General features: G+C 48.2%; 102 protein-coding genes and 1 pseudogene (1 of these 103 running past the window's edge). 82 read left to right on the top strand and 21 right to left on the bottom strand.

Features of this window, described 5'->3' with window-relative positions; all coding sequences use genetic code 11:
- The 6 genes from V8F51_RS16490 to V8F51_RS16465 all read left to right on the top strand — a co-directional run.
- Window positions 1–874 carry the 3' portion of a thymidylate synthase gene (locus V8F51_RS16490; protein WP_337101385.1) on the top strand. The gene continues 83 nt to the left of window position 1, outside the view, so the window shows 874 of its 957 coding nt (coding positions 84–957); its start codon lies beyond the left edge, outside the window; it ends in the stop codon at window positions 872–874.
- A 51-nt stretch (window positions 875–925) separates the two neighbouring features.
- Window positions 926–1414: a dihydrofolate reductase gene (locus V8F51_RS16485; RefSeq protein ID WP_337101384.1), complete on the top strand. Its 489-nt coding sequence runs from the start codon at window positions 926–928 to the stop codon at window positions 1412–1414.
- Window positions 1415–1643: 229 nt separating this feature from the next.
- Complete coding sequence (locus V8F51_RS16480; protein ID WP_337101383.1) at window positions 1644–3131, top strand: glutamate synthase subunit beta; 1488 nt, start codon at window positions 1644–1646, stop codon at window positions 3129–3131.
- A 107-nt stretch (window positions 3132–3238) separates the two neighbouring features.
- Window positions 3239–3559, top strand: coding sequence for a hypothetical protein (locus tag V8F51_RS16475; protein WP_337101382.1), 321 nt, complete (start codon window positions 3239–3241; stop codon window positions 3557–3559).
- Between the two features lie 50 nt (window positions 3560–3609).
- Window positions 3610–4731, top strand: coding sequence for a hypothetical protein (locus tag V8F51_RS16470; protein ID WP_337101381.1), 1122 nt, complete (start codon window positions 3610–3612; stop codon window positions 4729–4731).
- Window positions 4732–4903: 172 nt separating this feature from the next.
- Window positions 4904–7189 carry a type IA DNA topoisomerase gene (locus tag V8F51_RS16465; RefSeq protein WP_337101380.1) on the top strand — a complete coding sequence of 762 codons (2286 nt, stop codon included), beginning with the start codon at window positions 4904–4906 and terminating at the stop codon, window positions 7187–7189.
- Window positions 7190–7258: 69 nt separating this feature from the next.
- On the opposite strand, the gene V8F51_RS16460 is transcribed toward V8F51_RS16465, so the two are convergent.
- Window positions 7259–7993: an HAD family hydrolase gene (locus V8F51_RS16460; RefSeq protein WP_337101379.1), complete on the bottom strand. Its 735-nt coding sequence runs from the start codon at window positions 7991–7993 to the stop codon at window positions 7259–7261.
- A 155-nt stretch (window positions 7994–8148) separates the two neighbouring features.
- On the opposite strand from V8F51_RS16460, the gene V8F51_RS16455 reads away from it, so the two are divergent.
- A complete protein-coding gene (locus V8F51_RS16455; protein WP_337101378.1) occupies window positions 8149–8286 on the top strand; it encodes a hypothetical protein in 138 nt (45 codons plus the stop codon).
- A gap of 72 nt (window positions 8287–8358) precedes the next feature.
- Here the strand turns inward: V8F51_RS16455 and V8F51_RS16450 are convergent, their stop codons facing one another.
- On the bottom strand, window positions 8359–8583 hold the full coding sequence (locus V8F51_RS16450) for a hypothetical protein (protein ID WP_337101377.1): 225 nt from the start codon (window positions 8581–8583) through the stop codon (window positions 8359–8361).
- A gap of 160 nt (window positions 8584–8743) precedes the next feature.
- Between V8F51_RS16450 and V8F51_RS16445 the strand changes: the two genes are divergently transcribed.
- The 10 genes from V8F51_RS16445 to V8F51_RS16400 all read left to right on the top strand — a co-directional run bounded on the left by V8F51_RS16445 (window position 8744) and on the right by V8F51_RS16400 (window position 18752).
- A complete protein-coding gene (locus V8F51_RS16445; RefSeq protein WP_337101376.1) occupies window positions 8744–9469 on the top strand; it encodes a phosphonate ABC transporter ATP-binding protein in 726 nt (241 codons plus the stop codon).
- Entirely contained in the window at window positions 9466–9978 is a 513-nt protein-coding gene (locus tag V8F51_RS16440; RefSeq protein WP_337101375.1) for a GNAT family N-acetyltransferase, read from the top strand. Before V8F51_RS16445 ends, V8F51_RS16440 begins: the two co-directional genes overlap by 4 nt.
- Before the next feature lie 16 nt (window positions 9979–9994).
- A complete protein-coding gene (locus tag V8F51_RS16435; protein ID WP_337101374.1) occupies window positions 9995–10606 on the top strand; it encodes a DUF3298 and DUF4163 domain-containing protein in 612 nt (203 codons plus the stop codon).
- A gap of 137 nt (window positions 10607–10743) precedes the next feature.
- Window positions 10744–12360, top strand: a complete 1617-nt coding sequence (locus V8F51_RS16430; RefSeq protein ID WP_337101373.1) for an amino acid permease — start codon at window positions 10744–10746, stop codon at window positions 12358–12360.
- 231 nt (window positions 12361–12591) lie between these two features.
- Window positions 12592–13278: an MOSC domain-containing protein gene (locus tag V8F51_RS16425; protein WP_337101372.1), complete on the top strand. Its 687-nt coding sequence runs from the start codon at window positions 12592–12594 to the stop codon at window positions 13276–13278.
- A gap of 46 nt (window positions 13279–13324) precedes the next feature.
- Entirely contained in the window at window positions 13325–14320 is a 996-nt protein-coding gene (locus tag V8F51_RS16420) for a phosphotransferase (RefSeq protein WP_337101371.1), read from the top strand.
- A 34-nt stretch (window positions 14321–14354) separates the two neighbouring features.
- Window positions 14355–15281: a polysaccharide deacetylase family protein gene (locus V8F51_RS16415; RefSeq protein ID WP_337101370.1), complete on the top strand. Its 927-nt coding sequence runs from the start codon at window positions 14355–14357 to the stop codon at window positions 15279–15281.
- A 15-nt stretch (window positions 15282–15296) separates the two neighbouring features.
- Window positions 15297–16256, top strand: coding sequence for an AAA family ATPase (locus tag V8F51_RS16410; RefSeq protein WP_337101369.1), 960 nt, complete (start codon window positions 15297–15299; stop codon window positions 16254–16256).
- 10 nt (window positions 16257–16266) lie between these two features.
- Complete coding sequence (locus V8F51_RS16405; RefSeq protein ID WP_337101368.1) at window positions 16267–17418, top strand: DUF58 domain-containing protein; 1152 nt, start codon at window positions 16267–16269, stop codon at window positions 17416–17418.
- On the top strand, window positions 17418–18752 hold the full coding sequence (locus V8F51_RS16400) for a DUF4129 domain-containing protein (RefSeq protein WP_337101367.1): 1335 nt from the start codon (window positions 17418–17420) through the stop codon (window positions 18750–18752). Before V8F51_RS16405 ends, V8F51_RS16400 begins: the two co-directional genes overlap by 1 nt.
- Window positions 18753–19080: 328 nt before the next feature.
- On the opposite strand, the gene V8F51_RS16395 is transcribed toward V8F51_RS16400, so the two are convergent.
- Window positions 19081–20058 (bottom strand): YpdA family putative bacillithiol disulfide reductase, encoded by a 978-nt coding sequence (locus tag V8F51_RS16395; protein WP_337101366.1) that lies wholly within the window; start codon window positions 20056–20058, stop codon window positions 19081–19083.
- A gap of 163 nt (window positions 20059–20221) precedes the next feature.
- Here V8F51_RS16395 and V8F51_RS16390 point away from each other — a divergent pair, with 163 nt between their 5' ends.
- The 3 genes from V8F51_RS16390 to V8F51_RS16380 all read left to right on the top strand — a co-directional run bounded on the left by V8F51_RS16390 (window position 20222) and on the right by V8F51_RS16380 (window position 24716).
- Window positions 20222–20755, top strand: a complete 534-nt coding sequence (locus V8F51_RS16390) for an ADP-heptose synthase (protein WP_337101365.1) — start codon at window positions 20222–20224, stop codon at window positions 20753–20755.
- A gap of 390 nt (window positions 20756–21145) precedes the next feature.
- Entirely contained in the window at window positions 21146–22882 is a 1737-nt protein-coding gene (locus V8F51_RS16385; RefSeq protein WP_337101364.1) for an ABC transporter ATP-binding protein, read from the top strand.
- Between the two features lie 28 nt (window positions 22883–22910).
- Window positions 22911–24716: an ABC transporter ATP-binding protein gene (locus tag V8F51_RS16380; protein WP_337101363.1), complete on the top strand. Its 1806-nt coding sequence runs from the start codon at window positions 22911–22913 to the stop codon at window positions 24714–24716.
- 20 nt (window positions 24717–24736) lie between these two features.
- Here V8F51_RS16380 and xerS read toward each other — a convergent pair whose 3' ends face one another.
- The gene (gene xerS, locus V8F51_RS16375; RefSeq protein WP_337101362.1) at window positions 24737–25816 is read right to left on the bottom strand and encodes a tyrosine recombinase XerS; all 1080 of its coding nucleotides are present in this window, start codon (window positions 25814–25816) and stop codon (window positions 24737–24739) included.
- Window positions 25817–26099: 283 nt separating this feature from the next.
- On the opposite strand from xerS, the gene V8F51_RS16370 reads away from it, so the two are divergent.
- From V8F51_RS16370 to V8F51_RS16310, 13 genes are all read left to right on the top strand, one after another.
- A complete protein-coding gene (locus V8F51_RS16370) occupies window positions 26100–26672 on the top strand; it encodes a TetR/AcrR family transcriptional regulator (RefSeq protein WP_337101361.1) in 573 nt (190 codons plus the stop codon).
- A gap of 173 nt (window positions 26673–26845) precedes the next feature.
- Complete coding sequence (locus tag V8F51_RS16365; protein WP_337101360.1) at window positions 26846–27700, top strand: alpha/beta hydrolase; 855 nt, start codon at window positions 26846–26848, stop codon at window positions 27698–27700.
- A 300-nt stretch (window positions 27701–28000) separates the two neighbouring features.
- Entirely contained in the window at window positions 28001–28657 is a 657-nt protein-coding gene (gene sleB / locus V8F51_RS16360; protein WP_337101359.1) for a spore cortex-lytic enzyme, read from the top strand.
- Window positions 28658–28862: 205 nt separating this feature from the next.
- Window positions 28863–29579 (top strand): DsbA family oxidoreductase, encoded by a 717-nt coding sequence (locus V8F51_RS16355; protein WP_337101358.1) that lies wholly within the window; start codon window positions 28863–28865, stop codon window positions 29577–29579.
- A gap of 328 nt (window positions 29580–29907) precedes the next feature.
- Window positions 29908–30996 (top strand): lactonase family protein, encoded by a 1089-nt coding sequence (locus V8F51_RS16350; protein ID WP_337101357.1) that lies wholly within the window; start codon window positions 29908–29910, stop codon window positions 30994–30996.
- 33 nt (window positions 30997–31029) lie between these two features.
- Window positions 31030–31248 carry a cold-inducible protein YdjO-related protein gene (locus V8F51_RS16345; RefSeq protein WP_337101356.1) on the top strand — a complete coding sequence of 73 codons (219 nt, stop codon included), beginning with the start codon at window positions 31030–31032 and terminating at the stop codon, window positions 31246–31248.
- Between the two features lie 122 nt (window positions 31249–31370).
- Window positions 31371–32708 (top strand): sensor histidine kinase, encoded by a 1338-nt coding sequence (locus V8F51_RS16340; RefSeq protein ID WP_337101355.1) that lies wholly within the window; start codon window positions 31371–31373, stop codon window positions 32706–32708.
- A gap of 42 nt (window positions 32709–32750) precedes the next feature.
- A complete protein-coding gene (locus tag V8F51_RS16335) occupies window positions 32751–33395 on the top strand; it encodes a response regulator transcription factor (protein WP_337101354.1) in 645 nt (214 codons plus the stop codon).
- A gap of 111 nt (window positions 33396–33506) precedes the next feature.
- A complete protein-coding gene (locus V8F51_RS16330) occupies window positions 33507–33950 on the top strand; it encodes a thiol-disulfide oxidoreductase DCC family protein (RefSeq protein ID WP_337101353.1) in 444 nt (147 codons plus the stop codon).
- 5 nt (window positions 33951–33955) lie between these two features.
- Window positions 33956–34921, top strand: a complete 966-nt coding sequence (locus V8F51_RS16325; RefSeq protein ID WP_337101352.1) for a DoxX-like family protein — start codon at window positions 33956–33958, stop codon at window positions 34919–34921.
- Entirely contained in the window at window positions 34905–35582 is a 678-nt protein-coding gene (locus V8F51_RS16320; RefSeq protein WP_337101351.1) for a DUF4166 domain-containing protein, read from the top strand. Before V8F51_RS16325 ends, V8F51_RS16320 begins: the two co-directional genes overlap by 17 nt.
- A 130-nt stretch (window positions 35583–35712) precedes the next feature.
- Window positions 35713–36588, top strand: coding sequence for a radical SAM/SPASM domain-containing protein (locus V8F51_RS16315; RefSeq protein WP_337101350.1), 876 nt, complete (start codon window positions 35713–35715; stop codon window positions 36586–36588).
- A gap of 34 nt (window positions 36589–36622) precedes the next feature.
- Window positions 36623–37462 carry an undecaprenyl-diphosphate phosphatase gene (locus tag V8F51_RS16310; RefSeq protein WP_337101349.1) on the top strand — a complete coding sequence of 280 codons (840 nt, stop codon included), beginning with the start codon at window positions 36623–36625 and terminating at the stop codon, window positions 37460–37462.
- A gap of 71 nt (window positions 37463–37533) precedes the next feature.
- Here V8F51_RS16310 and V8F51_RS16305 read toward each other — a convergent pair whose 3' ends face one another.
- Entirely contained in the window at window positions 37534–38715 is a 1182-nt protein-coding gene (locus tag V8F51_RS16305) for a voltage-gated chloride channel family protein (RefSeq protein ID WP_337101495.1), read from the bottom strand.
- 268 nt (window positions 38716–38983) lie between these two features.
- Between V8F51_RS16305 and V8F51_RS16300 the strand changes: the two genes are divergently transcribed.
- The 3 genes from V8F51_RS16300 (at window position 38984) to V8F51_RS16290 (ending at window position 42400) form a co-directional block, all read left to right on the top strand.
- Complete coding sequence (locus tag V8F51_RS16300) at window positions 38984–39130, top strand: hypothetical protein (protein ID WP_337101348.1); 147 nt, start codon at window positions 38984–38986, stop codon at window positions 39128–39130.
- A gap of 39 nt (window positions 39131–39169) precedes the next feature.
- Window positions 39170–41119 carry an ATP-dependent DNA helicase gene (locus V8F51_RS16295; RefSeq protein ID WP_337101347.1) on the top strand — a complete coding sequence of 650 codons (1950 nt, stop codon included), beginning with the start codon at window positions 39170–39172 and terminating at the stop codon, window positions 41117–41119.
- A 342-nt stretch (window positions 41120–41461) separates the two neighbouring features.
- Entirely contained in the window at window positions 41462–42400 is a 939-nt protein-coding gene (locus tag V8F51_RS16290; protein ID WP_337101346.1) for a tyrosine-type recombinase/integrase, read from the top strand.
- Between the two features lie 90 nt (window positions 42401–42490).
- On the opposite strand, the gene V8F51_RS16285 is transcribed toward V8F51_RS16290, so the two are convergent.
- Window positions 42491–43321, bottom strand: coding sequence for a sugar phosphate isomerase/epimerase family protein (locus V8F51_RS16285; protein WP_337101345.1), 831 nt, complete (start codon window positions 43319–43321; stop codon window positions 42491–42493).
- Window positions 43322–43634: 313 nt separating this feature from the next.
- Between V8F51_RS16285 and V8F51_RS16280 the strand changes: the two genes are divergently transcribed.
- From V8F51_RS16280 to V8F51_RS16260, 5 genes are all read left to right on the top strand, one after another.
- Window positions 43635–45653 carry a beta-galactosidase gene (locus tag V8F51_RS16280; protein WP_337101344.1) on the top strand — a complete coding sequence of 673 codons (2019 nt, stop codon included), beginning with the start codon at window positions 43635–43637 and terminating at the stop codon, window positions 45651–45653.
- Window positions 45654–45823: 170 nt separating this feature from the next.
- The gene (locus V8F51_RS16275; protein WP_337101343.1) at window positions 45824–46747 is read left to right on the top strand and encodes an ABC transporter ATP-binding protein; all 924 of its coding nucleotides are present in this window, start codon (window positions 45824–45826) and stop codon (window positions 46745–46747) included.
- Window positions 46744–47490, top strand: a complete 747-nt coding sequence (locus V8F51_RS16270) for an ABC transporter permease (RefSeq protein ID WP_337101342.1) — start codon at window positions 46744–46746, stop codon at window positions 47488–47490. Before V8F51_RS16275 ends, V8F51_RS16270 begins: the two co-directional genes overlap by 4 nt.
- Before the next feature lie 44 nt (window positions 47491–47534).
- On the top strand, window positions 47535–48113 hold the full coding sequence (locus tag V8F51_RS16265; protein ID WP_337101341.1) for a hypothetical protein: 579 nt from the start codon (window positions 47535–47537) through the stop codon (window positions 48111–48113).
- Window positions 48106–48429 (top strand): winged helix-turn-helix domain-containing protein, encoded by a 324-nt coding sequence (locus V8F51_RS16260; protein ID WP_337101340.1) that lies wholly within the window; start codon window positions 48106–48108, stop codon window positions 48427–48429. Before V8F51_RS16265 ends, V8F51_RS16260 begins: the two co-directional genes overlap by 8 nt.
- 62 nt (window positions 48430–48491) lie before the next feature.
- Here V8F51_RS16260 and V8F51_RS16255 read toward each other — a convergent pair whose 3' ends face one another.
- Window positions 48492–49292 carry a hypothetical protein gene (locus V8F51_RS16255; protein ID WP_337101339.1) on the bottom strand — a complete coding sequence of 267 codons (801 nt, stop codon included), beginning with the start codon at window positions 49290–49292 and terminating at the stop codon, window positions 48492–48494.
- Between the two features lie 118 nt (window positions 49293–49410).
- Window positions 49411–50241 (bottom strand): AraC family transcriptional regulator, encoded by an 831-nt coding sequence (locus V8F51_RS16250; RefSeq protein WP_337101338.1) that lies wholly within the window; start codon window positions 50239–50241, stop codon window positions 49411–49413.
- A gap of 190 nt (window positions 50242–50431) precedes the next feature.
- Here V8F51_RS16250 and V8F51_RS16245 point away from each other — a divergent pair, with 190 nt between their 5' ends.
- Entirely contained in the window at window positions 50432–51439 is a 1008-nt protein-coding gene (locus V8F51_RS16245; protein ID WP_337101337.1) for an aldo/keto reductase, read from the top strand.
- Window positions 51440–51520: 81 nt separating this feature from the next.
- Here V8F51_RS16245 and V8F51_RS16240 read toward each other — a convergent pair whose 3' ends face one another.
- Complete coding sequence (locus tag V8F51_RS16240) at window positions 51521–52417, bottom strand: LysR family transcriptional regulator (RefSeq protein WP_337101336.1); 897 nt, start codon at window positions 52415–52417, stop codon at window positions 51521–51523.
- Window positions 52418–52564: 147 nt separating this feature from the next.
- Here V8F51_RS16240 and thrC point away from each other — a divergent pair, with 147 nt between their 5' ends.
- From thrC to V8F51_RS16210, 6 genes are all read left to right on the top strand, one after another.
- Complete coding sequence (thrC, locus tag V8F51_RS16235; RefSeq protein WP_337101335.1) at window positions 52565–53749, top strand: threonine synthase; 1185 nt, start codon at window positions 52565–52567, stop codon at window positions 53747–53749.
- Window positions 53750–53868: 119 nt separating this feature from the next.
- Window positions 53869–55365, top strand: a complete 1497-nt coding sequence (locus V8F51_RS16230; RefSeq protein WP_337101334.1) for an SWIM zinc finger family protein — start codon at window positions 53869–53871, stop codon at window positions 55363–55365.
- A 31-nt stretch (window positions 55366–55396) separates the two neighbouring features.
- Entirely contained in the window at window positions 55397–57217 is a 1821-nt protein-coding gene (locus V8F51_RS16225; RefSeq protein ID WP_337101333.1) for a hypothetical protein, read from the top strand.
- A complete protein-coding gene (locus V8F51_RS16220) occupies window positions 57193–58284 on the top strand; it encodes an ATP-binding protein (protein WP_337101332.1) in 1092 nt (363 codons plus the stop codon). Before V8F51_RS16225 ends, V8F51_RS16220 begins: the two co-directional genes overlap by 25 nt.
- Before the next feature lie 5 nt (window positions 58285–58289).
- Window positions 58290–60620, top strand: coding sequence for a DUF5682 family protein (locus V8F51_RS16215; RefSeq protein WP_337101494.1), 2331 nt, complete (start codon window positions 58290–58292; stop codon window positions 60618–60620).
- Window position 60621: 1 nt separating this feature from the next.
- The gene (locus tag V8F51_RS16210; RefSeq protein ID WP_337101331.1) at window positions 60622–61827 is read left to right on the top strand and encodes a VWA domain-containing protein; all 1206 of its coding nucleotides are present in this window, start codon (window positions 60622–60624) and stop codon (window positions 61825–61827) included.
- Between the two features lie 77 nt (window positions 61828–61904).
- Here V8F51_RS16210 and V8F51_RS16205 read toward each other — a convergent pair whose 3' ends face one another.
- The gene (locus tag V8F51_RS16205) at window positions 61905–62417 is read right to left on the bottom strand and encodes a PCYCGC motif-containing (lipo)protein (RefSeq protein ID WP_337101330.1); all 513 of its coding nucleotides are present in this window, start codon (window positions 62415–62417) and stop codon (window positions 61905–61907) included.
- A gap of 188 nt (window positions 62418–62605) precedes the next feature.
- On the opposite strand from V8F51_RS16205, the gene V8F51_RS16200 reads away from it, so the two are divergent.
- The 3 genes from V8F51_RS16200 (at window position 62606) to V8F51_RS16190 (ending at window position 66640) form a co-directional block, all read left to right on the top strand.
- Entirely contained in the window at window positions 62606–64375 is a 1770-nt protein-coding gene (locus V8F51_RS16200; RefSeq protein WP_337101329.1) for a sensor histidine kinase, read from the top strand.
- The gene (locus V8F51_RS16195; protein WP_337101328.1) at window positions 64375–66054 is read left to right on the top strand and encodes an ABC transporter substrate-binding protein; all 1680 of its coding nucleotides are present in this window, start codon (window positions 64375–64377) and stop codon (window positions 66052–66054) included. The genes V8F51_RS16200 and V8F51_RS16195 overlap by 1 nt, the downstream gene beginning before the upstream one ends.
- Window positions 66055–66115: 61 nt before the next feature.
- Complete coding sequence (locus V8F51_RS16190) at window positions 66116–66640, top strand: hypothetical protein (protein WP_337101327.1); 525 nt, start codon at window positions 66116–66118, stop codon at window positions 66638–66640.
- A gap of 18 nt (window positions 66641–66658) precedes the next feature.
- Here V8F51_RS16190 and V8F51_RS16185 read toward each other — a convergent pair whose 3' ends face one another.
- Window positions 66659–67531 carry a LysR family transcriptional regulator gene (locus tag V8F51_RS16185; protein ID WP_337101326.1) on the bottom strand — a complete coding sequence of 291 codons (873 nt, stop codon included), beginning with the start codon at window positions 67529–67531 and terminating at the stop codon, window positions 66659–66661.
- Window positions 67532–67656: 125 nt separating this feature from the next.
- Between V8F51_RS16185 and aroC the strand changes: the two genes are divergently transcribed.
- Together aroC and V8F51_RS16175 are read left to right on the top strand one after the other, a co-directional pair.
- On the top strand, window positions 67657–68712 hold the full coding sequence (gene aroC, locus V8F51_RS16180) for a chorismate synthase (protein ID WP_337101325.1): 1056 nt from the start codon (window positions 67657–67659) through the stop codon (window positions 68710–68712).
- 425 nt (window positions 68713–69137) lie between these two features.
- Window positions 69138–70301 (top strand): PstS family phosphate ABC transporter substrate-binding protein, encoded by a 1164-nt coding sequence (locus tag V8F51_RS16175; protein ID WP_337101324.1) that lies wholly within the window; start codon window positions 69138–69140, stop codon window positions 70299–70301.
- A 142-nt stretch (window positions 70302–70443) separates the two neighbouring features.
- Here V8F51_RS16175 and clpP read toward each other — a convergent pair whose 3' ends face one another.
- Window positions 70444–71028, bottom strand: a complete 585-nt coding sequence (gene clpP, locus V8F51_RS16170; RefSeq protein WP_337101323.1) for an ATP-dependent Clp endopeptidase proteolytic subunit ClpP — start codon at window positions 71026–71028, stop codon at window positions 70444–70446.
- 195 nt (window positions 71029–71223) lie between these two features.
- On the opposite strand from clpP, the gene V8F51_RS16165 reads away from it, so the two are divergent.
- The 6 genes from V8F51_RS16165 (at window position 71224) to V8F51_RS16140 (ending at window position 78365) form a co-directional block, all read left to right on the top strand.
- Window positions 71224–71997: an RNA polymerase sigma factor gene (locus V8F51_RS16165; RefSeq protein WP_337101322.1), complete on the top strand. Its 774-nt coding sequence runs from the start codon at window positions 71224–71226 to the stop codon at window positions 71995–71997.
- A gap of 262 nt (window positions 71998–72259) precedes the next feature.
- A complete protein-coding gene (locus V8F51_RS16160) occupies window positions 72260–73210 on the top strand; it encodes an EamA family transporter (protein ID WP_337101321.1) in 951 nt (316 codons plus the stop codon).
- Between the two features lie 267 nt (window positions 73211–73477).
- On the top strand, window positions 73478–74761 hold the full coding sequence (gene hisS / locus V8F51_RS16155) for a histidine--tRNA ligase (protein ID WP_337101320.1): 1284 nt from the start codon (window positions 73478–73480) through the stop codon (window positions 74759–74761).
- Between the two features lie 623 nt (window positions 74762–75384).
- The gene (locus V8F51_RS16150) at window positions 75385–75651 is read left to right on the top strand and encodes a CD3324 family protein (RefSeq protein WP_337101319.1); all 267 of its coding nucleotides are present in this window, start codon (window positions 75385–75387) and stop codon (window positions 75649–75651) included.
- Window positions 75652–75678: 27 nt separating this feature from the next.
- Window positions 75679–77868, top strand: a complete 2190-nt coding sequence (locus tag V8F51_RS16145) for an ABC transporter ATP-binding protein (RefSeq protein WP_337101318.1) — start codon at window positions 75679–75681, stop codon at window positions 77866–77868.
- The gene (locus V8F51_RS16140; RefSeq protein ID WP_337101317.1) at window positions 77868–78365 is read left to right on the top strand and encodes a DUF1854 domain-containing protein; all 498 of its coding nucleotides are present in this window, start codon (window positions 77868–77870) and stop codon (window positions 78363–78365) included. Before V8F51_RS16145 ends, V8F51_RS16140 begins: the two co-directional genes overlap by 1 nt.
- A gap of 68 nt (window positions 78366–78433) precedes the next feature.
- Here V8F51_RS16140 and V8F51_RS16135 read toward each other — a convergent pair whose 3' ends face one another.
- On the bottom strand, window positions 78434–78724 hold the full coding sequence (locus V8F51_RS16135; protein ID WP_337101316.1) for a hypothetical protein: 291 nt from the start codon (window positions 78722–78724) through the stop codon (window positions 78434–78436).
- Between the two features lie 165 nt (window positions 78725–78889).
- Window positions 78890–80131 carry a nitrate/nitrite transporter gene (locus tag V8F51_RS16130; RefSeq protein WP_337101315.1) on the bottom strand — a complete coding sequence of 414 codons (1242 nt, stop codon included), beginning with the start codon at window positions 80129–80131 and terminating at the stop codon, window positions 78890–78892.
- Window positions 80132–80591: 460 nt separating this feature from the next.
- Here V8F51_RS16130 and V8F51_RS16125 point away from each other — a divergent pair, with 460 nt between their 5' ends.
- The 6 genes from V8F51_RS16125 to thrS all read left to right on the top strand — a co-directional run bounded on the left by V8F51_RS16125 (window position 80592) and on the right by thrS (window position 90547).
- Window positions 80592–81866 carry a molybdopterin molybdotransferase MoeA gene (locus V8F51_RS16125; protein ID WP_337101314.1) on the top strand — a complete coding sequence of 425 codons (1275 nt, stop codon included), beginning with the start codon at window positions 80592–80594 and terminating at the stop codon, window positions 81864–81866.
- 29 nt (window positions 81867–81895) lie between these two features.
- Window positions 81896–84043 (top strand): nitrite reductase large subunit NirB, encoded by a 2148-nt coding sequence (nirB, locus tag V8F51_RS16120; protein WP_337101313.1) that lies wholly within the window; start codon window positions 81896–81898, stop codon window positions 84041–84043.
- Window positions 84024–86174 (top strand): assimilatory nitrate reductase catalytic subunit NasC, encoded by a 2151-nt coding sequence (nasC, locus tag V8F51_RS16115; RefSeq protein WP_337101312.1) that lies wholly within the window; start codon window positions 84024–84026, stop codon window positions 86172–86174. The genes nirB and nasC overlap by 20 nt, the downstream gene beginning before the upstream one ends.
- 143 nt (window positions 86175–86317) lie before the next feature.
- On the top strand, window positions 86318–87235 hold the full coding sequence (locus V8F51_RS16110) for a permease (protein WP_337101311.1): 918 nt from the start codon (window positions 86318–86320) through the stop codon (window positions 87233–87235).
- The gene (locus V8F51_RS16105) at window positions 87236–88141 is read left to right on the top strand and encodes a TIGR03943 family putative permease subunit (RefSeq protein ID WP_337101310.1); all 906 of its coding nucleotides are present in this window, start codon (window positions 87236–87238) and stop codon (window positions 88139–88141) included. It abuts the gene before it with no gap.
- Window positions 88142–88630: 489 nt separating this feature from the next.
- Window positions 88631–90547, top strand: a complete 1917-nt coding sequence (gene thrS, locus V8F51_RS16100) for a threonine--tRNA ligase (RefSeq protein WP_337101309.1) — start codon at window positions 88631–88633, stop codon at window positions 90545–90547.
- Window positions 90548–90611: 64 nt separating this feature from the next.
- Here thrS and V8F51_RS16095 read toward each other — a convergent pair whose 3' ends face one another.
- Window positions 90612–91382, bottom strand: coding sequence for a MerR family transcriptional regulator (locus V8F51_RS16095; RefSeq protein WP_337101308.1), 771 nt, complete (start codon window positions 91380–91382; stop codon window positions 90612–90614).
- A 197-nt stretch (window positions 91383–91579) separates the two neighbouring features.
- Here V8F51_RS16095 and V8F51_RS16090 point away from each other — a divergent pair, with 197 nt between their 5' ends.
- The 3 genes from V8F51_RS16090 to V8F51_RS16080 all read left to right on the top strand — a co-directional run bounded on the left by V8F51_RS16090 (window position 91580) and on the right by V8F51_RS16080 (window position 94651).
- Window positions 91580–92002, top strand: coding sequence for a tellurite resistance TerB family protein (locus tag V8F51_RS16090; protein ID WP_337101307.1), 423 nt, complete (start codon window positions 91580–91582; stop codon window positions 92000–92002).
- A 76-nt stretch (window positions 92003–92078) separates the two neighbouring features.
- Window positions 92079–93002, top strand: coding sequence for a helix-turn-helix transcriptional regulator (locus tag V8F51_RS16085; protein ID WP_337101306.1), 924 nt, complete (start codon window positions 92079–92081; stop codon window positions 93000–93002).
- 80 nt (window positions 93003–93082) lie between these two features.
- Window positions 93083–94651: an MDR family MFS transporter gene (locus tag V8F51_RS16080; RefSeq protein WP_337101305.1), complete on the top strand. Its 1569-nt coding sequence runs from the start codon at window positions 93083–93085 to the stop codon at window positions 94649–94651.
- A 14-nt stretch (window positions 94652–94665) separates the two neighbouring features.
- Here the strand turns inward: V8F51_RS16080 and V8F51_RS16075 are convergent, their stop codons facing one another.
- The gene (locus tag V8F51_RS16075; RefSeq protein WP_337101304.1) at window positions 94666–95619 is read right to left on the bottom strand and encodes an ATP-dependent DNA ligase; all 954 of its coding nucleotides are present in this window, start codon (window positions 95617–95619) and stop codon (window positions 94666–94668) included.
- Window positions 95620–95738: 119 nt separating this feature from the next.
- Here V8F51_RS16075 and V8F51_RS16070 point away from each other — a divergent pair, with 119 nt between their 5' ends.
- On the top strand, window positions 95739–96581 hold the full coding sequence (locus V8F51_RS16070; RefSeq protein ID WP_337101303.1) for a deoxyribonuclease IV: 843 nt from the start codon (window positions 95739–95741) through the stop codon (window positions 96579–96581).
- Between the two features lie 56 nt (window positions 96582–96637).
- Here the strand turns inward: V8F51_RS16070 and ku are convergent, their stop codons facing one another.
- Entirely contained in the window at window positions 96638–97477 is an 840-nt protein-coding gene (ku, locus tag V8F51_RS16065) for a non-homologous end joining protein Ku (protein ID WP_337101302.1), read from the bottom strand.
- Window positions 97478–97644: 167 nt separating this feature from the next.
- On the opposite strand from ku, the gene V8F51_RS16060 reads away from it, so the two are divergent.
- The 10 genes from V8F51_RS16060 (at window position 97645) to V8F51_RS16015 (ending at window position 108946) form a co-directional block, all read left to right on the top strand.
- Complete coding sequence (locus tag V8F51_RS16060; protein WP_337101493.1) at window positions 97645–98805, top strand: type III polyketide synthase; 1161 nt, start codon at window positions 97645–97647, stop codon at window positions 98803–98805.
- Window positions 98798–99538: a methyltransferase domain-containing protein gene (locus V8F51_RS16055; RefSeq protein ID WP_337101492.1), complete on the top strand. Its 741-nt coding sequence runs from the start codon at window positions 98798–98800 to the stop codon at window positions 99536–99538. The genes V8F51_RS16060 and V8F51_RS16055 overlap by 8 nt, the downstream gene beginning before the upstream one ends.
- Window positions 99535–100683: an NAD(P)/FAD-dependent oxidoreductase gene (locus tag V8F51_RS16050; RefSeq protein ID WP_337101301.1), complete on the top strand. Its 1149-nt coding sequence runs from the start codon at window positions 99535–99537 to the stop codon at window positions 100681–100683. Before V8F51_RS16055 ends, V8F51_RS16050 begins: the two co-directional genes overlap by 4 nt.
- Window positions 100684–100728: 45 nt before the next feature.
- The gene (locus V8F51_RS16045) at window positions 100729–102783 is read left to right on the top strand and encodes an MMPL family transporter (protein WP_337101300.1); all 2055 of its coding nucleotides are present in this window, start codon (window positions 100729–100731) and stop codon (window positions 102781–102783) included.
- A gap of 196 nt (window positions 102784–102979) precedes the next feature.
- On the top strand, window positions 102980–104614 hold the full coding sequence (nikA, locus tag V8F51_RS16040) for a nickel ABC transporter substrate-binding protein (RefSeq protein WP_337101299.1): 1635 nt from the start codon (window positions 102980–102982) through the stop codon (window positions 104612–104614).
- 23 nt (window positions 104615–104637) lie between these two features.
- A complete protein-coding gene (gene nikB, locus V8F51_RS16035) occupies window positions 104638–105582 on the top strand; it encodes a nickel ABC transporter permease subunit NikB (protein WP_337101298.1) in 945 nt (314 codons plus the stop codon).
- Entirely contained in the window at window positions 105579–106412 is an 834-nt protein-coding gene (gene nikC, locus V8F51_RS16030; RefSeq protein WP_337101297.1) for a nickel ABC transporter permease subunit NikC, read from the top strand. The genes nikB and nikC overlap by 4 nt, the downstream gene beginning before the upstream one ends.
- Window positions 106413–106427: 15 nt before the next feature.
- Window positions 106428–107237, top strand: coding sequence for a nickel import ATP-binding protein NikD (nikD, locus tag V8F51_RS16025; RefSeq protein WP_337101296.1), 810 nt, complete (start codon window positions 106428–106430; stop codon window positions 107235–107237).
- A gap of 15 nt (window positions 107238–107252) precedes the next feature.
- Window positions 107253–108062, top strand: a complete 810-nt coding sequence (gene nikE, locus V8F51_RS16020) for a nickel import ATP-binding protein NikE (protein WP_337101295.1) — start codon at window positions 107253–107255, stop codon at window positions 108060–108062.
- A gap of 338 nt (window positions 108063–108400) precedes the next feature.
- Window positions 108401–108946, top strand: coding sequence for a glutathione peroxidase (locus V8F51_RS16015; RefSeq protein ID WP_337101294.1), 546 nt, complete (start codon window positions 108401–108403; stop codon window positions 108944–108946).
- 381 nt (window positions 108947–109327) lie between these two features.
- On the opposite strand, the gene V8F51_RS16010 is transcribed toward V8F51_RS16015, so the two are convergent.
- On the bottom strand, window positions 109328–110248 hold the full coding sequence (locus tag V8F51_RS16010; protein WP_337101293.1) for an NmrA/HSCARG family protein: 921 nt from the start codon (window positions 110246–110248) through the stop codon (window positions 109328–109330).
- Between the two features lie 117 nt (window positions 110249–110365).
- On the opposite strand from V8F51_RS16010, the gene V8F51_RS16005 reads away from it, so the two are divergent.
- Window positions 110366–110689: a winged helix-turn-helix transcriptional regulator gene (locus tag V8F51_RS16005; protein ID WP_337101292.1), complete on the top strand. Its 324-nt coding sequence runs from the start codon at window positions 110366–110368 to the stop codon at window positions 110687–110689.
- Between the two features lie 483 nt (window positions 110690–111172).
- Here the strand turns inward: V8F51_RS16005 and V8F51_RS16000 are convergent.
- Window positions 111173–112042: pseudogene (locus V8F51_RS16000) on the bottom strand (IS110 family transposase); the annotation flags it as partial.
- A gap of 11 nt (window positions 112043–112053) precedes the next feature.
- Between V8F51_RS16000 and V8F51_RS15995 the strand changes: the two are divergent.
- A complete protein-coding gene (locus tag V8F51_RS15995; RefSeq protein WP_337101491.1) occupies window positions 112054–112305 on the top strand; it encodes a helix-turn-helix transcriptional regulator in 252 nt (83 codons plus the stop codon).
- 205 nt (window positions 112306–112510) lie between these two features.
- Here V8F51_RS15995 and V8F51_RS15990 read toward each other — a convergent pair whose 3' ends face one another.
- The gene (locus tag V8F51_RS15990; RefSeq protein WP_337101291.1) at window positions 112511–114130 is read right to left on the bottom strand and encodes a hypothetical protein; all 1620 of its coding nucleotides are present in this window, start codon (window positions 114128–114130) and stop codon (window positions 112511–112513) included.
- A 131-nt stretch (window positions 114131–114261) separates the two neighbouring features.
- Between V8F51_RS15990 and V8F51_RS15985 the strand changes: the two genes are divergently transcribed.
- On the top strand, window positions 114262–115128 hold the full coding sequence (locus tag V8F51_RS15985; protein ID WP_337101290.1) for an AraC family transcriptional regulator: 867 nt from the start codon (window positions 114262–114264) through the stop codon (window positions 115126–115128).
- A 20-nt stretch (window positions 115129–115148) separates the two neighbouring features.
- Here the strand turns inward: V8F51_RS15985 and V8F51_RS15980 are convergent, their stop codons facing one another.
- A complete protein-coding gene (locus V8F51_RS15980; RefSeq protein ID WP_337101489.1) occupies window positions 115149–115277 on the bottom strand; it encodes a twin-arginine translocase TatA/TatE family subunit in 129 nt (42 codons plus the stop codon).
- Window positions 115278–115343 lie beyond the last annotated feature (66 nt).

Here is a 115343-nt window from a genome sequence, read left to right as displayed (position 1 = left end):
GGGCACGATTTCGACTTTCGGTTATCAGATGCGCTTCGACTTGCGCGAAGGCTTTCCGCTAATAACGACAAAACGAGTTCCGTTCCGCTTAATCGCGAGCGAGCTTTTATGGTTTATAAAGGGTGATACGAACATCCGTTATTTGCTTCAGAACAACAACAATATTTGGAACGAATGGGCGTTCAAGAGATGGATAGAGAGCAGCGCTTATAATGGACCTGATATGACGAACTTCGGTTTGCGCTCGCAAACTGACGAAGCGTTTCATGTGTTGTATACGGAGCAGATGGATATCTTTAAGCGCAATGTGCTTGAAGACGAAGCATTCGCTGCTGAATTCGGCGAACTCGGTGATGTATACGGCAAGCAATGGCGGCAATGGAAGACAACACAGGGCGAGACGATTGACCAGTTGAAGGATGTCATCGATACGATCAAGCGCAATCCCGATTCCAGAAGGCTGATTGTATCGGCGTGGAATCCGGAAGATATCCCGACAATGGCTTTGCCGCCATGCCACACGATGTTCCAATTCTATGTAGCAGACGGCAAGCTGTCTTGTCAGCTGTACCAACGAAGCGCGGATATTTTTCTTGGCATTCCGTTCAATATCGCCAGCTACGCGCTGCTGACGCATATGATCGCGCATGAATGCGGCCTTGAGGTCGGAGATTTCATTCATACACTCGGCGATGCTCATATTTACAGCAATCATATCGAGCAGATCGAGCTGCAGCTAAGCCGCCAGCCACGAGAGCTTCCGAAGCTTATTCTGAATACGGACAAAAAATCGATATTTGATTTCGAAGTATCCGACTTACAGGTAGAAGGGTACAATCCGCACACGACGATTAAGGCTCCAGTAGCCGTTTAGTGTCTTAATAAGGAAGACGATCGCGTATTTCATTAGAGAGGGGCAGCTTCGATGTCTATAACTTTAATTGCTGCCATGGACCGCAAACGTGCGATCGGCATTGAAAACCGCATGCCGTGGCGCTTGAAGGCAGAGATGGCTTATTTTACAGCCAACACAACGGGCAAGACCGTACTTATGGGCAGAAAAACGTTTGATTCGATTGGCAAGCCGCTTATGAACCGCAAAAACGTTATTTTGACTAGGCAAGCCGATTATATGCAGGAAGGCTGCGAGATTGTTCATTCCATTGAGGAAGCGCTTGAGAAATTTCGGGGCGACGAGTTGATGGTTATGGGCGGTGCCGATATCTATGAGCAGTTCCTTCCATTTGCGGACAAGCTGCTTCTAACGGACGTCGAAGCTGACATTGAAGGAGCCGATGCTTACTTCCCGTCGTTCGATGAAACAGAGTGGCAATTGACCAAAGGCGAACATAAACAGAAGGATGAGCACAATACGTATAACTTTACATTTTGTACTTATTTACGTAAGCAGTAGCAATTTTTAGCGGGATCACGTATACTTTTTACGAACGTTATGTAAGATAGTGCAAATGATTGTGCGTATAATCCATTAACGTCCTTGTGACAGAAATGCTAGGATGTTTTACAATAGTATATAAGCACGCTAAAAAAGTTTGTAGTTGAATATTTGATTATTTCCCGATATAGTTTTAAAGAGAATTGTTAAGATGGTAAACGGAAATTTGGATGGAGGAAATGCGATCATGTCTACACCTACTGGTTTTATGGAATATCAACGCGAATTGCCGGCCGATCGCGACCCGCTGGAGCGCATTAAGGATTGGCAGGAATTTCATAAGCATTTCTCGGATGAGCAGCTGAAGACCCAAGGCTCGCGCTGCATGGATTGCGGCACGCCTTATTGCCATACGGGAATAGAACTGGCAGGCTCTGTATCGGGCTGTCCGGTTAACAACCTCATTCCAGAATGGAATAACCTCATTTATCGTGGCCTATGGCGTGAAGCGCTTGACCGCCTGCATAAAACGAACAATTTCCCTGAGTTCACAGGCCGCGTATGTCCAGCGCCTTGCGAAGGTTCCTGTACAGTCGGCCTTATTGGCGACGCTGTAACGATTAAGACGATCGAACAAGCTATCATTGACCGCGGCTTCGAAGAAGGCTGGGTCGTACCGCAGCCTCCGAAGATGCGTACGGGCAAGCGCGTAGCTGTCGTTGGTTCCGGTCCTGCCGGTATGGCGACTGCAGCACAATTGAACAAAGCTGGTCACACCGTAACTGTTTACGAGCGCGCAGACCGCATCGGCGGATTGCTCACTTACGGCATTCCTACGATGAAGCTTGAGAAACATGTCGTTCAACGCCGCGTTGATTTGATGGAAGCGGAAGGCGTTGAATTCGTAACGAACACGGAGATCGGCAAAGATATTACCGCTACCGAGCTTGTCGAGAACTTTGATGCTGTCGTATTGTGCGGCGGATCGACTCGCGCTCGCGACGTTGAGATCGAAGGCCGCGACTTGAACGGCGTTCATATGGCAATGGACTACTTGAACGGCACGATCAAGAGCTACTTGGATTCGAACCTGGAAGATGGCAACTACATCTCGGCCAAAGACAAAGACGTTATCGTCATTGGCGGCGGCGACACGGGTTCTGACTGCGTAGCAACGGCGCTTCGCCACGGCTGCAAGTCGGTAACGCAATTCGGCACTCATGCGAAAGCTCCGCTTGAGCGTGATTCGATCAACAACCCTTGGCCGCAATTCCCGAACGTTTATACACTAGATTATGCGCATGAGGAAGCGAAAGCTTTGTTCGGCGAAGATCCGCGAGCATTCTCCGTCTTGACGAAAAAATTCGTTGGCGACGAGAATGGTCAATTGAAAGAGCTTCACACGGTTCAAATCGAGCGTACGGTTGATGAGACTGGCCGCAAAATATATAGCGAAATACCTGGCACCGAGAAAGTATGGCCTGCGGATCTTGTATTCATCGCTGTTGGCTTCGAAGGTCCGGAGAAGCCGGTAATCGAGCAACTCGGCCTTGAGCAAGACCGTCGCACGAATGTGAAAGCAGCTTACGGCAAATACAAAACAAGTGTGGACAAAGTGTTCGCAGCCGGCGACATGCGCCGCGGCCAAAGCTTGGTCGTATGGGCAATCAACGAGGGTCGCGAAGCGGCTCGCGAGGTTGACAAATATTTGATGGGATCGTCGATGCTTCCTTAATAAGAGGCTGGTGATAACATGTATACAGATAAGCGCCTTCGGGCGCTTTTTCTCTTGCAGATCAACAGCTGGACATCTCAATTAAGTTAGAATGCGGGGTAATTAATGTGATTAAATATGGATTGGATCGAGTGGCGGAGCTGCGTTTTCATACGATTAAGCCGATGATTGAACGCCGGGATGATCAGTGGATCGATATTACGCTTCGCTTTGAGCTTGAAGCTACTACACCAATTCCTGATGATCTGATCGACTTCACAGCTTTGGTTATTTGTACGCATAGCGGTGCTATTGCGCAGATCGTGCCGCAAGACGAAGGCTGCGATTGTGAATATCAATTCACTGTCGGAGAGAAGGAACAAATAACGAATTTTGTAAACCGTACGGATATTCAAGACCTCATTCAGAAACTAAGCTCCCCATCGTAAGGAAAGTTGTGGTAAAATCGGTATAAGTTGATGCGAAGGAGCGATTAACGATGCCGGCCGAGGAAGCTTTGGTTGTTTCTCCGACTGATGTTAGAAACATTCGCAGCTATGTTCAACATAAGTATTCTTCAATGCCGCAGGAGCAACGGGCGGAGATCGTTGCTGATGCCGTTACTCGTATCATACATAAGCAGTTGCCTGCATTCGAAGAGTCGGTCAAACGATTGATTACTTCTGAGCTGATTCGAAGCGCCGTTATGGAACAAGGACGACCGGTTAAGGCCGATGATATTTTCGACGCTTGCTTGGTATTGGATCGCAACGTCACTGCCATAGCGGAGCCATTCCACGAGTGGATAGAGCTTCAATTGAGCGTTCAATGCGATTCTGAAGTTATGGGGCGTGTGTTGGACAAGCTTGCTAATCCAAGCATGGAGAGCGATACGCACGCAGACAGCTTATGGACTCAGTTAAGGGCCGAACTTGCTACGCATTCGGTGAGGCTGCACCAAGGTGCGGAGACTATTGAACCGGCTGAAGTAATCTCGCTTCCGAGTTCAGCGTTCGAGCTGATCAAGAAACGGATTGAACGACGCAATCTGATGTATTTGTCGCTTTGCATCATTTTAGCTGTGACGTCCGTCTTGTACGCCTGGTCATTGTCAAGACCGTCAGCTGGTCAGATGCTGCCGCCGGTTGCGACGAATCCCGTACAGAAAGTCGAGATGGCCGCAGGCGGGCTGCCGATGGAGCTTCGTTATACACCGATTAATGAGGAAATGCTTATTCGCTACTTAGAGACAAGATCGTCCGTACTAGCGGAGCAGCCTTACTTCGATGCGATTATTGATGCCGCTCATGCATTCGATATTCATCCGATCCTGCTGTTCGCGATAACAGGGCAGGAGCAGGGCTTCGTTCCTAAGACGAATAAGTTAGCTGACGAGATAGCGAACAATCCTTTCAATGTGTTCCATAGCTGGAAAGAGTACAATACGACAATCCATGATTCAGCAGAAATTGCGGCTAGAACGATCTTTAACCTAAGCAAGGATAGACCGGCGGATGCCGATGCATTCGCTTGGATTAACCGCAAATATGCCGAGGATCCGCGTTGGTCGGATGGCGTTCGATCGATTTTCAGCACGATTACCGCTTATGTCGAAGACTAAAAAATACTAGCTATTATAGGATTTTATAGCCTATTATTCAGGAATGAACCTGATTCGGATGATGATCCGATCAGGTTTTTTTCTTGAGAATAGGTCGCAAAGTGATGGCGAGAGCCGACGATTATCTGTAAAATAGGTAAAAGAATGATCGTAATGAAGGAGCGATTCTGTATTGAAGACGTTAATTATTGCGGAAAAACCCGATATGGGAAGAAATATAGCAGCCGCAATAGATCCGAAAGCGAAAAATCACCGTTCCTACATAGAAGGAGAGCATTATATTATTACGTGGGCGATCGGCCATCTCATCGGGCTTGCCGAGCCTGATGCCTACGACGATCGTTATAAGAAATGGAATATTAATGATCTGCCTATAATACCGGACAAGTTCAAGCTCATACCGAACCGGAAAACGATGGACCAGCTCAAGGTGATCGCCGATCTGGCGAAGCGCAGTGATAGACTTGTTAACTCATGCGATGCAGGGCGGGAAGGTCAATACATCTTCTCGCTTATTCAGCGCCACCTGAAGCTATCGCAGCCGGTGAAGCGGCTTTGGATATCGGACTTGACGCCGGAGACTATCAGGAAGGGATTCGAGGAGCTGCGCGAGGGCTCTGAATATGAGAACCTGACGAAGGCGGCTACAGCTCGTAGCGAAGCGGACTGGCTGATAGGCATGAACGGCTCAAGAGCGTTCACGACAAAACATAATGTGCTGCTGTCCGTCGGACGCGTACAGACTCCGGTGCTTGCTCTGATCTATGATCGGCAGAAGCTGATTGAGGCTTTCTCATCGCTGAAGTTTTTCGAATTGGAGGGGCACTTCTCCCAAGGCGAAATGACGTATCGCGGCATGTGGCAGGGCGAGCGTATGACCGATAAGGAGAAGGCTGACGCTTTAGCTGCCAAGGTAAAAGGAAAACCTGGGCGGATTGCTTCCTATGAGGTAAAGGATACGAAGGAATACCCGAATAAGCTATACGATTTGACGCTGCTTCAGCGTGAGGCCAATGGCAAATACGGATTCTCGGCAAAAAAGACGCTCGACGTCGCTCAGGCTCTGTACGAGAAACATAAAGTGATCTCCTACCCGAGGACGAACTCCAACTATGTGACCGAGCAGAACATTCCGGAGATGCATAAAACGTTGAACGCGCTGCAAGGCACGGCTTACGATGAATTCGTGAAAGGCGCAAATCGCGGTCTCGTCCATAAAGGGAATAAATTCATCTGCAATCCGAGCAGAGTGGAAGATCATCATGCCATATTGCCGACTTACCGTAAGGCGAACGGATTGAACCCGGATGAGCAAAAGCTGTATGATTTGATCGTGCGCCGTTTTCTGTCGCAGTTCTATCCTGCAGCTGAATATAAGGTGCATACGGTTATGACAGAAGTCGAAGGAGAGAACTTCAAGACGACGGTGAAGGAGCTGCTCAGCTTAGGCTGGAAAGTGATCTACGCCGATCAGAAGAAGGACAAGCCTAAGACGACAAAGGGTAAAGACAAGGAAGAGGCCGAGGACGAAGAAATCGAGGTCAGCGAGCCGTTCTCGATATCGGCGAACGAAGGTGTCACTTGCGCCGATGCCATTGTGAAGGAAAAGGATACGCAGCCTCCTAAGCATTATACGGAGGGGACGCTTCTGAAAGCGATGGAGAGCGCTGGCAAGCAAATCGAAGACGATGATGTGCGAGATGCGATGAAGGACTCGGGCCTTGGCACGCCGGCTACACGTGCGGCTACAATCGAGCGACTCAAAAATGTCGGTTATGTCGAGATGCAAGGGAAAAAGATTCTTATTACACAAAAAGGCCGTACGGCCATCGAATTAATACGCGGTGCCGGTATCGAACTGCTCACTTCACCGGAAATGACCGGGATGTGGGAGCGTCGTCTGAATGAGATCGCGAGAGGCTCAGCTTCGGATCAGCAGTTTATGGACAATGTTAAGAAGTTCGCTACGATGATTGTCGATAAAGTGCGCGTACAGTCGCGCGCGAACAAAAACTCGTTCGAAAGCGAAGCTCCTGCTCAAAGCAAGACGACAAGAAGCAAAGGCAAGTCCGGAGGGGAGCAGTCTGCATCCGCTTCAGGCGGTTCACGCGCTCGTTCAGCGAGTGCGAAGTCATCATCCGGATCAAAGGGCGGCGTTGCCGTTCAATCCCCATCTGCGGCCTCTGAGCCGTCTGTAATCGGTGTATGTCCAAGTGCCGGATGTGGAGGGTCGATCTTCATGGGGCGGAAGGGCTACGGCTGCTCGCATTATAAGGAAGGCTGCAAGTTCGTTATTTGGAAGGAAAGCTACGGTCGAAGCTTGACCGATGGTCAAGTGAAGTCATTGATTGAGAAGGGCAAGACGACGAAGCTTAAGGTGACGCTTGAGGATGGAACCCAGACGGAAGGTCGAATCGTATTAAGAAATGAATCGACCGGCGAATTAGCAATCGAATAAAACAATAGAGGCCGTATGGTTAGGAAGAAAACACATTTCCTAACCATACGGCCTCTTCGTATCTACAATCTAGCGTCCAATGTAACGGTGAATCGTATCCGGCACGTCCTTAAGCTGGTCGAGCGTGAAGAAAGCACCTTTCGGTTCAACGTCTATATTGATGACGTTATATTGCCATTCCGACTTGGCTTTCATATGGATCGCATGGATTCCTGCAGTCAGGGCAGGCACAACGTCCGTCCGAATCGAATTGCCGACCATCCATGTTCGGTTGCGGTCGAAGGGACCTTCAGACAATATGGTCTCCAGCGCTTCACTATTTTTCAATCGACGAATATAAATGCGCGAATCGAAATAACGCTCCAAATGCAGCTTCTCGATCTTGCGCCGCTGGATTAACATCTCGCCGCCAGTATATAAGTGAAGCTCATGGCCGGTATTAGCCAGCTCATACAGCGTCTGCTCCATGTTCGGATAAGGCTCATTGTCATGCTCATACACGCTTAATCCGAGCTTCCATAGCAAATCCTCTTCTGACTTGGAGCGTTTGCGTCCGCTCACGTTAGAGAAATGAACATAGGTATCGACGAACGATTGCGGGAAATGCTCGCTCTTGAAGCCGAACACCGCAACGCCCGCAATATCAATCTCGGTCTGCTTGTCTCGAATGGCATCGGCTGTAATGTCAGGGAAGCCTTGGAACCACGTAGTCATCGCATCGACGAATTGATCGATAACGAGATAAAAATATTTGTTGCAGTGAATAAGCGTATCGTCCAGGTCGAACATAATTTGCTGCTTCATAGGGAGCGTCTCCTTTGTAGGGCGATTGGCTGCTGTATGAACAATCTACCGCAATGAAGACGCAGAGTCAATGTAACGATGTTTATTTATGGAGGGGGTATGATTTCACATAAATATCCAGCTACATTCGCATAATGATACTGGAGGTGATAAGCATGCCATTCAATAAAAGCAGCAAAACGAAGAATCAGCAAAATCATTCCAGCTTCCGCGAGCAATCGATAACGCTGAAATCGGAGAAGTTCGCAAAGAGGCCGCCGAGCTTAAACGGGATTAATAAACAGTTGCCTTAACGGGGATTGGAAAGTTTCGCGAAAGGAGAGGTTAAGCGCCTCTCCAGCCGCGTTCTAGTGATTAGAAATGAATTAAGCGTATTTGAGCTGCGAGGCAGCAAGCTGATTCTTAATGAAATCGATTCTTCGACGTACATAAAAGTCCAGGCTGTCACCCTTCAAGTCTCTCGGAGCGATCACCTCCTCTGCGTTATTGTCGATAATGACAAGCCGCCCGTCCGGGTAGAACTTAAAGGTTAGGTCGCGATAAGGGCGCCCTTTCTCTACATAACGGTAATTTTCGCAAAGTTTTTTCATGATGATCGATCCTCCTTAAATGATTTGTAATTTATACGCAATTCAGAACATTTGTTCTTGTTTTCATTATACCAAACATTTGTTCGTATGGAAACTATTTTTTGTTTCCCGTAAACTAGATTTATAGATACGACTGTCGCAAGCAGAAGGAGCGCGAGCAATGATAAGAATTCAGCGTTTGACGAAACAAATTCCTGGTGGACCGAAGGTGCTTGATCAAGTAAGCTTCGAGGTGCAGCCAGGTGAATTTATAGCGATCAAAGGAAGCAGCGGCAGCGGCAAATCCATGCTGCTTAAGTGCTTGTCGCTACAAGAGAATTGGACGGAAGGCTCGTATTATTTCGACGGTGCCGACGTGTTCAAGCAAGGGATCATGGCCAAGCGCAAAGTAAGGCAGCAGGTTGCCTACCTCGAAGAGAAGCCGTTCTTGTTCCCTTCGAAGACAGGGCTTAAGAACGTTATTATCGGATCGGTCTCGCAGACGCCTGCTTGGCGCCGATGGACTGGAATGGTCCGCAATGACGATTATATGGGCGCGATGGATATGATCGAGAAGCGCGGCCTCATTGATAAGGCGCATCAGAAGGCGAGCACGTTAAGCGGCGGCGAGCGCCAACGTATGGCCGTTGCAAGAGCGCTTGTCCATGGCGCGAAGGTTATCGCGGCGGACGAGCCCGTATCCGGACTAGACCCGCATACGGCAGATCAAGTTCTTTCCGATTTGAAAGCGCTTTGTCGCGATCAAGGCGTCATCGTTATTGCAGTTCTTCATCAAGGCGATTGGGCAGAGCGGTTCGCGGACCGGATAATCGGCTTGAACGCCGGCAAGATCGTGCTTGATGTGAAGGGCCGCAGGCTCACGGAAAGAGAGAAGCAATTGCTGTGACGGAGATTCATCTGCGTGTCATAGCGGAAGAGGAACTGGCTGCGGCGATTACGCTGGAGCGGAGCTGCTATACGCCTGAGGCTGCAGCAACGTTCGAAGGATTCCAGCATCGTAACCGCGTATATCCTGCTTATTTCTGGTCCGCTTGGGCGGACGGGAAGCTCGTAGGCATCGCTAACGGAGTTCGAACGTCTCAAGAGGAGTGCGGCGATGAGATGAAAGGTGCGCATGGCGATGATCCGGCAGGTCATAGCTTCTGCGTACTCACAGTAGCTGTCGATACGAATTATCGCAGGCAAGGTATAGGAGGCATGCTGCTTCGGAAGCTTATTAGCCAGTGCCGCAGCGATGAGCTGCGTTCCATCGTCCTCATGTGCGAAGAGCAACTGATCGGCTTCTACGAACAGGAAGGCTTCGTTCTTCACGGGCGATCGGCATCCAATCATGGAGGCATCCTATGGTATGAGATGAGCCTAGACCTGCATACAATGGAGCATCTTACCGAATAGGAAGGTGTTCTTAAGGATGGCATTCCAATCACCAGTCGTGGTGCAGACCGCCAAAGCTCATTTTCATAAAGCGGACCTTGCGGTGCCGCATATATCCGGAGGCGTCAACTCGGCGGCTGACAAACGAATCAATGACGCAATTAAGAAAAGCGCTCAGAAGTTAGTCGACAGCCAAGGTTCGCTTCAAGACCCGAACGCCGAAATGATCGGTTTCTATGAACAGAAAACGAACGAGAAAGACGTGCTGAGCTTATCGCTATATAACTACGCTTATACAGGCGGAGCACACGGTCTGACGTTGCAGGATTCGCTAACGTTCAAGCAATCGACTGGCGAAACGTATACGCTCGCTCAACTGTTCAAGTCTGGAAGCGACTATGTGTCACGATTGAACGAGATTATCGCGGCGCAAATCAAGGAGAGGGATATCGCTCCGATTGAACCGTTCAAGTCGATTCGTCCTGATCAAGACTTCTATATTGCCGATCGGGCGCTCGTCATCTACTTCCAAATCTATGAATTAACGCCATATGTGTTCGGCTTTCCGTATTTTCCGATATCGGTGTACGATATCGAGGACATTATCAATGAAGATGGTCCGCTTGGACAAATGGTTCCGAATGATTAAACGATTACGCGATCTTACCGCAGCCGCATCCATATAGATGCGGCTCTTTCCTATGCTGCGGAATCTATTGAAATGGTTGTCCAATAGAGCATGTCCGTGGATTGCCGCTCATACATTAACGTATGGAGGTGTTCGTTTTGGTAGTTGCACTAATTGGATTGCTGTTAGCCGCGGCGGTATTCGCCGCGATTCTAGCAGGTGCGCTCAAAGCGCAAGCAAGCGTGAAAAATTCCGGTTATCAGAGCATGATCAGCTACGGGGCTTCGACCCAATTGCTGCAGGATAAGCATGAATTGCATCGTTTCGGAATCGCTCAGCAGCTTCGCAGGCATCTGGGCGGGATGTCGATCTTCGGCCTGTCCTTCAACGTGATGGCATTAGTCGGCGGGGCGGCATTCCTGTATGGACCGGCATTAAAGGAAGGCGGACCCTCGGTTATCGGATTCGGTTTTCCAATCTTGGCCTTATTGGCGCTATTGGTCAGCGCCTCGCTAGCGGAGCTGGCATCGGCGGTGCCAACAGCCGGCGGGGTCTACCATTGGGCTACGGCCATGGGCGGCCGCAAGTGGGGCTGGCGGACAGGCGCCTTTCATTCCGCAGGACAGCTTGCAACTTTAACGCTGCTTAATGCGGCTTGTGCCGGATTGCTCGATGCCTTCCTATCGGCCAGACTTCATTATGATCCATCGCTCCTCACATTTTGGACAATGGTGGTGACACTTACGATTGCGCAAGCGGCCGCCAACCACTGGGGAACGCGCGGGCTTAAATACATATTGGCAGGCGGTGTGTGGCTTCAAATGATTGCTGCCGCGCTAATCGTTGGCGGACTCGTTTGGCTGTTCTGGCCTGGCAGCTATTCGCCGATCGTATTGTTCCAGTTCCATAATGCGCAGCTGAGCGGAACGGTGAACGCCAGCGCGTTCATCGGCGGCACCTTGCTGCTGCAGAAACTGTTCATCGGTATGGATGCGGCGAGCCAAGGAGCGGAGGAGACGATTGAGCCTCGCGTGAAAGTGCCTTGGGCTATTTATTTGTCCACTGCATACACCTATATCGTCGGGTTCGCGATGCTGGCCTTTATGACATTGACTTTGACCTATACGGCTGAAGGCAATGCGGGAGCAGGTTTATTCATCAATAGCGCCCTTGTCGGCTGGGGAGGCGCATGGATCATTGGCGCGATAGTTCTGCTGTCGTTGTGGGTGAGCGGTTTGCAGACTTTGACGGTCTGCTCGAGAGCGCTGCTTAGCTTGGCGCGGGACGAAGCGCTCCCCCTTAGCAAATGGTGGACGAAAGTGTCCGAGCGTCATCAAACACCCGCTAGCACGGTCTGGTTGAGCGCTATTATGGTGGTAGTCATTCTCGCTGCTGCACAATTAATTACGGCAACTGGATATATTATGCTGCTAGTTTCCTTCAGCGTTATTTGCATACATACTTCCTACGCCATTCCAATCGCGATGAAGCTGCAGCAGAATAATCAGCTGCAGGAGGAGCAACGCGCGCCATGGCATCTTGGACGATGGAGCCGGGCAGTTAGCTGGATCGCGGTTATATGGCTTGTCGTCTCCGCGGCGCTTGCAGCAGGTTATCTTCATCGCTGGGGGGCAATCGGGGCAGCTCTCGTTCTGTTGGCGGCAACGACAATGGATTTCAGATATGAGAAACGTCGCCTCGTCAGTATGCAAACCCGCGCCAAACGAAGCCGTAAGGAGCTGTTACGGATGGAGAAAAAGTTTCCTTTGCAATAACGGGGAAATAATGATTGTTGAAGATAATAATTTCCCGGGGAAGCGCATGAAGCTACACAAAATCAATGAATTCGACATCGTGTTCTGATCGTGTTTCCGCCTATATTCGACAGTTGTTATAACATTAATTATTAACGCCATAAATAAATTGAAGGATGTTATCTTTGCCATCTTCTCCCTTCCCCGATTATAATAGGACTATAGCAATCAACTTGTGGGAGGAAGCAGATCATGTCGGTGGAACCGGTTGTATCGTTGCCGTTGCCGAAAGTCGTATCGCTTAATGTCGGCATGCCGGTTGCGATGGCTCATGGCACGAAAGAAGTTGTATCAGGAATTGTGAAGCAAGCATCGAAACAGACGCATGCTTTGTCGTATACCGGCTTGGAGGGGGACGGTCAGGGAGATACCGTTCATCACGGCGGGAGCGACAAAGCTATTTGTGTTTATTTCGAGAGGCATTTGCCGCATTGGTCGGATAAATACAATCGATCATTCGAAGCCGGTGCGTTCGGGGAGAACTTAACGGTGTCCGAGTGGACGGAGCATGACTTATGCATAGGTGATATTGTGCAGATTGGCGATGTTATCGTACAAGTCAGTCAGCCTAGGCAGCCTTGCTATAAGCTTGGCTTGCGCCATGAACTGCAGGAGCTTCCGCAGGACGTTCAGATCAGCGGATATACCGGGTTTTATTTTCGCGTTATTAAGGAAGGTTTGCTGAAGACAGGCTTGGAGCTTAAGCGCATTCAGCGCCATCCGGCTGCCAAATCGATTGCCGAAGCGAACCGGCTCATGTATATCGACAAAGAGGATGCGGCAGGTTTGCGCGAGCTGTTATCGGTAGAAGAGCTCTCGATAAGCTGGCAAGAGCAGCTTGGCAAGCGACTGCGGCGGCTTGAACAGCAGGAAGCTTAGACGCATCACATGAATCCTTGTTTAGCTTTAAGGAGGACAACCAGCGGTGAAGGACAACATAGATTTTGCGCTATTTTTGGATCAATATTCGTTCATAGACGATTGGCACATCGAGCATAAGGAAAGCGGCATGAATAATACAACTCGGATGGTAACGGCGGGCACCGAGCGATTCGTTCTGCGGATTTATAATAATCATAAGGACAACGACATTGTAGCGCTCGAACATGAGCTGCTGGCGTGGCTTAATACGAAAGCGCTGCCTTTTCAAGTCCCGCTGCCGATTCGCAATGTGTTTGGATCAACCGTAACAAAGGCCGAGGATGGAACGATCGCTTCGTTATTCCGTTTCATTGTAGGAGATCGAACGGATGCAGAGGAGAACCATCATGTGTACTTGCTTGGCCGAGCGGCTGGTGAATTGACCTTAGCGCTAAAGGATGCACAGCCTTCGAAACCGCCCATCTACAGCCCTTATTATTTGCTCGAAGAAACATATGCGGCGTTGGACGAGGAGAGCTTCGTTGCGTTAAGTGAACGGTCTGATGAGCTGACTGCAAGGCGTAATAGGATGATTGCTCTCATGGATGAACGGCAGAAGCTGAAGCCGTTAAGCAAACGCATCGCGGAGCTGCCAAAGCAGTGGATCCATGGCGATCTCGTTTTTAACAATACAATTGTCCGAAATGAGAGGATAGCAGGCGTGCTGGACTTCGAGTTCTGCACCGTAGATGTACGGGCGATGGAACTGGCGGTTACCGCTGTCGATATGATCAGACCCGGGCGGGAGGATGTACTTGAGCGGATTAAGCTGCTATTCGCGGGTTATTCCGAGATCATAAAACTGTCTGCTCGAGAGCTGGAGCTGCTGCCGGCGATCATGAAGCTTAGGCTTCTCGACGTTGCGCTGCATTTCGCAATAAGGTTCAAGGATGGGCTGGATGCGGACGATGTGCTGTGCGGCATTATCGATCAATCTGCTTATGGCTGCGAGTGGGTAGAACGTAATTGCAATGAGCTGCTTCATCAACTTCAGTCATAATGAATCATTATTATCAGAGAGGATGGAACGCTATATGAACTTGGCGCAAGCACTCGGGTATAACGAAGAGGATCGGCTACTAATCGTGAATGGAGATGACTTCGGTTCTTGTCATTCCGTTAATGTCGGCATCCAGCAATTGCTGGAGGAAGGCGCTATCAGCTCGGCAACGTTAATGCTACCTTGCGCTTGGGCGCGTGAAGCTGCTTTATGGAGCGCTTCTCATCCGGAGCTCAATGTAGGTATTCACTTTACGTTCACAAGCGAGTGGGATGCTTATCGTTGGGGTCCAGTGAATCGCAAGGGCGACAGCTCTTCGCTCGTCACGAATGAAGGCTACTTTCCGCCGGACTGCAAGACATTCGAGCAACAAGCCGATGAGGAGCAAGTAAGAGCGGAACTGATCGCACAAGTTGAGATGGCTCTGCAGCTCGGCGTTAACCCGACGCATGCCGACAATCATATGGGCAGCCTCTATGGGCTGACAACCGGACGCAACTTCTTGCCGATCGTTTTCGATGTATGCGCTGCTTACGGTTTGCCGTTCCGCTTGCCGCGTTATCTGCTGCAGGAAGACGGACAGGTAGCGCCACCCGAGATGGCGGAGCAAGCGAAGCAGCTTGCCGATTATGCCGCGTCGAAGGGCGTAGTCGTGCTTGATTATTTGCTTGGGCTGCCATTCCAATTGCAAGAAGGAGAGACGTATGAAAGCTTCAAAGCGAATATGATCGACTTGCTGCGAGGGCTGCGTCCTGGCGTGAGCGAGGTCATTATACATCCATCCGTTGTGACTGATGAGCTGCGGGCCTATCACTATCAAGCTGAGAAACGCGGAATGGAGCTGGAATTATTCCGCGATCCAGATATATTGCGTACGTTAGAAACCGAAGGGATTAAGATGGTCCGCTGGAGCCAGCTGCAAGTGCTGCAACATAAGCTAGCCGATCAGGCTAGCCAATAAGAAGGAGCTGCGTACATGTCATTCGAATCTGTCAAACAATTAGCTGAAACCGTTAGAAGCAACATCGGCCGTGTCATTATTGGAAAAGAAGAAGTAATTGATCTGCTGCTGATTGGACTAATCACATCAGGACATGTGCTGTTAGAGGATGTGCCGGGAACAGGCAAAACGCTTCTGGCCAAGTCGCTAGCTAAGTCATTGTCATTGCAATTCAAGCGGATTCAGTTCACGCCGGACTTATTGCCGTCGGATCTAAGCGGCATTCATTTCTATAATCAGAAGCAAAGCGAATTCGAGTTCCGTCCTGGACCATTGTTTACGAATCTGCTGTTGGCGGATGAGATTAACCGCGCGACTCCGCGCACACAATCCAGTCTTCTCGAATGTATGGAGGAGCGGCAGATTAGTATAGACGGAGAAACAAAATGGCTTGAGCGCCCGTTCATGGTTATCGCGACGCAAAATCCGGTCGAGCATCATGGTACGTTCCCGCTGCCGGAAGCGCAGCTGGACCGTTTCTTGTTCAAAATAAAGATGGGCTACCCGACAACTGAAGAGGGAATACGTCTGTTAAAAAGGTTCAAGGACAATGATCCTTTGCAGTCGCTCGAGCCTGTAGCAGAGCAAGTTGCTATTGTGCAGGCTCAGCAGTCTTATACTGCTGTAACGATTTCAGATGACGTGCTTGGTTATTTGCTTCAACTTGTCGAGCAGACAAGATCGAGAGAAGAGGTCGCGATCGGCGTCAGCCCTCGCGGCAGCCAAGCGCTCTTGCGCGCCGCTCAGGTTCATGCCATTCTTCGCGGACGCGATTTCGTAACGCCTGACGATATTAAGGCGATGGCTAGGCCGGTTCTTGCGCATCGTCTCGCTTTGCGCGGACTGCAGCGCAGCCATAACCATGCGGAGGCGATTATTGATGATATTATTCGCCAGACGCCCGTGCCAGCGGAAGCCGGCTTAGCTGTGAAGTAGGCGGCAGGCGATGCTATTATTTTGGTTCATTGTCGCCACTGTTATCATTTTATTCATACAGAGCCGTGTATTTCGCCGATATGCGCTTAAGCATATTAGCTATGAAAGGCATTTTCAGCAAAAGACAAGCTATCGCGGCGAGCAGGTTGAACTGGTCGAGCAGATTTCCAACAGCAAGTGGCTGCCCGTTCCTTGGCTGCGCGTAGAATCGCAATTGTCCGCTTTCTTGCGATTCCAGCATGATGACAACTTTGCCGTCAGCAGCGGGCAGCTCTCCCAGAATCATAAGAGCTTCTTTACCTTCCGGCCGTATACGAAGGTGACTCGCAAACATCGCTTCACTTGTGCGAGAAGAGGCTGGTATCGTCTTCAAACTGTGACGCTGACGGGCGGCGATTTGCTTGGGCTTACAAGCGCATCGCGTCAGATTCCGCTCTCGAGCGAGCTGATCGTTTATCCGAAGCCGGCACAAGTGCCTGTTCAAGAGCTCCCCTATCATAGCTGGCAGGGCGAGCAAACGGTCAAGCGCTGGATCGTCAGCGATCCATTCGTCATAGCGGGCGTTCGAGAATATCAGCCTGGCGACAACTTTAAGCAGGTTAACTGGAAAGCAACGGCGAGGACGGGGAAGCTGCAGGTGCATCAGCATGACTTTACCGCCGACCGCCGGCTAATGATTTATTTGAACGTGGACGATGCGGAGGGCATGTGGCGTTCGGTCTCAAATGATTCGCTCATTGAACAAGGCATCGAGTGGGCGGCCGGTGCTGCTGAAGCCGTTATCGCAGAGGGAAGCGAAGTGGGCTTCGCGACGAATATGCCGTTATTCGGGGAGCGAGACAGCGTTCGCATTGAGCCAAGAGGCGGCCATGAGCAGCTTATGACTATATTCGAGAACATGGCCAAGCTGGAGATCGAGCGAACAGAGCTGTTCGATCGTTTGTTGGAAATGGAGGCTGACCGCGGACTGCATGACTTGGATATTCTGGTCATCTCCGCGTATTGGAATGAGTCGCTCGAGCAGGCAGCGGAGCATTTGCGATACAACGGAAATGCCGTCGCGGTGTGGCACTTAACCGACCCTTCCGATAAGCGCAGCTCAGAACAGTCGAATATAGCTGGTAAAGCTGCAAGCGGGCAAGCGGAAGAGGTGATCGCTTAATGAAGTCAATGATGCGTTCAGGCTCGATGGCATCCCTCGTCCAAGGCTACGTGGAGCTGTTATTTTTCTTGCCTTTCGTCTTAACCGCAGCCGTATACACAATTGACGATAGCTCCGTCTGGGCTTGGAGCGTTTCGTTAGGTATCGGCTATTGGGCGGGCTCCGCCATAATAGGGGCAAAGCCGATCAAGCGAAGAATATATCGTTTGCTGCTTGCAGCGGGCTTAGGCTTATTGTTAACGCTGTTAACTTTCTTGCTTGTTGAACAAGGATTAAGTCCAATACCTGTCGTGATCTGCAGCCTTATTGGTGCTGTTTTCGCTTATCGAGGCATGGCATCGACGATACGTGGATGGTTCAATTCTTTTCCAAACTCGCAGCTGTTAACAGCCGTATGCGCATATATAGCTGTTCAGCCGCTCAAGCTTTTTTTGTTAAAAGAGCTATCCTCCTATAATGTCGCGCTCATTTGCTGCGGAATTGCGACCGTTATTTTGTTTTTCTTCATTGCGAATGAGAGACATATTGGCGCGGAGACAGCCGACACGGGCAAATCGAAGACAACGCTTGATTTCAAGCGTCAAAATCGGCTTTGGATCGGTTTGCTGCTCGTGGTCATAGCCATAATAACGATGTTCAGGCAAATTCAACATGCTGTCGAACGTTTCATTAAGCAAATCATCGATTCGATTATGGAATGGATGAATCGACCTCGGGAGAACGAGGTGCAGAGCGAGCCGCCTAGTGAAGCGCCGCCTCCGGCATTGCCTCAGGCCGAGACCAAGCCTCCTGCTGATTGGGTCGTTCTATTGGAGCAGATATTGAAGATCGCTGCAACGATTCTCGTCATTGCAGTCGTCTGTATACTGCTCTATTACTTAGGTAAAAAGCTGTATCGGCTCGTTCAGTCCTTCATCTCGAAAATATGGGAGCGAAGCGCAGATCGACAGGGTGATGACGCGAACTATTCGGATGAAGTCGAAAGCTTAATGTCGTATACGAAGCTGAAGGATCAATTAAACGGATCGCTACGGAGATTGAGTCTTCGAGGGAAGGACAAGGAGCCTGGTTGGCAGGATCTGAAATCGAACGCCGAGCGGATTCGTTATTTGTACAAGAGACTGCTGCATGGCGGAATGAAGACAGGCTATACTGTCATTCCTAGCTTAACGCCTCGTGAGATAGCCGCCGATATGGCGAATAAGAAACAAACCGTTATTGCATCTGAACATGTAGCGCCGCTTATCGATGTCTATGAAGCTGTTCGTTACGGTGACAAGTCACCAAGCGACGAGACGGTAGCCGATCTAAAGCGGAAGCTTGATATCCAGTAGCGGGTAACGTACGAGTATTTGTCTCTGTTTAGAGTGGAAATTATCAGCCAAACAGGCAGTGGAACGTTGGTGACTCGCTCTTGAGTGGAAAATATACAGCTTAATTCGCTCGTGCAGCTCAATCCCACCAAACTGACCGCATTAGCCTGTAGGAAATCCAATCAAACTGCTGATTTGATGTTATTTAGCCGATTTGACTGGATGATATCCACTCAACTGGGGGATTCCGGCGTTATTTGACACGAGAACGGCAATAGACTGAGGGGCATAAATGGCGATGCGGGGATAACCTCCCTGGCACCGCCATTTTTGTATTATGCGAGCTGGATTAGTCACGTTTGCTCATAATATGGTCTGCTATTTTGTTGCCATGATAACGGCCGGATTCGATAAAGATTTCATTCGCCTCGTGCCTGGAAGCTACGACGCCGGCGAGATAAATGCCAGGAACATTCGTCTCCATCGTCGTTTCATTAAAGGTCGGATAACCTTCAGCTTCCATCGTTACGCCCGTTTGCGTTAAGAAGTTGCGGTCGGGGTGGAAGCCGGTAAGCGCAAGGACAAAATCGTTCGGAATGAGCTCGACGCCTTCCGGTCCTTGTATAGTAATGTCATTGTTGCCGATGGCTGTAACAGTGTAGCTGAATCGCATTTGTATGAGTCCTTGGGACACTTTCTTCTCGAAGCCCGGTCTAACCCATGGCTTGATACTGGAGGAGTAAGATTCACCGCGATAAATAACCGTTACTTTAGCTCCAACACGCTCCAGCTCCAGTGCAGCATCGATAGCCGAGTTGCTGCCGCCGATAATGGCGACATGCATGCCGACATAGGGATGGGATTCGCGGAAGAAGTGGCTCACTTTATCAAGCTCTTCGCCAGGAATTCCGAGAACGTTCGGGTTATCGAAGTAACCGGTAGCGATAATGACGTAGCGGGCAAAGTAGGAGCGCGGTTCACCGAACCGATTTTCACCTTTGACGACGAAGCCATCGTCCTCGCGTTCAATGCTTTTGATCGTTTCATAAGCTTGCACACGTATTTGATGGCGCTGGGCAGCTACTCGATAATAATGAAGCGCTTCAAGACGCGATGGCTTTTCACTAGCAGTCGTAAAAGGGATGTCCCCGATCTCCAGCCGATCCGGGGTGCTGAAAAATTGCATATAGGTCGGGTATTGCGAAATAGAATAAACGATATTACGCTTCTCAATGGTGAGTGGATTCAAGCCGATTCTCTGCAGCTCTATTGCTGCAGCTAAGCCGCAAGGACCTGCTCCTATAATGATAGCTTCTTCCTTCTGCATCGTATGATGTTCCCTCCTGAAACCAGTCGTTATCTTTATTTATCTATCGATCATTTTACTTGGGTCAACCGTGTTTATGCAAATTTGGCGTTTGACTCTCTTGTACAGGCAATGGAATATTGTATAATAATGTGTAACCGTTCTTACGTGAGGAGGAGCCAGCATGCAGCGGCGTTTTGTGATAGAAGCAGTATTAGTAGCAACGTATGGGCATCTGCTCGTACCGAGTCGGCCAATAGATTATGTCGTTCCTTATTCTTCGATTGCCGAATTATATGAGATGCGAGACGGAGCCGATCCGGTCATGGATGACCCGGATGATGACGGTCACGTTAAAGCGAAGATTAACGATCTGATCGCTTTTTTCGAGGATCCGCTTAACCGCAAGAAGATTGAGAAAGCGATGCAAGTGCCATGGCGCGAGAGCTCGCCGTTGCTCCTGAATGAGTTGATCCAGTTTACGGTTGTGCATGGCGTAGATAATGCGCACTATGGAGAGACGTTCGACCCGATTGAAACCGAGCTGTTGCTCACAGGCATGAAGCTGGGCATTCCGCTCTTATCCGATCAATTCGAATTTCAAGACCGACTCATCGAGGCCGGCGTTCCGGTTCAGGTCTATGATATAGAGGATTTCGAGTTTGCGGTAGAAGAAGGCATATCGTCAGAGGATCTGGAAATGTCGAACGAGCCATAAAAGAAGAAAGCGCTGGACGCCGCTTGCCAATGAATGATGGGCGGCTGTCAAGGCGTATTTTTTTTGTTTAGCCTCTTGCGCATCTATTTGCCAAGGTGTTAAGATTTGGATGGGTTAGAAAACAATACTACCGAAATTAAAGAAGAAGGGGGTCATCGTATGTTTAATTGGACTGTTGGCGAGCAAGGCCGTAACATCGCGCTGTCGAATCAGTTCCAACCAATTGTTCAAACATGCCGACCGGCCTGCCTTCGCAAAGCGGTGACCGTATAGCGAAATCGCTATGCTGTCAGCCGGTAATACGAAGACCGCGAGCCTATCTACGGCTTGCGGTCTTTTTGATTTCATAAGCAGCAGAAAGGGGTTGGCAAACTCGAAATGAAAACGTTCATGAGAATTATGGTCTACGTAAGGCCAAGCGCCAAATGGGTCGTAACCGCTTTAACCATTATGGTGGTAGCAACACTGATCGATCTAGTAGCGCCATGGATCCTCAGGGAAATATTCGATAAGGGGATCGACAAAAAAGATATGTCTGTCGTATTCTGGTTGACGCTCTCGCTTATCGGCGTGCAGGCGATTAAGAGCGGAGCGATGTTCGTACAAGGCTATTCGCAGGAGCTTGTAGGGCAAAATGTCGTATTCCAGTTACGCAAGGAATTATATTCGCATTTGCAACGGCTATCTTTCTCCTATTACGATCGTGCTCAGACGGGGCAATTAATGTCCCGAATGACAGGGGATATCGATTCGGTCAAAAACTTCGTCGGTTTCGGGGCGATGAATCTCATTACGGGCATGCTTACCTTTTTGGGAACGGTCATCTTTATGATGTCGATGCAATGGAAGGTTACGTTAATAAGTCTTGTGACGATCCCGCTGATCTTATTCGTCCTGTGGAGATTCAATCATAAAGTCGGACCTGCTTGGAGTAACATTCGGGAGCAGATGGGACGGTTAACAACGACGCTTCAGGAAAATATTTCGGGTATACGAGTCGTAAAGTCGTTCGCTACAGAGAAGGTTGAGGAGCGGAAGTTCGCCGAGCGCAATGAACAGAACTTCGAGACGAACATGGAACGTGCCAAGCTGGAGGCACGCGCCTTCCCTCAGATGGGCTTCTATGGCGGACTTACCTTCGTGCTCATGATATGGATCGGCGCTATCTTCGTCGTGAGAGGCGAGATGACGCTCGGAACGTTCATGGCGTTCCAATGGTACACATGGGGAATTATATGGCCGCTCAACATGCTTGGTTGGCAGATCAACATTATGCAACAGGCGATGAAGGCTGCTCCCCGCGTGTTCGAGGTGTTGGATACGAAGGTCGATATCGCGTCGCCAACAAACGGTGCTTCAACTGACGGTATGAGCGGCAATGTTGCGTTTGACAACGTTTCCTTTTATTTCGACGACCAAGATCAAGAGAAGGACAGCCCGATTTTGGACCGCATATCGTTCACGGTTGATCGAGGCGAGGTTATCGGCGTATTAGGCTCGACCGGTTCCGGCAAAAGCAGCTTAATCGGCTTGTTGTCCAGATTTTATGACGCTGCAAGCGGGCGGGTGCTCATAGACGGCGTTGATGTCAAAGACTACGACCTCGATGGCTTGCGCCAGAGCATCGGCATTGTACCGCAGGAAACGTTCTTATTCTCTGCTTCAATTCGTGATAATATCGCATACGGATGCCCGGATGCAACGCAGGAGCAGATCGAGAATGCAGCCAAAAAGTCGCAAATACATGACTTTATAGTCGGTTTGCCGGACGGTTACAATACGCGCATCGGTGAACGAGGCGTTGGTCTCTCCGGCGGTCAGCGTCAGCGTGTAGCGCTGTCGCGCGCGATACTCATGGATCCGCCGATCCTTGTCCTGGACGAAGCGACGGCAAGCGTTGACACCGCAACCGAGTCGGCGATTCACGAAGCGCTGCTGGAGGTTATGGAGGGGCGGACGACATTCATTATTGCTCAGCGCTTATCCTCCATTCAACATGCGAACCGGATTATCGTACTTGAGAACGGACGCATAACCGAGGAAGGCACGCATAAGGAACTGAATGAGCGAGGCGGCTTCTTCAGCCAGCTATTCAACCGTCAGAAGCAGATTGCGCTGCATAAATAACCATTTTACTTAAGAAACGAGGTGCTGCATGAGTCAAGTCGAATGGGATATGGATGAAGATATCGAGGAAAAACCGTTTAATATGAAATATATGCGGCGAATGCTGCGCTACCTATACCCGTACCGAAAGCTGATGAGCTTAGTTGTTGTCATTGTACTGCTCAACATGATGCTAAGCTTATCCGAGCCGATTATACTAGCTTATCTGATCGATAAAGGCATTGGGGACAAAAACTATGCCGTCATTACTGCGCTAGGGGCGTCATTACTCGGCATCCGAATCATAAGCTGGCTGTTCAGCTGGATGCACACGAGATGGATTAACTTCACTGGCCAAAGGATTTTATTCGATCTGCGCCAGCAGTTGTTCAATCATCTGCAATCGTTGTCGTTCCGTTTCTTCGACGGTCGTCCGGCAGGGAAGATTATGTCGAGGATAACGAATGATACGAACGCCATCGGCGAGTTGATCAACGGCGGCTTAATAACGATGGTAATGGAAGTCACGCATTTGATCGGCATTGTCATCATCTTGTTCTGGATGGATTGGCAGCTTGCCATCCTATCGTTCGTTATGATGCCTTTATTGTATTTAATCGTTGCCAGAGTCAGGCCGAAGATCGAGGGCTCTTGGTCGCGTTCGCGTTCCACGATGTCCGCAATCAACGGCAACCTGAACGAGACGATCCAAGGTATTCGGGTCGTTCAAGCGTTCTCGCGCCAAAATAAAAATAACGACAAGTTCAACGATATCAACACGCGTAATAAGAAAGCGTTCATGCGCGCCATAACGCTTGAATCGACTGTCTATCCGCTTGTCGAGATGATCGGGATGATCGGCACCTGTATCGTCGTTTGGTTCGGTGCTATTCGCGTTATCGACGGCGCTTTGTCGCTAGGCTTCATTATGGCGTTCATCAACTATTTGTGGCGTTTCTGGGGCCCGCTCAGCGCCTTGTCGAAGGTATACAGTCAATTGCTCTCGGCTATGGCATCCGCGGAACGTATATTTGAGGTATTGGATACTGACTCCGAGGTGAAAAACAGCAGCGACGCCCGCGAGCTGCCGCCAATATCAGGAGGAGTGGAGTTCAAGAATGTCTCCTTCCGTTATGAAGAGAATAAGCCTGATGTGCTTCATGACGTCAGCTTTAAGGTGAAGCCGGGTCAACGCGTGGCCCTCGTTGGCCCAACCGGCGCTGGCAAAAGTACGATCGTCAATCTGCTCATGCGTTTCTATGACGCAACTGACGGCAGCGTACGAATTGACGGGATGGATGTGAAGGATGCAACATTGGAATCTTTGCGCAAGCAAATGGGGATCGTGCTGCAGGATTCGTTCATCTTCGCGGGAACGGTGGAGCAAAATATGCGTTACGGTAACGAGGATGCGAGTGGTGAACAGCTTCGCAAAGCGGGGGAGAGCGTACGATTAGACCGTGTGGTCGCGCAGCTCTCGGACGGCTACGCAACCGAGGTGGAGGAACGAGGCTCGAAGCTGTCGGTCGGTCAGCGCCAGCTGCTGGCATTCGGACGGGTATTGTTATCCGATCCACGCATCCTCATTCTCGATGAGGCGACATCCAGCGTCGATACGGAGACAGAGCAGCATATCCAGGAAGCGCTCCAGACGCTGCTTGCAGGACGGACGGCGTTCATTATCGCTCATCGGTTGTCCACGATACGAGACGCAGATCTTATTCTCGTCGTACAGGACGGCCGTATAGCGGAACAAGGCTCGCATGAAGCGCTAATGAAGCAGGGAGGGCTGTATGCGAACCTTGTGTTGACGCAGCTGTCGATGCAGGAGTCCGTTATTTTGCAGACTAGTTAGTCAAACAACAGCACTTATTCCTATTCTTTCGTTCGATCAATGGCAAGGGCCATCGTCTTATCGGTGAGATGCGCATAAATTTGTGTCGTTTCCGGTGAGGCGTGGCCCAATTGCTCTTGTGTTTTATAAATATCGTTGCGGAGATAATAGTCCGTTGCGAACGAATGCCTTAATTTATGGACAGATAAGTACGGCTTGCCGAATCGCTTGGCATACTTGATAACCATCTCCTGAATCGCACGCTTCGTCATCCTCGCACCTTCGTTTTTGCCATTGGCGATCGCCAAAAACAAAGCCTTCTCACGTTTCTGAGCTTTATATCGCGTTTCCCGCAGCTGTAAATACGCTTGCAAATCTTCTACCGCTTCTTGGCGAAAATAGACTGGCGTTTTAAAGTTATCGTCGTTACGTCCTTTGCGGTACACATGTGCAAGCTTCTTCTTCACGTCCACATCGTCCACATTCAAATTAACGAGCTCCGACACGCGAAGCCCCGAGTGCAGAATGAAGCTGATAATGCACGCATCTCTTGTTTTATTCAACTCATAGGAGTACAGCGCTTGCTTATTAGAAGCAATATCCGTCTCGTATTGCTGCTGCACATAGAACATAAATTCCGATATTTCTTCTTCTTGCAACAGCTTTCCTTCTAGCTTGGCAGCTGTATCCTTCGGCTTATGTGTCCGCTTGATCGTTACTTTGGCCATCACATTCCGTTTCAGTAACGGGTAGAACTGCTCGTCCTCGGCAATTTGGCTTAAGTAATGGAACAAGGAGCGAAGGGAGGACAGCTTGCGTGAGATCGTCGTCTTGCTGTTACGCTCTTCCTTATAGGTAGACAGGAACATCCGATAGCCGTCGATGCTGTCCATATGAAGCTGTTCCAGCTCGAGCAGTGTTACTTGCTTGACATCACTTGCCGAGGACAAGCCTTCAGCCATCAACCATCTCAGGAAAGTATCATAGTCTCGGATGTATTCGAGCAACGAGGAGGGGGACAGGTCAGGCAGCTTATAGTTGATAAACTTTTCGATGAACCAGGGCATAGTGAGAATTTTTTTATCGAGCTCCAGCCGGTCTTTTTGCTTAATGATATTCATTCGATTGCACCTCATTGTTAATGTTTCAAAATATTAACGGTATTAAGTTTACATAATTATATTTATGTCATTATGTTTGAGTGGGTCGTTCAAATTTCATCTTAAACAAACGATCTAATCTCCTATATTGTAGCAATCACATGACCAAGTCACAACGAGAACCGTAAAATTAAATAGGGTACAGCATTTTGTATCGGCGTGTATTGACAAGTGAAAAGCAATGGAATATTATGTTGTTAACGAACTGACTGACTGTCAGTCATATGAAATGTGGGGGTATTGGATGAAACAAGATCGACGCAATGAGATACTTGTAGCTGCACGAGAAGTTTTAGCCGAGGATGGATTAGAAGCAACCAAAGTTTCAAAAATAGTAAAACGAGCAGGAGTGGCACAGGGAACCTTTTACTTGTACTTTCCCTCCAAAACTTCCGTGATCACTGCTCTCGCGCAAGAAATGCTGGAAAGTGTTCTGGTCGCGATCCGGAGGGAAACGGAGGGGTTACAGACCTTTGAAGAGGTTGTCTCGAGAGGGATTTCGGCAGCCTGCTATCAAATGGGGGAATACCGCGATGTTTTTGCGATTCTCAACAATGGTGGAGGAGTTGTGGAGGACCCGTTAGAGTGGGAAAAGTTATTTGAACCCTTTTACCGCTTAGTTGAACAAATGCTTTTTCAATTCCAAAGCAAGGGTGAAGTGGATCCGTTAATTAACCCGAGTCTGGCAGGAAGATATGTCGTGTCGATGGTGGAGCAAGCAGTAGAAGACTGCTATATATATCGTACCGATATTTTAGTTGAAGACTATATAGCAAATGTCACTCATTTTATCAAAAAAGCACTAAGAGCAAATTAGGAATAGTTTGTTTGTGGTTAAGATGAAGTCAAACTCGGCTGGAATGTGGATGAAGCATTGGCTTGTGCAGGATATATATACTCGCGTTCCACATGTATTGAAAAATACAATGAGAGAGGAACTTTGAGATGAAGCGAAGTATACGGAGCAAGCTTGTAGAGTATATCTTATTAATGAGAGGTACAAAACAACGTTATTCAAACAAAGCGAAGTTTGTGAAATTCCTCGAACAGAAACGAATCGAGAATGCAAAACCATATATTTTGCCTATAGGAATCCAACAGAAAATGGATATTGCAATGGAACACCAGTATGGCAAGGATTGTTATGTATTAAAAGGAAAACAACAAGCCAATGAAAAAATTATTTTATATTTACATGGTGGAGGTTATGTAAATCAGCCTCTGGGTGCACATTGGAAATTCATACGTACATTATCAGATCTGAGCAATGCCACTTTTGTTGTACCTGTCTATCCAAAAGTCCCTCATCACCAGTATCATGAATCGTACGCTCAAGTACTCCCCATTTACGAAAAGCTGTTAATGAAAACCTCTCCGCAAAATATTATATTTATGGGAGATTCGGCAGGCGGTGGATTTGCGCTAGCATTAGCTCAATTGTCAAAGGAAAAAGACCTACCTCAACCGAGTCGAATTATATTGCTCTCTCCATGGTTAGATATCACATTGTCCAATCCAGATATTCAGAAATTCGAGATAAATGATGTTATGTTAGGTTCATATGGACTCGGCATCATCGGCAAACTATATGCGGGCGACACAGACCCGAATCACTATCTTCTAAGCCCAATAAACGGTGATATACAAGGGTTGGGGGAAATTTCCTTGTTTATTGGAACTCATGAACTGCTGTTAGCTGACGCGCGAAAGTTTAGAGATCGAGCCAATAAGGAAGGCATCAAGATCAATTACAACGAATATCCAAAAATGAACCATGTCTTTCCTGCCTTGCCGATTCCGGAAGCCCAAAAAGCAATCAAACAAATCATTGATTTGATCTCTTGAAATAAATAACGGCTTTTAAACTATAGACGAATGACCGCTAATTTAGATTAGCGGTCATTTTTAATTAACGTTTCAGCTGTTCGCTTAAACCGTTGGGGCTCTAAGGTTATGCGCTCATAAACGACGTGAAATTATATCAGTAAATGAGAAAAATGAAAACTAGTAAATATATGTAATTTATAGATAGAGGTTACATTTAATCAAGAGCTTATGCTACACTCGTAAAAACCAACGGCCGATGATCGTTTTACACGATTCGAACGATAAACGATTCGGTGAATAAGGAGGATATTCATAACGATGAATAAACGATTGATTAATTATAGTATGGCATTATTGATCGGTATTATGCTCGCCCTGTCGATACCAACCACGCATGCGAATGCGGCTGCACCGGCAACATTAAAATACGGAAGCACAGGTCCTGACGTACCGGACTTGCAATACCGATTGAAAACATTAGGTTATTTCGACAGCTCGATTACGATGTTTTTTGGCGATGATACGTACGATGCATTGATGAAATTCCAGAAGGACTACAGCATTGCGGTGGATGGCATTGCCGGCAAACAAACATGGGAGACGCTGAAGAAAGTATCCGTCAATCAGAAGGAGCTTGATCTGCTTGCTCGTATCATTTATGCAGAATCGCGCGGAGAGCCTTATAAAGGCCAGATCGCAGTCGGAGCTGTCGTGATGAACCGTGTTGCCGCTTCGGGCTTCCCGAATTCGGTTCAAGGCGTAATCGAACAGCCAGGCGCTTTCACTGCTGTTGACGATGGACAATATTATATGAAGCCGGATTCGACGGCGTACAAAGCCGCATTAGAAGCGATTCGCGGCAACGACCCGACTAACGGCGCGTTGTACTACTTTAACCCGGATACCGCTACATCGAAGTGGATCTGGACGAGACAACAGACACTGAAGATCGGCCGCCATATTTTCGCAGTTTAAAATGAACAGCGTTTAGAGATTAATAATCTCTAGACGCTGTTTTTCTGTTAGGTATTTATAATAACGACATAAATATAATTATGTAAACAAAATAAGAATAGCAATTCTCAAGGTTCGCAATTTTGTATGAATCGGTTATAATGAAAGTAACTCTCGTTTTGATATTAAGTGATTTTACAACCATTATTCGGAGGTGCTTCTAACAATGAAAGTAGAAATATGGTCGGATTATGTATGTCCGTTCTGTTATATTGGCAAAAGAAGATTTGAAATGGCATTAAATAAGTTCGAACATAAGGAACGAATCGAAGTCATATACCGCAGCTTCGAGCTTGATCCAGGCGCAGATGCGAATTCAGGTATTAGCACGCTTGAAATGCTCTCCAAAAAATACGGCATGTCGATTCAACAAGCGAAAGCGAATACGGAGAATGTCGCGCAGCAAGCAGCAGAAGTCGGTCTCACATTCAACTTTGATGGTCAAGTCGTTACCAATACGTTCGACTCACACCGTCTGATGCATTACGCTGCTTCGCAAGGCAAAGATACAGAACTCTCGGAGAGACTATTCAAAGCACACTTCACAGACAATGACAACGTCGGTAACCGTGAGACACTAGCTCAGCTTGCGGGAGAAGTGGGGCTTGATGCCGCAGCTGCGGCACAAATACTCGCGTCTGACGACTACGCAGACGCCGTGCGCGGTGAAGAAGACGAAGGGAGTACGCTTGGCATACGAGGCGTTCCGTTCTACGTATTCGACCGCAAATATGCAGTATCCGGAGCGCAATCGCCTGAAACCTTCCTTAGCACTTTGATCAAAGCTTGGGAGGAAAAACATCCGACGCTCGTTCAAGTTGAAGGCGATGATGATGTATTATGTACGGATGGTGTATGTGCGCCAGACGCTAAACGCTCGTAATGGACAGAATCGATTCTGCTGAATCAGAACAGAACAACAGCAAATGTCAAATAAAGCGGACGGCGATAGTGAGCCGTCTGTTTTTTGACTGCGCAGAAATTAATTGTGATGGAAGGATAAGCAAAGTACCATTGCAGAAGCTTGCCTCCGGCATCCAAGTCGGCGATACAATCGAATGGTCGGGACGAATATGGGTATTAGCGAAGAGGGCGGAGGACGGCAGCAACGATCAAAAATCATAAATTGATCGCCGTCAAGATTTGTTTTGCTGCGCTATTCAACTTATAATAGGGAACGTGCTTGTTAAATGGTTTGGGGGGAATAATACGTGAGTGCAGAGCAACAGCGCTTGCTTGTCTTCGCCGGATCCTATTCGGAGGCCGAAGAGAGCGGAGTCTACGTGTATGCTTTTGATGAAGAATCTGGACAATTAACGCTATTAAACGAATACGCAGGATTAAAAAATCCTACGTTCGTTCAAGTGGATGCAGAACACAATCGATTGTACGCCATTTCCGAGACAACGACGGAGGATGGCCGTAAGGTTGGGGAAGCGGCAGCATTCGCCATCGACGGAGCAGCAGGCAAGCTAGCATTGCTTAACCGAACTGTGACGGTCAACTCAACGACATGCCATATTCAATTGGATGCTTCAAAAAGATTTGCAACTGTTACAAGCTATCATGGCGGAATGATCGGTTTACATGCTCTGACAGCAGATGGACTTATCGGAGAGCAACTAGACGTAGCACAGCATTCAGGCAGCAGTGTTCATCCAGAGCGGCAAGACCGACCGCATCCGCATTCCTCGTTCTATAGCCCGGACGGACGTTATTTGCTCGTTCAAGATTTAGGCTTGGACAAAATTGTCACTTACAAGGTAGACAAGGAAGCTGGTAAACTGATTGTTGTAGCGGAAGCAGCACTTCATCCTGGAGCAGGACCTCGTCATCTGACGTTCCATCCGAACGGCAGTTATGCTTATGTCATTAATGAGGTAGATTCAACCGTAACCGCATTTGCCTATGATACTCAATCGGGCCAGTTATCGACGATTCAGACGGTATCGACATTGCCTGAAGGCTTCGAAGGCGACAATTCCACTGCCGAAATTACAATTAGCAATGATGGTAAATATGTGTATGGCTCCAACCGTGGTCATGATAGTATAGTTGTTTATTCGGTAGACGAGCAATCGGGCAAGCTGGCGACGATCCAGCATATCTCCGTTCAAGGCGGACACCCGCGTCATTTTGCATTAACGCCAAGTGGACGTTACCTGCTCGCAGCGAATCGCGACACGAACAATATTGCGACGTTCGCCGTAGATCAAGCTAGCGGTGAGCTTACGTTCACAGGAAATAACGTATCGGTATCCAAGCCGGTATGCGTTCAACCCGTATATATAACCGTATAGAGAGCATTGAAATGAAAAAGGGGATACACAAGCGTGACTACTAGCGATGAAGCAAAACCGAAGCTTAAACCGACGAAAATATGGAAATGTAAAAACAGCGACTGCAAAGCATGGGTAAGAGATGAGTTCGCGTCTGCGACAGAGCAGGCATGCCCAATCTGCAAAGGACCAATGCTTCGAAGCATGAGACATCTGCCAGCCGTACAGAACAAAGCGAAGCCGCAGCCGCGCAAGCCTAAATCCGACTTTTAAATTATTTATAACAGTAAAGCAAGCCCAGCCCCTTCCAAGGTGGCTGGGCTTTAACGTTCTCAGCGCTGCCAATCTATGGTAGGATAAAGTTATTCTTCGATAAATAAGGACGGTACAACGTCATGTTATTTTATTTTGCCGCGCTGCTGCTAGCTGCCATTATTGTGTGGATTAACAATCGAAGCAGCGAATCAAGCCGCTGGGCGTCTTTTTTCCTGTTTTTCGCTGCAATTGGCGGTACTACAGATTGGTTAGTTAGTCACAATGCGATAGGTGCTGCTAGACTTGTTCAGCTATTAAACTATACGATAACTCCGTATGGCGTTCTTATATTCAGCTTATTGTATGCGGACAAGCTACGTACGGGGCGAGGTAATCGAAGGGCGAAGTTATTGCTGCTTATTCCATCGGCTATTATGGCTATTCTAGAATATAGTTTGCCGAATCGCAGTGTCTTTTATATCGTGCTGCTCCTATGCAGCGCGCCTTATTATTTAATGACCTGTTATCTGCTCATTACGTCTTTCTGGCAAGAAACAGATGCTCGCATGAAACGAAATCGCTTCATCTCGATGCTGATCATCGTGCCGCCCTTGCTTGGCGTTCTTATCTTTATCTATGTTGCTAAAGTGATCTATCCATCCTTTGATTTCTTTCAATACATTTCGGTATTTATGATCTATTCCTTCGCACTCGCGCTGCTCTGTACGTTTCTGTACGGAGTGCTTGGCGTCAGACTTAAGTTCGAGCAAGACCCGCTTCTAAGCACGATGCAGGCGGTGAGCTCCGGTACGGCGCTGCTTAATCATTCCATTAAGAACGAGATTGGCAAAATCGCCATAAGCACCGAAAATTTGAAAAGCATCTACACCGTAGATAGCGGAGTCAGCGAGCAATCACGGCAGCATATGCAAATTATCGAAAATGCTACCGAGCATATGCTAAGCATCGTATCGCGCATTCACAATCAAATGAGGCCGATCGAGCTTCAGGAGCAATCGACCCGGCTCGATAAGCTGATGGAGCAATGCATCGCCCATCACAGCGGTCTTTTCCAAAAATATGCTGTGGAAGTTGCAATCAGTTATGAGGTTAAGCCGGTCGTTGTATGCGATCCGTTCCACTTGGCTGAAGCGATCAGCAACGTGTTAACTAATGCCTGCGAAGCAATGGCTGCTGAAGGAAAGGGGAGATTAAACATTAAGCTGGAAGCTGTCAAACGCGCGGTCGTGCTTACGATTCAAGACAGCGGGAAAGGCATTCCGCAGGAGCAGCTGAACCGAGTATTCGATCCGTTCTACAGCAGCGGCAAATCAGGCAAAAACTACGGTCTTGGCTTATCGTATGTCTACAATGTGATGGCGAAAAGCGGCGGCAGCGTGACGCTTGCGAACGGGGAGAGAGGCGGACTTGCCGTATCGTTTTATTTTCCCCGCCATAAAGTAGTTCGAATGGGTTAAGAGGCAGGTTACGTGGAATTCGCGCGCCAGGAGGGTGCTCAGATGAATCATATTAAGGTGTACGTCGTTGAAGACGATCCGGATTGGATCAAAGCCATTACTTCCTATTTGAACCGCGAAGAGGATATTCTCGTTGTTGGTGCAGCCACGAATGCCGATGACGCGGTACGGGGAGCGCAGATGACGCAGATCGATATTATATTAATGGATATCCAGCTGGCTGGCAGCAGACTTGACGGCATTCAGACCGCGATGGAATTGCACGGATTGACGTCGGCGAAGATCATTATGTTAACGTCATTAAATGATGAACAATCGATGACGAAAGCTTTCACCGCTGGAGCGATTCAATATTTGGAGAAAACCCAGTTCAAGGAGCTGCCGCTGTCGATTCGGAATGCCCATCTCTACCCAGCCCCAATGGAGGCGCTGCTTAAGGAGTTCGCCAGACTCAAACGAGAAGAGCAGCTTAAAGACTTAACTCCGGCCGAGCGGGAAGTGTTTGAGCTTATTGAAACCGGGCATACGCAGAGCCAAATCGAGCAGAAGCTGTATAAAGCGGAAAGCACACTCAAAAATCAGGTGAACAAAATGCTCAAAAAGTTTGGTGTCAAAAGCAGCAAGGAAGCGATCGAGAAAGTGAAGAAACGTGGTCTAATGGATGAATCAGAGGGCAATAAAAACTAAGGGGTACTACAAATCGTAGTACCCCTTTGTCGATCGTACTACAAAAGTTAGGTCTGCCCTGAGATGTAGGGTCAGCTTTAAGATAGAAGCAAGCAGAGAGGGTTGAACAAGATGAGCGAAAATAAACAGAAGCAACCAATGATCATGCTCGTTGATGGGCATTGTCACCTATGCAACGGCATCACGAAGTTCGTCATCAAGCGCGACAAGGAGGCTAAGTTCCAATTCGCCTCGCTTCAATCGCAGATCGGACAGCGGCTGCTTGCTGAGGGAGGTCTTCCGCTCCACGACCTGGATACGTTCGTATACATTCGCGGCGGACGTTATTATACGAAGTCGGGAGCCGCCTTGAGAGTGCTTAGCCAATTGAACGGCCTATGGCCGCTGCTCTATCCGTTCATTATCGTACCTGCGCCAATTCGAAATGTCGTGTATAGCTTCATCGCCAGCAATCGCTATCGTTGGTTTGGCAGATCGGAAAGCTGTCTGCTGCCGAATGCAGCCTTGCGCGAGCGGTTTATCGATGAACCACTTATAAACAATAACAAGGAGTGAACGTTGTGAAGCGGAAGCCGATCTACGTAGAGCTAAATATTGAATCGCCGTTGGAAGAACTGTGGGTTCATACACAGCAGCCCGAGCTGCACCAGCAATGGGATTTGCGTTTCACTGAGATTAACTATTTGCCCCGTGAACTAGAAGAGGCAGAACAACATTTTCAATATCGTACGCGAATTGGCTTTGGTCTGGAGATTGAAGGGACGGGAATAACGACAAGCAAAGAGAAAGCAGGGAAAGACGGGAAAGAAGCTCGGCTATCGACGCTTTCCTTCCGCTCGGATCAGGCTGTGTCTCTGATCAGCCAAGGCGGGGGATATTGGAGCTACAAACCGGAAGGGGATGGCATCGTTAAGTTCATCACTCTCTACGACTATCAAACCCGCTTCGGCCTCATGGGCAAGCTATTTGATACCGCCTTGTTCAGACCGCTGTTCGGCTTCGCAACGGCTTGGAGCTTCGATCGTCTGCGGATATGGCTGGAGCATCGTATTCCGCCGTCCGTCACCGCGGGCAGAGCTCTTGTCCATTATACGAGTGTCATTACGTTAGGATTGCTTTGGTTTTATATGGGCCTTATTCCTAAGCTTATCTATACAGAGACAAGTGGAGAGTTCGATATTATGCAGCATACCGGCATGTTCGGAGGCTACGAAGTTCCGATGATCCGCGTGATCGGAGTACTCGAGCTATTCCTTGGTCTAGCTGCTGCAATCGGTCATCGTTCCGCATGGTTTTCCATATTACAAGCTGCTTTATTGCTTCTGTTAACCGTTCCAATCTGCATCGTCTATCCTGAAATGCTGCAATCCCCATTTAACCCCGTTACCGTTTCACTGCCCATGCTTGCTTGCTGCTTCGCAGCCTACAAAACTCGAAACTTCCTGCCAAGTGCATCCAGATGTATTAGAAAACCGCCTGCAACACGTAAGTCAGGAAGGGGGAAAGTCCATGAAGTCCATCTATGAGCAAGCGCTTGGCGCCGATTTTGGCAAGCTTCACCCGCGCATCCAGCAGCGGTTCGGGTTCAGCAGCTGCGATCGTAAAGCATCGATCGGACACGGCGTAATGAAACAAATCTGGTACTCCAAGTGGGCGCTGTTGCCGCTATTTCTAGGCACGTTCCGTCATATTATGTTTCCGAATGGCGGGCGCAACATTCCTTTCACGATTGAGAACTATGCGTATGTCGACCCTTCAGGCAGAGAGACGGTTACCTGGGTTCGCAAGTTCGAGTTCCCGCGAATCGTTAGACATTTTGATGCGACAATGGTATTTAGCAAGCGCCGTCAAGCGATCGTTGATTATCTAGGCAACAAGCAGCATTTAGCGGTCGATCTTGAGCTGTCGGTCACACCTAACGGCGGACTGCGCATTTGCTCCGGTGAGCAGCGTTTTTATGAGGGAAAGCTGCAATTTATTTTTCCGAGTCTGCTAACGGGCTTCGCCGATGTATGCGAATGGTATGATGACGAGCAGGCTTGCTATCGAATTACGGTTCAGGTACGCAACAAGCTGCTCGGGACGGTGTTCCGTTACGAGGGTGCATTCCAGGCTTCATTCATAACCACGGACGAGGAAGCCATTCCAATCGGCATTAAACCGCTTCGCAGTGAAAGCCGCGAATAAATGCTCTCTCATAATCCTTTTTTGTCATGCTCCTAGTAAACGTTGTATAATGGCAATAGACTACACAGAATAGGGCTTCAGCAATCGCAAGCTGTTAGCCATTGTTATATACGAATGGAGCATATTACTAATGAAGAGGTTCAAGAAGTTCTATATCGAGACAACGAGCATTTGCAATCTATCTTGCACGTTCTGCCCGCCAACGCAGCGTGCGAAAGGTTTCTTGCAAGTGGAAGATTTCAAGAAGACGCTCGATCAAATAAAACCGCATACCGACTATATTTATTTCCATGTGAAGGGCGAACCGCTGCTTCATCCGAAGATCGAGGAGCTGCTCGATATTAGCCATGAGAAGGGCTTTAAGGTTAATATTACGACGAACGGTACGCTCATTAAGAAAGCCAAGCCTAAGATTATAAACAAGCCGGCATTGCGCCAAATGAACTTCTCGCTTCATAGCTTCGACGGTCATCCCGGTTCAACCGATAAAGAAGGTTATCTCGCGGAAATATTAAGTTTCGTGAAGGAAGCGGTAGCGAGCAGCAACATTATTATCTCGTTCCGTCTTTGGAATCTTGACATGGATAATGAAACCAATCTGCAGAAAATGCGCAATCGCGAGCTGCTTGCGATGATAGAGAAGGCGTTCGATCTGGATTATAGGATCGACGAGCAGTTCATTCCAGGCACTGGAGTCAAGATCGCTGAACGTATTTATTTGAACCAAGATCCCGAGTTCGATTGGCCGGATTTGAATGCGCCTGAGGACGATGGAAAGGGGTTCTGTTATGCGCTCCGCAACCAAGCAGGCGTCCTGATCGACGGAACGGTTATTCCTTGCTGCCTTGACGGCGAAGGGGTCATTAATCTGGGCAACCTTCACGATGGGCATTTCTCGGACATCGTGGAGGGAGAGCGAGCAACGAAGCTGTATGACGGCTTCTCGCGCCGTGAGGCTGTAGAGGAGCTGTGCCGCAAGTGCGGTTATCGCAAACGGTTTGGATAATATAGAGATGAGAAGATAGGAGAATGCGTGCATCATGGATTTCATAATGATTATCAAAGCGATTATTTTGGGAATAGTAGAAGGTCTTACGGAGTTTGCTCCTGTATCCTCCACCGGACATATGGTCATCGTCGATGATATGTGGCTTCATTCCGAGGCGTTTTTAACGAAGTATGTGGCGAATACGTTCAAGATTGTCATTCAGCTAGGCTCGATTCTGGCTGTGGTTATTATTTTCCGTGAACGATTCATTGAGATGCTTGGCTTGCGCAGAGGAAAGAGAGCGGATAACGGGGGAGAGCAGGGCGGTCGACGTCTGAAGCTGGGCCATGTCATTACGGGGCTTATTCCTGCAGGTGTGCTTGGCTTGCTGTTCGACGATTACATTGATGAGCATCTGTTCTCCATACGCACCGTGCTCATAGGACTGGTCATTGGCGCCGTATTCATGATTATCGCAGACAAATTCGGACCAAAGCGTCCGAAGGTCGAGACGGTTGATCAAATTACGTACAAGCAAGCGTTCAGCGTAGGACTTATACAATGTATCTCGTTATGGCCGGGTTTCTCGCGTTCCGGTTCGACGATTTCCGGCGGCGTCTTACTCGGACTAAGCCATCGCGCGGCGGCGGACTTCACGTTCATTATGGCCGTTCCGATCATGGCTGGCGCGAGCCTGCTGTCGCTTGCTAAGAATTGGGAGTACTTTACGCTCGATTATCTGCCATACTTTATTGTTGGTTTTATCGCGGCGTTCGTATTCGCGTTGATCTCGATCCGCTTCTTCTTGAAGCTCATTAATCGGATCAAGCTCGTCCCGTTCGCGGTATACCGTATCGTGCTCGCTGCGATTATTTATATCGTTTATTTCTAAAAATAGGTTGATGGCATTAGAAAAGTGGCGGTTACGGGAACTAATTCCTGTGACCGCCACTTTTCGGATTATCATTTGGGCTTGCCGATTCCAAGCTGTTGAGCTGAATAGATGCCGGAGCGGCCCGAGCATAGGTAGCTGATGATGCAGCCGATGAACAAGTAGATCGCGCCCTCGCCGCCGAACAGTTCAATGCCCATAATGAAGCAGGCGAGCGGTGTATTGACTGCTCCGCTGAATACGGATACGAAGCCGATCGCAGCGAGAAATGGGACGGACAGCTGCAGCAGCGCAGCAAGCGAGCTGCCCAGCGTCGAGCCGATTACGAATAAGGGAGTAACCTCGCCGCCTTGGAAGCCCGCGCCAAGCGTTACGGCGGTAAAAACGGTTTTCCATATAAAAGCGAGCGGTGACGCAGCTTCCTCGAATGATTGCTGCATGAGCGGGATGCCAAGACCGATGTACGCTCTCGATCCTGCCAAATAGACCAAACCAATGATGACGAAGCCGCCAACGAAGCTGCGGAGAGCCGCGTGCTTGAACAGCTTTCCGAACCAAGCCTTCATCGCATGTGTCAGTTTGATGAAAGTTAATGCCATTAATCCAAACAAAATCGAAGCGATGACAACTTTTAAGAGCACCATTGGCTGTAGGGCAGGTACCTCTCCCATTTCATAATGAACATGTGTAACTCCCCATGCCGTGGTGATGAGATGGCCTGTATAGCTCGCAATAAAACAAGGAAGCAGCGCTTCGTAGCTAAGCAATCCGATCGCCAACACTTCAAGGCCGAACACCGTGCCGGATAGAGGCGTACCGAAAATAGAACCGAAGCCGGCGCCGATTCCGCAGATTAAAACAATTTTACGGTCCGGCGCTTGCAGTCGAAACCATTTGCCGACCCACTCCGCTATGCTGCCGCCCATCTGGACAGCCGTTCCTTCTCTGCCGGCGGAGCCGCCGAACAGATGCGTCGTCCACGTTCCTATCAATACAAACGGAGCCATACGCAAGGGAACGATGCCGTCGCCTTTGTGAATTTGCTCCAAAATAAGATTATTTCCTTTGCCTGACTCGCCGCCATATTTCATATATAGATAGCTAATCGCAGCACCGCCGAACGGCAGCAGCCACAATAACCAGCCATGACTTAGTCTCGTATCCGTGACATACTCTAAGCCATACAGAAATAATGCCGAAGCCGAACCGGCAAGCACCCCGACAATGCCGGCGATTAATACCCATTTAAGCATATATGCAGCAACGCTTAGCGGGGTGAAACGATTAATCGCATTTTGTATTTTCGTTCGATTAGAGGACAAGGGAATATACTCCTAGCACAATTATTTGTGAGAACCTGTACATTCTCGCAGCTATCTGCTATTATACACCGACATGTCCAAATCGAATATGGTATAGTTAGAACAGTCCTTTGCTAAGGCTGATCGACAGCCAAATCGCATGGTACACATTAACAGCCAAATAGAGGAGAAACGTGACCGAAATTGAAGCGTGAATCCAATGAACATCATGCAAGTTGATTTAACGGTCGAAACGTTCATTGATTATCCTCCTTGCCCGAATATCCGCAATAACTTATTATTTTATCGTCCAAGTGCGCTCGCTACCATCCTAAGATGGATGGTAGCGAGCTGCATGATGGAGTAAAAGATCAACTATACAAGCAGCCATTGGAGACAAGTAGAAGTGAATAATTACCCTTTCGAATTTAACCCCAAAGAGCCTTACATTCAGCAGGCAAGCGACTGGATTGCCGATGTATTCTACGAGAAACTGCCCGAAGCCGGCTTCGAAGTGCGCGATGAACAAATCTATATGGCGTTTCAGCTGGAGAGAGCGTATGCGGATAAAAAAACGATTTTCGCTGAGGCTGGCGTCGGAACAGGCAAAACGTTCGTTTACTTGTTATACGCGCTCAGCTATGCCCGGTATACGAGAAAGCCGGCGATTATCGCTTGCGCTGACGAATCGCTCATTGAACAGCTGCTGAAGCCTGAGGGCGATATTGCCAAGCTTTCACGACATCTCGGTCTTACGATCGATGCTAGAATGGCGAAGTCGCAGGATCAATACTTATGCCTAAATAAGCTGGATGATGCGAGAAGTGATTTCGACGGCGATGCCGAGCTTTATGATGACATATTCCGCAAGCTGCCATCGTTCGTCTACAAGCCGGAAACGATGCAGTCGTTCCATCCGTACGGCAATCGCAAGGAATATCCGGAGTTAAACGATTCGCAATGGGGCAAGGTCGGTTGGGACGTGTTCCAGGATTGCCTCGTCTGCGATCGAAGACATCGCTGCGGCCAGACGTTGTCCCGCGATGACTATCGCAAGGCGGCCGATCTTATCATCTGTTCGCATGACTTCTATATGGAGCATATATGGACCTTTGAGGCGCGTAAGCGCGAAGGACAGCTCCCGCTGCTTCCAGCGCATAGCTCAGTCGTATTCGATGAAGGACATTTGCTTGAAACGGCTGCGCAGCAGGCGCTAACGTACAAGCTGAACCATCATGTATTCGAAAGTATCATTACAAGATTGCTGCAAGACGATATTCGGGAATCGTTAGCCTATGCGATTGAGAACGCGCTAACCCAGAGCGAGCATCTGTTTTCCCTGATTGAACGTAACAGCCGCAGCGTGCCGGCATCGAATCGCAAGCAGATCATTTGGAACGCCGAGCTGCTTCAACAGGTGAACCGGTTCCAAGACATGATGTCCGAGATCGAGGAAGAGCTCGTTTTTGAAAGCGGCCTATTCACGATCGACGAATATCAATTGAAGATCGTTGAGGAGCATATTGAGATGCTCCAATTCGCTTTGTCGCTGTACAAGCGGCAGGAGCAGCCAATTAGCTGGGTTACGACAGATAAGGAAGGCATCTCACTCGTCATTATGCCGAAGTGGGTGAAGGAAGTGCTGCAAGAGCAAGTGTTCGGCCTTCAAATGCCGATCGTTTTCTCGTCGGCAACACTGTCCGTCGATGGTTCTTTCGATTACATGACGCAAATCTTAGGCATTGAAGATCCGTTATCGTTTTCCGTTGCTTCGCCTTACGAATATGCCGAGCAAATGGACGTATTCATACAAGGTATGGATACGGAGATTGATTTCGACAGCAAAGTAGAACGTACTCTTAGGCAGTTAGGCGAAGCCAAGGGAGGCTCGTTAGTTTTGTTCCCTTCAATGGAGCAGCTTGAGCGCTTCAAACAATCCGTGCAAGATGGTGGAAATCACAGCTGCGAGTTTCCGTTCCTATACGAAGGCTCGGCTGAGATTAGCCATCTCATCGCCCAGTTCCAGCAGCAGACCGAAAGCATCCTATGTGCGGTTACGCTATGGGAAGGACTCGATATCCCCGGTGATTCATTGTCGAAAGTCATCATCTGGGATTTGCCGTTCCCTCCGAACGACCCTGTCTTCGATGCCCGTCGGGAAGATGCGGTTAATCCGTTCGACGAGGTAGATATGCCCTACATGCTGCTTCGCTTAAGACAAGGAATTGGCAGGCTGATTCGTACTCGCGAAGACAGCGGCTCTATTGTCATCTTCGGCGACATGCTCGCTAGCGAGCATGTTCGCGAGCAAGTCAAGCATGTATTGCCTGCAGGCGTGAACACGCAAACGATCTAAAAAGCCAAAACCCCTTTTCTCGTTTCGGAATCTTCCGGACAAGATCAGGGTTTTTTTTCTATTGCAGTCGATCTCGATAAAAAAGCATACTCCGCAATGGTATGCCCGCTACAATTGGGATGAAGAACGAAGTCATACGGTAACCTGTTAAGTTCCTATTCTTTCAACACCTATATAGGACTATTCGAAGGCAGAAAGCCTTCATTTTTTCTGAGAAAATAATTGCGTGAAATACATATTTCACGCAATTTGCATTGTAAGGCACTTTTTCGGTATGATATGAGCAGTTATAGAGCTTGTTTTGGAGTGAAAATTCGAATTTTGACGGAGGTTAACTAACGCTTGGTACATACACAGCATGAGCTGCTTGATAGCTACAGTGATGAATTGGATTTGTTCTCGATCTGGATGAAAAATAACGGGATGACGAAAGCGACGCAACGAGCTTACTTGAGCGATACGACCCAGTTCCTTCATTCGACCTATCCGTCCAAAGTGAAATTGCTAACGAAGATGGATGTCATGAGGTTCATGTCAGCCTGCCGCGAGAGTGGAGCGGGAGACGAAGCGCGAAATAGAAAGTTGTCTGCTCTGCGGGCGTTCTTTAAAGCGCTCATCGAATTAGAGCAGCTTGAAGCTAATCCTGCCGCGCTAATCGCCAAATCCAAGCAGGAGAAAAACAAAATTCCTTCTTACCTTGAGGCAGGTGAGCTGGAAGCTTTCATAAAGAAGCTAGGCGGCAAGCATTATGGCCGCAATCTATGCATCGTGCTGCTCATGGCCTATGCCGGCTTGCGAGTTGGCGAAGTTCACCGCATGAATGTACATGATTTCCAGGCGGACGGATCGATCCATATACTCGGCAAAGGACGCAAATGGCGAGTAATTCCGCTTCCTCAATCGCTCCAAGACGTCATGCGACAAGCGATCGAGGAGAGAGCAGAGGCGAAGCAGGGCAAGGAGCAGCCAATGTTCGTCTCGCAATTCGGCAGACGACTGTCAGTACGGATGATTCAGACCGTAGCTGACGATGCGTTCAAGCAACTCAAGGCAGATATGCCTTCGCTAGCGCCGAAACGAATGTCCAGTCATAAGCTTCGGCATTCGTTCGCGACTATGCAGATTCGCAGCGGCACGGATATTCGAACGTTGCAGGAGCTGCTAGGCCACGCGAGCATTGAAACGACGCAAATCTATACGCATATCGATAATAAGCAGCTGCAAAATGCAATGAATAATATTGCTTCACAAATTCATATCCCTGTATACAAAAGAACATAACTATAATTATGTAAACTTAATGGCATAAAATAAAAAACCGATGCAATTGGCGTCGGTTTTTTATTTTATAGATTGAGATAGTTAACTACATTAATTTATAAACGGTTCGACAATACGTCTCACACGCTCTAGCCCTTCCCACATATCTCCCGGCCCGTCATATATCAGTACATATGCGCCGTCGAACTTCGCTGCTGCCGTAGCTTCAAGGTATTGCACGAAGAGAGGTTCATTCGGAATACCCGCTTCGTCAAAATCGGCTTTCGCATGAATCGACACGCTTCGCGGCGTCGTCCGCGCAATTTCTTCAGCTACTGCATCACCCTTATAGTTGCCGAAGTCGGTAATGAATCCGACTTGATCTCCAGCTAGATTCAATAGCTGCTCACTTGACTGAGCAGTGGAGGTAAGCGCTTTGAAATTCTCTGTAACGACACGTACTCCAAGTGTGGCGCTATAATCTGCGAGTGTTTTCAGCAACTCCGCGGACTGACGAATCGCTTGTTCATTATCCGGTGCTGCTTCGCCGGCCACGATTCGAATCTGCTTGGCGCCGCACTCGGACGCGATGTCGATCCAATCACGCATAAGTTGCAAATCGGCTGTGCGGCGAGCGGCTTCCTCAGAGGTAAGATCGCCGTAGTCCAGCAGCAGCGTATCGAAGGATACTCCTGCTTCCTGGAAGGCTGCTCTTAATTGATGCAAATAAGCGAGACTCGTATCTGGAAAGTGAAAATGACATACTTCAATCGCCTCATAGCCTCGTTCAGCGGCAACTGCAGGCAGTTCTAGCAGCGTATGCACTTGAGGCTGATCTTGAACTTGGGTTTCGTGCCGGCCTTGCTCTGTATCCCATACTGTCCAGCGAAGAGGTCCGAGCATGCGATGCAAGCTCCATGTACTTACTGATAAATAGGACATTGACTCAACCACCTCATCTAGTTATTTTTTCTAAAACAGAACCGAGCTCCGCAAGATGCAGCTAACGGTTCGTGCGTTGCGACAGCCGTTTAGGCTATGAAACATTGAATCTAGCATACCACTTGCAGCCAAAGAATATATGTAGCATTTTTGGCTTTTTCTTATGCGCTTTTCTCATTGCTACTTGGGGTCACCTCGCGAAGCGGAAAAATCGTAATATCCATAAAAATTTATCTTTCACATATTAATGATATGAGCCATTATCAGGAGTTCCGTTAAAGCAAATGCCGAATGCATAGAAGGAGTGGTCAAAATGGAGAAGCTGCTTTACGGAGTCGCTTATTATGATGAATATATGCCTTACGACAGATTGGATCAAGATATCCGCATGATGAAGGAGGCCGGCATCAATATCGTTCGGATCGCCGATTCGACCTGGGGCACTTATGAGCCTCAAAACGGCGTATTTGATTTCTCGTCCGTTGACAAGGTTCTCACGGGAATGTATCTCGCAGGCATTAAAGTCATCGTCGCTACGCCCACTTATGCCGTGCCGACCTGGATGGTGAAGGAACATCCCGAAATTCTGGTGATTACCCCCAAAGAACAAGCAAGGTACGGGCCCCGGCAGAACATGGATATAACGAATCCGACGTACCTATTCTATGCTGAACGGATTATTCGGGAGCTGATCGGATTTGTCCATGACCATCCGGGCGTAATCGGCTACCAAACGGATAATGAGACAAAGCACTACGACACGTCGGGTCCCAATGTTCAGGTTCAGTTCGTTAAGTACATGCGGGAAATGTACGGAACGCTGGATAACATAAACAAGCGCTTCGGACTTGATTACTGGAGCAACCGGATCAACGCTTGGGAGGACTTTCCCTCCGTCATCGGCACGATAAACGGAAGCCTGGGTGCGGAGTTTGCCAAGTTTCAACGAAGGCTCGTCACGGATTTTCTCGCATGGCAAGTGTCCATCGTCAACGAATACAAACGTCCGGGACAGTTCGTTACCCAAAACTTCGACTTTGAATGGCGCGGGTATTCCTATGGCGTCCAACCCGCAGTCAATCATTTTGAAGCATCGAAGCCGTTCGATATCGCAGGCGTGGACATTTACCATCCATCACAGGATGAGCTGACGGGAATCGAAATCTCGTTCGGGGGCGACATAGGGCGCTCCTTGAAAAGACGAAACTATCTCGTCATCGAGACGGAAGCGCAAGCTTTTCCGCAATGGACACCGTATCCCGGCCAGCTGCGGCTTCAGGCGTTCAGCCACCTCGCATCCGGCGCGGATATGGTCGCTTACTGGCATTGGCATTCCATTCACAACTCGTTCGAAACGTTCTGGAAAGGTTTGCTCAGCCATGATTTCGAACCGAATCCGGTGTATGACGAAGCGAAAACAATAGGCAGAGATTTCGACCGGCTGAGCGGGCACTTGCTTCATCTGCGCAAAAGCAACCGTGTCGCTGTCATTGTCAGCAACGAATCTTTGACGGCGTTGGAATGGTTTAAACTGCCGGGCGGAAAATTCTACAACGACGTGGTCAGATGGATATATGACGAGCTTTACAAGCTTAATGTGGAATGCGATTTCATTCAGCCTTCCTGCGATCGGCTGGACGATTACCGGCTTATCGTCGTTCCGGCACTGTACTCCGCGTCAGACGAAGCGCTTGAACGTTTGAACGGTTTCGTGAGAAACGGGGGCCATGTCGTTTATACCTTCAAAAGTGGATTTGCGGACGAAATCGTAAAAGTCCGCACATCTCATCAGCCGGGCATCATTAATGAAGCTTGCGGCATCTATTACAGCATGTTCGTCGAGCCGAAGAGCGTTCGGTTGAAGGATGATCCGTACGGTGTAGGGGAAGAAGCTAACACAGTTGAAACCTGGATGGAGTTGATCACGCCGATAACGGCGGAGGTGCTTGCCTACTACGACCATCCTTATTGGGGGAAGTATGCCGCCGTTACCCGCAACCATTACGGAAGAGGAACAGCTACATATATCGGATGCATGACGAGCGCCGCTATTGTGAACCGGATAATGAAAGACGCCGTTCAAGAGGCCGGCTTGTGGGGCGATAATCAGGTACTCACCTTTCCCATCATCGTAAAGTCGGGGATCAACGCTGCCGGCAACACGATCCGCTACTATTTCAATTATTCCGGCCATCCCGTCACCGTCCGTTACCCGCACGCTGCCGGCCGGGAATTGTTGTCAGACAGTCTTGTCTTCCAAGGGCAAACGCTTGAGATCGAGCCATGGGGTTTCCGGATTGTGATGGCGGCGCCCACTCCAGAATCTGTGTAAATGAACTATGCCTCAAACTGACGTCAGGAGATTAGCGTACGATTATTTCGGTTTCGTGAGGCCCCTACTTCAAGCAAATTATTTGTAAAGAAGGATTGACTTTACTCACTGTACAAAGTACTCTGAAATACAGAGTGATCTATACGAAAGAGGCCGGGGAGGGCTAACGATTGCAATACGTCATTGAATTGGACAACGTACGCAAGCTGTATGGCCGTAAGGTCGCTATACACGGCTTGTCGCTGCAGGTGAAGAAAGGTGAAATTTTCGGGATTGTCGGTCCAAACGGGGCAGGCAAAACAACCTTAATCGAGATCATTGAAGGCTTGCGCAAAGCAGATAGCGGAACAGCGACTGTTCTTGGCCGCAACATTCGTACCGAAGCTTCTGCCGTAAAGCAAAGAATTGGTGTACTGCTGCAATCGACGGCCATTCCCCAAAAGGCGAAGGTAAAAGAAGTATTCGAGCTGTTCGCCTCTTTCTATGACAACAGAATTGATCTTAAGAAGATAAATACTTTCCTGGAGCTTGAGGATAAGCAGAACGCTTATATAAAATCATTGTCAGGCGGTTGGAAGCAGCGAGTATCGCTTGCGCTCGCGCTCATTAACGATCCGGAGATCGTGTTCCTTGATGAGCCAAGCATGGGTCTTGATCCGAATGCGAGGAAAGAAATGTGGGCAATGATCCATCGTCTGCGAAGCGAGGGACGAACAATTGTCGTTACGACGCACTATATGGAAGAAGCCGAGCATCTCTGTGACCGGATAGCTGTTATCGATAAAGGCCGTATCATCGCCCTTGATACGCCTAGACAGCTCATTGCCAAAATAGGCGGAACAAGAACGATACAATTCAAAAACAATGGCTTTGCTGAAGTGCAAAAGCTGCAAGCTTTGCCTTTTATCACGCATGTGGAAATAACAGATCCGCTTATCAAGCTTCAGACTAATGATATCGATCAAACGTTGAAACATTTATACGCCTATGCAGCCGAAGGTGATTGGCTCATTAGCGAGCTGAAGCTGGAGGACGCTTCAATGAATGATGTATTCAACCAATTAACTGCAACTGAAAAGGAGACTGCGTCATGATCGCTTTCGCTAAGCTCGTCAAGTTCGATATGAAGCTTTATTTGCGTGATTGGTTGACCGTCTTCTGGGTGCTAGTTTATCCGATACTTATGCTAGCCATCTTCGGATCGATATTCGGAAATACAACGAGTGAGCCTGGTGGTCTTCGGTATATCGAATCATACGTGCCTGCTTTATGCGTATTAAATGTCATTTCCGTTTCTGTATTCACATTAAATATTAACATCATTACACTTCGTGAAGCAGGTATATTGAGACGATTCCGCGTTAGTCCGGTAAGGAAATCTTCGGTGCTTGCTTCGCATGCGGTTCAAGGTCTATTGCTTGTATTAGCTGGTGCGCTGGAAATTATCCTTGTGGCGAAGCTGTTCTGGAATATTAACATCACGGCATCAGGCCTACTTCTATTGCTGGCTTGCTTGCTATTTGGTTGTATATGCTTTTTCGGACTTGGATTTGCAATGTCGGGGCTGGCGAAGACGCCGGGTGCGGCCAGCGGCTTCGCGATGGTCATTTTCTTCCCGATGCTGTTCTTGTCCGGGGTAGGTATGCCCGTTGAGGCGCTTCCAGAATTCATGCAAGCAGCAAGCGGCTGGTTGCCGATGACTCATTTCGTCGAATTGGCGCAAGGGGTGTGGCAAGGCGGCACGCTTGCTGGTTATGGCCCTGATCTTCTCATTATGGGCGGATTCGGCATCGTCGTTATTGTTCTTGCCTTATTGTTGTTTAAATGGGAGCATTAATACAACTAGGCATGATTCATCATTCCTTTTGAGGAGGAGTTTATGTGAGCAAGCTAGAGGGCGAGCAACAACGCGCCTTACAGGATATTGAGTTTATTAAAGGACTGCTTGCGAGAAATGAACGCAAGCTTGGGGAAGCATCCCCATTCATGTATGTATGGGGTGCTTACTTGACGGTCGGATTCATAGGCATGCATTTCGATCAGAAAGAATGGCCGATATGGTATTGGGGCATTGCGGCAGTCATTTGCGGTGCGATATCCGGAATAATCGGCAGTCGCATGCTGAAGACTCAAGGCGGGGGAGAGGGAGGATTCAGCACTTGGATGTATGTACTGCCCTTCGCTGCAATGTTTGCCGCAGGTAGCTTTATGCTTTTGACGAATATGATTAACACGGATTACACAGCGCTCTTCTGGACGATACTGATTGCATTATCCTATATCGCGATGGGCTCAATGGCAGGCAAAGGCCCGGTCTACTTGGGGTTATGGTTTATCTTGCTAGCCATCGTAACGAGACTACTACTGGACTATCAATACATCGTATTAGGTGTGTTTGGCGGGGGAAGCATTATCGTATTCGGATATTTGCTGCAGCAACGGAGGAAGAGGAATGGGTGACAATATTCTTGATGCCATTGACGATACAATTCATGCGAAGGCACGTCTAGGCATTATGAGTTTGCTTACCGTACACGGAGAATGCGATTTCGTATTTCTGCGCAAAGAGCTGGAACTGACGGAGGGCAATCTTGGCAGCCATATCCGCGTGCTGGAAGAAGCCAACTATATTCAAGTAACGAAATCATTCGAAGGCAAGAAGCCAAAAACGAGTTGTACCGCAACCAAGCTGGGCATCGATCGGTTTCGCGATTATATTGACGGGCTTGAGAAAATTATTCGAATGGCGCAATCGGCGGCAAATTTGAACAAATAGCAATCAAAAGGCTGACAGGATGCATTATGCAATCCTTATCAGCCTTTTGTGTTTCGATGCGTTTATTCGCCTGCAGGGGTTGCGAGAACGACTTTTTTCTTCTCTTCACGCTCTTCAGGCAGCATTCTTGGACAGGCGTAGCATTTATCCCCGTCTACCCTGCAATCGTAGAAGCAGCATGCCGATTTGATCATAAGCGGCTTCTCGGGATGCCAAGGATTATCGATGAAACGCGGGGTATGGACGAATGGATTACGGCTGCGCTTGAACAGCTCGGTGGGCAGTTCCATTAAAATGTTGAAATCATGCTTGAATATCTCGAGCAGCCCCGGGTGTTTGACATAATCCACGACATAATCGAGAACTTCTAGTGCATGGCTTCCAAACTGCGTCCAAATCATTGCCGTCTTCACATTGCCTGCAGCGGCTATCGCTTCAATACCCGGTGTAACGGTGTTCTCTATGTAGGAGGACATTTCATTGTATATAAAAGCTGATCGCGCTTCTCCGTCCGGAATTTGGGCAGAGCGAACTTCGTTGATTCGATAGCCAAGGTGAACATGATCATCATGGTTCTCAAGCTGATAGGTTAAGTTCTCGATAGGAAGATCAAGCGAGCGGTTATGAAGTACGCCAATAAGCAGCTTCGTAATGGCGAGGTTGAAGAATGACATACCCATGAACGAGGAAGCAGTCTTCGTTCCGATCGCTTGCACGAACTCGCCTGTGTATTCAACCGCTTGCTTCGCTTGCTCAAGATCGTAGAACGAAGCTGCGGGCAACGAATAGGATGGATGCTCAGCACCTTCAGGCGAAATATGGAAAAAATACTTGATGAGCGAGAAGTCCAATTCGGTCGTCATCGAAAACCCTCCTATGATTGGAAGTGATAATAATTTTCAATTAGATAACTCAATCATTATAGGAGCAGCTTTAGATGTCTGTCAAGCAACGAATATCGTTAACTAAAACACATCGTCCTCAAGGAAGTCGAAAGAGTTGTTTCTGTTCCGGATTCATTGTCTGACGATAATGGGAAGGCGATGCGCCTTTTACTTTTTTGAACATTTTCGAGAAAAGCAGCGGGTCTTGGTATCCGACGGAATGAGCGATCTCTGACACAGTCAGCTCAGGGTTTACCATCAGCTCACTTGCTTTGTCCATCCGAAGTTGAAGGAGATAAGCCTGTGGCGACTGTAAATCCAGCTCTTTGAATAAGGCGGACAAGTAAATGCGATCAATGCCGATTCGACTCGCTAGATCAGTTATGCTGAGCTTTTTGGAATAATTGGCTTTCATATATTCGGTTGCTTTCCGTACATACTTCTCCTTCGCCTTGAGTACAGGCTGTTGACCGATCGGCACAAGCAGTTCCTCGAGCCAGTTCGCCACAATGAGATAAAGCAGGCTATGGATCATAAGGCTTCCGTTGCGTTCCATCGCATGGGCGGCATCCAATTGATCGTGCCAAATGTCGAACCACTTGGAATTGGATAGTTCAAATACAGGACTGTCTATCGTAAGATGCGCTTGAGCAAGAAGCGACTCCACACATTCTCCGTGAAAAGCGAGCCAGGAATGTGTCCAAGGTTCATTTTCATCCGCTTTCATATAAAGAAGCATATCCGGATAAACGACGAAGCCTTGACCTTCATGCAAATGATGAAGCTTCCCGTTAAGCGAATAAGTGCCGCGGCCTTCATGCACGAAAACGAGCTTATAGCTATCCTTCACGCCAGGTCCCCACGTATAGCCGGGCTCACACGATTCCTTGCCGCTATAGAAATAAGTCAGATCCATTCGTTCGATCAATGGTTATCAGCTCCGTAGTTTTATAGATAATTATGATGTCATGACAACTTGCATTATGCCATATAGATCTTGCTTGTCGACATTCCAATGTCTTGTCTTTATAAGTATACTTTGAAATGTCGACAAAATCACCGTATTCATTATTGCATAGCAATTATTCGCAACGAACAGTAGAAGAGGAGCTGGAATCATGACATACAGAGCAAGCAGCGACCGGTATAACGAAATGGAATATAAGCGCAGCGGCAGAAGCGGCCTTAAGCTGCCGGCTTTGTCCCTTGGCCTATGGCAGAACTTCGGCGGCAACCAGCCGCTAGAAAATTCAAGAGCGATGGTAACACGCGCGTTCGATCTGGGCATCACGCACTTCGACCTTGCGAACAATTATGGCCCGCCGGCAGGATCGGCCGAAGAGACGTTCGGCAGCATCTATAAGAAGGATCTTGTGCCATACCGAGATGAAATGCTTATATCGACAAAAGCAGGCTATTACATGTGGGAAGGTCCATACGGAGAATGGGGTTCGCGCAAAAATCTGCTGGCCAGCCTTGATCGCAGCTTGCAGCGAATGGGGCTTGAATACGTTGATATTTTCTATTCGCATCGTCCCGATCCGGAAACGCCGCTTGAAGAAACGATGGGTGCGCTGGATTATGCGGTAAGATCCGGCAAAGCGCTATATGTCGGTCTTTCCAATTACAGCGCGGAACAGACGCAGCAAGCGATAGATATATTGAAACGTTTGGGAACGCCTTGTCTTATTCACCAACCGAACTATTCGATGCTTAACCGTTGGATCGAGGACGGTTTGCAGGACATTTTGCAAACGGAGGGTGTAGGCTCGATTGCATATTGTCCGCTTGGCAGAGGCCAGTTGACGAACAAATACGTCGACCGTATCGAGCTAGAGTCGAAGTCGCCGGAAGCGAGCAGCCTTAAACCGGCAGCATTGACGCCAGAGCGCGTACAGAAGTTCCGTGCGCTTGAGCAACTTGCAGCAGGCCGCGGTCAGACATTATCCCAGCTCGCTTTGAACTGGATACTTCGTGAAGGCGGCGTTACATCGGCGTTAATCGGTGTCAGCCGTGTCAGCCAGATTGAGGAGAACGTCAAGGCGCTTTCGTTTGCGCCGCTAACGGCGGACGAGCTGGCCGAGATTGATCGCATCATGCACAATATCGGAGATGTACCTTGGTAATAATATAAAAACAATAGGCAGCTATACGCCCTTGCGCAATCATACTTATGAGCGCATGCGGCGCCATAGCTGCCTTTTTTATTAAGGGTGTACATGATGATGACTTGCAATAGCAAGAAAGGCTTGCGCTTGCTGAGATAACTTCTCTCCCTCGCGATAATAGATGGCAATAGGGTTAACCGCGTGGTTGCCGCTTACGTGAACAAGTGCCACATCGCCGCGCTGCACATCCTCCCGCACTTCCGAGGCAGAGGCGAATAGGAGGCCGACTCCCGCCTTGACCGCACGAACCGCTTCATTCATCCCATTCCATTGTACTGCAGCACGAGGTGGATCGATATTAGCCGACTTGCATAATGCCAGCAGCATCTCGCGTGTACGGCTGCCTTCCTCACGCATAATGAAAGGTTCACGCATCACTTCAGCAAGCGTTAACTCTCGTTTATTCGCAAGCGCGTGGCCTTTAGGAGCAACGAACCACATCGGATCCTCGAAGAGTAGGCTGCGGAGAATCCCAGGTGCGGTCTCGATACCGCCGCCGATGATGGCGAGATCAGCTTCATAGCGGGATAGCCGTAACATCGTTTCTTGCGCATTTGCCGTTTGGAGCAGAACTTGCACGCCTTGACGATCCTGCTTGAAGGAAGCAATCCAATGAGGGAGCAGGAAGTTTGCAGGCAAGTAGGTTGCCGCAATACGAAGCTTGCCGGTCACGCCTGACTTTAAATCGATTAAAGAGCGGTCAATCTCACTCTCCAACGCAAAAAGTCGGCTAGCTTGTTCGGCGACGAATTGTCCCGCTTCCGTAAGCATCACACCTCTGCCTTTGGGCAGTAGCAGCTGCATTCCGATCTCTTTCTCAAGATTACGAATTTGCATGGTAACGGCAGGCTGGCTGATGCGCAGCAGCTCCGCTGCGCGGGTGACGCTTCCTTCCTGAGCAACGGTATGGAACAGTTTAAGCGCGTGAAGATTCAATTTTACGTCCTCCTTTATTTAAAGTATAAATATAATTTATGTTAATCTAATAAATATGTATTATTTTTATGAATCAATATCGTTTATTGTAAGCCTCAAGAGAAGAAGCTGCAAGCCGTTCTTCATCTATAAAGAGGAGGCGTTATGATGAAGCTATGTTGTTCAGAGTGCTCGTTGGAATGGGATCTGTATAAACCTCGGACAAGATGCAGCTGTGGTGGTTTATTGCAGATTGAACAGAATCTAGCAGGGCTAGACAGTGATTATTTAAAGGCTTTATTCCACGAACGTTTATCGGATCGAATGTCTCCGTATGCAGGCGGCGTATGGCGTTACAAGGAGCTTATACATCCTGTGTTGCCAACCCAGCATATTATCACCAAATATGAGGGCAATACCGGCTTGTATCAATCAGCAGCGGCAGCGAAATATGCGGGGATTAGAAGCGTATGGCTGAAAGCCTTAAGCGAGAATCCGAGCGGCTCGTTCAAGGATAACGGAATGACGGTTGCGGTATCGCATGGCAGCTGGCTTGGCATGAACCGATTCGCGTGCTCATCGACCGGCAATACATCGGCTTCACTTGCGATGTATGCAGCTATTGCCGGGAGCGAGGCGTATGTTTATTTGCCCGATGTTGGAGTTGCCGCGAGTAAAATAAGCCAAACGATTGCTTATGGCGGCAAGCTCGTTCGCTTTCAGGGCACCTATGACGATGGACTCGTTTATTTGGAGCAGCATGCCGATGAGCTTGGGATGTATGTATGCAATTCAGTGAACCCGTTCCGAATCGAAGGACAAAAAAGCATCGTGTTCGAAATTGCCCAATATTTGAACTGGGAGCTGCCAGATTGGATCGTACTGCCTGGCGGGGCTCTAAGCAATACCTCTGCCTTAGGCAAAGGGCTGGAGGAGCTGAAGCTGCTCGGCTTCATCCGGAAAGTGCCTCGCGTAGCAGTCGTGCAAGCGGAAGGAGCGAGCCCGTTCCACCGTATGGTTGAACAGAAAGCAGACACTCTCGTTGCTTGTTCGGAGCCGAAGACGGAAGCGAGCGCGCTCAATATCGGTAATCCGCCAAGCTGGCGCAAGGCGCTTCGAACACTAAACTTCACGAGCGGAGTAACGGTATCGGTCACGGACGAACAGATTTTTGACGCGAAAGCGGTCATTGATCGTTCTGGAATCGGCTGTGAGCCCGCATCGGCCGCTACGCTGGCCGGATTGAAGCAGCTCACTGCGAATGGCATCATCGACAAGGATGAAACGGCGGTCTGTTTGTTGACCGGTCATCTGCTCAAAGACATTAACGCCTTGAAACGATACGACCATTAAACGATATACGAACAATTGTTCTCGTGGGCGAAAAATGGCATATTCGTAAATAAAGCAAGCATATAGATGAAAGGACCCGGACGGTCGTGAACGTTCGGGTTATTGCGTTGCGGCAGGAAATGAAGCAACTTTTGTGGAAGTATAGGGAAATCCAATTTAGACAAGCGAGGGGAAATATGATCGCATTAACTGAAGCCTATATCGATTCTTTAGCGCTGAACGCGGCCTCGATTAAGAATGGCAAGGACCTCGTTCGCAAAAATAGTTTTCCGCTGTTGAACCGTACCGAAGATGATACGCTTCTGTTCGGGGAATGCAAAGGCAGCGGCAAAGAGCCTTATCGCTGTTCCGCAGACTTTATCGTTCCCGATCAGCCCGTGTTTCGCTGTTCCTGTCCGAGCAGGCAGTTTCCTTGCAAACATATCCTTGGTCTGCTGTACGCAGCTGCAGGCGGTCAGACCTTCCATGTGGCAGACATCCCAAGCGATATTGCCGAGAAGCGGGAGAAGGCAGAGAAACGCGAGGAGAAGAAGAAAGAGTCCGCTGAAGCGGGAGATGCCGCGCCTCCTAAGCGGAAGGTAAATAAGTCCGCGCTGGCCAAGAAGCTGGCCGCTCAGCTTGAAGGCATCGAGCTGACCGAGAAGCTGCTGAAGCAATTAGTTACGACGGGCTTAGCGGCAGCAGACGCGAGGACGTTGCGACAATATGAAGAGCAAGCGAAGCAGCTAGGCAATTCGTTTGTACCTGGGCTGCAAGCGTCGTTCCGCGAGCTGGTCGAATGTCTTCGATCGGAGAAGAGCGCCGCCTCCGGTTACATAGAAGCGGCCGAGCTGCTAACTTCGCTTTATGCGTTGTTGAAGCGGGGCCGAGATTATTTGACTGCAAAAATCGGCGATCCCGAGCTTGCAATGAATACCGATAGCGCGATCGAGGAGAAGATCGGGCATGCGTGGCAGTTCGCGGAGCTGAGAGAAGCTGGGCAAGTAAGTGAACAGGCGGAGCTCATGCAGCTAAGTTTCCGCTCTTATACCGACGCTTCCCGCGGCGAATTTGTCGACGAAGGATACTGGATACAGCTGAATGATGGGCAGTTGGTAGCGACTAGAACCTATCGGCCGTTCCGAGCTGCGAAGTTCATTAAGGAAGACGATTCGTACTTCCACATTGTTCAGACGAAGGAGCTGGCCGTCTACCCGGGGGAATGGAATCGCAGGGCAAGATGGGAAGATATGACGCTTCGCGAGACGTCTGCCGAGGATCGGCAAGCGGTTCGTAAGCATGCAGTCAAATCGTACCCCGATGCTATAAAAACGATCAAAAACGTACTGAAAAATCCGCTATCGGACAAAAACCCGGTTATGCTGCTGCATGCCGCTAGAATCGGCCAGACGAACGAAGGTTATGCGATGGAGGATGAGCAAGGCAAGCGAATAGCATTAAGCCAAATCGATGCAATCGGACAGTCCACTTTGCATTCTCTGCCTTTTCTTCATGAGGGAAGCTTAACGGACTGCGCCGTTCTCGTAATGTTCGAGGATCGACTGGATTCAGGCCGTCTGCATGCGCAGCCTTTAGCGCTAATTAACGAAGAAGAAACCATTCGTTTGCTATATTAATTCATTTCATTTACAGGCAAAGGAGTTAACGATGAGCATACCCTTATTACGCGAGCTTCATGAGGACCTGAGGCGTTTATTAATAGCAGGCGCATCGTTGGCGCCTAACGATTTGCGGCTGCAAGCGATGCTGCCCAAGCTGGAGCGGCTCGGAGAAGCTGCGCCGGTATTCAAAAAAGTAGGCGAAGCGGTAAGCGAAGTCGTACGTGCAACGCCAGATCAAGCGGCAACGAAGCTGCTGGATCTATCGGTTCTGCTCCATGCGATCTTGCATACGCAAGGATCAACGGAAACGGCAGGAGAACTGCGTTCGATCGGTTTGACAGATTCTAATGCATCAGCGCCTACTCATATTTCGTATCGCAAGCTGCAACCGGTCATCGATGCCTTGACGCAAACCGGATCAGGCCGTCTGGAGGTCATTCGACAAGCGAATGCCGATGGCGTTTTTACGGACATGAGAACGTTTGTTCCTGCCATGACTGCGCTTGAGGATTCCTATTCGGAAATTGCCGAATATGTGGCAGAGGAAGTACTGCCGAAGATCGGTCAACGTATATTGCCTGTGCTGCATGCAAGCTTCAACTTTGAAGGCGGAAGCGGAGACGCTCGCAAGCTGACTGCAATTTATCGGTTAACGGCCGAGGAAGAGAAAGCAGCCGCGAAAGAGCTTATCCGCAAGTCAGCTTTTAACGGCTCGCTCCCTGTACGCATTTCGGCGCTTCGACTCGCTGCTGACGATGCCGATTTCGAGGATAAGCTGCTGGAGCTGTCGTATGACCGAAAGAAAGAGATTCGAAGCGCAGCTTTGCTTGCTTTATCGGGTAGCGACAGCGAGCAGGCTTTGGAGCGGTTAATGGAAGCGCTCATGAAAAAAGACACGGCCATTGCGGCAGAACCGATACGCAGAAGTGTTAACCCTAAGCTGAAGGAGCGCGTGCTTGCGTTCGGCGAAGAGCTGCTCGGCACGATGGCGACTGATTGTAAGAGCGCAAGCTGGCTGGAGCGAATGATAGCCGTTCTTGGAGGTTTGCGATCGCCGGGTCAACATGCAGCCGAACGGTATTTTCTCATGCGGTTGCTTCATGATGATGCAATTGATGTCATGGAAACATCGAGGATTCAGAGCGAGACAGCCGAGGCGCTGCTGGAATCGAAGCATCCTGAGGCTCTCTTATTCCTTCAAGAGCTTAGACATAAGCGGCCGAACCTGCTTGGCTACTCGTTCAAAGCCGCGGTCAGACTTGAACAGCCTGCGGATGTGTATGAGGCCTATAAGCCTTATTTGGATGATCGCAAAGGAGCAGCCGCAAAGCAGCTGCTGCAAGTGTTCTACGAATGGGTACCGGGTCCGCTGTATGAATTCCGTAATCCATGGGAAAGAGACGAGTCTGAGGCTCTAGTTTCATGGGATAGCCGTTGGGTACACCGTTTGGTGAAAATGAACGAAGAAGATCTCGTCGCGAGACTTGCGGTAAAACCGGATCAGGAAGTCGTTGATTATTTGCTGTATAAGGCGAAAGTCAATCCTAATATCGCAACCTATCGCACAACCACCATCTTGCTTGCGCTTGTCCGTCTTGGCAATGAGCAGGCGCCGGAGCTCATACTGAGCACGATTGAAAAAGCGAAGCCTAAGCACATCTATTATTTAGAAGAAGAGATTAGCTTCTTGTGCGCATCGATCCCAAGCCGGTACGCAGATCGACTGCGATTGACTGTGGATCGCTTCTACTACGAAGAAACGCGCAATAAGCTGCTGGAGCTGGCTGACCTTGTTGCTGCTAAGAAGGAAGAGGAATCAACCAAAGGAGCGGGATTGCTATCATGGATCAAAAGCATAGTACGTTAAGACTGCCGGCAGAAAAGCTATACGCGCATGAGCTTGAAGCGCTTCGGGCATCGGATAAGGGGGAGCGCCCCGAAGGGTGGCAATTATCGCCGCGCGCCGTTTTAACCTTTATTATCGGAGGAGAAGCGGGCGGTACGGTAATCACGCCGAAGTATATCGGCAATCAGCGCCTCGTCGAGATTGCGATAGCGACACTGTTGACGGATCGGGCGCTGCTACTCATTGGCGAACCTGGAACGGCCAAATCCTGGTTGTCGGAAAACTTGACGGCCGCCATACACGGCGATTCGTCGAAGGTCATTCAAGGTACGGCGGGAACGAGCGAGGAGCAAATCCGATATTCTTGGAACTACGCCATGCTGCTTGCTAATGGGCCTTCGACTGAGGCTATCGTGAAGAGCCCGATCTACAGGGCGATGGAGACTGGCGGTATCGCCCGCTTCGAAGAAATTTCCCGCTGCGCCTCGGAAGTGCAGGACGCGCTTATTTCCATCTTATCGGAGAAGACGATTACCGTCCCCGAGCTTGGCAGCGAGGTTCCTGCGTCGCGCGGATTCTCGATCATCGCAACGGCGAATACGCGTGACCGAGGCGTTAACGATATGTCTGCCGCGCTTAAGCGCAGGTTCAATATTATTGTTCTTCCTGCTCCAGCCGATCTGGACACGGAGATCGATATCGTTCGCAAGCGGGTTAGCGAGATTGCGGCCAATTACCGGCTTGGCGATGCATTGCCAACGGAAGCGGCGGTGAATAAGGTTGTTACGATCTTCCGCGAGCTGCGCGCAGGCATGACGATCGACGGCAAGGAGAAGATTAAGCAGCCAAGCGGCGCGATCTCAACCGCCGAGGCGATCTCCTTGCTCGTGAACAGCATGGCGCTCGCTTCCAGCTTCGGCGGCGGAAGCGTATCTGATGAAGACTTGGCCGCGGGTCTGCTCGGCGCAGTCGTCAAGGATGACGGCAAAGACGATGCCGTGTGGAAGGAATATCTGGAGAACGTGATGAAGAAACGCGGTTCGGAGTGGCGTGGCCTGTACAATGCTTGCCGTGAGCTTAGCTCGTGAGCGCGATGAAAGCCGCAGGTATGGTTAAGGAAACCGCTGGCGTACATTTGTTCGGGATCCGCCATTTGTCGCCCGCAGGCGCGATTCACCTGCGGCATTATCTGAATGAAATCAAGCCTAAGCTCGTGCTCGTCGAAGGGCCGGAAGACGCAACCCCGCTTATTGGCCATCTAACGAGAAGCGGCGTTATTCCGCCGGTTGCCATCTTAGCGTATACCGATCAATTGCCGATCCGAACGCTCATCTTCCCGTTAGCGCGTTATTCGCCGGAATATGAAGCGTTTCGCTGGGCGGCAAGCAACCGGGCAGAGGCGCGTTTCATCGATTTGCCTTCTTCCGCAGCGATTAGTATGCATCTCGGCAAACGCGATGCTATGGATGAGGGAAATAGGCAGGAAGCGAAGCAGCACTGGAGCAACGTTAACGAACGTTACGAAAAGGTAGCCGAGCTTGCCGGAGAGTTGGATTACGATTCGTATTGGGAACGATACTTCGAGCATTCGGCTGCTTCCGACACGTATAGATCTTCAATTGCTGCCTTCTCCGAGCAGATGAGAAGACTCAATGAGGAAGAGGAGCGAAGCAGCCTGCCGATCGAATCGGCTTCGAACGATATACGCGAAGCTTATATGCGCGGCAGAATTGCAGAAGCGCTCGCAAGCGGCGTTCCCGCTGATCGAATCGTCGTTGTAGCTGGCGCTTACCACATATCGGCGTTAACGTCCGATCGGCCGCCAATGACGGACGATGAGGCAGCAGCGCTCCCGAGAAGGGATACGAAGCTAACGCTCATGCCTTATTCGAACTACAAACTGTCGAATCATTCCGGTTATGGCGCCGGCAATCATGCGCCTGCTTACTTTGACCTCGCGTGGCAATGCCTAGAGGCCGATGATCCAAATAAGCTGGCGCCTCTTTATTTATCCAAGGTTGCCGGTTATATGCGTGAGAACGGTACATATCGTTCTGCTGCTTCGGTCATTGAGGCGGTAAGGCTTGCTGAGGCGCTGACATCGCTGCGAGGCGGACGACTGCCGGTATGGCGTGATTTGCGCGATGCAGCGATCGTGTGTCTGGGGCATGGGGAGCTGTCGGTTGTATCGGAAGCGCTTGTTAAGACGGATATTGGTACGATCATCGGCGCTTTGCCCGAAGGAGTCAGTCAGACGCCGATTCAAGACGATTTGAATCGCAATCTGAAGCTGCTTAAGCTGGACAAATACAAAAGCGCCGTAGCTGCCGATTTGGAGCTTGATCTGCGGGAGAATCGGCGAGTCAAGTCGGAAGAAGCGGCCTTCATCGATCTGCGCCGCTCCTTCTTCCTTCAGCGGCTGGCACTGCTTGGGATCAGCTTCGTCCGTAAGAAGTCCATTCGTCAGGATGGCGCGACTTGGGCTGAGCATTGGGTGCTTCAATGGTCGCCGGAAGCGGAAATTCAGATCGTTGAGGCGACACTGAAAGGCGAGACGTTAGAACTCGCAGCCGCATTCGCCATCAAGGAAGCGCTAGAGCAAAGTCCCGACCTGCGGACAGCCGCGGGGCTTGTGAAGCAAGCATGGGAATGCGGTCTTCCTACGTCAATGGAGGATGCCAGGCACATGTTGCAGCAGCTTGCGGTCGATGCAGGCGCTATTGAGCAGGTTGCCGGTGCACTAAGGGAACTGTCCGCGCTCATTCAGTTCGGCGATGTGCGAAAAGCGGATACAAGCGTGCTCATTCCGCTGCTGCAGCAATTGTTCCTAAGAGGGACATTACTGCTCGTGGACAGCGCAGCCTGCAATGACGAAGCTGCCACAGCTATAGCGGCTGCGATGATCGATATGCATGCGATCTCGCAGCAGCATTACGACGATGTGGATGACGAGCGTTGGCTGAAGCAGTTGGAGCTGCTCGCCTACCGGGACGATCGCAATGCGAAGCTGTCCGGTCTAGCTTTCGCCTTGCTGCTGGAGCGCAATCTGATCGATGCAGATCGGTTGGCGTCCGAAGTGTCTCGTCGATTATCGCCAGGTACGGACGCCGACACGGGCGCAGGCTGGTTCGAAGGCATGTCGCTTCGCAATCGCTACGTTCTGCTGTCGAGAAGACAGCTGTGGGAACAGCTCGATCTGTATATCCATTCCCTTGATGAGACCCAATTCCGTCGATCGCTCGTCTACTTGCGCCGGGCATTCAGCGGTTTCGAAGCGAGAGACAGAAGCATGGTAGCCGAGCTGCTTGGCGAGTTGTGGGGAGTCGGAGGTTTAGAGGGCGGAGATGCCTTGTCGCAGCCGCTGAGCGAGGAAGAGCAGCAAACATTATCCGAACTCGATGAGTTCGACTTTGGAGACTTTTAATATGGACGAACAACAACGGTTAGAGATGTTGAGAAGGTGGAGGCTCGTGCTCGGCCAAGCCGCAGAGCAGAAGCTTGCAGACATGGCAGGCGGAGGAGCGCTGCTTGATGATGAAGGCATTGCGATGGATGAAGCTTTAGCCGCCATCTATGACGGGTCATCGGGAGCAGAGGAGAACACAGCCGCTACTGGCCGCAGGTCTGCTGGTTTAGGATCGTCTGCCCCTAAGCTGACCAAGTGGCTTGGCGATGTGCGTTCGTTTTTTCCCGCGGACATTGTGTCCGTCATCCAAGGCGACGCTATTGAACGGAAAGGGCTGAAGCAGCTGCTGTTCGAGCCGGAGACGCTAAGACAGATCAAGCCCGACGTTCGCATGGTCGCTATGCTCATGTCGCTGCGCGGACGCATTCCGGAGCAGACGAAGGAAACGGCGCGACTGCTCGTGAAGGAAGTCGTCGACGATATTATGCAGCGGCTGCGTGATCAGATTACGCGCGCTGTCACCGGCGCTCTCAACAAGCGCAAGCATTCCCCGCTGCCTTCCTTCTCGGGGCTCGATTGGAAGCGTACGATAAGCCGCAACCTTCGTCATTACGATACGAACAGCGGGCTGCTTGTCCCTGAACGTTTCTATTTCTTCGATCGGGCGAAACGAAGCAGGGAGTGGACGGTCATACTCGATATTGACCAGAGCGGGTCGATGTCGGAATCGGTCATCTATGCGTCAATCATCGGTTCGATCTTCGCCAGTCTGCCGTCGCTTGATACTCGGGTAGTCGCCTTCGACACCGAAATCGTCGACCTAAGCGAGCAATGCGCAACTGATCCCGTCGATATGCTGTTCGGCATCCAGCTTGGCGGGGGTACGGATATTCATAAGTCGGTCGTTTATTGCGAGCAGTTCATAACCGATCCGAAGAAAACGCTGTTCATCCTCATCTCCGATCTGTATGAGGGCGGCAACCAATCGGCACTGATTCGCAGAATGGAGCATATGAAGCAATCGGGTGTAAGCGTGTTATGCTTGCTCGCCTTATCCGATAGCGGAGCGCCGTCGTATGATGCCGATCTGGCTAAGCGATTATCTGGCATGGGCATCCCAAGCTTCGCCTGCTCGCCGGACCGGTTAGCCGAGCTGGTAGAGGGAGCGCTGAAAGGCAAAGATTTGAAGGAGCTGGCAGCGACACTATCGCCGGTGAAGCGGTAAAATAGTACGTATGGAAAAGAAAAGGGCTGATCAATGTCATTCACGATGACTTTGGTTCAGCCCTTATTTTCATTTTCTTAAGCGGAAGGAGGAAGCTGGGTCAATGTCGGTTTCGCGTAACCTTCCTTATACGTGTCGTCAATGATTTGGCGAATCCGCTCCAGCTCGATGCCGTTTTCTTTCATTGCCGCAGTCTTCACAGCAATCTCCATGCACACGCCGCAGCGTGTACCGTGATCATCCCAAACAACGGAGCCATCTTCCTTTATTTCTGAAATAAAGCAATTGAGGTTGCTGCGATGTCCCGCGCTCTCGCCGCAGCCGCAATAACATGGAATATAGGGGAGCGTGTCGGTTAAAGAAGCTGCGACGGCGTAAGCCGTTCGTATCGTAGGTGAAGCTTCGACAAGAAAGGATGGGAATTCAGTAAGCGAAGCTGTCTGCTCTTGAAGATCGCCAGAAGCGGTAAGATGCTGCTCCTCATGCGCGGTTTCACCATTATGGGCCTCATGCGAGTTATTCGAGCAGCCGCCAAGCACAAACCCTGCTAGCACAAGAGCGTAAATAGCAGAGCGAATAGATTTATTCATTGAATCTATGACCCCTTTCTATGTAAGAAATATCTACTGACCAGTATATCATTAACCGAGGAATCCGCTTGAGCAAGATCGTGACAAATCCTAGACAAAGATAAACGCTATTTTTATAGTTACAGACTATCGCTATTACTGGTAAAATCTATAATGTAAGCGATTTCGTCCGAAAGGGGCATTATCGATTGTACAAGCTTCGTTTTTTTCGCCAAATGCCGCATCCGTTCAAAACAGGCACCCTGCGGCGAACGCTGGTCATTTATTTGCTTATTGCCTGCTTATTCCCGCCTATTCTGTTCTCGGTCTATACGTATTCTTCCTTGCATTCGATTCTCTCCAACAAAATACGCACCGGCATCTATGCCAGCCTTAAGCAAGAGGCGACAGGGCTCGAAAATCTGCTCAGCAATCTCGACTTTGTATCCAAGCAATTCGCGCTCGACGGGCAAACCGCGGAGAAAGTAAGCGAATATTTGAACACCGAGAGTTTAACCGAGAAAGCGGAGATGATGAAAGACATAGAGGCGAGTCTTAACATCGTTAACTTTACGAATCCGAATCTCGGTTTAACGGTCTATTACAGCCCTGGCCAACAAAATCCGATTTTGTTCACGAATCTCGCCGTTAGCAGCAGTTTTGGCGTTAATGACCTTCCCGCCTTCGTCCGCTACAACGGCGCCGTGTACTTCGGTCCTCATCGTACGCAATACAAAAACAGTACGAATATCGTTTTCTCCTCGATGCGCGAGCTGAAGACCGATCGTGTCGATTCGGCCTACATCTATTTGGAATCTAATTATAATTTATTTCGCAAAATTATGAACAGCGAATGGTACGGCATGAAGGTGTCGCATTACTTAATTAACGAGCAGGGAGAGGCGATCTTCGCTGATACCGGTACACCGCCGTTCGATCCTAGGCTGCTCCGCTGGGAAATGGCCGTGTCGGAGAGCAAGCTGTTCAAGGACCATTACCTGTTCGGATACGAAAGCGGACAAGGCTGGAAGCTAGTTACGGCTGTCGATCAAAGCATATTCAATCACGAGATCAATGCGTGGTTCATGCGCATGGGCTTGCTGTTCGTTGGTTCTTCAGGGTTAGCGGTGTTTATTGCGATGCTCATATGGCGTAAAGTATATGGCTCGCTTCGCAAGGTGAACAAAGAAATCGTCAAAATGACCGGCGATCGGGAAGCACCCGTCAGCTTTACGCAGATAGAGGAATTCGACCAACTGCTTGGCAACTTCCAAGTCATGAAGACGACCGTTAACGAGCTGATCCACGAGGTCGGCCGCAACGAACGAATGAAGAGCCAGCTGGAGACGGAGAAGCTGCTCAGCCAGATCAACCCGCACTTCCTCCACAATACCCTGAATACTGTGCAATGGTTAGCGAGATCAAATGGCCAGGAGGATATCGACCGCATCGTCACGCTGCTTGTTCAGGTGCTGCACTACAACATGGGCAAGCCTGGACTCATTGTAACGGTACGGGATGAGATCGAAGCGCTGCAAAAATATATCGAGCTGCAAAGCATCAGATACGAAGGAGAGCTCGAATTCCAGATCGACGTCGATCCTCGGATGAATCATATCCCAATCCCAAGGTTTTTACTGCAGCCGCTTGTCGAGAATGCGATCTATCATGGCAAAAATGAACAGTTTGGCATCATCCGCATTTCTATTCAGCAGACGGAGCAAGGGAAAATGCGCGTGGAGGTTGTCGATAACGGTCCCGGTATGGACGAGGCTACGCTGACGAGGCTGCTGAACACGGGGGAGGGAACGCCTGTTCTGGGCGGTATGGGCATAGGCCTTAACTACGTGCGCCGCTTGCTCGACCGTTACTACGGCAACGGCGATTTGCTCCACATCACGAGTGAACCTGGACAAGGAACCGTACTCTCCGTTGAAATACCGGCTGCTATCGAAGACGGAAGGATGAGATTTCATTGATGATTGAGAATCGAATAACGCGAGCTGCGAATCGTTTGGTGCTAACCGCCTGCATAGCCTTGCTACTACTAACGGGAGCTTGTAAAAATAACGAGTCCTCGCCTACTAATAACGAGGCAGAAGAGTCAGCCTTCAATCCGCCCGTTACGTTGCGGGTCGCCTATTCCTATTCAGACATTGAGTTGCCCGAGGGCGATTATGGCGACAATAATTTTTTGACACGGTATATTGAAGAAGAGACAGGTGTAATTATCAAATACGATTGGGAAGCAAGCGGTGAAGACAGCTACGAGAGCACGCTTGATCTAGCGATCCGCAGCAACGATCTTCCTGATGCTTTTATCGTGAATCGCGAGCAGTTCCGATTGCTGCAAGAGCAGCAATTGATCGAGGAGCTTACCGATATCTACCCGAAGTATGCCTCGCCGCTCGTGCAAGAAATTTACGAGGCGACTGACGGCCAAGCAATAAGGGAAGCATCAGCCGACGGAAGGCTGTATGCCTTTCCTAACGTAGCGATTGAAGCGGATGCGCCTTCTTACTTATGGATAAGACAGGATTGGCTCGACGATCTGAAGCTGCAGCCCCCGAGCACGCTAGAGGATATCGAGAGAATCGTCCATGCTTTCGTAAAAGAAGATCCGGATGGCAACGGGAGAGCCGACACGACGGGCATACCCGTAGAGAGAACGCTCGTCTATGGAGAGAAGACGGGGGTACACGGACTTAACAGCGTGTTTGCGGCTTATCATTCGTTTCCTCAAAGCTGGATTTATGATAAGCAGGGCAACGTTGTATATGGTTCGATTCAACCAGAGGCGAAGAACGCGCTTGCCAAGCTTGCGCAATGGTATAAGGATGGCATTGTCGACTCCCAATTTTTGCTGCGCAAAGACATTCAGGAGCTGATCTCGAACAATCAAGCCGGCGTCGTATTCGCTCCTTGGTGGGCGCCTTATTGGCCGCTTAACGGCTCGGTATCGACCGATACGAAGGCGGAATGGCGCGTATATGCGGCGCCGACCGATAAGGAAGGGATGTTCGTCACGAAGACAGCGCCGCTTACCGACCGCTATCTCGTTGTCCGCAAAGGCTACCCCTATCCGGAAGCCGCGTTAAAGGTGCTGAACATTTTAACGAAGCTGGAACGCAATCAAGACCCGGATTGGAAGGAAGCCGAACAGCTCCGATCGATCGCCGAACAATTGGGACCGCAGCTTCGCAATTATTATCCGTTTGATCTGCTGCTCGATTATCCGGATGCCGTCGTGAAGAGGCATGATCAATTAATTGTTGCGTTGAATGGGGAAATGGAGCGGGATAGTCTCGATACGGAGACAAAGTCGTTATATGATGATTTGCTGCAAGAAATTGAGCTCCCGCGCAAAAATCTTGAAGCTTGGAGCAGCTCTCAAGCGTACTTGTTGGGCGGTGCCGTCAGCAAAAAGCCGATGATCAAGGTGGAAAGTTTATTTTACGATACAACGCCAACGATGGAGAAGAGCTGGGCCGAGCTGCAGAAGCTTGAGAATGAAACGTATTTGAAAATAGTAACGGGCGAGCTGCCCATCGATGCTTTCGAGCAATTTGTCGTTGATTGGAACAGCCAAGGCGGTAATCAAATTACGCATGAGGTGAACGAAGAAGTGAGTAAAGCGCATGCCTCGGAACTGCCATGAATTGCTTCTAATAGGGTATAATGAGGTGCATAGACGAGACAAGATAGGATGGAGGATATGAATGAGCAATGATCCAATAAAAGTTCCATTCGGCTACGAGCCGCCGCCTGAGACGAGGAAAGGGACGCTTATTTTTTACGATTCCTTCGAGCAAATTAGTGAACAGGAGCTGGAGATTGCTGCGGCTGTAGCCAGGGACAAAGCTTTCGCGAAGTTCGTCCTGTATCCGCTGCATGAAGAGAGCGTTAGGCGGATGTCGAAGTCGCCGGTAAGCGCCTATTACAAGCGTGAAGACAGGCTTCATGAATGGAAGCGGGAATATGGCAGAAGCGACGTTATCGTCGATCGATTAGACGGCAAGAGGAAGAAATATACGCCAATCGATTCCGTCCTTCGGCATATCGCCGAGACGTATCCGGCGCCATACTTTCTGTACATGACGCCGGAGACTGCCAATCAGTTCGCCTCTTACTCCTCCTTCGAGGAGTGGATCGTGAAGCTTAGACTCATTATTTCGTCTGAGCCAGAGAGGCTTCATGCAAGATTAGCGGAGTATCGCCATCGTTGGGAGATCGTGGAACATTAGTTGATAGACGCCAGTCTTTTAGTCGTTCTCAAGTAATTCAACGAACCGTTTCGCGGGCATCGGCATGGAACGGCCTGCTCTAACGGCTACCCCGATTTCGCGCGGCGGCGGATTAACGTTAAGCTTTAACAGGTGCAGCTTACCTTCAGCCAGTTCATCCCGTACGAAGGATTCCGTAATGAACGCCGCGCCATATCCGCGCAAGGCAAATTCAATGAGCATATCGATACTGCTTAATTCAATATCCGCTTCCGCTTGTATACCTTGCGAAGCCAGCCATTGGTCGACGAACCGCCTTGTGCTGCTTCCTTGCGTTAAGAGCAGAAGCGGTATTTTTGTAAGTACGGACGGATCGTTAACCTCTGTCGTCCACTTAAGGAAGGCGTCGCCGACGACGAAACAATCTTGGATGGAGATGAGGGGACGAACGATCAGCTCGGGATCGGCGAAAGGAAGATGGACAAGCCCGACGTCGATCTGGCCTTCCTTCAGCCTCATGCGGATATCGGAAGATTTGCCTTGCGATAATCTGACACGTACATCCGGGTATTGAGCATGAAAGCGATCCAGTGGCGCAAGAAGCACATGCTTCATAATAGGACCGCTTGCTCCTATACGAAGCTCGCCAGCCGTCAGCTTACGCAAAGCGTGCATACGCTCTTCACCCGCGCCCAGCAAATGAAATGATTTTTCCACGTAATCGAGCAGAGCGGCGCCTTCAGCCGTCAATTGAACACCTTTAGATAACCGATCGAACAGCTTAATCTGCAAGCCTTCCTCTAGCTGCTTGATTGCATAGCTGACGGACGGCTGCGTAATATGCAGCTCGGCTGCAGCTTTGGTAAGGTTGCCCGAACGTGCTGTATGAAGAAAGATGCGATACCATTCCATATTCATTTGCATTGTGATATAGATCCTCTCTATGACAAGATGCCGTAATTACAATTTCATTTATTTCATATACTAAATTATAATGAAGCTATAAATCAAGCAGCATCGACAGGAGGCAACATATCATGCCAGGCAGTTCATATGGAGAAGCATTCAAAGTAACGACATTCGGTGAATCGCACGGCGAGTCGGTCGGCGTCATTATAGACGGGGTAACACCAGGCGTAGAAATCGATGAGCCCTATATTCAAGTGCAGATGGACCGTCGGAAGCCCGGACAATCATCGGTAACGACTCCGCGCAAGGAGTATGACATCATTAATATTATGTCGGGCGTATTCGAAGGCAAGACGACAGGTACACCGTTATTCATCATGCTGCACAACAAGGATATGCGACCGGAAGCTTATAGCGATATCCAGCATGCGTTCCGTCCTGGACATGCGGATTTCACTTATTTGAGCAAATACGGAATTAGAGATCATCGCGGGAGCGGGAGAGCTTCTGGACGGGAAACAGCCGGTCGTGTAGCCGCTGGCGCTGTTGCGCGTAAGCTGCTCGAACGCAGAGGCGTAAGCATCGTTGCTTACTCGAAGGAAATTGGCGGTATCAAGTGCGAATCGTTCGTGGAGGATTCAATCGAGAAAAACCCTGTGCGTGCTTGTGATCCAGTAGCCGCTGAGAAAATGGTGAAGCGAATCGAAGAGCTGGCAGCAGTAGGAGACAGCTGCGGAGGCATCGTTGAGTGCCGCATTCGCGGCGTGAAGCCTGGAATTGGCGAGCCTGTGTTCGATAAGCTCGATGCTGAATTGGCGAAAGCGATGCTGTCGATCGGCGCTATCAAAGGCATCGAATTCGGCGCTGGCTTCAGCGCAGCCGATATGCTCGGCAGCGAGCATAATGATCAGATGAACGCAGAAGGGTATTTGACCAACAATGCAGGTGGCATCGTCGGCGGCATCAGCAACGGGGAAGAGATCGTCTTCCGCGTCGTAGTGAAGCCAACCTCTTCGATCTCGAAGCCGCAGCAAACGATGAACGTCCGCGGCGAAGAACAAATTATCGTAACGGAAGGCCGTCACGATCCGTGCATTTGCCCACGAGTCGTACCCGTCATTGAAGCGATGGCATGCATCGTACTTGAGGATCTTATGAAACGCCAAGCAGCGCTGCATGATTAATTTATGTAGTTAAATAATGTGAGCTGAGAGCCATCCTAACCGCTTTGTGGTTGGGGTGGCTTTTTTGGTTTTTGAAAAAATCCCTATTCCAAATCTTTCATCTCGTTTCAATACGGACACAGATGACGCTAACTGGCAATTTAAAGCACTAATTCAACTCTAACGGACTCTATGGACACTAACTAATCAAACCTACCGCTTGAATTCGCTTGAACGCCAAAAGTGATCAAATAAGGGTTCTCATGTCCGTTACGACTCACGTTTGCCGTAAAAATCACTATTAAGGGTCGTACGGTCCGTAATATTAGAGTGCATACGAGACCTACGTGTTTATTTGTTAAAAGTACTACAAAAAGATGGTACTATCTGTGATTGCTCAATATTCCTTATACTGGAATTAAATTAAAGAATTGGAGGGGCTGGTTATGAGTGAACGCATGTTCAAACTCGGAACGATTATTTTGCCGTTAATAGGATTTATCGGCTTTTCGTCGTTCATATACATAGGCTTTGCTATTGATGAACATAGACAATTTTATTCTGTGTTGATTCTTACCGTTACTATTATTGCACTATGCCTTACGATAGTTGCGTTAATGCAGGTTATAAAGCCTAAGCGAATGCTTGTGATCACCAGTTGTAGCATGATTATCATCGGTATAGTGATTGGAGTATATCATCTGTATGCAACCTACTATGACAATATTGCAACAGTTAGTGAAAGAGGCATTGATTTGCATGAATATGCGCCATTTCGAGAGGGAACGAAAGCAGTACTGTTGGGTGAGCCTTCTGATCTAGTAATTACTGAGAATCTCCCCGTTCTGGATGGTGCTACGGCATTATATCCCCTTTACGCTGCATTTGCACAAGCCGCATATCCTGCTGGAGATTACCCTCCGTTCTCAGGAACAGTTTCAAGCAGCAGCACGCCTAATGCCTTCAATAACCTAATTAATGAAAAAGCCGATATTATTTTTACTGCCGAACCATCCAAAGATCAGCGTATACAATCCGAAAGGCTTGGTATTGATCTTCGCATGACGCCTATTGGTAAGGAAGCTTTTGTATTTTTCGTACATACTGATAATCCTATTGAGGGAGTTACGATTGAACAAATCAAACAAATTTATTCGGGTCAAGTTTCTAATTGGAATGAGATAGGCGGGGAAAGTGGAAAAATAAGAGCATTTCAGCGACCTGAGGGCAGCGGTAGTCAAACGGTTCTTCAGAAATTAATGGCAGGTGAGGCTCTAATAATTCCTCCGAAGGAAAATGTATCAGGCGGCATGGGAACAATGATTGAGCAAACATCAGACTACCGGAACTTTCCCAATGCGATTGGCTATTCCTTTCACTTCTACACGACATCGATGGTTAAGAATGGTGATATACGTCTGTTGAAAATTGACGGCGTCGCGCCGAATAAACAAACAATTGCTGACGGGAGTTACCCGCTAACAGCTAACTTCTATGCTGTAACGGCTGGATCCCATAATCCTAACGTCGCTTCCTTTATTGATTGGATACTTTCTGAACAAGGGCAGAGACTCATTGAACTGACTGGATACACGCCAATATCGAAGTAAATGCGCCTATCCATATTCCCATTTACATTTACTGTAATAATTGGATGACATCTATGAAAGTCACTTCAATTGATGGTTTATTTACGATTGTAGTGAAAGGAGGGAAGCCGCAGCTTCCCGATTCATTCTGATGTTATAAAGGCTATAACGATGTTATAACCTTATCGATGATTCCGTATTCAAGCGCTTCTTCTGCGGACATGAACGTATCGCGGTCCATATCCTTCTCGATGCGTTCTAACGGCTGACCTGTCCGTTCGGCAGCGATCGCGTTGAGCTTAGAACGGATACCGACGATCCGCTTCGCGCTAATGGCAATATCGCTTGCTTGACCTTGAGCGCCGCCATGCGGCTGATGGATCATGATCTCGCTGTTCGGAAGCGCGAATCGTTTGCCCTTAGCTCCAGCTAGCAACAGAATTGCAGCGAACGATGCCGCTAGACCGGCGCAGATCGTATGCACGGGCGGCTTCAAATATTGCATCGTGTCGAAGATAGCAAAGCCGGCCGTCGTCGATCCTCCCGGGCTGTTGATGTATAACGATATCTCTTTGTCAGGATCTTCGGCAGCCAAATACAGCATCTGCGCGATTATGCTATTCGCTACTCCATCATCAATGGCTGATCCCAAAATAATAATCCGATCCTTCAGCAGCCTCGAATAAATATCGTACGACCTCTCGCCGCGCCCCGTTTGCTCCACAACATAAGGTACATAAGAACTCATTTTCATAACCTCCATATGGCTGTAATTTCGATTTCGATACGTAAACGAATGGCATGCCGCCGAAGATACGGTTAACAAAAATATTTATTTGGCGTATCCTTATGATGAGTTCAATCGTTTACCATGTAGAAGACACTATGAATCAAGGCGTGATACCTAATATTTAGCATTTAGCGCCAAGGAGGCTGGCACATCATGTCCATCAAGCACGTATTCTCTACGATAAGTGAAACGATTCATACAAATGAAATTTCAACGGAACAGCTGCACGCAACCATACGTCGATATTGCTTGTCGATTACGAAATCCGGACATGATGCGGAGGATTTGGCTCAAGATACATGGCTCAAGGCGCTGCCCATTCTGGGGACACAAGGGCACAGCAACCCGGAAGCGCTTCTTCTGCGAATAGCAAAGACGACGTGGATCGATCAGACTAGACGGAAGGATGTCACCCTTAAGCTGCTGAAAAATCAATCCATGAGCGCTAATGGGGCCATAGTTGACAATGGCGACAGTCTCTTCGAGCTCGAGCAGCTGTTCCAAGCCTTGCTGAAGCATATGCCGCCCCTGCAAAGAACGGTGTTCATACTGCGCGATGTGTTTGATTACTCGACAAGCGAGACCGCACAATGGCTTCGTACGACCGAAGGTGCGGTCAAAGCAGCCTTGCATCGTGCACGTCACGCGCTGACGCGAGTGAAGCGCGAGCTGCTAAAAGATAAAATAGGCGAGTCCGGGAACAGCCAAACCGCAGCGGATAAGGATTTCATTCAAGCGCTGGCTAATGCCTATCAGTTGAGCGACATTGTGATGCTGATCGAGCTCATGCAACAGGAGCAGCTTGTACCGGCAATGGTATCGAGTATCATCGGCAATCGATTGTCTCACGCTAGCGGTCGAAGGCAGATTGCAAATCATGGAGTATATAGCTATGGCAGTGGAGCAGGCCTGCTTATGGTCGCTTAGTACGCAGTTTACAGCGAATACCGATTGACAACATCTCACTTGTCGTGTAAGATTTGAACTGTTGCTGTTCGGCAAACAATCGCATATCAATCGTATAACCTCACAGCTAATGAGCTGGAACAGGGTGAGGGTCTCTACTGGAAGCCTATACTTCCTAACTACGAATTTCGGTTAATCCCACGATTAAACCGTATTCGGAGTTAGGATTTTTTGTTTGCGTACAAAAGAAAAAGCAGCAGCTAGAAGGGAGCATCAACTACGCATGAAGTATTTATTATCAGTATTTTTAGGAGCCGCCAGCTATGGCATTTTATCCACCATCGTCGTTTATGCATACGGCCAAGGCTATGAGCTTGGCGAAGTCGTAGGCAGTCAATTGCTGATGGGGTTTATTCTTGCTTGCGGATTAGCATTATTTACGAAATGGAGGGAGCGTCTTCAGTCCAAACAAAGAAATGCGACAGAGAAGAAGACCTTCGTTTCACAGCTTACTTGGAAACAGCGTCTGCTGCTTATGGCAGCCGGCATGCCAACTGCCGTGACGGGGCTGTTGTATTACCAATCGCTGAAGCATATACCGGCTTCGCTTGCCATTATTCTGCTTTTCCAGTTCACATGGATCAGCATCGTTGCTCAAGCCGTTCGCCAGCGCAGACGGCCAAGCCGCCCTATGATGGTGGGTCTAATCGTATTGCTTATCGGTACGTTGCTGGCTGCCGGAATACTTGAACAAGGCATGTCCCAATTCAATATGATTGGCGTTATTCTGGGATTGCTGTCCGCAATCAGCTATTCGCTATTCATATGGTTTAGCGGCAAAGCCGTTCCTAGCGCGCACCCCGCGTATCGCAGCGCATGGATGCTGGCAGGCGCACTGACGCTTGTATTCGTCATTTTCCCGCCAGCTTTTCTATTCGATGGAACGTTGTGGGGAGGCTTGCTCGTCATCGGATTGATGCTCGGCTTGTTCGGCGCATTCATTCCCCCTGTGCTGTTCGCGGTAGGTGTTCCCAGAATCGGAGAAGGGATGGCCGGCATTCTAGGCGCATCCGAGCTACCTGTTGCGGTTATGATGTCAGCCTTCGTACTGAACGAGTACGTTAGTATGCTTCAATGGACGGGCGTTGCGACCGTCCTGATCGGAATTGCTTTGCCTGAACTGTTAAAGCGGAAGCGCGGCAAAGGGAGTAAGCAGGCCTATCACATCGCTTAATGTCATTAATTATAGCGAGTTCATTTGCAATCTCGAGATGAACTCGCTATAATGGGTTTACTTTACAGCCTGAGGGAGTCGAACGATATGTACAATTTACTTCTGTTCGCACAACTTCATCATCACAAGCTGCGTTAGCACTCCTGATCGAATATCAGGGCGGGCTAACGCATTTCGCGTTGGCCTCCCTGCGGCATAGCAACGCGCAGGACCAAGAGGTCCTGCGCGTTTTTTTGTTCTATTCAATTATCGAAGGGGATGAATGCTATGCAAAATGTAAAAGGCACGTACGATTATTTCGGAGCGGAGCAAATCACAAGACAACGTGTGCAGCGTACGCTTGAGAAATGGTTTGAGCGCTACGACTTTGATCCAATGGTGACACCGATGCTGAATGAGCAGTCGCTGCTGGCATCCAAATATGCTGGCGGCGATGAAATATTAAAGGAGATGTATCAGTTAAGCGACCAAGGAGGCAGATCGCTTGCGCTTCGGTATGATCTTACGATTCCATTCGCCAAGGTGGCAGCCCTGAATCCAGGGCTTACGCTACCTTTCAAACGATATGAAATCGGAAAAGTGTTCCGCGACGGACCAGTGAAGCGCGGACGACTGCGGGAATTTTTGCAATGCGACGCCGACGTTATCGGCACGAAAGGGGCAGAAGCAGAGGTCCAGCTCATGCAGCTTGCGGCGGACATATTTGCAGAACTGAATATCGATATCGAGATGCGATGGAATAACAGACGTTTTTTAAGCGAGCTGTTAGTTAAAGTCGGGGTTAGGGACATAAATGTCTCATCCATCATGCTTACTCTCGATAAAGCAGCCAAAATCGGCGCTGCAGGCGTTCAAGAGGAGCTTGCGGAGAAAGGGCTTGCACCTCTCGTTAGGCAAACGATAGGAAGCTGGTTAGAACGCGGCGACCTTACCTTCGAGGAGTTAGTCCGCACGAATGGGCTAGAGGAATCGATGGGAGCAAATGAGGTGAAAGCCTTGCAATCCATGATCACCGCAACGGGTTTAGGCGTGTTATGCCGATTCGACCCTTTCTTATCAAGGGGCTTATCTTTCTATACCGGAACCGTTTATGAAATATTCGATCGCACCGGTCAATATACGTCAAGTCTCGGAGGAGGTGGGCGATACGACGCGATTATCGGCAAACTCATCGGAAGAGATGACATTGATTATCCGGCTGTTGGCATATCGTTCGGCATGGAGCCCATTATGGCTATATTGACAGATAGGGGCTCCATTGAAGCCAGTCCTCCGATCTTGCTATTGCCTATCGGCGATACGTTGTCCTATGCGTTAGAAACGGCGGCTGCGCTTCGGCAAGCCGGGTTTAGAGTACGGGTTGACGGCAGCGGACGCAAGCTTCGCAAAGCATTGGCTTCGGCTGCAGCAAGCGGTATCCGTTACGTGCTGCTGCTTGGAGAAAACGAGAAGTCAACCGGCTCAGCAACGTTGAAGGATCTGGGTGCGATGACGGAAACGCAGAAAACCTTGGCGGAAGTGATCGCGTCGCTTGGTAAAGATTATTTATAAAAAATGCTTTCTCTTTCGCCATCCTATAAAATGGAAGTATACTATGGTTGTCGGGCCGACGAATCACTAGGAAAGGAGTTGATCTATTTTGTATCACAACCTTGAGGTGATTTCCGTCTAGCAATAGACGGAAATCATCCATAAACGGGAGGCCGAAAGGCCTCCCCCTATTTTTTGAAATACAGGAAAGCAATAACGATGAAACACCTAACAAAATAAATCTACAAATTTGAGAAATTTTTCTTGTAAGGTGAAAGTGCTTTCATTATAATCAATAAGTGCACGACACAAATTATGGAGATGAAAGGAGTCGAACAACATGCTGGGTGGTATGATGGTGGTTGCATATTAACTGAATATCTCCTAGTGCCGGAATCGTTCCGGTATCGATCTATGCTGCAAGGAAGCAGTGTTAGTCGAGCAAGCGGCAGAAGACTGCCGCGCAATTGGCATGTAGTATCCCGTTGCTGTGGAGGAATAACATCCACGGTTTTTTTTGTTCTAAAAAAAGCATTCCAAATACACGAAAGGAGGCAGTAAAGCTATGAAAAATGCAACAGCAGTAAAAATGAACAGTAACGCAAATACGACAAAATTGAACATGTTCGAGGAGGACGTTTATCGTGAACTACAAAAATGGGAGAGATGTGCTTCCCCCTAGCTTATTGAAGGAGCTTCAGAAATACATTCAAGGTGATCTGATCTATATCCCTAAACCATCGAATCAACGCATTGGCTGGGGCGAAGCAAGCGGAACGAGAAAGCTGCTCGCAGAGCGCAATGCCGAGATTTATTCTTTCTATACAAACGGCTGGACAGTTTCCGACCTAGAACGCAAATATCACCTATCCGGCGAGAGCATTCGCAAAATAATCGTAAAGGCTCGTTAATGAGCGCTTGCGAATGGGGGTGCTAAATTGTCGGTTTTAGAGAAATTACCAATTGCCATACAATCGAAGCTGAAGCACGAACCGTTGTTCAGCGGTAAAACGGATTTGCTGACCGATGGACATTTCGGCGAACAGTGGCTGACGATTACGGAACAGGAATTAATGCTTTGGAACGAAGCAGGCAAGCAACAGCTATCGATCGCGCTTAGTGATGTAACGGATGCACGCGCCGCAGGCGGCGTTGGCGGCGGTATGCTGATGATCGATACCAAGAAAGGGCCAGTCGTTGCCGCTCGGTATACGGCTGCCCTGACAACGGTGTTCAGCTTCGCCGCCAAGCTCATTGGCGCATTAGCCAAAGGAGAGGAACGTCCCGTCATCTCGGAGAAGGAGTTTCCAAGATATTGTCCGAAGTGCAATAATCCGCTCTCCGAGGGCACGCAAGTATGTCCTCTATGCAAAAGCAACAAAAAAGTAATATTACGCATGCTCAGTTATGCGCTGCCGTATAAACTTCAGATGGCAGCAGCCGGGTTCCTGCTCGTCATCACAACATTGGTAGAGCTTATCCCTCCTTACTTGACGAAAGTAATGATCGATGATGTTCTTCAGCCCAAAGACACCGGTTCTATGCTGTTGATGGTTGTCCTTGGGCTTGGCGTAACGGCATTGCTCATGACCGTCATGCAGACGGTACGAGGGCTAATCGGCGTATGGGTCGGCTCCAAATTGATGGGCGATTTACGCAAAGACGTATATAGTTCATTAATGCGGCTGTCATTAGCGTTCTTCGATCGAAGACAGACGTCTCAGTTCATCGGACGGGTGAACAGCGATTCCGAGGCCATGCGGCAATTCATGACCGACGGCGTCATTTGGGTAAGCGGGGAGTCGCTGCGCGTAATCGCAATCTTCATTATTATGTTCGGCCTCGATTGGAAGCTTACTTTGTATGCAATGCTGCCGATGCCGTTCATGGTTCTGGTGTCAATGAAGTTATGGCCGAAGATAGGTCGGCGGTGGTATCAGCAATGGCGAGCGATATTCAGACTGAACGTCCTGGTAGGCGATTCGTTGCAAGGTGTTCGAGTCGTGAAAGCATTCGGTCAAGAAAAGACGGAAATGTCCCGTTATGAGGTTGCAAACCGCGAGGTTGTGCGCCATAACATTAGAATTGAAGGTCTATGGCAAGGCATGTTCCCATTATTCTCATTCATTGCTGGCATCGGCACACTGCTCATTTGGTATAACGGCGGGCAATCTGTTATACATAATGAGCTTCAGCTCGGTACGCTAATGGCTTTGATCGCATACCTGACGATGCTATTCGGCCCGCTTCAATGGGTTAGCCAAATGATCAACTGGGCCAGCAATGCGCTTGCCGCAGCCGATCGGGTATTCGAGATTATGGATACACCTTCGGAAGTGCCGGATGTGAAGGATCCAGCCGTCATAGGAACGATTGAAGGCCATGTGCGCTTCGATAAAGTGACTTACGGTTATGAGAAGCATCATCCGGTCATTAAGGACATTAATTTAGATGTGGAAGCCGGAGAAATGATCGGGCTTGTCGGTCATTCCGGCGCAGGCAAATCTACGTTCATTAATATGATCTGCCGCTTCTACGATACGGATGAAGGATCAATTTCTATCGACGGAATCGATCTTCGCCGTTTAAGCCAGAGCGACCTGCGCAGGCAGATTGGCGTCGTGCTGCAGGAAACTTTCTTATTCGATGGTACGATTGCCGAGAACATCGCGTATTCCAAGCCAAATGCGACGCCGATTGAAATTATGCAAGCAGCGAAGATTGCCAATGCGCATGATTTCATCGTTCGATTGCCGGACGGCTACGATACGAGAGTCGGCGAGCGCGGACATCGCCTCTCCGGCGGCGAGAAGCAGCGTGTATCGATTGCGCGAGCGATCATTCATGATCCTCGCATCCTTATCCTGGACGAAGCGACGGCCTCTGTGGACACTGAGACGGAGCGTCAAATCCAGGAAGCGATCACGAGACTCATTAAAGGCAGAACAACATTTGCTATTGCCCACCGTCTTTCAACGCTTCGCAACGCGAACAGACTTGTCGTTCTGGAGCGAGGCAAGATCGTCGAGGTCGGCACCCATGAAGAGTTGCTCGACAAGAAGGGCGCCTATCATAAGCTCGTCGAAGCGCAGCAGGAGCTGTCGAAGATTAAGGGGGTTGAAGGCTGATGGACGACAAATACAGCATCAAAGTGTTCGACCCCGATAAGATCATTTTCAGCAGGGGAGGCGGCGGTGTCTTTCAAGGCATCGTTGAAGGGAAGCCGTATGAGGAGCTGGTCATTCACCGCTCCTTCCCTTTCCTGTTTACGACACGTTATATATCGGTAAGAGATGTGAAAGGCGACGAGCTTGGCATCATCGAAGACATAGAGAAACTCGATGACGAAAGCAAGAGGGAGCTTGAGCAGGAGCTGCGATACCGTTATTTTCTCCCATCCGTTACAAGAGTCGATAGCGTGAAGCAGAAATCCGACCTTTGGATATGGGAGCTTCAGACGAATCTCGGACCGACGGGCATGGCGATGCGCAACTTGCACGAGCATCTCCAGTTCCCGGGCGGCAATCGTGTCATACTGACCGATATCAACGGAAAGCGTTGCGAGATTGCCGATTGGCAGGCACTTGACACCCATAGCCGAAGTCAACTGACTGATGTGCTGTAAACGAATACGAGCGAGCTTACCGCAATATGCGGGCAGCTCGCTCGTTTCATTTTGCCTGCGCACGACTGTTAGTGCGATGTAACGACAGGAAGATGAATCGTCGTTCTCGGATATTTGTAATCGTTTCTATAGCAATTGGTGTCGTTATCATAGGAAGATTGAGAGAGACGATGCGAAACCTCAAAGATTGGCAGCTTCGGATTCACATGCAGCGTTGATTCGAAAAACGAACACTGCTCGAAGTTGAAATCCAGAGTGGAGATAATAATGATACAGTTCGTGAACGTGCAACTGACGAAGTTGAATCCGTCAAATTGTATCGTTTCGTCTTTGAAATTTTCATTCGCAATTGTTTTCATTGACAACGCTCCTATTCATAAGATGAGACAACATGATTAACATACTATCAGATTGTATGCGTGATGTTTGTCACTTATTGCTCTTCGAATGAATTATTTATCGACACGTTGCGATATGTCAGGCGGTCAATGAAAACGCAAGCGATGTGTAACACTCAGTAAGGATTATACATTAATCGTAGAGCCTTCTCCGCTGGTTTGGATAAGCGCCTTGCCGCCTTTGCCCATCCATTGCTTGCGCCAGCTGAACTGAATGACATACAGAATGATAAGCGCTGCAAGCGCGATTCCGCTGAGTACGAGGAAACCGGCCGTATATGCGCCTGACGATTGGTACAGCTTGCCCAAGATAAGCGGCAATACGTATCCGCCAATGCCGCCTGCAGCTCCGACGATACCCGTCATCAGGCCTAGTTCATTGCCGAAACGTTGCGGTACGAGTTGGAATACCGAACCATTCCCCATGCCAAGCGACATCATGCCGACGAATAAGAGAACGATAACGACAGGCAGCGGTGGAATCGTTGATATCGATGCCAGCATAAGTCCGGCGACAGCATAGAGCACCGTCAACATGCGCGTACCGCCGAATCGATCGGCTAAGTAACCGCCTACCGGTCTGAAGAAGCTGCCTGCGATAACACAGATTGTAGTGAAATCAGCCGCTTTGACTGGAGAGAGACCATATTGGGTATTGAAGAAGATCGTCAAATAGTTGGTAAGACCGACGAAACCGCCGAATGTAACACAATAGAATAAACAGAACACCCAAGCGTCGCGTTGCTTCAATAATGAACCGTATTGCGTCAGTTTCTTAGGTGCTGGACGGTTCGGGCTATTTTTGGCGAATATCGTAAAGAAGATAAATACAAGCACGATCGGGATAAGAGCTAAGCCGAATACAGCTTCCCAGCCTCCGAAGTGCTGTGCCAGACGATTAGCAAACAGCGTAGTGAAGATCGTACCGCTGTTGCCTGCCCCTGCAATCCCCATTGCAAGCCCTTGATGCTCCTTGGAATACCATTGACCGGCTAACGGAAGCGCAGCTGCGAACGAGGCGCCTGCAATCCCTAGCAGTAAAGCGACGATGTAAAGCTGATCTAACGAGTTAACGAACTGCCAGCCGAGCATGAGAGGGATGACCGTCAAAACCATACCAATCTGTGCAGTAAGCTTTGGACCGATATAATCGGTTAGGAAGCCGAGCACCAAGCGGAGAATTGAACCGCCTAGAATAGGAAGAGCGACGAGATTCGCTTTTTGCACAGGGTCCATCGGATAATCAGCAGCAATGATGACGCTAAGCGGGCCGATAAGAACCCAAATCATAAAGCTAATATCAAAATATAAAAATGAACTAAACAACGTTGGTTTGTGTCCGCTTTGCCAGAAACTTTTTTTCTCCATGCCTATCTCTCCCTTTATCTTCTCTTTTTTTTCCTCGCGTTTCGGTCCGGACCGACGCTTCAAACATGAAACCTAACATTTGCATTGCTGAAAAATGTATAAAAGCCGCACTTCACCCAGTTGAATAAAAGGGGCGAAACGCGGCTTCAATGCCAACGGAAACACGTCATTGTGCTTCCAGTCGTTTACGATATGTTCTTGCGATGTTCACAACTCGAATTATAAATGGGAGTCACCTTCATGTCAACATACTTAACATGTATTTTTTTTTTCTCTTCACTCGTTAAAATATGTTATGTATATTGACATAAGCTTAAAAATAACCTACTCTAAACATATGATAAGAGCTTTGCACAGCGTTGTGCCGGCTCACTCGGCAACGGTGCCTTTTTCCTGAATGACAGGGAGAGGGCATTTTCTGTTTATAAAACCATATACGCTAAGATAGGGGAGGATCATAATGGCAATCGTTAACGTTCAGCATCCGATGACAGCTTCCGTATCATTAGCTTCGATGAAACTGCTTGCTTGCGTGAAAGAACCTCCCATTGAAATGGTTTCATTAGAGGATGCGACAGCAAGAGTACTTGCGAATGACTTCGAAAGCATCGTCTCATTGCCTCCATTCCGGAGAGCGGCGATGGATGGGTATGCAGTCCAGGCAGCAGCTCTTCAAGGCGCGTCAAGGGAACGCCCCGTGGAGCTGCGTATTATAGATGAAGTGCGTGCCGGACATATAACGCAGCATGAGCAGCCAACCGATTCAATGCTTCATATAAATGATGCTGTTCGCATATTCACAGGGGCGCAAGTACCGGATGGTTATGATACAGTCGTCATCCAAGAAACGGCAATACCTCTCGAAGCGCGTAATGGATATCGTAGAATAAGACTCGATCGGCCATGCACGCTAGGTCAGCATATTGCAGAGAAAGGCGAAGACGTTCCTCAAGGTATGAAGCTGTTATATCGGGGTACTGAGCTGAGGGCCAAAGAAGTGGCCATTCTCGCATCTGTAGGGCAATGGGAGATTAATGTATACGAGCGCCCGAAGATAGCCGTTCTCCCCATTGGCGATGAATTGATCGCGCCGGGACGAGAGCTTAGCGGAGGCCAAATCTACGAATCTAACAGTTATATGATAGGAGCTCGCTTGAAAGAGCTTGGCGCTTCCGTCATCCGCTATCCGGTAGTGCCTGATTGTTTAGAGCAAATAGAGGCCGCGATTCAGGAGTGCCTCACGAAGGCCGATATTGTTGTCACGACCGGCGGAGTATCGGTAGGCGATTACGATTATGTGAAAGAAGCTGCGGAGAATATCGAAGCAGATGCGATTTTTACGAAAACGATTATGCGTCCCGGAACGCCGACCTCAGCCTTCCGACTTTCAAATCAATTGATTATATGCTTATCAGGCAATCCTTCCGCTTGCTTCGCAGGACTAGAGCTATTGCTTAAGCCAGTTGTACTCAAAGCAACCGGCAGAACCGAATACCGCACCAGCTGGATGGATGGCCGCTTAATGGATTCCATACTGAAGCCTTGCCCGTACCCAAGATATATAAGAGCATTCGTCTACCGTTCAGAGAAAGAATGGATGGTTGAGCCGCTGACGAACGATAAATCCGGCAACGTCGCGGCGTTCGCTAAAGCTAATGCGCTGGCTCTCATTCCGCCAGGCGGTACGGGGGCTATTATCGGCCAAGAAGTACAATGGGTATCGCTCACGATATAGAAAAAAATGTGCGAGTGGATGTGGACATAATGAGTAGAAAACAGCTTGTAGTTATCGGAAACGGCATGGCCGGTATCAAATGTGTCGAGGAAATATTGAATATTAACGCCGAACAATTCCAAATCACGGTGATCGGCAGCGAGAAACATCCGAATTACAATCGGATCTTATTGTCCAAAGTGCTGCAAGGAGACTCTTCAATTAATGATATTGTTATCAATGACTGGTCTTGGTATACGGAGCGAGGCATTAAGCTATATACAGGCGAGACCGCCACTCGCATACATCATGGTGATATACAGAGTGTAGAAACAGCATCCGGCCTGCGCATTCCATTCGATATACTTATTATAGCAACAGGCTCCTCAGCCTTTATCCCGCCGATTGTCGGCGTTAATAAACCTGGCGTCATCTCCTTCCGTAATATCGACGATTGCAAGACGATGATCGATTATGCGGGCAAATATCGCAAGGCGGCGGTCATCGGCGGCGGATTGCTAGGACTTGAAGCTGCAAGGGGACTTCTTAATCTCGGTATGGAAGCCACAGTCATTCATAATGCTCCTTATTTAATGAATCGCCAGCTTGATCGCGCATCAGCCGAACTTTTGCAGAAGGAATTGGAAGGTCAGGGCATGCGCTTCTGGCTTGGCAAGGAAACGGACAAAATTATCGGGCGAGACCGTGCGAAAGGCATTCGGTTCACGACGGGCCTCACCGTTGAAGCCGATCTTATCGTTCTTTCCGTAGGTATTCGGCCGAACATTGATCTCGCCAAACGAAGCGGCATCGATACGAATCGCGCGATTATGGTCGATGATTACATGCGGACTAATATCGCTAATATATATGCCGTAGGTGAGTGTGCGGAGCACAGAGGAATCGCCTATGGGCTGGTTGCCCCGCTATATGAGCAGGGCAAGGTGCTTGCCCGCACGATTTGCGACGAAGCAACGCCTCCTTATGAAGGGTCGATTCCTTATGCGCAGCTCAAAGTATCAGGTGTGCAGGTGTTCTCCGTAGGAGACATTCAAGAGGATAAAGCAGATACCGCAATCCAGCAATACGACGGTATTCATAACACCTACAAAAAAGTAACGATGCAATACGGAAGAGTATGCGGCGCTATTCTGTACGGCGATACCGATGAAGCGACCACTTTACTTAACCTCGTTAAGAAAAAAGCGCCTATCAGCGCTTTGAAAGCTGCAAGCAGTCAAGCGCAAGACGGAAGCTCGCCGATAGATGTCGAAGCAGAGAACATGGCGCCTCGCGAGACCGTATGCGCCTGCAACGCCGTTACGAAATCAGCGATTATGTGCGCGGTCTTAGATAACGGATTGAATACTGCGGAGCAAGTTCGCGATAAGACGAAAGCGTCCAGCTCCTGCGGGGGATGCCGACCGATGGTTAGCGCGGTCGTCCGATTCGCGCTTCGCAGCGGCAAAGAAGGAGCGCAAGCCGCGGAACCAGCTGTTTGCGGTTGTACGACAGTCAGCCATCAAGCGCTTAAGAGCGCCATCCAAAGCCATTCATTCACGAATGCTCAGTCGGTAAGGCTGGCACTGAATTGGGGCAAATTGAACGGCTGTCGTCTCTGCAATAATGCCATTGACTACTATATGAAGCTTAAACATCCGCAATCATTTACGTCCATTATGGGAGTAGAGAATCGTCTTACGATTCATGCCGCAAGCTCTGCAATAATGAGCCAAGGGGAGGGCTTCAACTCTGTTTGGCTTGGTGAAGCGCTGCGGTCGATGTGGTCGCAAGCTTTAATGCCTACACCGCTGAAAGCAGCTGTTTCCTCCGGCGTTAAGACGCCAATCGGTATCCTTGTTCAGGATATCGGCATAACCGGCTCACCTTCAGGATGGGAGCTTTATGCAGGCGGACATATGGAGCTACCCGTAAAGCAAGGACAATTGATCGGTATCGTGGAAAGCGACATAGATGCTTTGGAATTATCCGCCGCATGCATACAGCTGTATCGTGAGCGTGCGTATTACGGCGAATCGCTATGGAAGTGGCTCGAGCGTGACGGAATCGCAGATATTAGAGAATTACTGCTTGATCTGGAAGCGAGAAGAGAACTGTTCGATCTTGCGAATCGCCCTAATCTGCAACTTGAATCATCCGAGAGGAGAGGTGAAGTCAATGCCGCCGTTAGTCATTGAGTCAACAAACAGCGATAAACTGAACGTCATACAGACGCAATGTCCCTTCTGCAGTGTGCAATGCAAGATGCAAGTTACGATAACGGAACCAGCAGAGGGCTCGAACCGTTTATCCTATACGATTGAAGGAGTAGCCAATGCTGCTTCGGAAGGCCGCTTATGCGTAAAGGGTATGAATGCTCACCAGCATGCGACAAGCACGGAACGTTTGCTGCATCCTCTCATTAAGCGAGGCGGGCAGTTCGTCGAAGCGACATGGGAAGAAGCGCTGCGTACGATTCGCGATCAATTCCAAGCGACTAGCGAGAAGTACGGACCGGATGCTATTGGCGTCTATGGCGGCGGTTCATTAACGAATGAAACCTCCTATCTGCTCGGCAAGTTCGCCCGTATCGCATTAGGCACCAAATATATCGATTATAACGGCCGCTTCTGCATGTCGGCCGCTGCATCGGCAGGAACGAAAGTGTTCGGCGTTGACCGCGGACTCACATGTCGACTGGCGGATATTCCGCTGGCGCGCTGTATCATTCTTGCCGGTACGAACATCGCCGAATGCCAGCCAACGCTCATGCCTTATTTCACGAAGGCGAAGGAAAACGGCGCGACCATTATCGTTATTGATCCGCGTGTAACAGCGACGGCGGCGATTGCCGATATCCATCTTCAAGTAAAACCGGGGACAGATGCCGCCCTTGCCAATGGTTTGCTTAAAGCGCTTGAGGAAGAAGGGCTGTTGAACGAAAAATTTATTGTAGAGAAGACTAGCGGCTTCTATGAGCTTAAAAAACATCTGTCGACGATCCAGATCGAAGACATTGCTTCTTTAACGGGAATCAGCGAAGCCGATATTCGTAAGGCGGCTATTGCTTACGGTAAGGCAGACACGGGTATTGTTTTCACGGCAAGAGGGGTGGAGCAGCAGACTGACGGCCATATGGCTGTTCGCGGTTTCCTTAATCTCGTGCTGGCTACTGGCAAGATTGGCAAGCCTGGCTGCGGTTACGGAGCCGTGACGGGACAAGGGAATGGACAAGGCGGGCGTGAGCATGGACAGAAGAGTGATCAGTTGCCAGGTTATCGCTCTATTGAGAATGAACATGATCGAGCTTATGTGGCTAAGGTATGGGGAATTGAACCGGAGCGGTTGCCGCGCAAAGGCGTCTCTGCTTATGAGATGATGGAACTCGTCCATCAGGATGTCATTCGTTCGCTTTTCGTAATGGGCTCCAATCCCGTTGTCTCCAATCCGAATGCAACGCTAGTCGAGGATGGTCTTGCAAAATGCGATTTCCTCGTCGTCGCCGATATGTTCATGTCGGAGACTGCGCGTATGGCGGACGTTATTCTGCCTGTCACTTCCTATATCGAGAATACAGGTACACTCACCAATCTGGAAGGACGTGTGCTGCTCAGAGAATCGAACGTCGTGGCTCCGGGAAGCACGAAGCATGACTGGTCCATTCTGTGCGAGTTGGCATCCTTACTCGGGTATGAGAGCTACTTCCCGTTCCAAACGGCTGAGCAAATCTTTGAGGAGCTCCGATTAGCAAGCCGCGGCGGCCTGGCCGATTACTACGGCATTAATTACGATCGTTTACGTAGGGAAGGCGGCGTATACTGGCCTTGCCCTTCGCCTGACAAGCCAAGCGCTGGAATTATGTTCCAGAATTTCTTCGCTCATCCTGACGGCAGAGCCACGTTCACCGCAGTGGAGAGCAGGCAGCCGCATGAAACGCCATGCGAGCAATATCCGCTGACGATGACGAACGGCAGGGTGCTGTCGCATTATTTGACAGGCGTGCAGACTCGCCGCAGCAAGACATTAGCCGCTCGGAACATGGACAATTTTATCGAGATTCATCCGAAGACAGCAACGCAGTATTGGATCGAGGAAGGCGAATGGGTAGTCGTTCAATCAAAGCGGGGAAGCTTCACCGTACGAAGCCGAATTACTGATCAAATCCGCGAAGATACGGTGTTTGTACCGATGCACTGGGGCGGAGCGCAGAACGTTAATCGCGCAACAAGCCCGGAGCTTGATCCAAACTGCAAAATGCCCGGCTTCAAAACATCGACAGTATCAATCATGCCGTTAAGGCTCCAACAGGAATTGCAAGCTATCGACTAAATGCAATTATCACAGTGACATTCGTTAAGATCAATGATCCTAACGAATGTCACTTTTTTATTCTCTTAACCGACTTTCCTATCGAGTGATAAAGCGCTATATTAATAGATAGTCCTATTTTTGAGATACTGAAACTAGTGGAGTTGAATGGAGTGACAACGTTTTACCAATTGAATACGATTTTTATTAGCATGGTTATGGAGGCCATTCCATTCGTGCTCGTAGGTGTGCTTATATCCGGACTTATTCAAGCCTTCGTTAAAGAAAGCTTCATTTCAAGAATCATGCCCCGGAACCGTTTCCTTGCTGCCTTCGTCGGCTGTGGAATTGGACTTTTCTTTCCCTCATGCGAATGCGGTATCGTTCCGATCACGCGCAGACTGCTGAAGAAAGGGATGCCGCTCCATGCGGGGATTGCTTTCATGTTGACGGGTCCCATTCTGAATCCAATCGTTCTGTTCTCAACCTATATCGCCTTCGGCAACAGTTGGGAAATGGTCGGTATTCGCGCAGGCTTGGCCGCAGCAGTCGCTTTCTCAGTTGCGGTCATTTTATCCTATATGTTCAAAACGATACCTTTCAAACATACGAATCAGGATATTGTTCCTTCTGGAGCTCACATTCAAGGGACAGATGAAAAGAAGCGCATCCCTGTGCGAACGAAGCTATATGAGGTCATCGTCCATGCTATCGAGGAGTTTTTCTCTGTAGGCAAATATTTAGTTTTAGGTGCTTTCATTGCTGCCAGCATGCAGACGTTTGTTCCAACCTCTTACTTGCTTCACCTGGGCAGTAATCCGCTCACTTCGTCGCTTGTCATGATTGCGCTTGCCTTTCTTATTTCCTTATGCTCGGAAGCGGATGCTTTTATTGCAGCTTCATTCCGCAGCACGTTCACGGTTGGCTCGTTATCGGCATTTCTTGTATTCGGTCCTATGGTAGATATCAAAAATACGCTTATGCTGCTGGGAACATTCAGAACCAAGTTCGTTCTCGTATTGATTGGCCTGATCGTTTGCTTCACTCTAGCCGGTTCTTTAGTTGTTGGGAGGTTGTTTTAGATGGTTCGTTTTTTCATTTTAATCGGATTTTCCTTCATGTTCTTCATGCTGCATTATACAGGCGATATCAATAAATTTATCAATATGAAATATGCCTATTTGTCGATTAGCGCTATTGTTATTATGGGATTTCTTGGCGTAGTCGAATTTATTCGCGTCTCTCGTAAGCAAGTTGCCGAAGAGAAACGCGCTGAATCGGAAAATGAGTGTTGTACGGTGGATCATGACCATCATGACCATCATGATGACCACGATCACGGACATGATCATGGTCATTCACATGAACAGCCGAACAAGCTCAAACGATATCTTGGTTATGCCGTACTATTCGTACCAATCTTCACAGGACTGTTTTTGCCTGCATATGCGCTTGACTCCAGCTTTGTAAAAGCAAAAGGTTTCTCGTTTCCGACCTTTGAGCAGAATGTGGAGCTAAATCCCGGCAATCATCAATTCCTGAAGCCGGACTCCAGCATCTTTTACAATAAAGACAGCTACAAGGATGTCGCGCAGCGCGAGCGAGAGGAATTCATTAACCGTTCAATGATTAAACTGACGGATGCCGATTATTTGAAGGGGATGGAGGCTATCTACAATGATCCATCCGCTTTCATGAACAAAACAATCGGATTCGACGGTTTTGCCTTTAAGGGTGTTCAGGTCGATGGCAACCATTATTTTGTGTTCCGCTTTGGATTCATTCATTGCGTCGCCGATTCCGGCGTATTCGGCATGCTCGTGGAGTTTCCGAATGGCACGCAGCTTTCAGACGATGATTGGGTTCATGTGTCCGGCAAACTGAGCTGGGAGCTGTATCAGCCGTTCAAACAAACGATACCCGTGTTAAAAGTTTCGGAGTGGAATAAGATCGACACACCAAAAGACCCTTATGTATATCGGACTTAACCGTTAATTAATGCAGTTAAATTGTATTTTGATTAATGGCGCTAAATATCAAATTTCAACCACATAGCAAATTTATTAAGTTCCGAAAATATCACTTGACATGAGCAAAACCAATTCGTTATGATCGGAATTACAAATTGAGGCATTGACCAAAGACAACATTCCCATATACGGGCTGTCAGAGAGAGAAGCGATTGGTGTGAGCTTCTTCAGCTACGATTGTGGAATTACCGCTTTGCAGCCGTGTCCTGGAACTTCCGCTCGTTCATAAAGCGATTGGAACAGTATAGGTCACCGTCTTATCCCCGTTAAAGGATACCTAAGGATCATTCCGGCAATGAGCGCGCTCGCGAGGCGTTTGTTCGTCCGTATGGTCGAATGAGGGTGGAACCACGAGCTTGAACGCACTCGTCCCTTTCCGGGAGAGATGCGTTTTTTTGCGTTCAAAAAATAACAAACGAAGCGAATATGCAGAAATGGAGGCCAATCATGGAAATCAACGTCACAATGCCAGATCAAGCTATTAGGAGGTATCAGCAAGGCACGACCCTTGCAGCAATCGCAACTTCTATCTCATCAAGCGTGGGTAAAAACGCTGTCGCCGGCAAAATCGACGACAAGCTCGTTGATCTTAACCATCCGATTGTGCAAGACTGCAGACTCGAATTGATCATGCAAGACAGCAAGGATGGATTGGAAATATACCGTCACAGCACGGCTCATATTATGGCGCAAGCGATCAAACGTCTGTATGGCGATAAAGCTGTAAAGCTTGGGATCGGGCCGGTTATTGAAAGTGGCTTTTATTACGATATCGACATCGAGAAGCCGTTGTCTACTGACGATCTTGCGGCGATTGAAGCGGAGATGGCAAGCATCATACGAGAAGACTTGCCAATAGTTCGTCGTGTAGCGAATAGGGAAGAGGCAATAGCCTACTTCTCTAGCTTGGAAGAACCGCTAAAGCTGGAGCTTATTGACGGTTTGCCCAGCGATAGTGTCATTTCACTTTACTCGCAAGGTGAATTCGTAGATCTCTGCCGCGGTCCGCATCTGCCGTCGACAGGGAGAGTCAAGGCATTCAAGCTGCTTAGCGTTGCAGGCGCTTATTGGCGCGGCGATGCTCGCAACAAGATGCTGCAGCGCATCTATGGCACTGTTTTCCCGAAGAAGTCAGAGCTGGAGCAACATTTGCATTTGCTTGAAGAAGCGAAGAGACGTGATCATCGTAAACTCGGCAAGGAGCTAGGTTTGTTCATGTTCTCGGAAGAAGCGCCGGGGATGCCGTTTTATCTGCCCAACGGCATGATTATTCGCAATGAGCTGGAACAATTCGAGCGTGAGCTGCATCGAGAGCGTGAATATGAAGAGGTGCGTACGCCGCTAATGATGAACAATGCCTTGTGGGAGATGTCCGGACATTACGACCATTATAAAGACAATATGTATTTCACGAATGTTGATGACATTAAATATGCGCTGAAGCCGATGAACTGTCCAGGCCACATGCTGATCTACAGGAACAACTTGCATTCTTACCGGGAGCTGCCGATAAGGCTTGCCGAATATGGCCAGGTGCATAGGCATGAAGCTTCCGGCGCGCTTGGCGGCATGATGCGCGTTCGCACGTTCTGCCAGGATGATGCGCATCTGTTCGTCCTTCCGGAGCAGATTGAGGAAGAGATTAAACGTGTCATTTCGCTTATCGACCATATGTATAAGGTGTTCGAATTCGACTACTCGATAGAGCTTTCGACGCGCCCCGACGATTCGATGGGTTCTGATGAATTGTGGCAGCGGGCTGAGTCTTCTCTGCAGCAGGTACTCGAAAACAGCGGACTCCCGTATCGGATCAACGAGGGGGATGGCGCATTTTATGGACCGAAGATTGACTTCCACATTCACGATGCACTGAAGCGCAGCTGGCAATGCGGGACGGTACAACTCGATTTCCAAATGCCTGAGAAATTCGACCTTTCCTATATCGGCGCGGATAATCAGAAGCATCGTCCCGTCGTTATTCATAGAGCCGTCTATGGCTCGCTAGATCGATTCATCGGCATATTAACGGAGCATTACGCGGGCAGCTTCCCGCTATGGTTGGCACCCGTGCAAGCTAAGCTGCTGCCTGTATCCGACAATGAAATCGATTATGCGTTTGAAGTGAAGCAGCAGCTCGAAGCTGCTGGTATCCGCGTCCAAGTCGATATTCGTTCGGAGAAGCTTGGATTCAAGGTTCGCGAGGCTCAACTAGAGAAAGTCCCGTATATAATTGTGCTAGGCCGAAACGAGAGAGAATCGAGGATGCTGTCTGTCAGAAGTCGAGGAGTGAACGAGTTGGAGACAATGGAAGCAACTTCGCTTATTGAGGAGCTTCAATCCGAGATTCGGAGCAAACGGAGTTAACCGCAAAAGTAGACTAAATAAAACCAGGGCTGATGCATTTGCTGCATCAGCCCTGGCATAACTTTTACTCGTTCTTCTCAGTACCTGTATAGATGAAGATTGCATCCCGAAGGAATACAGCCGCACCTGGCTGATCCTTATCGTAATACGCGGTGAAGCGCTCGTCATCGACATACATTTGTGCAACGCCGGCATGGGCTTCCTTGCTGTACTTATCCCAATAGAACATCAGCCATCTGCGATGCATGTCGGCCGTCTTCTGAGCAAGCTCTCCAGTTGGATCGCCTGTTGCAAGTGCCGCGGCAAGCGTCGTGTGAATTTCGGCAGCGAGCTGCTCCAGCTCGGCATGCTGTTGCTCTGACATACCCTTGACTTTCCGATTCGATTGATTTACTTGCTCATCTCCATACTTGGCACGAATCTCTTCACCATATTGCTGCTCATTATCGTCAACCAGCTTTTGCTTAAAAGCTTCGAATTTTTGCTTGTCGGTCATCGTAATCTTCCCTTCTCTTTGGGCTAACGTCAGGTCGACGGTTTCGATAAGCCGATCCAAGTGCTCGCGTTTCTCCAGCAGCTGTTGGCGGTGCTCCTTCAGCGCATGCTCAGCATTAAAGTCTTTCGAGGTCAACAAATCTTTAATCGACTCCAGACTAACGCCAAGCTCGCGATAAAATAATATTTGCTGAAGCAGATCGACCTCTTGCTTTCCATAGATCCGATATCCCGATGAGTTGATTCTGGCCGGCTTCAGAAGATCAATCTCATCGTAATAACGCAGCGTCCGCGTGCTGATTCCGGCAAGCTGGGCGAGCTTTTGAACGGTATATTCCATCTTCATTCCTCCTGACAAAACTAATCCTACACCTTTACGTTCCGTCAATGTCAACCGATATTTTTCACACCTAAGCCACAAATCAATAAAAAATGTTTGATATTTTTCAAAATACGTTGTAGGATATTCTTCCTTGTCCGTCGAAAGTAAAGGGATAAGATTTATAAACTAGATAACCTACAAGGGAGTGGACCGCTTTGTTTTTGCATTTCCTGCAAACGAATGAGCATAAGGAAGCGTTTTTGGAATTAGCCCATGTGGTTGCCAACGCCGACGGCTTCGTTAACCGTAGAGAAAAGGAATATTTGCGAACGTATTTGGGTGAGATGGACATGCATTCCAACAAGCTGCAATCCATAAAGGCAAGACCGCTTGCCGATATTATCGGCGGCTTGAAAGACGAACCGATTAAGAACATTTTTTTCGCTGAAATATTGCTGCTTATTTTCGCAGACGGCGACTATAATGATGAAGAGAAACAAATCGTCAGAGACATGCAGCAGTTATTCGGCTTCTCGGACGAAACGTATGAATCATTCAAAAACTGGGTCATTCGCGTCGATCAGCTTAAGGTCGAAGGCATGAAGCTTATTTTGAATCCGACTCAGCTTAAGCAATAGCATACACAACATCACAAACCACCGCCATCAGCTTTAACAACGCGGTGGTTTTTGACACTTTTGAAGGAGCGTAAGCATGAAGCTGGAAAGACTTATATCGATGGTGTATATGCTGTTGAACAACGAGATTGTATCCGCCTCGTCGCTAGCAGACAAATATAACGTATCGCAACGGACGATTTACCGAGACATTGACACGATCTGCGCGGCAGGTATCCCAGTTGTATCGTATCAAGGCGTGAACGGCGGGTTTGGCATCATTGATACGTATAAAATGGACAAAAGCTTGCTTGGCTCGCATGATGTGGGCTCGCTAGTGACGATTCTACATACAATGTCTACCGTGTTCGACGACGACAAGGCGCAGGATACGATTAATAAGCTGCAGACGCTCCAAACCGAGTCTGGAATGCCGAGCCTGTCGATGGATATCGGCTCGCAGCGAGCTTATAACGGTAGTCTTCGATTGATTCGCAATGCGATTAAGGAACAAAAAGTGATTCAGTTCGAATATATTAATGCCAAGAGCGAAAGAGCGAAACGAGATGTTGAACCGGTCAGCCTGCTGTTCAAATATGATTCCTGGTACTTGTTCGGCTATTGCAGAACGCGCAGCGATTATCGTGAATTCAAGCTGTCGCGAATCGCGGAGCTGAAGGCGCTGGGGGAGTATTTCGCTCGCAAACATGAAGCACCCTCAACCGATGAAAGTAGGCAGTGGTATAATCGTACAGAAACGATATACGAGCAAGCTTTGCTGCACTTCAAGGTCGAGACGCTCGCCAGAGCGCTAGACTTCTTCTATAACGCGGACAAAACGTATAAGGAAGACGGCTCGCTTATCATCGATCTGCGCTATCCCTCGAATCGGGGCGAACGTTGGCTGATTCCAATTCTGCTTAGCTTCGGCGACGGAGTAGAGGTCCTGCAGCCTGCGGAACTCCGAAAGCAGATGAAAAATAAAATAGAAAATATGTTCCTTTTATATCCCGAAGTATGACAATCAGTTGTCATACTTTTTTGTTTACACTTAACCCAAGACAAACAACCAACGGAACCTAAAGGAGTGTATGGTAACTAATGAAGCAATTATCAAAAAGAAATGTATTGCTAGTCATGGCCGGTTTGCTGCTCAGCATTCTGATGGCTTCCATGGACAATACGATCGTCGCTACGGCGATGGGTAATATCGTAGGAGAACTGGGCGGTATGGACAAATTCGTATGGGTAACGTCTGCCTATATGGTCGCTGAGATGGCGGGTATGCCGATCTTCGGCAAGCTGTCGGATATGTACGGGCGTAAACGTTTCTTTGTATTCGGCATCATCGTGTTCATGATTGGCTCAGCGCTATGCGGAACGGCAGGTTCGATTACCGAGCTTGCGATCTACAGAGCCATTCAAGGCATTGGCGGCGGCGCGCTGATACCGATCGCTTTCACGATCTTGCTTGATGCCGTCCCGCTTGAGAAGAGAGGAAGTCTCATGGGCCTATTCGGCGCCGTATTCGGCTTATCAAGTATATTCGGTCCGCTGCTAGGCGCTTATATTACCGATCACATTTCTTGGCAATGGATCTTCTACATTAATCTGCCCCTTGGCGCAGTCGCATTCGCGCTTGTTGCCTTCAATTACAAAGAATCGCATGAGCATTCGAAGCAACCGATCGATTGGCTAGGGGCGGCTACGCTGCTTGGCGCTATCGTTTGCCTCATCTTCGCACTTGAGCTTGGCGGCAAAACATTCGCTTGGAGCTCATGGGAGATCATTGGATTGTTCGCGGGCTTCACTTTACTTACGATTGCATTCATCTTGGCGGAAAGGAAAGCAGAAGAGCCTATAATTTCATTCAAATTATTCAAGAACAGACTGTATACAACGAGCATCCTTACCGCTTTGTTCAGCGGCGCAGCCTTCATCGTCGCGTCGGTCTATATCCCGATCTTCATTCAAGGCGTACTTGGCGGCACGGCAACGAACTCGGGTCTCGTCTTGTTGCCGATGATGATCGGCACGGTCATTACCGCTACGCTTGGAGGCATGCTTATCTCGAAAATGTCCTATCGAAGCGTCATTGTTCCGACTCTCGCTTTACTCGGCATAGGAACGGCTCTCGTCACGACGCTAACTCCCGAATCATCGAGACTTCTCGTGACATTCTATATGGTATTGATCGGTCTGGGCATTGGGGCAACATTCTCGGTGCTAAGCACAACTGCCATTCACGGTTTATCCTACCGCCAACGCGGATCGGCGAGCGCAACGCTTAATTTCCTGCGATCACTTGGCATGACGCTTGGCATCACTGTGTTCGGTTTAATACAGAGCCATTCGTTCTCGAACAAAATGAGCAGTTTGGCAGGAGATGGTGCATCTACGGGCGCACTGCTGCCGGAAGGGCTTAACTTCGAAGATACGCATGCGCTGCTTGCTCCGGAGACGAGACAGCTGTTTCCAAGCGAGCTGCTCGAGACGATTACAAATATGCTGTCCGATTCTATCGTCAGCACATTCGCATGGGCCATCATTCCTGCGGGCATGTCCTTGATTGCCGCTTCGTTCATGGGGCGGGCTAAGCTGGATGCGAGCGCAGAATCGGCTGACAAAGCTGGAGCATCCGATGCAGGAACCTATTCAAGCGCGCACTAGCTTCTTGTAACAAACTAACTTTTTATTTGCTCTGCCGTACATTCGGCTGTGCCATCTAGGCGGATAATCGCTTGTATGCTCGGATGACGCATCGTACGATTGGCAGTCAGCTCTAAGTATTCGACTTTAACGGTAATGACAGGTTTAACCCAAATCATATTTTTAGACAACGCCGGTGCATGAGCGAACGGACTCGCATCGGCGTGGATCTGCAACGCTAAATCCGTTAAGATCGACCAATCCCGCTGCGTTAATTTTCCAGTGCCGGCATTGCCAATATAAATCCATTCATGATCATTCGTATAGAGACCGAGCAAGAGAGAATTAACCGTCTTATCGCGGAATGTAACTCCGCCTACCGCTGCGTACAAGTCCTTCATAACCTTCTGTTTTCTCCAACGTCCGTCTTTGCCATTGATCCGATACGTACTTTGAAGCTCCTTGTATATGATCCCTTCCATTTGATATTGCTTCATGTGTTCGAATAATACATGGCCATCCTCAAAGTTTTGCACGAGTTGAACATTGGTTTGCGGTATGACGATTTGCTCCAGCAAAGCATAACGTTGTTGAAATGGTCTGTCTGTCACCCAATCGCCATTATAGTACAGCACGTCAAAAATCATATAGGTGATCGGAACGTGGGAGGTAGCTTGCTTAACTCTGTCAGGTTGCCTTAAGCGGTCCCTCTTCATTACTTCATAAAAGGAAGGCTTATGATGATCGAATGCTATGATTTCTCCATCAAGAATAACTGAATCGGCTGTACAGAAAGCTTTATTATTAAGCAGTTCGGGATATTGCAACGTTCTTTCGTTCAATCTTCGATTGTAAAGCTTTGTTTCGCTGCCGTCATCATACAGCAGGACCCGGACGCCGTCCCATTTGATTTGGGCTGTCCACTGGTCACCTTCAGGGGGCAAAACTGTGCTAATCGGTTCAAACGGGAAAACAGGGTTCAGATTCATTCATAGCCTCCCAAAAACGTATAGCTCAAGCTTTCCCATTCGTGACATTCAGCATAACTAAGGAGGTGGGAGGACAAGACTAAAAGTCAGACGGTATAGGTAGGGGAGGCAAAGCAAAAGTGAGGCTTGGTAGTCATGTGAGAATGAGCAAAGGGTATCTCAGCGCTGCGAAAGAAGCCGTAAGGCTTGGCGCTACGACATTTCAATATTTCCCGAAAAACCCGCGAAGCCTATCGGTGAAGAGCTTTAACCGGAAGGATGCAGAAGCGTGCACAGCATTTTGTCAAGAACATGATCTTGTTTCCATTGCCCATACTCCTTATCCGACTAACCTATCGGTTGAAGACACGGCTATGCAGGAGGTAACGATTCACTCTCTGAGGAACGATCTTGATATTGCCGAGGCATGCGGCTCTATCGGTTTGGTGGTCCATTTTGGCAAATATAAAGGGACCGGGGATCCTCTTACAGGCTATAAATTAATGATTAATATGATTAATAACGTGCTCGTGAACTATAAAGGGAAAACACTGCTCCTTATTGAGAACAATGCTGGACAAGGTGGTAAAATGGGGATTACGTTGGAGGAGCTCGTGCAAATTCGCAAGCTGACGGATTATCCCGAGTTAATCGGCTATTGCTTCGATACATGCCACGCCTTCGCGAGCGGATTATGGACAGGACATAATTGGACCAACCTTGTTGAGAAAGGGACCCAATTAGAGTATTTCGCCAATCTGAAGGCGATCCATCTTAATGATTCGGTTTATCCAAGCGGCTCTTATAAGGATCGGCATGCTCAAGTTGGCAAGGGATATATCGGAGCAAATGCAATGAAGCAGCTATTGCAATCCGCAGTCATTAGTGAGCTCCCGATCATTTTGGAAACACCAACATCGGACAACTATTCCCACAAGGATGAGATTACCTACATACATGAACTTGCTAATAATAGTAATTAAAATGCCCCCAATAACCTGTAACGAGGGATAGGCTTATTGGGGGCTATTTATCTAAATCATACGATTTCCTTCGTCTGCTTAGAGGAACTTTTGCGTTTCGGCTTAGGCGGTGATGCCGGCGGCGCCTTCGCCGCCTCAATGCTCGCTTGAAGGGCAGCCATCAAATCGATGACATTCGAACGAGTCTCGGACGGAGACGTTATTTTATCTACGCCTTCACCGGCGATTTTCTGCTGAATAGCGTTCGTAAGTGCTATACGATAATCATCCGTATACTTGTCGGGCTGGAAAGTTTCGGTTAATTGCTCGATAAGCAGCTTCGCCATCTGAAGCTCTTTCTCGTTCACGACCGTTTGCTCGGGAAGATTCGGAACTGAGGCGATTGGTCTGATTTCGTCCGGATAATGCATCGTTTCTAGACATAAACAGTTGCCTACAGCACGAATCGCAGCTAAGCTGCTTTTGCTTCGGATCGAGATTTTAGCAATTCCTATCTTACCCGTGTCCTTGATCGCTTCCAGCAGCAAGCTGTAAGCTCCAGCACCTGACAGATCGGGAGAAAGGTAATACGGTTTCTGATAATACAGCGGATCGATATCCGACAAAGAAACAAAGTCCAGAATCTGAATCACCTTGGCGGACTCAGGCTTCAGAGACTCGATCTCTTCCTCGTTGAAAATAACAAACTTGCCTTTCTCGTACTCGAAGCCTTTCACAATATCGTCTTGCTCAACCTTTTTGCCGCAATGAGAGCATGTTCGGACATTCGATATGGGCATACCGCATTCCTTATGAATCGTGCGAAAGTGAATATCCTTGTCTTCGGTAGCCGTGAACATCTTCACCGGCACATGAACAAGTCCGAAGCTTATTGCGCCTTTCCATACTGTCTGCACGAGATGATCCTCCTTTTTTATAATGTATAGTACCCATTCTCGGCTGGAATTATCGGGCAGCATTATTATTGAATGAAGAAGTCCATATGATTCTATGATTTCCATCATATTGAAATGTTGCGATGAATAGATATATTCAAAGTAAGCATGGAGAGGATGGAATGACTATGAATCAAGTGAACCAATCGATTGCGATTATTGGAATAGGTACAGCAGTACCGCCCTATAAGCTTGAACAAACGAATACGTCCCAGCGTTTGACGGATGCCTTACGAGAATTCCCCGACTCCGCACGCTGGGCCAAACGAATATTCAAACAATGCGGCGTAGAGACACGGTATACATGCGAGCCGAATTTATTAGAATCGGCTGATCAATGCCGTTATTTTCTACAATCGTCCGGTGAAGAACTTCCAACGACAGCTGCTCGTATGAAAACGTATAAGAGAGAGTCCGTACCGCTTGCATTAGGTGCTGCGAGAAAGGCAATGGAAGATGCCAACTTACATGCATCAGACATTACACATTTGATAACGGTAAGCTGTACAGGTCAATTCCTTCCCGGGATGGATACCGTTCTCGTGAAAGAATTGGAGTTATCGGCTACCGTTAACCGGCTGCCGCTTAACTTTCTCGGCTGCGCCGCAGGGCTGAGAGGCATTAACCTATCGAAGCATATTATTGAAAGTGATGCCCAGGCCAAAGTGTTATTGGTTTGCGTCGAATTATGTACGCTCCACATTCAGCCCTCCAGCGAACGCGAAGCGTTATTTGGAGCGTCTTTTTTCGGTGACGGCGCTTCTGCATGTGTGATCGGCTCGTTGGAGGAGGAACACCAGCATGCGAATGGCGTATTTCGATTGGGGACGGACCGTTCTGTACTTCTATCCGATTGTGCAGATGAAATGGTGTGGGAGGTCGGCAACTTCGGATTTGATCTTTATCTTTCACCTAATATCCCCAAATGGATTGGGGCTGCTATTCCCGAGCAAATTGGGCAGCTCATTGGTGAACAAAAATTGCCTGAATTGTGGGCCATCCATCCCGGAGGGAAAGGCATTATCGATACGCTGGTTGATAGCTATGGGCTTACGGAGGAGCAATCAAGGCCAAGCCGTAACGTGCTTCGCGATTTTGGGAACATGTCATCAGCGACCATCTTGTTTGTTCTGGCCGAGATGAGAAACCATTTAATGGAACGAGGAGTCGGTCCAGCTAGCGGTCTTGCACTTGCCTTCGGACCAGGACTCACTTGTGAAATGGTTCAAATCGGTTATGTTCCATCCAACCAACGAAGAGAAGTGAAATTAGTTGAAGCCCATGCATAAGTATGGGAGGAAACGGGCTGTAGCGCCGGAACTAATGGACGACTTCACGAGTGGAGGTATCGAGCTTCGGGAAGCACTCCGTCATCTTAGATGGCTGAATCGGATTTTCGCAGCTGCTGCGCCGACTATGTATGGAATTGAGAAGCTGTGGATCGAAGCCAATAAACCGAAACATCTCTCCATTATGGACATTGGCTCCGGTTCAGGCGACGTCAATCGGAGATTGTTGAAATGGATAGATATGAACCGAATCGATGCATCCATTACGCTTGTCGATAAAACATCGGAAGCTTGTGAAGAAGCCAGGCAGTTTTTTCGAAATGAACCAAGAGTCAACGTCATGCAATGCGATTTATACGATATGTCTGGACGGTCCGTCGATATCGTAACCGGAACGCAGTTTCTGCATCATTTTCAGGAAGAAGAGCTGCCTACAGTTATCTTGAAAATGCTATCACTGTCGCGTCTCGGTGTCGTCATCAACGACATTCATCGGCATTGGCTGTCATGGGCAGCTGTATGGCTGACGACGCGAATCCTATCCAGCAACCGCTATATTGTAAATGACGGTCCGCTATCCGTGGCCAAAGGCTTTCAAAGCGAAGATTGGGAGCTTCTAAAGGAATCACTTGGTGAAGAGGTAGGCTTGACCTATTCATGGCGTCCGTTGTTCCGATATGCCGTACTTATCAGACCAGCGCGGCAAGCTAAGCTTGGAAAGCAACGACTATGAAGCAGGTTGTTCATGATGTGGCTGTCCTTGGTGCCGGCGTGGCGGGCAGCAGCTTGGCCAAACTATTGGCGGATCAGGGTCTAGATACTGTATTGCTCGATCAGAAGTCATTCCCTAGACATAAGGTGTGCGGAGAATTTCTATCTCCTGAATCCAGGAGTATGCTTCAATCCTTTGGTTTGGAGCAGTATGTACAAGACCTAAGACCGATGTCAATAGAGCGAACAAGATTAAACTTTCGTTATGGACAAGCGCTTGAAATAGCGCTGCCAGGCTCAGCGATTGGGGTAAGCCGTTATTCGTTAGATCCGGCACTGCACCGAGCAGCTGTTGTTTCAGGCGTACAGCTTTATACGCAGACGACCGTGACAGCTGTTAATTTTAGTGACAATTACTATTCTATTGAGACAAGGCAAGCCGGAAGCGCTGCGCCAAAGCTATTCCGCGCTCGCGCTGTTATTGCGGCCTGGGGAGCAGCGAATCGCAGCGGATTGCCTGGAAGACATGAGGTGCAAGACAATAAAAGCGAATATATCGGCGTAAAATCACATTTTAGCGGCGTGAACGCGGAGGCTGTTGTTGAACTCTATTTTTTTGACGGCGGTTATTTGGGCATTTCACCGATTGAAGGTGGACGAATAAACGTAGCTGCTCTACTGAAACGAAAGGAATTTGATCTTGAAGGTTCAGATAAGTCGATATTAAGTTGGATCAATGCTGCTTGTCGCAGAAATCCGAAGCTTGCCAAGCGCATGTCGCTTGCCGTACCCACACCAGGAACACAAGCCGCCGTCGCTCCCGTCCATCTAAGCCGTAAGCCTTTACCATGGAATACAATCGCTCGTGTCGGAGATACCTCCAATATGATACCGCCTCTATGCGGTGATGGAATGTCGATGGCCTTGCGTTCTGCTGGATTATGTGCTCCGCTGGCGGTCCGCTACTTGAATGGTGATGTTACTTTGGCGCAATGGGAACAGCAATACTCGCAAGCTATTCATAATGACTTCGATGGACCTATGAAATGGGGAAGACGGCTGCAATGGCTTATTGGTTTACCGGTATTGCCTAGATTGATGCTTGCTGCTGCTCCCGTTGCACCAGGACTGGCATATAAGCTTGTTCAGGCTACTCGTTTGAAATGAATTGAATGTCTAACGTGATTCGAAGCAAAAAGGAGTCTGGCCTTGATGTTTCAGCTGCTCGCGGTCGTCGCGTATCGATATCCGAAAACGATCATTATAGGTTGGATGCTGTTCATGCTCTTTTTTGGTTATTTCGCGCCTAAGCTGCCAAGCGTGCTGGATGATCACGGCTTAGTCCCCCATGGATCCTTCATTAAAGCAGAACAATTAATGGCAACTGATTTTCATATCCCCAAACAACCAATTATTTTACTATTCGAGAAAAAGAACAGCGTTTCTACTCCGACCTTTCAGCGTCATATTCAACTATCTATGAACCAATTACAAGGTTTGGATGGATTCAATGGCTTGCTGTCACCGGTTAATAATGAAAGAATGTTTAACGGGAATTTTGCTTACGCAATGCTTTCCTTCAAACAAAGCACTCATGAAATGAATGCTCTAATAGATCAGATTCGTGAGCAGTTGCCGAATCATAACGAGATTAAGATCAGCCTAACAGGAAAATCCGTTGTACAAGCCGATGTAAATAAGGCAAGTCAAACGGATTTGATCAAAGCGGAACGAATAGGCTTGCCCGTAGCCTTCGTTATTTTGCTGCTAGCTTTCGGTGGCATACGTTCTGCGCTTATTCCGATAATTGCCGGCATGATCAGTGTAATGGGCACGATGGGCATTGTGTTTGGACTTGGTACGGTGACCGAGTTATCCAACTTCGTGCTGAACGTTATTCCAATGGTAGGGTTCGCACTTAGCATCGATTTTGCTCTGATGATCGTTAGCCGTTTCCGAGAGCAACTGATACGACACACACCAAAGCAGGCTTTGATCATAACGATGATGACAGCTGGAAGAGCCGTTTTTTTCTCCGGAGTATGTGTTTGTTTGGGACTGATCGCTGTACTCTTCATACCACTGACGATGTTCTCCTCGATAGCAATCAGTGCTGCACTTGTATTAGTGATCTCACAATTAACAGCATTAACATTCGTTCCTGCGCTGCTTACCATTATGTGGCCAGCTATTAAAGAAGAACGGCATATTTCTATGATAAACGAGGGCAATAAATGGTTGTTAATGTCACGTTATGTGCTCAAACGGCCTATTCGGCATGCCTTGGTTTCAGTGCTAATATTGATCATTTGTTTACTACCGCTAGCACGAATGAACATTGGTATTCCTGATGCAACTTCTTTGCCGCCTGACTATGCCAGCCGAATTGCATATGAAGACTATCAAGCTCAATTCATTCCTCAAGGAAGTTCGGAAGTGTATTTGATTGCTTTAGGAGATCCTGATCTGGAGAGTAAAGACCTTACCCCACAAGCATCCAAGCTCATAAATCAATTAACGAGTGATCCACTCGTCGAAGCAGTAATGCCCGAACCAGTAGTGAATGATCATAAAATACTCATACGAGTCGTGCTGTACGGAGATCCTTCTTCAGATAAAGTTAGGAGCTGGTTGCGAGATTGGGAGCGAAGAGGGGAACAATCAAACTTCCCGTTTTTACTTGGCGGCGAAGCGAAGTATCAGCAAGAGGTGTATGACGATGTTTTCGACAATTTAAAAAATGTGCTGCTGTTTGTGTTCGTCTCAAACTATATCGTATTATTCCTCGCATTTCGTTCTATTCTCATTCCAATGAAAACGATTGTTATGAATTTTTTGAGCATGGGGGCGGCCTTCGGAATTATAAGCGGGATCTTTCAGAAAGGTCTCATCGGTATCGAGCCAAGCAGCATTGCCATTATGATACCGGTATTCATATTTGGTTTAGCATTTGGGATCAGCATGGATTATGGCGTGTTTCTCGTATCTAGAATCTACGAGGAATATGAGCGAACGCATGACAATGAAATTTCCATCCTTGTAGGAATGTCTTCTATAAGTAGAGTAATTAACTCCGGAGCAGCAATCATCATCGCAGTGACTGTTCCGTTCGCATTCGGTGATGTTGTCGGGGTGAGGCAGCTCGGCATTGGCATTGCCGCAGCGATCTTCATCGATGCAACCATTATCCGAATGCTGCTTATGCCATCATTAATGAAGTTACTCGGAAAATGGAACTGGTGGGCACCGCGATGGCTAAGAAAGTAAACGGATAATCAAATACTAAACATGACTTATGCATTTTGAAGAGTCAGCGATTGCGGTGTTCGGTTGGGTCAAGGCGAAATGGGAAACGTTCAATTGTATAATTATCCCTTCCTTTGATGTATTGACACGATATCCCTTAATCCCTATTATTAATGAGAATCATTATTACTCAACAGAAAAAGGGGATCACGACACCATGTTCACTCAGAGAAAGAAGACCCTGCCGGCCGCATTGGCAGCCATCCTGCTAATAACAAGCATGCTCATAGGTTGCGGAAAACAGGATACCAACACCTTCTCATCAAATAATGGGAATAATACTGCTTCTGCAGAAAAGTCCATTATCATGTCCTGGCCTAGGGACATCGGAACGATGAATCCACATACGTATAACCCATCTCAACTTTTTGCTCAATCGATGATCTATGAACCGCTCATCAAGTATACAGAAGGCGGCAAGCTCGAACCGGAGCTGGCCGAATCATGGACGATCTCGGAAGATGGCAAGGAATATATATTTAAGCTTCGTGAAAATGTTAAATTCTCTGACGGAACGGCTTTTAACGCTGCCATCGTTAAGAAAAATTTCGACGCCGTGATGAAGAACGCCAATATGCATAGCTGGCTTGGCGTCATCAACGTCATGGACAAGACAGAAGCCATTGACGAATTTACATTCAAAATGACATTGAAGCAGGCTTATTATCCTGCTCTGCAAGATCTCTCGCTCGTTCGTCCGCTGCGTTTTTTAGGTGAAGCCGGCTTCCCGGATGACGGTGACACCTCCAAAGGCATCAAATCATCGGTCGGGACAGGCGCTTGGATGCTGGCGGAATACAAGAAGGATGAGTATGCCGTTTTCAAGCGCAACCCGAACTACTGGGGAGAGAGCCCGAAAGTGGATCAAATCAAAGTTAAAATTATTCCAGACGCAGAAACACGCGTATTGGCCTTTGAAAAAGGCGAGCTCGACTTGATTTACGGAGAAGGCGTTATCAGCATGGACTCCTTTAATCAATTGAAAGAGTCCGGCAAGTATACAACGGAGCTCTCTGACCCTGTCGGCACAAGAAGCCTGTTATTGAACACAACTAATGCGAAGCTGGCTGACTTGCGGGTGCGCCTCGCGCTTCAATATGGATTCAATAAACAGGCGATGGTTGAAGGCGTGACACTTGGACTAGAGGATAAGGCGGATAACATACTATCCACCAACTTCCCTTATACCGATATCGATGTTGAACCGATTGATTACAATACCGATAAAGCCAATCAATATTTGGATGAAGCAGGATGGACGCTTCCTGAAGGGAAATCCGTCAGGGAGAAGGACGGACAAGCGCTCGAACTGGAGCTGATGTATGACAAAACCGATCCGATTCAAAAAGCAATGGCCGAAACGATGCAGGCTGAATGGAGTGCAATCGGCGTTAAACTGAATATTACTGGGCTTGAGCTGACTGTACAAATTCAGCGCAGGAAAGCCGGAGAATTCGATATGGACTTCTGGTACAACTACGGGGCTCCATACGATCCGCATTCCTTCATTAATGTTGTCGCTGAAAAAGGTTGGGGTGTTTCAGAAGCCAATTCCGCTTTGCCCATGAAAGCCGAACTCGATGAGCAAATTCATCAGGCGCTTGCTTCAACGGATGAAACAAAACGTCAGCAGCTGTACAGCTCGATCCTACTCACGCTGCAGGAGCAATCAGCGATTATGCCGATCTCGTACATTAAGAAAACCGTTGTGTATCAGAATAAAGTGAAAGACTTTGCTTTCCCTGCGAATCGTGACGAGAATCCGTTCAACGGCATTGATATCAGCAAGTAAGACAAACGGCAGGGAGGCTAGTCATGATCAGCTATATCGGGAAAAGAATCGTTGCGATCATTCCAATTGTTCTCTTTGCCATTCTTATTACGTTCGCACTTATTCAGCTGTCGCCTGTCGATCCTGCTGAAGCATATTTGACCGCAGCACATATACATCCGACAGAGGAGTTGCTGGCAGAGAAAAGGCATGAGTTCGGGCTTGATCAGCCGCTGTTCGTTCAATATTTTCGCACGGTGCTGAATATTGTCCAGCTTGATTTCGGAACCTCTTACTATACGAATGAGTCTGTATGGGAGGATGTCAAAGCAAGAATGCCTGCGACGATCCAACTCGCGGTCAGCAGCGTCGCTTTTGCTATTCTTGTTAGCATACCGCTAGGTTTTGTGTCAGCGATATATAGAAACAGCCTGATTGATTATATGAGCAGGCTGCTTTCTTTCGCCGGCGCTTCCATTCCGCAATTTTGGCTCGGATATTTATTGATGTTTTTCTTTGCGGTCAAACTTGACTTACTGCCTGTAGAGGGCAGGGAATCGTTGCTGCATCTCGTGCTACCCATGTTAACGCTCTCGTTCGCACTGATCGCGATATATACCCGTTTACTGCGAGCCAGCGTGCTGGAACAATTACAGGAGTCCTATGTACTGTACGCGAAGACACGCGGCATTAAACCAAAAGTTATTATGGGAAAGCATGTGTTGAAAATTGCGATTTCACCGGTCATTACCGGTCTGGGCATGAATTTGGGCAAATTGCTGACCGGAACAATTATTGTGGAGCAAGTATTTTCGTGGCCGGGGGTCGGTCGGTATTTTGTCGAGGCGATATTTAATCGGGACATTCCGGTTATTCAATGCTACGTGTTCCTCGCGGCATGTTTGTTCATTGTATGCAATTTGATCGTTGATCTGCTGCAGTTGTATATGGATCCCCGAATTTCATTGAAAGGAAGGGCTGACCATTGATTGCGCGCATAGGCACTGTCATCAAAGGGCAGAAAACCATATCCATCTGCTTGCTTATCTTGCTGATGTTCGCGTTGATAACGATTCTGGCTCCATGGATTTCGCCGCATGACCCTGTGAAAGTAAATTTAGCGCTTAAGTTGATGCCGCCTTCAGCGGACTATTTGCTCGGAACGGATCACTTGGGCCGTGATAATTTATCCCGGCTGCTGCACGGCGCTCGCATCTCGCTTGGCTTGGCTTTCTTGATTTTTATCTCATCAATCGGAATCGGGCTCCTTGTTGGAACCGTTGCCGGGTATACAGGCGGTTGGCTGGATTGGCTGCTGATGCGTTTCTGCGAAGGGGTATTAGCGATTCCTAATCTGGTGCTTGTACTTGGTATTGTCGGCGTATTCGGTCCGGGACTGATACAGGTCGTATTGGCGCTTATGCTGGTCCAGTGGGTTTATTACGCCCGCATGTTTCGAAGCATGGTCGTCAGCTTAAAAGAACGCGAATTCATTACGGCTGCCCGAATTAGCGGCTCCTCCCAATGGTCCATTATTAGAAGGCATATTATTCCGAATGTGCTGCCACCGATTCTCGTCATGGGAACGCTGGAAATGGGCTGGGCGATTATGGACATTTCGGCGCTGTCTTTTCTGGGGCTAGGCATTCAGCCTCCGACACCTGAATGGGGAGCGATGATTCATGAAGGAAAAGCGTTTATACGCAGTCAACCTGAATTGATGTTATACCCGGGCTTGATGATTTTGTTTGTGGTCATTACATTCAATGTATTAGGCGAAGCATTGTCTGATCGATTTGGGGTAAAACGACGTTTTTGAATAGGAATGAGGCCGATGTTGGAACAAGCGAACGGCGTGCTGCAGGTAAACGGACTGCACGTCAAGATAAAGACGGAGCAGGGAGCTCACTCCCTGATTGAGGATATCGGTTTTGAACTTAAACAAGGTCAGGTGCTTGGTCTCGTTGGGGAGAGCGGAAGCGGAAAGTCGATTACGTGCATGTCCCTGCTGCAGCTTCTGGACCGGAAGCAGACAAGCGTAGAGGGCAGCATTCGGTTGAACGGTCGCGAGTTGAACGGTTTGAAAGCGGAGGAAATGCGGCGGATTCGCGGCAAGGAAATAGCCTATATTATGCAAAATCCGATGAGCGCCTTTACTCCGGTCTATACGATCGGCGAACAGTTCACCGAAACGATCCGCACCCACACTTCCTTGTCCAAAAAACAAGCATTGGAGCTGGCTGCTGCAGCTATGACGGATATGAATTTGACTAATCCGTCTAAATTGATGAAATTGTACCCTTTCCAACTGAGCGGCGGAATGCTGCAGCGCGTTATGATTGCGATATCGATGTGTTTGCGACCCGCTGTCGTCATTGCCGATGAGCCTACTACTGCGCTCGATGTCGTTAATCAATTGCAAGTACTCCGGCAATTGGATCGTCTTCGTACGGAATGCGGCACCTCGATTTTATTAATATCACATGATTTGGGTGTGATATCAGAATTGGCGGATGACGTTTCCGTTATGCAGAAGGGACGAATCGTCGAGACGGCAAACGTGTTCGAACTGTTCGATCGACCTCGGCATCCGTATACGAAACAATTGCTGGATGCAAGACTTACGATAAACGAGAGACCGTAAACAGAGGAGGAGAGCATGCAACTGCAAGTGAGAGGAGTAACCCATACATATGGCGATAGGGGACGGCTGTGGCGCACCAATACGAGCCCGCCTGTTCTCTCTAACATTTCACTTTCAATTGAGGAAGGACAATGTCTTGGACTGCTTGGTACAAGCGGTGCAGGAAAAAGCACGCTCGGTAAAATTATTCTTGGCTTGCAAAAGCCTACGCAAGGGCAAGTTTTGTTTCAAAATCAAGAGATATACAAGCTGAATTCACGAACACGCCGATTAGTTCGACGTGATGTACAAGCAGTGTTCCAGAACAGCTACGCAGCTGTTAATCCGCGTACGACGGCTGAGCAGATTATCGGTGAACCGCTTGATAATTATGAACGCTTGTCACCGCAGGAGCAGAAAAAAATGATCGGCGAGCTGCTAGAACGGGTCGGATTGAAGCCAGAGGACATGCGTAAATATCCTCATCAATTCAGCGGAGGGCAATTACAAAGAATTAACATTGCACGGGCCATTGCGTTAAAACCAAAACTGATCGTGTTAGACGAGCCTGTTAGCAGCCTTGATATGATTAACCAAACCCTTATTTTGACGTTGTTAAATGATTTGAAGACGGACTTCGGACTATCTTATCTGTTTATCACGCATGATATTAAAGCAGCCTATTCCGTTTCGGATCACCTCGCAGTTATGGAGAAAGGGCAGGTTGTTGAGATATATAACGAAAAAGACGGCATATTTGCCTCATCACATCCGACGGTAACCTACTTACTAGCATCGATGCTTTCCGAACATCCTAAGCATCGTTCGATTCATGGTGCAAGATAGCTGAGATGTACTATACCAATAAATGTTGATTTTATCTGGGTAGACTGTTGCGCTAACGGATAACGATAGCGTATTAAGCAGGGAGCAGTTCGCCACGCGGCAGCTGCTCCCTGCTTTCGTTAAAGTAACGAGCAGAAGAGTGGTAAATATAGAAATTAATCTGAAGTTCTGTCCTAGAATTTCGAGGCACTGAATAATAAGATCTATAGTTTATAACTATTAACTATATTAATATTATATATTAGACCAATATATGATGTGGCTATATTATGTAATTATATTGAGGTTGTCCAAATTCCGGTTTTGAAGAAGCAACATAGCAGAGGAGGAACGATATCATGTCGATTTATGATTTTCAAGTCACATCAATTAACGGAAAGTCGGTTGAACTGTCAGCTTACCGAGGGAAAGTTCTCCTTATAGTCAACACTGCCAGTAGGTGCAGCTATTCTCGCCAATTCGCTGGCCTTCAAAAGCTTTACGAAAGTCACCATGAGCAGGGGTTAGAAATACTCGGGTTTCCTTGTAACCAATTCAACGGGAAAGAGCCAGGGAGTAACTCGGAAGTACAGGAATATTGTGAAAGCAACTTTGGAGTGGCGTTTCCACTATTTGAAAAAATTGAGGTTAGAGGGCCATCTGTGCATCCTTTATTTCAATATCTGACGAAACAAGCACCTTTTGAAGGTTTCGATAGTCGAACCCAGGACGGTCTGAAGATGCAAGATTTCCTTCAGGAAAAGTATCCGGAAATATACGCTGGAAATGGGGTCAAATGGAATTTCTCTAAGTTTTTGATCGATCGTGATGGTCATGTGTATGCTAGATATGAAACTACAACGGAGCCATTTGAATTACAATCGGTAATCCAATCGCTGCTTTAAACAAATCAATACACCGATAGGCGATTAAATTAACGGGGGAACGATAGTTCAAAAAAATTGCAGGGGCGAGTCGGACAAAACAGTAAAAAATTTCAGGAAATTGCAGCTCATCTTTCTTCACACTAATACTTCTTCACAAAACTCGTATTTTGTACATATGTCTATAACTAAGCAATATCCCTTATCCATCAATGGTTTTTATATATGACTGTATTCCAGAAATCCAATTTTATAAGTTCGCACTAATTCTCTCCATTGACCTTCAGTCCGAACTAACCTGCCCTTTACTTCAACAAAAGCTGCAGTAGATTCTCGGATCTACTGCAGCTTTATTAATTGAACTATAGTATCCCGTTAGTTAGCTTAGTACTGTCCCGGGGATTAACCGATATTAATCTTGTCTTTATATTTCTCTGCCCATTCTTTAAGCGGGGTTAATTTAAGATTATAAGTTTTTAACGAATCAATATCTACATTGTATCCCACTTCGTTATCCCATTCCTGGGATCGTACCACCCCTGCAAAGATACCTTGGTCTACTGCTTCTTCGGGACTAAGTGAATACACTGTAAGCCTTTTTCCCGTTACATTAGAGAGTACAGCGGCGACATCATTCATTGTTAGAGATTCTGAAGCTAATTCAATATTTTTCCCATTGAATTTTTCTGGATTATTAAATGCGGCACAAGCAAAAGTAGCTACATCATCTGCTGTAATAAAATCTACTCGTGTATCGGGAAGTATAGCTGTTCTTAGTTCTCCTTGTTGTAAATGAGGAAACATAATTCTACCATGTTCAGAATCGAGAAGATCTTCCATCATTAAGGATGGTTTAAGTATAGTCCATGATGAAAATCCTGCTTTACGAATAGCGTCCTCTACTTCCCATTTATCTGTCCAATATTGTTCAAACCAATAACCTGTTCCCCATTCTGGGAATTCTGTATATCTGCTTGTGGCTGCAACGGAGGTGTGAACAAACTGTTGAACTCCACTGTTTAATGCTGATTGAATTAATGCAAATCCCTGTTGTCGTTCACTATCCGTACCGGGCGTGGCAGGGTTTGTCATGGAAAACACCGCATCTGCGTTTTGCATGGCTCTTTCCAAAGAGGAAGGGTCATCAAAATTACCCACTACAGCTTCTGCCCCTTTTTGAATAAGTGCCTGGGCTTTAGAAGAATTTATATCTCTAACTAAAATACGAACATTAAATCCCTGTTTTAATGCTTCCCGTGCCACAGCTCCTCCTTGTAAACCAGTTGCACCTGTGACTAATATTACTTTTTGCTTATTATTCATTTTAAAACTCCTTTGTTACGAAATTTGATGTAGTAATAAACATAGGATAGTATATAATGTGATTAAAAAACAGTATGCACTTTTTAGTGAGATACTATCCAAAAGGAGAGTATTGGAATGAACGAGAGCAATGACATTTACAATGGATCGGAATCCTTTGAATATACCCTCTCCATTATGAGTGGAAAATGGAAGATGTTAATTATTTTCTTTTTAGGACGAGATAAAGTGATGCGATATAATGAACTAAAAAGATCCATTAATGGGATTACACATAAAATGTTAAGCAAGCAACTGAAAGAACTAGAAAAAGAGCAATTAATAATACGTCAGGAATATTCTCAAATCCCACCAAAAGTTGAATATTCTTTAAGCGATAAAGGGGTATCTTTGCTTCCTATAACAAAAACTATGTGTGATTGGGGGAAAAAACATATGTAACAGGGTGTTAATTCCTTATTCCACTAACCTCCCTCTATGGAGAATCACATTTCTCTTAAATGCTCAAGTTTCCTTAGATTTTGAACGTTTTCCTTTCGAACAAGACAAACTTTAAATGGAACAAGATTGTAGATGGTGTAAAATATGGGGCGAATAATGTGAAAAAAGCCTCTCCTCCCAGACCACTCGTTTAAAAAAGTGGACTTTTGGAAGATTTATGGTCGCACCTTTTGAATCTCCACATCGTCTCATGGAGGTCAACCCTCCCATGTCTCACAGAGTCTACGCTCCCACATTCCTTCATTCAACCTGTCCATGAGGTGGAGGTCGGATATTGCTGCCCGTCAGGATCTTCGTCCGTATGTTAGTTTTGTTCCGACTCATCCGTGCTTCAATTGTCTGTAACTCTCTTATCTTCGTTCTTCTTCTATGAAAACATTGAATTTAAGCTGCTAATGACACTGCCGTGAATTGAGGGATACCCTATAACATCTTTTCTTCACTAAATCCATGCCCTTTTTTCAGGACACCAAACAGAACGCGAATTAGCTTGTTGCATAATGCAATGAGCGACTGCATCTTTTTCAAGGGATTATCTGGCCGTTTCGTGTAATAGTGATGCAAGGCCTTAAAAGCACGGTTCTTAGCCACCAGTGGCATCATGACGCGAAATAGCAGCGCTCGTAGCCGCCTACGACCTCGCTTCGTAATCTTCGTTTGTCCCTTGTGTTTACCTGACGTATTTTCTTTAAGATTCAAGCCTGCCAACTTAATAATCTGTTTGGGATGTCTGTTTCGTTCAATGTCGCCAACTTCAGCGAGAAAACCAGCTATACTGTCACGACCAATCCCTTTAATGGCCATTAGTTGCTTCACATGAGGGATTTGCTCCAAGAGCTCATCCAGCCTTGCTTCAAGCTCTTCAAACCTACTCTCAAGCAGCTCGTACTGTGTTAACAACAACCTAAGCTCGAGTTTTGCTAAGGCCGTCCCTTCTCGTATACCAACGGAACGGCTTGCCACTGCTTTCAGGCTGCTCATACGTTCGATGCCGAGACCTCGCTTGGCAACCTTTCTGAGATGACTTAGCAAGGCTTCCTCCGACTGAGAGACCAACTCATGCGGCAACAAACAAAGACTAAGCATTTGGCGTGCGGACTTGCATTCCCAATCCTTAAAAACCGTGAGGAACTCTGGAAAATACCGGTCCAACCAGTTATGAACACGACCTTGCACAACTCGTAAGTCAGTCGACAGATGATCGCGAATTTTCATCGCTTCCCGTAGTTCGGCATAGATGCCCTGGGGAAGGTTAGGTACGGCGTATCTTCCGTCTTTGACGAGCTGCGCGATTTCAATTTAAGCTGGAGCGCTACTCTGATGAGATTGGTGTCAGCAGAGGCTACTTCTTTGAGCTGTTTAAGCGAACAACCGTGCCGGTCCAGTACATTAATCATTTCCGCATTAGTCGAGCGAAAGAGGATTTGCGCTCTTCCAACCTCAACATTATGCAAATATCGGACAAATATCATTTCAGCTCTGTGCATTACTTTTCCAGAACGTTCCGTAAATATACCGGCAATTCGCCTCAGATGTTCCGCGAATCGGAACATTAACGAAGCTAACGTCAATCAAGTATTTGAACAGCCTGATTATTTTTACTTATTTAGAAGCTTTCAGCTCGTACGGCTTCGTAAGGCGCAGTATTCGTACTTCGGCCGTCCGCGGCGATCATAATTGTATATAGTGAAATTCGCCGACAAGCGTTCGGCTAATGGTGAAGCATCCTGATGGTCAGCCGCAGCAGATGAAACCAGAGTATTAGAGACGCCAGTTGCAACAATCACGCAGTTTTTTGCCAATTTCATCTCGATAGCGTTTCGTATCCCCTGCAAACAACGTGAGTGTAGGAATTGTATATTCTTTCTTGCATTTATCGATCGAAGCCCAGTTCCATCCAATCTCATGTATGCCAGAACTGCCGTTAAGGGCAGGATATGCAAGATACTCTGTTTGTCTGGTGTAACGGAGCATCGCATGCTCAAGTCCTAGTGGTCCCCAGCTAGCGGCGAAAAGTCCGAACAATCCCCACAGAACATCATAGCCGTCTTCACCCATCAGAAGCTTTCCTGGATGGCGTATTGAGAATTCATCCGCAAAAGCAGCGACTCCTTCGTAAGGCGAGTAATCAGGCGCATTGGACCACCGAATGGCTCCATCCAAGAATATACCGTCAAAACCAAACGTATCGATCAACTCATCCGCCTTATTTAGCATGTACGATCGCAAAGCAGGATGCCCGTAATTCGCAATATAGCCCATGTTCTCTTGTGACAGATCGCTGTTCCAATCAATCCAGTTCTGAATTTGAGGAATTCCTTCGGAGTCTTTCAAGGCTGCATCAAGCAAATCATGCTCCTGAAGGAACTTATGAGTAAGAAGGTTTGGTCCGCCAAGCATCGGAATGATTTTGACACCAAGAGAGTGAGCGGTTTTCACCAACTGGCGAAGTCCGTTTTCTCCTCCCAACCGTTCCCCGGGGCTGTGATAAGGATAGGTATAGTAGTATCGACCATCCCACGCCGGCAGAAACGCAAGAACATGTTTACCCGGAATATCAATGCATATATCGCGGAGCTGCTCTTCCATATCTCTAAAAGTATTAAAGACATGTCCTGTCCAATGTTCGCCATGAAAATTGACCACAACACGAATGTCATCGATCCATTGTAAATCTTCACGACTATGAAACGGCGTTAGATTAAAGTGTCGCTCGAGATCGCTGAAACGTTCAGCAACGACCTCGTTCCTTGTCTGTACTTTGCCAACTTTCCATTCCGGCAGCATAATTTGGTTTGTCCAGTTTCGGCGGTCTTCTTCGAAGGAGAGTATGAGAACCGGCGCTTGTTCCTTCACATCGTAATAGGCAGCAAAGCCCTTTTTACGGACTAGGCTGTCTTTGGAAAGAGCGTACCACTCTTTGGCGCAGCCGTTTTCTTCGGCGTTATCCCCAACTATTACGAGCGGCATCATTGCATCTCGTCCAGGATAAATCAACGGATGTATGCCGGTTGGGTGCCTAAATTCCCGTCTGCCCATATTATCTGAATCTGCATCAAAGTATTTGATATCAATGCCTATAATATGAATAAGTAAAGATTTGCATAGTTCGGTTACATGTTCACCCCTGCCATTTATCGAGATCGATCCATCATTTTCATTTATTTCCAAAATAAGTTCCAGCTTACCTTCCGCACTTAATTGTCCGCCGGCTGCCCACAATCGATTCGAAATGAGCCTCAGCTTGCCGTTCTCTACTACCGTTTGAGTATGCTCTGGTGATGGGCAATAAATATTCTCGTACGTTGAGAGTCGAATGGCGAATTTTAATCCACCATACGAAACGTAGGTGTCACCAAAATAGTAAGCGAGCGTATACATAAGTCTCTCCCCCAAGAATCAAATAAAATGTACTTCCGATGAGTTGATTATATCTAGAAAATATCGGACAATAATAGTATTATTGCGAACGTATTTCGTACGATTTAAACCATCAAGAAGGGTAGATAAGGATGCAATATTTTCATTTGGATGCACCTCCATTGCCTCATTACTACATCTGTGGAGAACAAATGCTAAACAAAGGGGAGGCTCACGCTTCTCGTTCAAGCATCGGAGTATTCGATTTGCTAATAGTATTGGAAGGAACTTTATACATTGGAGAGACAGATCGTCAGTGGGTGTTACAACAGTGGGATATGCTCATTCTACGCCCGGATGCTCATCATTACCCAACTGCGCCGTGCAAAGATCGCACACGATTTTTCTGGATGCATTTTCAGTCTGGTTTGCGATGGAGTGAAGCAGAGGAACAATATCATGATAATCCAATGCCAATCGAAGTGAGTCAGTGCCAACATTTTGGCAATGGCTACTCGCTTTACATTCCGAAATACTGGTCGATTAAAAAAAAGGAGGATGTAGAGAGAGAAATTGTTTTGTTGCGATCTTTAAACAATAAGACCTCGATGGCGAACTGTTGGGAGCAACAAGCTGCTTTTCAACGCTTGCTTCGGATCATTTGTCAAGAAACGCTCGAGTTGCGCGCTTCTGCTAATCAGCGTTTAATCGAAAGAGTGACCGAATTTATTAGGAATCATTATAAAGAATCGATAACAAACGAAACGTTGGCTGATGAGTTTCACTTCCATGCCGTGTACATTTCTAGAAGTATGCAACGATATCAGGGTTGCACGCCGCTGCAATACTTGATGAAAGTTCGAATAGAGCAAGCTAAATTGTTGTTGGTCAACACGGACAGCAGCATTGCGGCTATCGCGAGTGATGTGGGATTCGAGAGCAATACTTATTTCACAAGGTGTTTTCAAAGATGGGAACAGAAGACACCAAGAGAATATAGAAATCAATTCAGACTTTAACACAAAAAGAGCGAGTTCGATTAAGTCGAACTCGCTCTTACTATTAATGTTGTCCCTATTGCCCTTCCCAATTGCGGTAATTTCGATGGTCCAAAAAGTAGCAAACCTAAAATGACAAGTAATACAATTCCGGTTACTCCAATATTCATCGGCATACATTTACACCTCCATCGTGCTTCGTTCTAAAAGTTAACCAACAGAGCTGTTACATACAT

This window comes from Paenibacillus sp. YIM B09110 (assembly GCF_037167145.1).
Lineage (GTDB): Bacteria > Bacillota > Bacilli > Paenibacillales > Paenibacillaceae > Pristimantibacillus.
Note: the sequence above shows the minus strand (reverse complement) of the source record. Positions and strands in the feature narration are given on the sequence as shown.

Bases quoted from the DNA above. Each gene is read 5' to 3' on its own strand.
- V8F51_RS16485 (WP_337101384.1), top strand. From the start codon at position 926: ATGTCTATAACTTTAATTGCTGCCATGGACCGCAAACGTGCGATCGGC.
- V8F51_RS16480 (WP_337101383.1), top strand. From the start codon at position 1,644: ATGTCTACACCTACTGGTTTTATGGAATATCAACGCGAATTGCCGGCC.
- V8F51_RS16470 (WP_337101381.1), top strand. From the start codon at position 3,610: ATGCCGGCCGAGGAAGCTTTGGTTGTTTCTCCGACTGATGTTAGAAAC.
- V8F51_RS16460 (WP_337101379.1), bottom strand. From the start codon at position 7,993: ATGAAGCAGCAAATTATGTTCGACCTGGACGATACGCTTATTCACTGC.
- V8F51_RS16455 (WP_337101378.1), top strand. From the start codon at position 8,149: ATGCCATTCAATAAAAGCAGCAAAACGAAGAATCAGCAAAATCATTCC.
- V8F51_RS16450 (WP_337101377.1), bottom strand. From the start codon at position 8,583: ATGAAAAAACTTTGCGAAAATTACCGTTATGTAGAGAAAGGGCGCCCT.
- V8F51_RS16445 (WP_337101376.1), top strand. From the start codon at position 8,744: ATGATAAGAATTCAGCGTTTGACGAAACAAATTCCTGGTGGACCGAAG.
- V8F51_RS16435 (WP_337101374.1), top strand. From the start codon at position 9,995: ATGGCATTCCAATCACCAGTCGTGGTGCAGACCGCCAAAGCTCATTTT.
- V8F51_RS16425 (WP_337101372.1), top strand. From the start codon at position 12,592: ATGTCGGTGGAACCGGTTGTATCGTTGCCGTTGCCGAAAGTCGTATCG.
- V8F51_RS16415 (WP_337101370.1), top strand. From the start codon at position 14,355: ATGAACTTGGCGCAAGCACTCGGGTATAACGAAGAGGATCGGCTACTA.
- V8F51_RS16410 (WP_337101369.1), top strand. From the start codon at position 15,297: ATGTCATTCGAATCTGTCAAACAATTAGCTGAAACCGTTAGAAGCAAC.
- V8F51_RS16405 (WP_337101368.1), top strand. From the start codon at position 16,267: ATGCTATTATTTTGGTTCATTGTCGCCACTGTTATCATTTTATTCATA.
- V8F51_RS16400 (WP_337101367.1), top strand. From the start codon at position 17,418: ATGAAGTCAATGATGCGTTCAGGCTCGATGGCATCCCTCGTCCAAGGC.
- V8F51_RS16395 (WP_337101366.1), bottom strand. From the start codon at position 20,058: ATGCAGAAGGAAGAAGCTATCATTATAGGAGCAGGTCCTTGCGGCTTA.
- V8F51_RS16390 (WP_337101365.1), top strand. From the start codon at position 20,222: ATGCAGCGGCGTTTTGTGATAGAAGCAGTATTAGTAGCAACGTATGGG.
- V8F51_RS16385 (WP_337101364.1), top strand. From the start codon at position 21,146: ATGAGAATTATGGTCTACGTAAGGCCAAGCGCCAAATGGGTCGTAACC.
- V8F51_RS16380 (WP_337101363.1), top strand. From the start codon at position 22,911: ATGAGTCAAGTCGAATGGGATATGGATGAAGATATCGAGGAAAAACCG.
- xerS (WP_337101362.1), bottom strand. From the start codon at position 25,816: ATGAATATCATTAAGCAAAAAGACCGGCTGGAGCTCGATAAAAAAATT.
- V8F51_RS16370 (WP_337101361.1), top strand. From the start codon at position 26,100: ATGAAACAAGATCGACGCAATGAGATACTTGTAGCTGCACGAGAAGTT.
- V8F51_RS16365 (WP_337101360.1), top strand. From the start codon at position 26,846: ATGAGAGGTACAAAACAACGTTATTCAAACAAAGCGAAGTTTGTGAAA.
- sleB (WP_337101359.1), top strand. From the start codon at position 28,001: ATGAATAAACGATTGATTAATTATAGTATGGCATTATTGATCGGTATT.
- V8F51_RS16355 (WP_337101358.1), top strand. From the start codon at position 28,863: ATGAAAGTAGAAATATGGTCGGATTATGTATGTCCGTTCTGTTATATT.
- V8F51_RS16340 (WP_337101355.1), top strand. From the start codon at position 31,371: ATGTTATTTTATTTTGCCGCGCTGCTGCTAGCTGCCATTATTGTGTGG.
- V8F51_RS16335 (WP_337101354.1), top strand. From the start codon at position 32,751: ATGAATCATATTAAGGTGTACGTCGTTGAAGACGATCCGGATTGGATC.
- V8F51_RS16330 (WP_337101353.1), top strand. From the start codon at position 33,507: ATGAGCGAAAATAAACAGAAGCAACCAATGATCATGCTCGTTGATGGG.
- V8F51_RS16320 (WP_337101351.1), top strand. From the start codon at position 34,905: ATGAAGTCCATCTATGAGCAAGCGCTTGGCGCCGATTTTGGCAAGCTT.
- V8F51_RS16315 (WP_337101350.1), top strand. From the start codon at position 35,713: ATGAAGAGGTTCAAGAAGTTCTATATCGAGACAACGAGCATTTGCAAT.
- V8F51_RS16310 (WP_337101349.1), top strand. From the start codon at position 36,623: ATGGATTTCATAATGATTATCAAAGCGATTATTTTGGGAATAGTAGAA.
- V8F51_RS16305 (WP_337101495.1), bottom strand. From the start codon at position 38,715: ATGCTTAAATGGGTATTAATCGCCGGCATTGTCGGGGTGCTTGCCGGT.
- V8F51_RS16300 (WP_337101348.1), top strand. From the start codon at position 38,984: ATGAACATCATGCAAGTTGATTTAACGGTCGAAACGTTCATTGATTAT.
- V8F51_RS16285 (WP_337101345.1), bottom strand. From the start codon at position 43,321: ATGTCCTATTTATCAGTAAGTACATGGAGCTTGCATCGCATGCTCGGA.
- V8F51_RS16280 (WP_337101344.1), top strand. From the start codon at position 43,635: ATGGAGAAGCTGCTTTACGGAGTCGCTTATTATGATGAATATATGCCT.
- V8F51_RS16270 (WP_337101342.1), top strand. From the start codon at position 46,744: ATGATCGCTTTCGCTAAGCTCGTCAAGTTCGATATGAAGCTTTATTTG.
- V8F51_RS16260 (WP_337101340.1), top strand. From the start codon at position 48,106: ATGGGTGACAATATTCTTGATGCCATTGACGATACAATTCATGCGAAG.
- V8F51_RS16255 (WP_337101339.1), bottom strand. From the start codon at position 49,292: ATGACGACCGAATTGGACTTCTCGCTCATCAAGTATTTTTTCCATATT.
- V8F51_RS16245 (WP_337101337.1), top strand. From the start codon at position 50,432: ATGACATACAGAGCAAGCAGCGACCGGTATAACGAAATGGAATATAAG.
- thrC (WP_337101335.1), top strand. From the start codon at position 52,565: ATGAAGCTATGTTGTTCAGAGTGCTCGTTGGAATGGGATCTGTATAAA.
- V8F51_RS16230 (WP_337101334.1), top strand. From the start codon at position 53,869: ATGAAGCAACTTTTGTGGAAGTATAGGGAAATCCAATTTAGACAAGCG.
- V8F51_RS16225 (WP_337101333.1), top strand. From the start codon at position 55,397: ATGAGCATACCCTTATTACGCGAGCTTCATGAGGACCTGAGGCGTTTA.
- V8F51_RS16220 (WP_337101332.1), top strand. From the start codon at position 57,193: ATGGATCAAAAGCATAGTACGTTAAGACTGCCGGCAGAAAAGCTATAC.
- V8F51_RS16215 (WP_337101494.1), top strand. From the start codon at position 58,290: ATGAAAGCCGCAGGTATGGTTAAGGAAACCGCTGGCGTACATTTGTTC.
- V8F51_RS16210 (WP_337101331.1), top strand. From the start codon at position 60,622: ATGGACGAACAACAACGGTTAGAGATGTTGAGAAGGTGGAGGCTCGTG.
- V8F51_RS16205 (WP_337101330.1), bottom strand. From the start codon at position 62,417: ATGAATAAATCTATTCGCTCTGCTATTTACGCTCTTGTGCTAGCAGGG.
- V8F51_RS16195 (WP_337101328.1), top strand. From the start codon at position 64,375: ATGATTGAGAATCGAATAACGCGAGCTGCGAATCGTTTGGTGCTAACC.
- V8F51_RS16190 (WP_337101327.1), top strand. From the start codon at position 66,116: ATGAGCAATGATCCAATAAAAGTTCCATTCGGCTACGAGCCGCCGCCT.
- V8F51_RS16185 (WP_337101326.1), bottom strand. From the start codon at position 67,531: ATGGAATGGTATCGCATCTTTCTTCATACAGCACGTTCGGGCAACCTT.
- aroC (WP_337101325.1), top strand. From the start codon at position 67,657: ATGCCAGGCAGTTCATATGGAGAAGCATTCAAAGTAACGACATTCGGT.
- V8F51_RS16175 (WP_337101324.1), top strand. From the start codon at position 69,138: ATGAGTGAACGCATGTTCAAACTCGGAACGATTATTTTGCCGTTAATA.
- clpP (WP_337101323.1), bottom strand. From the start codon at position 71,028: ATGAGTTCTTATGTACCTTATGTTGTGGAGCAAACGGGGCGCGGCGAG.
- V8F51_RS16165 (WP_337101322.1), top strand. From the start codon at position 71,224: ATGTCCATCAAGCACGTATTCTCTACGATAAGTGAAACGATTCATACA.
- V8F51_RS16160 (WP_337101321.1), top strand. From the start codon at position 72,260: ATGAAGTATTTATTATCAGTATTTTTAGGAGCCGCCAGCTATGGCATT.
- hisS (WP_337101320.1), top strand. From the start codon at position 73,478: ATGCAAAATGTAAAAGGCACGTACGATTATTTCGGAGCGGAGCAAATC.
- V8F51_RS16140 (WP_337101317.1), top strand. From the start codon at position 77,868: ATGGACGACAAATACAGCATCAAAGTGTTCGACCCCGATAAGATCATT.
- V8F51_RS16135 (WP_337101316.1), bottom strand. From the start codon at position 78,724: ATGAAAACAATTGCGAATGAAAATTTCAAAGACGAAACGATACAATTT.
- V8F51_RS16130 (WP_337101315.1), bottom strand. From the start codon at position 80,131: ATGGAGAAAAAAAGTTTCTGGCAAAGCGGACACAAACCAACGTTGTTT.
- V8F51_RS16125 (WP_337101314.1), top strand. From the start codon at position 80,592: ATGGCAATCGTTAACGTTCAGCATCCGATGACAGCTTCCGTATCATTA.
- nirB (WP_337101313.1), top strand. From the start codon at position 81,896: ATGAGTAGAAAACAGCTTGTAGTTATCGGAAACGGCATGGCCGGTATC.
- nasC (WP_337101312.1), top strand. From the start codon at position 84,024: ATGCCGCCGTTAGTCATTGAGTCAACAAACAGCGATAAACTGAACGTC.
- V8F51_RS16105 (WP_337101310.1), top strand. From the start codon at position 87,236: ATGGTTCGTTTTTTCATTTTAATCGGATTTTCCTTCATGTTCTTCATG.
- thrS (WP_337101309.1), top strand. From the start codon at position 88,631: ATGGAAATCAACGTCACAATGCCAGATCAAGCTATTAGGAGGTATCAG.
- V8F51_RS16095 (WP_337101308.1), bottom strand. From the start codon at position 91,382: ATGGAATATACCGTTCAAAAGCTCGCCCAGCTTGCCGGAATCAGCACG.
- V8F51_RS16085 (WP_337101306.1), top strand. From the start codon at position 92,079: ATGAAGCTGGAAAGACTTATATCGATGGTGTATATGCTGTTGAACAAC.
- V8F51_RS16080 (WP_337101305.1), top strand. From the start codon at position 93,083: ATGAAGCAATTATCAAAAAGAAATGTATTGCTAGTCATGGCCGGTTTG.
- V8F51_RS16075 (WP_337101304.1), bottom strand. From the start codon at position 95,619: ATGAATCTGAACCCTGTTTTCCCGTTTGAACCGATTAGCACAGTTTTG.
- V8F51_RS16060 (WP_337101493.1), top strand. From the start codon at position 97,645: ATGAATCAAGTGAACCAATCGATTGCGATTATTGGAATAGGTACAGCA.
- V8F51_RS16055 (WP_337101492.1), top strand. From the start codon at position 98,798: ATGCATAAGTATGGGAGGAAACGGGCTGTAGCGCCGGAACTAATGGAC.
- V8F51_RS16050 (WP_337101301.1), top strand. From the start codon at position 99,535: ATGAAGCAGGTTGTTCATGATGTGGCTGTCCTTGGTGCCGGCGTGGCG.
- V8F51_RS16045 (WP_337101300.1), top strand. From the start codon at position 100,729: ATGTTTCAGCTGCTCGCGGTCGTCGCGTATCGATATCCGAAAACGATC.
- nikA (WP_337101299.1), top strand. From the start codon at position 102,980: ATGTTCACTCAGAGAAAGAAGACCCTGCCGGCCGCATTGGCAGCCATC.
- nikB (WP_337101298.1), top strand. From the start codon at position 104,638: ATGATCAGCTATATCGGGAAAAGAATCGTTGCGATCATTCCAATTGTT.
- nikD (WP_337101296.1), top strand. From the start codon at position 106,428: ATGTTGGAACAAGCGAACGGCGTGCTGCAGGTAAACGGACTGCACGTC.
- nikE (WP_337101295.1), top strand. From the start codon at position 107,253: ATGCAACTGCAAGTGAGAGGAGTAACCCATACATATGGCGATAGGGGA.
- V8F51_RS16015 (WP_337101294.1), top strand. From the start codon at position 108,401: ATGTCGATTTATGATTTTCAAGTCACATCAATTAACGGAAAGTCGGTT.
- V8F51_RS16010 (WP_337101293.1), bottom strand. From the start codon at position 110,248: ATGAATAATAAGCAAAAAGTAATATTAGTCACAGGTGCAACTGGTTTA.
- V8F51_RS16005 (WP_337101292.1), top strand. From the start codon at position 110,366: ATGAACGAGAGCAATGACATTTACAATGGATCGGAATCCTTTGAATAT.
- V8F51_RS15990 (WP_337101291.1), bottom strand. From the start codon at position 114,130: ATGTATACGCTCGCTTACTATTTTGGTGACACCTACGTTTCGTATGGT.
- V8F51_RS15985 (WP_337101290.1), top strand. From the start codon at position 114,262: ATGCAATATTTTCATTTGGATGCACCTCCATTGCCTCATTACTACATC.
- V8F51_RS15980 (WP_337101489.1), bottom strand. From the start codon at position 115,277: ATGAATATTGGAGTAACCGGAATTGTATTACTTGTCATTTTAGGTTTG.